89 protein-coding genes and 9 pseudogenes (1 of these 98 running past the window's edge) are annotated in these 115,343 nt (G+C 70.2%); 43 read left to right on the top strand and 55 right to left on the bottom strand.

Features of this window, described 5'->3' with window-relative positions; genetic code table 11:
• A protein-coding gene (locus tag ABZY12_RS17340; RefSeq protein ID WP_356891041.1) for a glycoside hydrolase family 3 C-terminal domain-containing protein crosses the window boundary here: on the top strand, nt 1–942 show its 3' portion. It extends 1,899 nt beyond the left edge of the window; the window shows 942 of its 2,841 coding nt (coding positions 1,900–2,841); the start codon falls outside the window, past its left edge; it ends in the stop codon at nt 940–942.
• A gap of 408 nt (nt 943–1,350) precedes the next feature.
• On the opposite strand, the gene ABZY12_RS17335 is transcribed toward ABZY12_RS17340, so the two are convergent.
• The 4 genes from ABZY12_RS17335 to ABZY12_RS17320 form a co-directional block, all read right to left on the bottom strand.
• Nucleotides 1,351–2,259 (bottom strand): carbohydrate ABC transporter permease, encoded by a 909-nt coding sequence (locus ABZY12_RS17335; RefSeq protein WP_356891039.1) that lies wholly within the window; start codon nt 2,257–2,259, stop codon nt 1,351–1,353.
• Nucleotides 2,260–2,272: 13 nt separating this feature from the next.
• Nucleotides 2,273–3,277 carry a sugar ABC transporter permease gene (locus tag ABZY12_RS17330; protein WP_356891037.1) on the bottom strand — a complete coding sequence of 335 codons (1,005 nt, stop codon included), beginning with the start codon at nt 3,275–3,277 and terminating at the stop codon, nt 2,273–2,275.
• A 117-nt stretch (nt 3,278–3,394) separates the two neighbouring features.
• Nucleotides 3,395–4,705 carry an extracellular solute-binding protein gene (locus ABZY12_RS17325; protein ID WP_356891035.1) on the bottom strand — a complete coding sequence of 437 codons (1,311 nt, stop codon included), beginning with the start codon at nt 4,703–4,705 and terminating at the stop codon, nt 3,395–3,397.
• 245 nt (nt 4,706–4,950) lie between these two features.
• Nucleotides 4,951–5,964, bottom strand: a complete 1,014-nt coding sequence (locus tag ABZY12_RS17320) for a LacI family DNA-binding transcriptional regulator (RefSeq protein WP_356891033.1) — start codon at nt 5,962–5,964, stop codon at nt 4,951–4,953.
• Between the two features lie 419 nt (nt 5,965–6,383).
• On the opposite strand from ABZY12_RS17320, the gene ABZY12_RS17315 reads away from it, so the two are divergent.
• From ABZY12_RS17315 to ABZY12_RS17295, 5 genes are all read left to right on the top strand, one after another.
• Nucleotides 6,384–7,349: a glycoside hydrolase family 6 protein gene (locus ABZY12_RS17315; RefSeq protein ID WP_356891031.1), complete on the top strand. Its 966-nt coding sequence runs from the start codon at nt 6,384–6,386 to the stop codon at nt 7,347–7,349.
• A gap of 132 nt (nt 7,350–7,481) precedes the next feature.
• Nucleotides 7,482–8,756: a glycoside hydrolase family 6 protein gene (locus ABZY12_RS17310; RefSeq protein ID WP_356891029.1), complete on the top strand. Its 1,275-nt coding sequence runs from the start codon at nt 7,482–7,484 to the stop codon at nt 8,754–8,756.
• A 317-nt stretch (nt 8,757–9,073) separates the two neighbouring features.
• Entirely contained in the window at nt 9,074–9,295 is a 222-nt protein-coding gene (locus tag ABZY12_RS17305; protein ID WP_356891027.1) for a hypothetical protein, read from the top strand.
• A gap of 29 nt (nt 9,296–9,324) precedes the next feature.
• Nucleotides 9,325–11,481: a glycoside hydrolase family 9 protein gene (locus ABZY12_RS17300; RefSeq protein ID WP_356891025.1), complete on the top strand. Its 2,157-nt coding sequence runs from the start codon at nt 9,325–9,327 to the stop codon at nt 11,479–11,481.
• A 123-nt stretch (nt 11,482–11,604) separates the two neighbouring features.
• A complete protein-coding gene (locus ABZY12_RS17295; protein ID WP_356891023.1) occupies nt 11,605–12,954 on the top strand; it encodes a jacalin-like lectin in 1,350 nt (449 codons plus the stop codon).
• A 240-nt stretch (nt 12,955–13,194) separates the two neighbouring features.
• On the opposite strand, the gene yicI is transcribed toward ABZY12_RS17295, so the two are convergent.
• The 4 genes from yicI to ABZY12_RS17275 form a co-directional block, all read right to left on the bottom strand.
• Nucleotides 13,195–15,477 carry an alpha-xylosidase gene (yicI, locus tag ABZY12_RS17290; RefSeq protein ID WP_356891021.1) on the bottom strand — a complete coding sequence of 761 codons (2,283 nt, stop codon included), beginning with the start codon at nt 15,475–15,477 and terminating at the stop codon, nt 13,195–13,197.
• Nucleotides 15,474–16,892: a GH1 family beta-glucosidase gene (locus ABZY12_RS17285; protein WP_356891019.1), complete on the bottom strand. Its 1,419-nt coding sequence runs from the start codon at nt 16,890–16,892 to the stop codon at nt 15,474–15,476. Before ABZY12_RS17285 ends, yicI begins: the two co-directional genes overlap by 4 nt.
• Nucleotides 16,893–16,897: 5 nt before the next feature.
• Entirely contained in the window at nt 16,898–17,881 is a 984-nt protein-coding gene (locus tag ABZY12_RS17280) for an alpha/beta fold hydrolase (protein ID WP_356891017.1), read from the bottom strand.
• A gap of 152 nt (nt 17,882–18,033) precedes the next feature.
• Entirely contained in the window at nt 18,034–20,955 is a 2,922-nt protein-coding gene (locus ABZY12_RS17275; RefSeq protein WP_356891015.1) for a glycoside hydrolase family 3 C-terminal domain-containing protein, read from the bottom strand.
• Nucleotides 20,956–21,464: 509 nt separating this feature from the next.
• On the opposite strand from ABZY12_RS17275, the gene ABZY12_RS17270 reads away from it, so the two are divergent.
• Genes ABZY12_RS17270 through ABZY12_RS17255 form a run of 4 tightly spaced genes read left to right on the top strand, consistent with a single transcriptional unit; the run spans nt 21,465 to nt 27,302 of the window.
• Nucleotides 21,465–21,587, top strand: coding sequence for a hypothetical protein (locus ABZY12_RS17270; RefSeq protein WP_356891013.1), 123 nt, complete (start codon nt 21,465–21,467; stop codon nt 21,585–21,587).
• A 24-nt stretch (nt 21,588–21,611) separates the two neighbouring features.
• On the top strand, nt 21,612–23,597 hold the full coding sequence (locus ABZY12_RS17265; protein ID WP_356891011.1) for a beta-galactosidase: 1,986 nt from the start codon (nt 21,612–21,614) through the stop codon (nt 23,595–23,597).
• A gap of 29 nt (nt 23,598–23,626) precedes the next feature.
• The gene (locus ABZY12_RS17260; protein WP_356891009.1) at nt 23,627–25,792 is read left to right on the top strand and encodes an alpha-galactosidase; all 2,166 of its coding nucleotides are present in this window, start codon (nt 23,627–23,629) and stop codon (nt 25,790–25,792) included.
• Nucleotides 25,793–25,796: 4 nt separating this feature from the next.
• Nucleotides 25,797–27,302: a glycoside hydrolase family 43 protein gene (locus ABZY12_RS17255; RefSeq protein WP_356891007.1), complete on the top strand. Its 1,506-nt coding sequence runs from the start codon at nt 25,797–25,799 to the stop codon at nt 27,300–27,302.
• 394 nt (nt 27,303–27,696) lie between these two features.
• Here ABZY12_RS17255 and ABZY12_RS17250 read toward each other — a convergent pair whose 3' ends face one another.
• The 9 genes from ABZY12_RS17250 to ABZY12_RS17210 all read right to left on the bottom strand — a co-directional run bounded on the left by ABZY12_RS17250 (nt 27,697) and on the right by ABZY12_RS17210 (nt 37,450).
• Nucleotides 27,697–29,163, bottom strand: coding sequence for a non-reducing end alpha-L-arabinofuranosidase family hydrolase (locus ABZY12_RS17250; RefSeq protein ID WP_356891005.1), 1,467 nt, complete (start codon nt 29,161–29,163; stop codon nt 27,697–27,699).
• Entirely contained in the window at nt 29,163–29,912 is a 750-nt protein-coding gene (locus ABZY12_RS17245) for a cupin domain-containing protein (RefSeq protein WP_356891003.1), read from the bottom strand. The genes ABZY12_RS17250 and ABZY12_RS17245 overlap by 1 nt, the downstream gene beginning before the upstream one ends.
• Nucleotides 29,906–30,766: a PmoA family protein gene (locus ABZY12_RS17240; protein WP_356891001.1), complete on the bottom strand. Its 861-nt coding sequence runs from the start codon at nt 30,764–30,766 to the stop codon at nt 29,906–29,908. The genes ABZY12_RS17245 and ABZY12_RS17240 overlap by 7 nt, the downstream gene beginning before the upstream one ends.
• Nucleotides 30,763–31,809 carry a Gfo/Idh/MocA family oxidoreductase gene (locus tag ABZY12_RS17235; RefSeq protein WP_356890999.1) on the bottom strand — a complete coding sequence of 349 codons (1,047 nt, stop codon included), beginning with the start codon at nt 31,807–31,809 and terminating at the stop codon, nt 30,763–30,765. The genes ABZY12_RS17240 and ABZY12_RS17235 overlap by 4 nt, the downstream gene beginning before the upstream one ends.
• Nucleotides 31,806–32,864 carry an endo-1,4-beta-xylanase gene (locus ABZY12_RS17230; RefSeq protein WP_356890997.1) on the bottom strand — a complete coding sequence of 353 codons (1,059 nt, stop codon included), beginning with the start codon at nt 32,862–32,864 and terminating at the stop codon, nt 31,806–31,808. The genes ABZY12_RS17235 and ABZY12_RS17230 overlap by 4 nt, the downstream gene beginning before the upstream one ends.
• Before the next feature lie 26 nt (nt 32,865–32,890).
• Nucleotides 32,891–34,255 (bottom strand): glycoside hydrolase, encoded by a 1,365-nt coding sequence (locus tag ABZY12_RS17225; RefSeq protein WP_356890995.1) that lies wholly within the window; start codon nt 34,253–34,255, stop codon nt 32,891–32,893.
• Nucleotides 34,256–34,324: 69 nt separating this feature from the next.
• Nucleotides 34,325–35,155: a carbohydrate ABC transporter permease gene (locus ABZY12_RS17220; RefSeq protein ID WP_356890993.1), complete on the bottom strand. Its 831-nt coding sequence runs from the start codon at nt 35,153–35,155 to the stop codon at nt 34,325–34,327.
• The gene (locus tag ABZY12_RS17215; RefSeq protein ID WP_356891069.1) at nt 35,152–36,057 is read right to left on the bottom strand and encodes a sugar ABC transporter permease; all 906 of its coding nucleotides are present in this window, start codon (nt 36,055–36,057) and stop codon (nt 35,152–35,154) included. Before ABZY12_RS17215 ends, ABZY12_RS17220 begins: the two co-directional genes overlap by 4 nt.
• A gap of 100 nt (nt 36,058–36,157) precedes the next feature.
• Entirely contained in the window at nt 36,158–37,450 is a 1,293-nt protein-coding gene (locus ABZY12_RS17210) for an extracellular solute-binding protein (protein ID WP_356890991.1), read from the bottom strand.
• 231 nt (nt 37,451–37,681) lie between these two features.
• On the opposite strand from ABZY12_RS17210, the gene ABZY12_RS17205 reads away from it, so the two are divergent.
• Together ABZY12_RS17205 and ABZY12_RS17200 are read left to right on the top strand one after the other, a co-directional pair.
• Complete coding sequence (locus ABZY12_RS17205) at nt 37,682–38,695, top strand: LacI family DNA-binding transcriptional regulator (RefSeq protein WP_356890989.1); 1,014 nt, start codon at nt 37,682–37,684, stop codon at nt 38,693–38,695.
• Between the two features lie 9 nt (nt 38,696–38,704).
• Nucleotides 38,705–40,924, top strand: a complete 2,220-nt coding sequence (locus tag ABZY12_RS17200) for a glycoside hydrolase family 3 N-terminal domain-containing protein (protein ID WP_356890987.1) — start codon at nt 38,705–38,707, stop codon at nt 40,922–40,924.
• Nucleotides 40,925–41,819: 895 nt separating this feature from the next.
• Here ABZY12_RS17200 and ABZY12_RS17195 read toward each other — a convergent pair.
• A pseudogene (locus ABZY12_RS17195) lies at nt 41,820–41,991 on the bottom strand (family 1 glycosylhydrolase); the annotation flags it as partial.
• 212 nt (nt 41,992–42,203) lie between these two features.
• Here ABZY12_RS17195 and ABZY12_RS17190 point away from each other — a divergent pair.
• The 3 genes from ABZY12_RS17190 (at nt 42,204) to ABZY12_RS17180 (ending at nt 46,158) form a co-directional block, all read left to right on the top strand.
• Nucleotides 42,204–42,458: a hypothetical protein gene (locus ABZY12_RS17190; RefSeq protein WP_356890985.1), complete on the top strand. Its 255-nt coding sequence runs from the start codon at nt 42,204–42,206 to the stop codon at nt 42,456–42,458.
• An 873-nt stretch (nt 42,459–43,331) separates the two neighbouring features.
• Nucleotides 43,332–44,762: an endo-1,4-beta-xylanase gene (locus tag ABZY12_RS17185; protein ID WP_356890983.1), complete on the top strand. Its 1,431-nt coding sequence runs from the start codon at nt 43,332–43,334 to the stop codon at nt 44,760–44,762.
• A gap of 94 nt (nt 44,763–44,856) precedes the next feature.
• Complete coding sequence (locus ABZY12_RS17180; RefSeq protein WP_356891067.1) at nt 44,857–46,158, top strand: RICIN domain-containing protein; 1,302 nt, start codon at nt 44,857–44,859, stop codon at nt 46,156–46,158.
• 99 nt (nt 46,159–46,257) lie between these two features.
• On the opposite strand, the gene ABZY12_RS17175 is transcribed toward ABZY12_RS17180, so the two are convergent.
• The 14 genes and pseudogenes from ABZY12_RS17175 to ABZY12_RS17110 form a co-directional block, all read right to left on the bottom strand.
• A complete protein-coding gene (locus ABZY12_RS17175; RefSeq protein WP_356890981.1) occupies nt 46,258–46,683 on the bottom strand; it encodes a DUF4259 domain-containing protein in 426 nt (141 codons plus the stop codon).
• Nucleotides 46,684–46,810: 127 nt separating this feature from the next.
• Nucleotides 46,811–46,960 (bottom strand): annotated as a pseudogene (locus ABZY12_RS17170) (IS630 family transposase); the annotation flags it as partial.
• 1,144 nt (nt 46,961–48,104) lie between these two features.
• Nucleotides 48,105–50,963, bottom strand: coding sequence for an FG-GAP-like repeat-containing protein (locus ABZY12_RS17165; protein WP_356890979.1), 2,859 nt, complete (start codon nt 50,961–50,963; stop codon nt 48,105–48,107).
• A 366-nt stretch (nt 50,964–51,329) separates the two neighbouring features.
• Nucleotides 51,330–51,704, bottom strand: a pseudogene (locus ABZY12_RS17160) (transposase); the annotation flags it as partial.
• 201 nt (nt 51,705–51,905) lie between these two features.
• Complete coding sequence (locus ABZY12_RS17155; protein ID WP_356890977.1) at nt 51,906–53,126, bottom strand: endonuclease/exonuclease/phosphatase family protein; 1,221 nt, start codon at nt 53,124–53,126, stop codon at nt 51,906–51,908.
• Between the two features lie 89 nt (nt 53,127–53,215).
• Nucleotides 53,216–53,791: pseudogene (locus ABZY12_RS17150) on the bottom strand (IS5 family transposase); the annotation flags it as partial.
• Nucleotides 53,792–53,915: 124 nt separating this feature from the next.
• Entirely contained in the window at nt 53,916–55,268 is a 1,353-nt protein-coding gene (locus ABZY12_RS17145; protein WP_356890975.1) for a patatin-like phospholipase family protein, read from the bottom strand.
• The gene (locus ABZY12_RS17140; protein WP_356890973.1) at nt 55,265–55,702 is read right to left on the bottom strand and encodes a hypothetical protein; all 438 of its coding nucleotides are present in this window, start codon (nt 55,700–55,702) and stop codon (nt 55,265–55,267) included. The genes ABZY12_RS17145 and ABZY12_RS17140 overlap by 4 nt, the downstream gene beginning before the upstream one ends.
• The gene (locus tag ABZY12_RS17135) at nt 55,699–56,184 is read right to left on the bottom strand and encodes a hypothetical protein (protein WP_356890971.1); all 486 of its coding nucleotides are present in this window, start codon (nt 56,182–56,184) and stop codon (nt 55,699–55,701) included. Before ABZY12_RS17135 ends, ABZY12_RS17140 begins: the two co-directional genes overlap by 4 nt.
• Nucleotides 56,181–57,110, bottom strand: coding sequence for an acetoacetate decarboxylase family protein (locus tag ABZY12_RS17130; protein ID WP_356890969.1), 930 nt, complete (start codon nt 57,108–57,110; stop codon nt 56,181–56,183). Before ABZY12_RS17130 ends, ABZY12_RS17135 begins: the two co-directional genes overlap by 4 nt.
• Nucleotides 57,107–58,285 carry an alpha/beta fold hydrolase gene (locus tag ABZY12_RS17125; protein WP_356890967.1) on the bottom strand — a complete coding sequence of 393 codons (1,179 nt, stop codon included), beginning with the start codon at nt 58,283–58,285 and terminating at the stop codon, nt 57,107–57,109. Before ABZY12_RS17125 ends, ABZY12_RS17130 begins: the two co-directional genes overlap by 4 nt.
• A 5-nt stretch (nt 58,286–58,290) precedes the next feature.
• Nucleotides 58,291–60,141 (bottom strand): metallophosphoesterase, encoded by a 1,851-nt coding sequence (locus ABZY12_RS17120; RefSeq protein WP_356890965.1) that lies wholly within the window; start codon nt 60,139–60,141, stop codon nt 58,291–58,293.
• Complete coding sequence (locus ABZY12_RS17115; RefSeq protein ID WP_356890963.1) at nt 60,138–62,534, bottom strand: GMC oxidoreductase; 2,397 nt, start codon at nt 62,532–62,534, stop codon at nt 60,138–60,140. Before ABZY12_RS17115 ends, ABZY12_RS17120 begins: the two co-directional genes overlap by 4 nt.
• Nucleotides 62,535–62,777: 243 nt before the next feature.
• The gene (locus tag ABZY12_RS17110) at nt 62,778–63,110 is read right to left on the bottom strand and encodes a hypothetical protein (protein ID WP_356890961.1); all 333 of its coding nucleotides are present in this window, start codon (nt 63,108–63,110) and stop codon (nt 62,778–62,780) included.
• Between the two features lie 399 nt (nt 63,111–63,509).
• Between ABZY12_RS17110 and ABZY12_RS17105 the strand changes: the two genes are divergently transcribed.
• The 3 genes and pseudogenes from ABZY12_RS17105 to ABZY12_RS17095 all read left to right on the top strand — a co-directional run bounded on the left by ABZY12_RS17105 (nt 63,510) and on the right by ABZY12_RS17095 (nt 65,832).
• On the top strand, nt 63,510–63,983 hold the full coding sequence (locus ABZY12_RS17105; protein ID WP_356890959.1) for a hypothetical protein: 474 nt from the start codon (nt 63,510–63,512) through the stop codon (nt 63,981–63,983).
• A 643-nt stretch (nt 63,984–64,626) separates the two neighbouring features.
• Nucleotides 64,627–64,935: a hypothetical protein gene (locus tag ABZY12_RS17100; protein WP_356890957.1), complete on the top strand. Its 309-nt coding sequence runs from the start codon at nt 64,627–64,629 to the stop codon at nt 64,933–64,935.
• A gap of 54 nt (nt 64,936–64,989) precedes the next feature.
• Nucleotides 64,990–65,832 (top strand): annotated as a pseudogene (locus tag ABZY12_RS17095) (IS5 family transposase).
• A 15-nt stretch (nt 65,833–65,847) separates the two neighbouring features.
• Here ABZY12_RS17095 and ABZY12_RS17090 read toward each other — a convergent pair.
• A complete protein-coding gene (locus tag ABZY12_RS17090; RefSeq protein WP_356890955.1) occupies nt 65,848–66,663 on the bottom strand; it encodes a hypothetical protein in 816 nt (271 codons plus the stop codon).
• A gap of 837 nt (nt 66,664–67,500) precedes the next feature.
• Between ABZY12_RS17090 and ABZY12_RS17085 the strand changes: the two genes are divergently transcribed.
• The 4 genes and pseudogenes from ABZY12_RS17085 to ABZY12_RS17070 all read left to right on the top strand — a co-directional run.
• Nucleotides 67,501–67,668 (top strand): hypothetical protein, encoded by a 168-nt coding sequence (locus ABZY12_RS17085; RefSeq protein ID WP_356891073.1) that lies wholly within the window; start codon nt 67,501–67,503, stop codon nt 67,666–67,668.
• Between the two features lie 567 nt (nt 67,669–68,235).
• The gene (locus ABZY12_RS17080) at nt 68,236–68,469 is read left to right on the top strand and encodes a hypothetical protein (RefSeq protein ID WP_356890953.1); all 234 of its coding nucleotides are present in this window, start codon (nt 68,236–68,238) and stop codon (nt 68,467–68,469) included.
• A 624-nt stretch (nt 68,470–69,093) separates the two neighbouring features.
• Nucleotides 69,094–69,360: a hypothetical protein gene (locus ABZY12_RS17075; RefSeq protein ID WP_356890951.1), complete on the top strand. Its 267-nt coding sequence runs from the start codon at nt 69,094–69,096 to the stop codon at nt 69,358–69,360.
• A 37-nt stretch (nt 69,361–69,397) separates the two neighbouring features.
• Nucleotides 69,398–69,717: pseudogene (locus tag ABZY12_RS17070) on the top strand (transposase); the annotation flags it as partial.
• 137 nt (nt 69,718–69,854) lie between these two features.
• Here the strand turns inward: ABZY12_RS17070 and ABZY12_RS17065 are convergent.
• The 3 genes from ABZY12_RS17065 to ABZY12_RS17055 all read right to left on the bottom strand — a co-directional run bounded on the left by ABZY12_RS17065 (nt 69,855) and on the right by ABZY12_RS17055 (nt 71,989).
• On the bottom strand, nt 69,855–70,703 hold the full coding sequence (locus tag ABZY12_RS17065) for a DUF5995 family protein (protein ID WP_356890949.1): 849 nt from the start codon (nt 70,701–70,703) through the stop codon (nt 69,855–69,857).
• On the bottom strand, nt 70,700–71,272 hold the full coding sequence (locus tag ABZY12_RS17060) for a hypothetical protein (RefSeq protein ID WP_356890947.1): 573 nt from the start codon (nt 71,270–71,272) through the stop codon (nt 70,700–70,702). The genes ABZY12_RS17065 and ABZY12_RS17060 overlap by 4 nt, the downstream gene beginning before the upstream one ends.
• A 612-nt stretch (nt 71,273–71,884) precedes the next feature.
• On the bottom strand, nt 71,885–71,989 hold the full coding sequence (locus tag ABZY12_RS17055; RefSeq protein ID WP_356890945.1) for a transposase family protein: 105 nt from the start codon (nt 71,987–71,989) through the stop codon (nt 71,885–71,887).
• 185 nt (nt 71,990–72,174) lie between these two features.
• On the opposite strand from ABZY12_RS17055, the gene ABZY12_RS17050 reads away from it, so the two are divergent.
• From ABZY12_RS17050 to ABZY12_RS17020, 7 genes and pseudogenes are all read left to right on the top strand, one after another.
• Complete coding sequence (locus tag ABZY12_RS17050) at nt 72,175–72,384, top strand: hypothetical protein (protein ID WP_356890943.1); 210 nt, start codon at nt 72,175–72,177, stop codon at nt 72,382–72,384.
• Nucleotides 72,385–72,958: 574 nt separating this feature from the next.
• A pseudogene (locus ABZY12_RS17045) lies at nt 72,959–74,710 on the top strand (DNRLRE domain-containing protein); the annotation flags it as partial.
• 27 nt (nt 74,711–74,737) lie between these two features.
• Complete coding sequence (locus tag ABZY12_RS17040; protein WP_356891065.1) at nt 74,738–76,951, top strand: amidase domain-containing protein; 2,214 nt, start codon at nt 74,738–74,740, stop codon at nt 76,949–76,951.
• A gap of 2 nt (nt 76,952–76,953) precedes the next feature.
• On the top strand, nt 76,954–77,505 hold the full coding sequence (locus tag ABZY12_RS17035; protein ID WP_356890941.1) for a hypothetical protein: 552 nt from the start codon (nt 76,954–76,956) through the stop codon (nt 77,503–77,505).
• Between the two features lie 436 nt (nt 77,506–77,941).
• Nucleotides 77,942–78,682 carry an SDR family oxidoreductase gene (locus ABZY12_RS17030; protein ID WP_356890939.1) on the top strand — a complete coding sequence of 247 codons (741 nt, stop codon included), beginning with the start codon at nt 77,942–77,944 and terminating at the stop codon, nt 78,680–78,682.
• A 297-nt stretch (nt 78,683–78,979) separates the two neighbouring features.
• Complete coding sequence (locus tag ABZY12_RS17025; RefSeq protein ID WP_356890937.1) at nt 78,980–79,849, top strand: hypothetical protein; 870 nt, start codon at nt 78,980–78,982, stop codon at nt 79,847–79,849.
• A gap of 15 nt (nt 79,850–79,864) precedes the next feature.
• Nucleotides 79,865–80,122 carry a hypothetical protein gene (locus ABZY12_RS17020; RefSeq protein ID WP_356890935.1) on the top strand — a complete coding sequence of 86 codons (258 nt, stop codon included), beginning with the start codon at nt 79,865–79,867 and terminating at the stop codon, nt 80,120–80,122.
• Here the strand turns inward: ABZY12_RS17020 and ABZY12_RS17015 are convergent.
• The 3 genes and pseudogenes from ABZY12_RS17015 to ABZY12_RS17005 form a co-directional block, all read right to left on the bottom strand.
• Nucleotides 80,105–80,290 (bottom strand): annotated as a pseudogene (locus ABZY12_RS17015) (IS630 family transposase); the annotation flags it as partial. The gene ABZY12_RS17020 and the pseudogene ABZY12_RS17015 sit on opposite strands and share 18 nt — an antisense overlap.
• 164 nt (nt 80,291–80,454) lie before the next feature.
• Complete coding sequence (locus tag ABZY12_RS17010; RefSeq protein WP_356890933.1) at nt 80,455–82,800, bottom strand: hypothetical protein; 2,346 nt, start codon at nt 82,798–82,800, stop codon at nt 80,455–80,457.
• An 80-nt stretch (nt 82,801–82,880) separates the two neighbouring features.
• Nucleotides 82,881–83,309, bottom strand: coding sequence for a hypothetical protein (locus tag ABZY12_RS17005; RefSeq protein ID WP_356890931.1), 429 nt, complete (start codon nt 83,307–83,309; stop codon nt 82,881–82,883).
• 873 nt (nt 83,310–84,182) lie between these two features.
• On the opposite strand from ABZY12_RS17005, the gene ABZY12_RS17000 reads away from it, so the two are divergent.
• The 4 genes from ABZY12_RS17000 (at nt 84,183) to ABZY12_RS16985 (ending at nt 87,248) form a co-directional block, all read left to right on the top strand.
• Nucleotides 84,183–84,767, top strand: a complete 585-nt coding sequence (locus ABZY12_RS17000) for a hypothetical protein (RefSeq protein WP_356890929.1) — start codon at nt 84,183–84,185, stop codon at nt 84,765–84,767.
• 487 nt (nt 84,768–85,254) lie between these two features.
• A complete protein-coding gene (locus tag ABZY12_RS16995) occupies nt 85,255–86,010 on the top strand; it encodes a hypothetical protein (protein ID WP_356890927.1) in 756 nt (251 codons plus the stop codon).
• Nucleotides 86,011–86,147: 137 nt separating this feature from the next.
• Nucleotides 86,148–86,459, top strand: coding sequence for a hypothetical protein (locus ABZY12_RS16990; RefSeq protein WP_356890925.1), 312 nt, complete (start codon nt 86,148–86,150; stop codon nt 86,457–86,459).
• Nucleotides 86,460–86,534: 75 nt separating this feature from the next.
• Nucleotides 86,535–87,248 carry an alpha/beta hydrolase gene (locus ABZY12_RS16985; protein ID WP_356890923.1) on the top strand — a complete coding sequence of 238 codons (714 nt, stop codon included), beginning with the start codon at nt 86,535–86,537 and terminating at the stop codon, nt 87,246–87,248.
• Nucleotides 87,249–87,299: 51 nt separating this feature from the next.
• Here the strand turns inward: ABZY12_RS16985 and ABZY12_RS16980 are convergent.
• The 3 genes and pseudogenes from ABZY12_RS16980 to ABZY12_RS16970 all read right to left on the bottom strand — a co-directional run bounded on the left by ABZY12_RS16980 (nt 87,300) and on the right by ABZY12_RS16970 (nt 90,048).
• A pseudogene (locus tag ABZY12_RS16980) lies at nt 87,300–88,171 on the bottom strand (IS5 family transposase).
• 57 nt (nt 88,172–88,228) lie between these two features.
• The gene (locus ABZY12_RS16975) at nt 88,229–89,686 is read right to left on the bottom strand and encodes an NF041680 family putative transposase (protein WP_356890921.1); all 1,458 of its coding nucleotides are present in this window, start codon (nt 89,684–89,686) and stop codon (nt 88,229–88,231) included.
• Nucleotides 89,687–89,814: 128 nt separating this feature from the next.
• Nucleotides 89,815–90,048 (bottom strand): hypothetical protein, encoded by a 234-nt coding sequence (locus ABZY12_RS16970; RefSeq protein WP_356890919.1) that lies wholly within the window; start codon nt 90,046–90,048, stop codon nt 89,815–89,817.
• Between the two features lie 530 nt (nt 90,049–90,578).
• Here ABZY12_RS16970 and ABZY12_RS16965 point away from each other — a divergent pair.
• From ABZY12_RS16965 to ABZY12_RS16940, 6 genes are all read left to right on the top strand, one after another.
• The gene (locus ABZY12_RS16965; RefSeq protein WP_356890917.1) at nt 90,579–92,699 is read left to right on the top strand and encodes a hypothetical protein; all 2,121 of its coding nucleotides are present in this window, start codon (nt 90,579–90,581) and stop codon (nt 92,697–92,699) included.
• A gap of 337 nt (nt 92,700–93,036) precedes the next feature.
• On the top strand, nt 93,037–93,420 hold the full coding sequence (locus ABZY12_RS16960) for a hypothetical protein (protein ID WP_356890915.1): 384 nt from the start codon (nt 93,037–93,039) through the stop codon (nt 93,418–93,420).
• Nucleotides 93,421–93,724: 304 nt separating this feature from the next.
• A complete protein-coding gene (locus ABZY12_RS16955) occupies nt 93,725–93,883 on the top strand; it encodes a hypothetical protein (RefSeq protein WP_356890913.1) in 159 nt (52 codons plus the stop codon).
• 194 nt (nt 93,884–94,077) lie between these two features.
• A complete protein-coding gene (locus ABZY12_RS16950) occupies nt 94,078–95,121 on the top strand; it encodes a vWA domain-containing protein (protein ID WP_356890911.1) in 1,044 nt (347 codons plus the stop codon).
• 652 nt (nt 95,122–95,773) lie between these two features.
• Nucleotides 95,774–96,214: a hypothetical protein gene (locus ABZY12_RS16945; RefSeq protein WP_356890909.1), complete on the top strand. Its 441-nt coding sequence runs from the start codon at nt 95,774–95,776 to the stop codon at nt 96,212–96,214.
• An 81-nt stretch (nt 96,215–96,295) separates the two neighbouring features.
• Nucleotides 96,296–97,573, top strand: coding sequence for a PP2C family protein-serine/threonine phosphatase (locus tag ABZY12_RS16940; RefSeq protein ID WP_356890907.1), 1,278 nt, complete (start codon nt 96,296–96,298; stop codon nt 97,571–97,573).
• Nucleotides 97,574–97,606: 33 nt separating this feature from the next.
• Here the strand turns inward: ABZY12_RS16940 and ABZY12_RS16935 are convergent, their stop codons facing one another.
• The 3 genes from ABZY12_RS16935 to ABZY12_RS16925 form a co-directional block, all read right to left on the bottom strand.
• The gene (locus ABZY12_RS16935; RefSeq protein WP_356890905.1) at nt 97,607–97,828 is read right to left on the bottom strand and encodes a hypothetical protein; all 222 of its coding nucleotides are present in this window, start codon (nt 97,826–97,828) and stop codon (nt 97,607–97,609) included.
• A 481-nt stretch (nt 97,829–98,309) separates the two neighbouring features.
• Nucleotides 98,310–98,843: a DUF3291 domain-containing protein gene (locus ABZY12_RS16930; RefSeq protein ID WP_356890903.1), complete on the bottom strand. Its 534-nt coding sequence runs from the start codon at nt 98,841–98,843 to the stop codon at nt 98,310–98,312.
• Nucleotides 98,844–98,875: 32 nt separating this feature from the next.
• On the bottom strand, nt 98,876–99,556 hold the full coding sequence (locus tag ABZY12_RS16925) for a helix-turn-helix domain-containing protein (RefSeq protein WP_356890901.1): 681 nt from the start codon (nt 99,554–99,556) through the stop codon (nt 98,876–98,878).
• A 379-nt stretch (nt 99,557–99,935) separates the two neighbouring features.
• Between ABZY12_RS16925 and ABZY12_RS16920 the strand changes: the two genes are divergently transcribed.
• Nucleotides 99,936–101,984: a pectinesterase family protein gene (locus tag ABZY12_RS16920; RefSeq protein WP_356890899.1), complete on the top strand. Its 2,049-nt coding sequence runs from the start codon at nt 99,936–99,938 to the stop codon at nt 101,982–101,984.
• Nucleotides 101,985–102,185: 201 nt separating this feature from the next.
• Here the strand turns inward: ABZY12_RS16920 and ABZY12_RS16915 are convergent, their stop codons facing one another.
• The 6 genes from ABZY12_RS16915 to ABZY12_RS16890 all read right to left on the bottom strand — a co-directional run bounded on the left by ABZY12_RS16915 (nt 102,186) and on the right by ABZY12_RS16890 (nt 107,705).
• Nucleotides 102,186–102,761 (bottom strand): hypothetical protein, encoded by a 576-nt coding sequence (locus ABZY12_RS16915; RefSeq protein WP_356890897.1) that lies wholly within the window; start codon nt 102,759–102,761, stop codon nt 102,186–102,188.
• A gap of 226 nt (nt 102,762–102,987) precedes the next feature.
• Nucleotides 102,988–103,713 (bottom strand): cation transporter, encoded by a 726-nt coding sequence (locus ABZY12_RS16910; RefSeq protein ID WP_356891063.1) that lies wholly within the window; start codon nt 103,711–103,713, stop codon nt 102,988–102,990.
• Between the two features lie 2 nt (nt 103,714–103,715).
• Nucleotides 103,716–104,051 (bottom strand): metalloregulator ArsR/SmtB family transcription factor, encoded by a 336-nt coding sequence (locus tag ABZY12_RS16905; RefSeq protein WP_356890895.1) that lies wholly within the window; start codon nt 104,049–104,051, stop codon nt 103,716–103,718.
• A gap of 153 nt (nt 104,052–104,204) precedes the next feature.
• The gene (locus tag ABZY12_RS16900) at nt 104,205–104,435 is read right to left on the bottom strand and encodes a phospholipase D-like domain-containing protein (protein WP_356890893.1); all 231 of its coding nucleotides are present in this window, start codon (nt 104,433–104,435) and stop codon (nt 104,205–104,207) included.
• A gap of 83 nt (nt 104,436–104,518) precedes the next feature.
• The gene (locus ABZY12_RS16895) at nt 104,519–106,912 is read right to left on the bottom strand and encodes an excinuclease ABC subunit UvrA (RefSeq protein ID WP_356890891.1); all 2,394 of its coding nucleotides are present in this window, start codon (nt 106,910–106,912) and stop codon (nt 104,519–104,521) included.
• A 196-nt stretch (nt 106,913–107,108) separates the two neighbouring features.
• On the bottom strand, nt 107,109–107,705 hold the full coding sequence (locus tag ABZY12_RS16890) for a TetR family transcriptional regulator (RefSeq protein ID WP_356890889.1): 597 nt from the start codon (nt 107,703–107,705) through the stop codon (nt 107,109–107,111).
• A gap of 61 nt (nt 107,706–107,766) precedes the next feature.
• On the opposite strand from ABZY12_RS16890, the gene ABZY12_RS16885 reads away from it, so the two are divergent.
• Together ABZY12_RS16885 and ABZY12_RS16880 are read left to right on the top strand one after the other, a co-directional pair.
• On the top strand, nt 107,767–108,270 hold the full coding sequence (locus ABZY12_RS16885) for a DUF3995 domain-containing protein (RefSeq protein ID WP_356890887.1): 504 nt from the start codon (nt 107,767–107,769) through the stop codon (nt 108,268–108,270).
• A gap of 56 nt (nt 108,271–108,326) precedes the next feature.
• Nucleotides 108,327–108,719 (top strand): DUF6463 family protein, encoded by a 393-nt coding sequence (locus ABZY12_RS16880; RefSeq protein ID WP_356890884.1) that lies wholly within the window; start codon nt 108,327–108,329, stop codon nt 108,717–108,719.
• A gap of 122 nt (nt 108,720–108,841) precedes the next feature.
• Here the strand turns inward: ABZY12_RS16880 and ABZY12_RS16875 are convergent, their stop codons facing one another.
• The 4 genes from ABZY12_RS16875 to ABZY12_RS16860 all read right to left on the bottom strand — a co-directional run bounded on the left by ABZY12_RS16875 (nt 108,842) and on the right by ABZY12_RS16860 (nt 114,447).
• A complete protein-coding gene (locus ABZY12_RS16875) occupies nt 108,842–109,369 on the bottom strand; it encodes a class I SAM-dependent methyltransferase (RefSeq protein ID WP_356890882.1) in 528 nt (175 codons plus the stop codon).
• Nucleotides 109,370–109,433: 64 nt separating this feature from the next.
• Complete coding sequence (locus tag ABZY12_RS16870) at nt 109,434–110,090, bottom strand: class I SAM-dependent methyltransferase (protein WP_356890880.1); 657 nt, start codon at nt 110,088–110,090, stop codon at nt 109,434–109,436.
• Nucleotides 110,091–110,240: 150 nt separating this feature from the next.
• The gene (locus tag ABZY12_RS16865; RefSeq protein WP_356890878.1) at nt 110,241–112,790 is read right to left on the bottom strand and encodes an alpha-L-arabinofuranosidase C-terminal domain-containing protein; all 2,550 of its coding nucleotides are present in this window, start codon (nt 112,788–112,790) and stop codon (nt 110,241–110,243) included.
• A 127-nt stretch (nt 112,791–112,917) separates the two neighbouring features.
• A complete protein-coding gene (locus ABZY12_RS16860) occupies nt 112,918–114,447 on the bottom strand; it encodes an aldehyde dehydrogenase (NADP(+)) (protein ID WP_356890876.1) in 1,530 nt (509 codons plus the stop codon).
• Nucleotides 114,448–114,657: 210 nt separating this feature from the next.
• On the opposite strand from ABZY12_RS16860, the gene ABZY12_RS16855 reads away from it, so the two are divergent.
• Nucleotides 114,658–115,343: mandelate racemase/muconate lactonizing enzyme family protein (locus ABZY12_RS16855; RefSeq protein ID WP_356890874.1), on the top strand; the 686-nt coding region annotated here is incomplete at its 3' end.

The raw sequence follows: 115,343 nt of genomic DNA, 5'->3' as shown, positions 1-115,343 counted from the left end.
ACGGCCCACGGCGGCCAGGCGGCCGGCAGCGCCCTGGCCCGGATCCTGGCCGGCGACGTCTCCCCCGCCGGCCGCCTCCCGCAGACCTGGTACGCCGACGACTCCGACCTGCCCGACCTCCTCGACTACGACGTGATCGGCGGCCGCCAGACGTACCTCTACTTCGAGGGCACACCTCTCTTCCCGTTCGGCCACGGCCTGTCGTACGCGTCCTTCTCCTACGAAGGCCTCACGACCCGTGTCGAGGACGGGACACTGCACGTGTCCTTCACGGTCGCCAACACCGGTGACGTCACCGCGGACGAGGTCGCCCAGCTCTACACCCGGGCCGTCGAGCCGTCAGTGCCGCGGCCCCGCAGGGAACTGGCCGCGCACCGGCGGGTGACGCTCGCGCCCGGCGAGGTCGCGGAGATCGCCTTCCGCGTGCCGATGTCGGCCTTCGCGTTCTGGGACGTGGCGCAGGGACGTCGGCGGGTGGCCCCGGGCCTCTACGAGATCCTCGTCGGAGCGTCCAGCGAGGACATCCGCCTGGCCCGGACCGTCGACCTCGACGGCGAGCCGTCCGTCCCCCGGCCGGTCATGGTGGGCGGCCTGGAGGCGGTGGATTTCGACAACCGGAGCGACACGGAGATCGTGGACCGCGCGAAGACGTCGGGTGACTCCGTCACCCCTGTGACCGGCCGGAGGGGCGAGCTGGTGTTCCGTGACTGTGACTTCGGAAAGGGGGCTGCCGGGATCACGGTGGAGGCCGCGGGCCGGGGCACGGTCGAACTCTCGCTGGGTGACGGTCCGGTACTGGCGGTGCTCACGCTGTCCCCGGGTACGGCGGGGCCCTACGACTACACCACGGTGAGCGCCCCCGTCGTCGTGGCGGCCGGTGTGCACGACGTCCGCCTCGGACTGCGTGGCCCGCTGCGGCTCGCGCGCGTCGCCTTCGCCTGAAGAAGCCGACTCCGGCACCGAAGCCTTACGGGGTCCACCGGGACCTGGGCGGTGGCCGGCGGCCGGCACCAGTTGCGGACGACATGGACGAGCCGGCCGTCGGGGGCGGTGCCGGTGGCGGCGGTGACCGAATCCGGCAGGCCCTGCCGGCCGCCGCACGGGAAGGGCGCGAGCCACCCGGCGAGCGCGCGGGCCGGATCGCGGCCGGGCACGCTGCCCACGCGTGTGCCGCGGCCCGCGCCGTGGCGGCGGGTGGTGACGGCGGGTCAGCGCCCGAAGAGGGGCGTAGCCGGTGCGGGGACCGAGGACGAGGTGGCTCCTGGTGCGGTGTCCGGACGGCAGCGTGTGGCAGGGGGACCTGTGGCAGCCCGACAGGGGGTGTTGGACGAGGGGAGAAGGCGGAGGAGCTCAGCCCTTGACGGCTCCCTGGGTGATGCCGCCGACGACGTGACGTCCGAAGAGGGCGAAGACCAGGAGGAGGGGCAGGGTGCCCATGAGTGCTCCGGCGGTGATGACGGACCAGTCGGTGGACCAGCCTGTACCCAGCCCGGCGAGAGCGACCTGGACAGTGGGATTGGTGGAGCCGTTCATGACGATGATCGGCCACAGGAAGTCGTTCCAGGACTGGACGAAGGTCAACATACCCAGGACCGCCATCGCCGGTCGGGCGACGGGGAACACGACGTGCCAGATGACGCGCAGGGAGTTGGCGCCGTCGACGCGGGCGGCTTCCAGGAGTTCGGTGGGCAGTGCCTGGGAGAGGAATTGACGCATGAAGAAGACGCCGAAGGCGGTGACCAGCACGGGCAGGATCAGCGCCCCGAGGTGATTGCTCAGCCCCAGGTTCTTGGTCAGGATGAACAGGGGCACGACGCTGAGCTGCGCGGGCACCGCGAGGGTGGACAGGACCAGGCCGAGCAGGACCTTCATACCGCGGAAGCGGAGTTTGGCGAAGGCGAAGCCGGCGAGGACGGAGAAGGTCACCGTGCTGACGGTAACGGCCCCCGCGACGAGCGTGGAGTTGAGCAGGGCGACGCCCATGCCGCGACCGCCGGCGTTGTGCCACACATAGGTGAGGTTCTCGAACAGGTTGCCACCGGGCAGCATCGGCGGCGGACTGGAGACCACCGCGTGGCTGTCGGTGGAGGCCGCGACCAGCGTCCAGTACAAGGGGAACAGTGACGCCAGCGCCGCGAGGACCAGCACGATGTGGGCGAGTGGTCCGGCCCGGTGCTGGCCGCCGGCCCTGCCGGCACGGGCCGACGGTCGTACTGCCGAGGGGTGACGGCGGTCGGGAACGGATGTGGTGGTGGTCATGTCGTACTCCACGTCATTGGGAGGCGCGCAGGCGGCGGGTGATCAGCGCGTTGACGAGCCCGATGAGCAGCAGCAGGCCGAACATGATCCAGGCGACCGCGCTGGCGCGCCCGAGCATGCTGGAGTGGAAGCCCTGGTCGTACATGAGAATGCCGAGGGTCTCGTACTGATGGTCGGTGCCGCCCTGGTGGCCGCTCTGGCCGCCGAACAGATAGGGCTCGCCGAAGAGCTGGGTGGCGCCGATGGTCGAGACGATCACCGTGAAGAGGATCGTGGGGCGCAGGGCGGGGATCGTGACGTGCAGGAACTGCTGCCAGCGGTTGGCGCCGTCGAGGGCGGCGGCCTCGTACAGTTCGCGCGGCACGGCCTGCATGGCGGCGAGGTAGATCAGGGCGTTGTAGCCGGTCCAGCGCCAGGTGACGATCACGGAGATCGCGAACTGCGAACTCCAGCGGCCGGCCTCCCAGTGCACGGGCCCGGCGCCGAACAGGCCGAGGAGCCAGTTGGCCATGCCGCCCTCGGGGCTGAAGATCAGGGCGAAGACGAGGGTGGCGGCGGCGACGGACGTCGCGTACGGGGCGAGGAGCGCCGTGCGCAGGAATCCGCGGGCGCGGAGCCGGTAGTTGAGCAGGTGGGCGAGTCCCAGCGCCATCAGCAGTTGGGGGACGGTGGACAGCACCCCCAGGGTGAAGGTGTTGAGCAGGGCGTTCCAGAAGTAGTGACTGACCTGGCCGGTGAACAGGTCCGCGTAGTTCCGCAGGCCGACCCATTCGGCGCGGTCGACGTTGTAGAGGCTCACCCGGTGGAAGGAGAGCCATCCGGTGTAGAGCAGCGGGAAGAGGCCGAACGCCGCGAAGACGAGGAAGAACGGCGCGACGAGGGCGTACGGCGTGCCTTTGGTGTCCCAGCGGTGCAGTCGGCTGCGCCAGGCCGATGGTCCGGCGGGGCGGGCCGGCGGCGGCTGGGTGTCCTGCCGGTCTGCGGGGCCGTTGCGGCTGGGTGCGGTCGTGGAGGCCACGGGCGGGTTCCTTCGGTGGTCACGGCCGGTCGCGTCGGTACGGGGAGGGGGCGGCCGGCTCCCCGGTGACCGGCCGCCCCCTCCCCCGCGACGGCGGCCGGGGAGGGGCGGGAAGGGTTACTGGATGGTGCTGTCGATCTGGCGGACGGTGGCGTTCCAGGCCTCCTCAGGGCTCTTGCCGTTCTGCTCCATGAGCAGAACGCCGGTGCCGAAGGCGCCGGTCAGGTCGCCCGCACGCGGGCCGATCTCGGCGGCCTTGATGGCCTTGGCGGCGGTGGAGAAGATCAGGCCGGTGGCGGCGTCGGGGCCGATGTAGGGGTTCTTGTGGTCGACGACGCCCGGCAGGCCGTAGGCGGCCTGGTTGGCGGGGATGTTGCCGACCTTCTGGAAGACCTTCGCCTGCTGCTCGGGTGCGGTGAGCCAGGCCACGAGCTTCTTGGCCTCGTCGACGTGCTTGCCGGAGGCGGGCACGGCCAGGAAGGAGCCGCCCCAGTTGCCGGCGGCCGGAGGCTGGGCGACGTTCCACTTGCCCTTGTTGTCGGGGCCGGAGAACTGCTGGATGTTGGCCTGCTGCCAGGAGGGGCAGACGGTGGTGGCGAAGGTGGACTTGGAGAACGCGGTCTGCCAGGGGGTGTCGAACATCTTCAGGCCCTGGCTGGTATTGCCCTGGACGGCTTTGACGGCCAGGTTCCAGGCGGCCTTGACGCTGGGCGAGTCCTTGTAGGCGAGCTTGCCGTCCTTGTAGTACTGGACGGGGCTGCTGGAGACGACTGCGTTGAACAATCCGCTGGCGCTGTCCATGAAGGAGGTGCCCCGAGGCGCCTTTGCCTGGTACTCCTTGCCCACCTCGACGAACTTCGCCCAGTCGCCCGCCCACAGCTTGCCGACCGCCTCGGGGTCGGAGGGCAGGCCCGCGGCCTTGAACAGGTCCTGGCGGTAGCAGATGGCCATCGGGCCGACGTCGGTGCCCAGTCCGATCGTTCTGCCGTCGGCGGTGGTGGCCTGGTCCCACTTCCACGACAGGTAGTCCTGCTTGTTGACGCCGGGGGCGTCGGACAGGTCGGCGAAGGCGTCGGCGAGGTCCTCGGAGGTGGCCAGGGATATGCGGCTGACCTCGAGGGCCTGGACGTCGTCGAGGCCGCCACCGGACAGCCGGGTCTGCAGGGCGGTCCAGTAGTTGCCCTCGACGGTCGTCGGGTTCTCCTTGATGGTGATCTCGGGGTGCTGCTTCATGTACTCGTCGTACAGACCGGCCTCCTTGTACCCGAAGGTGCCGAAGGTGCCGACGGTCAGGGTGATCTTCCCGTCGGCGGAGGCGGATCCGTTGTCGGAGGACGAGCAGCCGGTGAGAGCGAGCGCGAAGGCCACGGCTGCGGAGACGACTACGGCGGAGCGCGTGCGGACGCGCGGCACGGACAGGCGGGACATGGCATCTCCTCGATGCGTCAACGGGGTTGAGGGGTACGCCGGGCAGAGCCTCGCCTCGTCGGCGGTCGGCGCGGGGGGGCCTTCAAGGGCCGGGGTGAGAACAGATTCCTGGGGGCTTCTTCCCTGGCTGGGAGCGCTCCCAACAGATGCCGTCGGAACGCTGCCGTCCCTCTGATGGCCTGTCAAGGGTGGAGGCCGGGAGGCTCGGGCACTGCTCGCGGGGGTGACCGCAGGGGTGTCTCTCGTCAGGCGCTGGCGCGGGTGACCAGGCGAGTGGGGAGGATCAGCGGGGTGGGGTCCTGTCCGTTGATGAGCGCGACGAGCATGCGCGCCATCTCCCGTCCGAGCCCTTGTATGGGCTGATGAACCGTGGTCAGCGGCGGATCGGCGATCTGGGCCACGGCCAGGTCGTCGAAGCCGATCACGGCCACGTCACCGGGAACCAGCCGGCCGGCCTTGCGCAGCGTACGCAGCGCCCCGGCCCCCATGTTGTCGTTGGCGGCGAACACCCCTTCCAGGCCGGGATGGTTCGCCAGCAAAGCGGCCATGGCGGCGGCTCCGGTGGACTCGGTGAAGTCCCCGACGCCCGGCGGATAGGGATCGAGGCCCGCCGCCAGCATGGCATCCCGGTAGCCGCGGTATCGGGCTCGCCCGACCGCGGTGTCCAGCCGCCCGCAGATCGTGACCACGCGAGTCCGGCCGGCCGAGATCAAATGCTCGGTCGCCTGGCGCGCTCCGCCGACGTTGTCGACATCCACGTACCAACGGGGGTCCAGACCGACCGGGCGACCGCCGAACACGACGGGGATCTCCGCCTCTTCGGCCATGCGGGCCAGCGGATCGTCCTCACGCAGCGCCATCAGCATCACGCCGTCGGCGCCCTTGGACCGAAGAAGCTGCTCCACCCGCGTGCGGCCCCGGTCGGAGGCGGCCAAGCTCAGCATCAGGTGCAGATCGGCGTCTTCCAGGGCGGCCGAGGCCCCCACGATCACCTGGGCGAAGAACGGATCCGCGAAGATCGACGGGTCCTCTCCCGAGATGATCAGGGCGGCCGCCCCGGTCTGACGGGTCGCCAGCGCCCGAGCGGTCGGATTCGGTACGTAGCTGAGCTGATGGACGGCCCGTTCGACCGCCTCGCGTTTGGCTCGGCTGACGTGCGGGGCGTTGTTGAGCACACGGGAGGCCACCGACCGCGAGACACCGGCCAGCTCGGCCACCTCGTGGAGTGTCGACTGCCGGCGTGGCACACCTTCCGTCATGAACCTGCCCTTTTCTCTCGCGACCTGACGGTTGCGTCCCCCGGGCCTCGCCCCCGCCCCGCCCGTCGGGCGACTGTGAACAGGTGGGGAGTCCTCGAGGACCGGAAAACTGGGAGCGCTTCCAGTGCCGAGACTGTAGACCGATCCCGTCGTCGTGGGAAGTGCCGGTCATACAGCGGTACTTGACAGGCCGAGCAGGGCGTCACACGATACCGGCCACCACCCAAGGCATGCGGAGTGCTCGCTGGGATCGCTTCCAATGGGAGCGCTCCCATGAGTCTCCGTACGGCCGAAGTACTGTCGTCCCCGCCGGAGAGCCACCGACACAGGGGGCTCGTACCACCGCACTTCCTCAGCGCGCCGCCTGCTCCGGACGAGAGCGTGCGGCGCATCCGCCGCCAGGAAATCGAGGTACAGTCATGCGCCGCAGATTCCGCGCCCTCGCAGCAGCCTTCTTCGCGCTGCCGCTGGCACTCGCCGTCGCGCCGTCCGCACACGCGGCCGACCCGACCACCATGACCAGCGGGTTCTACGTGGACCCGAACTCCAGCGCGAAGCACTGGGCCGCCGCCAACCCTGGTGACGGCCGGGCGCCCGCTATCAACGCGTCCCTGGCCAACACCCCGATGGCCCGCTGGTTCGGCTCCTGGAGCGGCACCATCGGCACCGCCACGGGTGCGTACGTGGGGGCGGCGGACCGCTGGGACAAGCTGCCCATCCTCGTCGCTTACAACATCTACCACCGCGACTACTGCGGCGGTCACTCCGGAGGCGGCGCCGCCTCACCGTCCGCCTACGCGAGCTGGATCGCGCAGTTCGCCGGCGGGATCGCCAACCGCCCGGCCGTCGTCATCCTGGAGCCGGACGCCATCGCGGACTACGGCTGCATGAACCAGGCCCAGATCCAGGAACGCCAGGGCATGATCAGTGGCGCCCTCGCCGAGTTCAACCGCCAGGCGCCCAACACCTGGGTCTATCTCGACGCCGGCAACCCCGGCTGGGTGAGCCCGGCGACGATGGCCCAGCGCCTCCACGAAGCAGGCCTCCGGCAGGCCCACGGCTTCTCCCTCAACGTCTCCAACTACTACACCACCGCCCAGAACACCGCCTACGGCAACGCCGTCAACAGCGAACTGGGCGCCCGCTACGGCTACACCAAGCCGTTCGTCGTCGACACCAGCCGGAACGGCAACGGCTCCAACGGCGAGTGGTGCAACGCAGCGGGTCGCCGCATCGGCACCCCCACCCAGCTGGGAGGCGGCGCCGAGATGCTCCTGTGGATCAAGGCCCCGGGCGAGTCCGACGGCAACTGCGGCGTCGGAGCGGGCTCCTCGGCCGGACAGTTCCTCCCCGAAGTCGCCTACAAGATGATCTACGGCTACTGACCCCCGACTCCTGTGGCCCGGCACCTCCCCGCTCCCGCGACCGGGCCACAGGGACCATCCGCCATGCCGCGACCGGGCCGGCCCTCGCGCCGGACGCTCCACTCCTCACCCATCCGTCGACCAGGAGCATTCATGAAGCCACGCAGCCTACGGCGCCGTGCGACCGCCGCCATCGCGGCGCTCACCGCCTGCGCCGCCCTCACCGCGACCCAGGCGCAGGCCGCGCCCGCGCAGGACGGGATCACCCCGGCCACGAAGTTCTACGTGGATCCGCAGAGCAAGGCCGCCAAGCAGGCTCTCGTCGACTTCAGGAACGGCGACTTCGCGAACGCCACGAACATGGCCAAGCTCGCGAGCTGGCCGCAGGCCGAGTGGTTCACCGAGGGCACACCCGGCGAGGTGCGCGTGAAGGTGAACAAGCTCGTCCGCAAGGCCCGGGCGGTCGACCGGACCCCCATCCTGGTCGCCTACAACGTACCCGGCCGGGACTGCACGCAGTACTCCAGCGGCGGAGCCGCGTCCTCCGCCGCCTACCGCCAGTGGATCGACGCCTTCGCCGCCGGGATCGGCGACAGCAAGGCGGTGGTCGTGGTCGAGCCCGACGGCCTGGCCCTCCTCCCCAGGGACTGCGGGCCCACCGTGGACCCGACCGGCGAACTCACGGCCACCCGCATCGCCGACCTCGAATACGCCGTCAAGACCCTCAAGGCCCGGCCCCGCGCCACGGTCTACCTCGACGCGGGCAACGTACTGTGGCGGCCCGTCGGCGACATGGCGCAGCGGCTGCTGGACGCCGGGGTCAGGTACAGCGACGGCTTCGCCCTCAACGTGTCCAACACCCACCCCACCGACCACAACGCCAGGTACGGCACCTGGATGGCCAAGTGCATGTGGTTCGCCACCGAGGGACCCGAGTACGCACGCGGCCACGCCGACTGGTGTGCCACTCAGTACTACTCGCCCGCCGCGCCCAACGACGGGGCCCCCGGCAACGCGGTCGACTCCGCCGACCCCACCACCTGGCGCTGGACCGACGCCTGGTTCGACCAGAACGTGGGCACCCCACCGAACGACGGGCTGCACCACTTCGTCATCGACACCAGCCGCAACGGTCTGGGCGCCTGGACGCCGGAGCCCGGCAAGTACACCGGAGACCCGGAGATCTGGTGCAACGCGCCCGGCCGTGGCCTCGGCCCGCGCCCGACCGCCGACACCGGCGTCCCGCTCGTCGACGCCTACCTGTGGATCAAGATCCCCGGCGAGTCCGACGGCAGTTGCACGCGTAACACCGGCGGCACCATCGACCCCGAGTACGGCATCGTCGACCCGCCCGCCGGCACCTGGTGGCCCGACCAGGCCCACACGCTGGCCCGCAACGCAGCACCGCGACTGACGTTCAACCGCTGAGCGCCGTCCGGCCCCGTCCACGTCCGGCCACGAGGCACTCACTCGTGGCCGGGCGCCTCCGACCGCCCGAGCCGCGCGGCTGCCCCCGGGGTACCCGGCAGCGGCTCGGGTCGGACGAGCAGCACCGGGCAGGGGGCGTGGCGGCGAATCGACCAGGTGGCCGACTTCGCGCCACTGCGGGTTGAGCCCGTTGACGGTGATGGCGGGCGTCACTAATCTGCGCTCCAGATCTCCGACTTGTCGACCGCTGTTCGAGATTTCGTAGAATGGGAGCGCTCCCAGAAAGAATCGCGAAAGCAAAGGAGGGCCGAATTGACATGAACACCACATTCGGGCAGGACGAGCGAAGGTCCTGCAGGTCGACCGCTGCGCTCGCCGCAGTGGCCGCCCTGCCGTCCGCGCTCCTGACCGGACTTGGCGTCGCTGGGTCGGCGCAGGCGGCCACCGTGGATACGAACGGCTGGTACGCGCTGGTCAACCGGGGCAGCGGCAAGGCGCTCGACGTGTCGGGAGGGAGTGCGACCAACTCCACCTGCTGATCACCCACATCCACACACAGGAGCCGCTCATGCCCCGCACCTCGTCGTTACGCCGCCCCCCACGACTCTCCACCGCCCTGCTGACCGGGGCGCTCCTCCTCGGCGGCCTCATGACCGCACCGGCCGCCGCGGACGTCCCCGCCACCGCGGCGGCGACCACGGCCGTGCGCGTCAACCAGGTCGGCTACCTGCCGGACGGACCCAAGCGCGCCACCGTCGTCACCACGGCGACGCAGTCGCTCACCTGGCAGCTGCGCAACGCGTCCGGGACGGTGATCGCCTCCGGCTCGACCGTCCCGCGCGGCGCGGACACCCCCTCGGGACAGTCCGTCCACGTCGCCGACTTCTCCTCCCACCGGGTGGCGGGCTCCGGTTACGTCCTGGCGGTGGACGGCAGCAGCAGCGCGCCGTTCGACGTCCGCGCGGATCTCTACGACTCGCTGCGGTCCGACTCCATGGCGTTCTTCCACCACCAGCGCAGCGGCATCGCCATCGACGCCTCCCTGGTGGGCTCCGCGTACGCGCGCCCGGCCGGACACCTCGGCGTCGCGCCGAACAAGGGCGACATCTCCGTCCCCTGCCAGGCCACCGTGTGCGACTACACGCAGGACGTCAGGGGCGGCTGGTACGACGCCGGCGACCACGGCAAGTACGTGGTGAACGGCGGCATTTCGACCTGGCTGGTCGTCAACTCCTTCGAGCGGGCCAAGCGAGCCGGGAAGGACGCCGCGCTCGGCGACTCGACCCTTCGCGTCCCCGAGCGCGGCAACGGAACGCCGGACGTTCTGGACGAGGCGCGGTGGGAGCTCGACTTCCTGATGCGCATGCAGGTGCCCGAGGGCAAGCCATACGCGGGCATGGCGTTCCACAAGATCCATGACGCGGCCTGGACCGGCATGCCGACCCACCCGGAACAGGACGCCCAGCCTCGCGAGCTGCACCGCCCGTCCACGGCGGCGACCCTCAACCTCGCGGCGGCCGCCGCGCAGTGCGCCCGAGTCTTCCGGCCGTACGACGCCGCGTACGCCGACCGCTGCCTGTCGGCCGCCCGCCGGGCCTGGTCGGCGGCGCAGGCCAATCCAGCGGTGTACGCGCCGGAGTCGGACAGCACGGGCGGCGGGGCGTACGGGGACACCCGGGTCACCGACGAGTTCTACTGGGCGGCGGCCGAGTTGTACGCGGCGACCGGTGAGAATGCCTATCGGGACGCGGTCACGTCCTCGTCCTGGCACACCTCCGCCGACGCCTTCAGCCCCTACGGTTTCGGCTGGGCGGACACGGCCGCGCTCGGCCGGCTCGTCCTGGCCACGGTCCCGAACGGGCTGCCCGCCTCCGACGTCGCCCGCGTCCGGGCCTCGGTGACCGCGGCGGCCGACGGCTACCTGTCCCGGATGGCCGCCCAGGGCTACGCGGTGCCCGTCCCGGCCGACGGGTACTTCTGGGGCTCGAACGGCGAGGTCGCCAACGACGCGGTCGTCATGGCCGTGGCCGGTGAGCTGACGGGCGACGGGCGCTACCGCGCAGGAGCGTTGGAGACGATGGACTACCTGCTGGGCCGCAACGCCCTCGGCCTGTCGTACGTGACCGGCTACGGTGAGACGTCCTCGCAGAACCAGCACCACCGTTTCTGGGCCCACCAGTTGGACGCCTCCCTGCCCCGCCCGCCGGCCGGGTCGCTCGCGGGCGGTCCCAACAGCGGGCTCCAGGACCCGGTGGCGCAGGAGAAGCTGACCGGCTGCGCACCGGCCGCCTGCTACATCGACCACATCGACTCGTACTCGACCAACGAGGTGGCGGTCAACTGGAACGCCCCGCTGGCCTGGCTCGCCGCGTACGCCGCCGAGCGGACCTCCACCGGCGAGCAGCCCACGGCGGCCTGCGCCGTGACCTACAAGGTCGACAGCGCCTGGAGCACCGGCTTCACCGCGACCGTCACCGTCAGGAACACCGGCCCCACGGCCGTGGACGGCTGGCAGCTGGCCTGGTCCTACCCTGGCGGCCAGCGCGTCACGAGCGCCTGGAACGCGACCGTCACCCAGAGCGGCACCGCCGTCAGCGCCCGCAACGCCGACTGGAACCGGACGATCGCCCCCGGTGCGACCACGAGTTTCGGAGTCCAGGGAACGTACAGCGGGACCAACCCCTCCCCCACGGCCTTCACGCTCAACGGGAGCGCCTGCGCCTGACCGGCTCGGCGTACCCCACGGTGGCCCGGCTCGCCGCGCGAGAGCGGCGGGCCGGGCCCTCGCGATCCACCTCGCACTCCACGTGTTCCCACCGGCTTCGACGCACCCACAGGAGACACCCCCATGCGCAGACTCCTCGCCTGCCTGACCGCGGCGACGGCCGCTCTCGCAGGGCTCACCGTCGCGGCGCCGACGGCGTCCGCGACGACGACCGCCGACTCGGGCACCTTCAGCGTGCTCACCTACAACGTGGCCGGCCTGCCCGAGAGCATCTCCAGCGCACCGACACCCCGTGAGCCGGCCACGACGGAGATCGGTCGGCGGATCGCGCCGTACGACATCGTCCACGTCCAGGAGGACTTCAACTACCACGCCCGCCTGTACGCCGCCGACACCGCCCACCCCTACCGCACCCCCACCAGCGGCGGGGCAGGCATCGGCAGCGGACTCAACACCCTGTCGAAGACCCCTTACGACGAGGACGACTTCGAGCGGGTGCGCTGGAGGTCGTGCCAGTACGATTCGGGTGACTGCCTGACCCCCAAGGGCTTCACCTTCATGCGGGAGCGCCTCGCCGAGGGCGTGTACGTGGACTTCTACAACCTCCACACCAACGCGGGGACGAGCGCCGGGGACCTGGCGTCCCGCGCCGACAACCTGAACCAGCTCACGACCTTCATCCGGACCCACTCGGCGGGCAACGCGGTCGTCGTCATGGGCGACACCAACACCCGCTACACCCGCACCGGCGACACCATCGCCGAGTTCGCCGCCGCCAACGGCCTCACCGACGCCTGGGTCGAGCTGGTCCGCGGCGGCACCCCGCCCGCCAAGGGCAGCGACCCCCTGCTCTGCGACCAATCCGGGCCGACGGTGCCCAACACCTGCGAGGTCGTGGACAAGGTCCTCTACCGCGGCAGCACGCTCGTCTCCCTGAACGCCACGTCCTACGACAACGAGCACGCAGGGTTCCTCACCGGCGACGGGCTCATGCTCTCCGACCACGACCCGATCACCGCGGGCTTCTCCTGGTCGCGCAACCCGGACTTCCGGCTGAGCGACCAGTTCGGCGGACCGCACGGCGACTACTTCAACGACATCGACGACATCCCCGCCGGCGCTCGCGCCACCACCATCACCCTGCGCGCCGGCTCCCGCGTCGACCGCATCAGCATCACCCTGGACAACGGCACGACCCTCGCCCACGGCGGCACCGGTGGCACCGCCGCCTCCCTCACACTCGGCAGCGGTGAGTACGTCGCCACCGCGTATTTGTGCCGAGCCCGGAAGGACAGCCACACGCGGATCTTCCACGCCAGGTTCACGACGAACCTCGGCCGCACTCTGTCCGGCGGCACGCCGACCTCCGACTGCGTCACCCACACCGCCCCTCCGGGCCGGCAGATCACCGGCTTCCACGGCCGCTCGGGCGACGAGGTCGACAAGATCGGCTTCATCCAGACCCTGAACTGACGCCTGCGCCGGCGAGCTGACAGCACGGCCCCGGTCAGTTGCCGGTAGCGCCGGGCCACGTCGTCGAGTCCGGGCCCGGCCAGAGCGGCCTATCGCGGAGCGCCTCCCAGGCCGGGAAACAGAGCTTGGGCGTGCTCGGGGTCCGGTGAGACGAAGACTCCTTCCGCCGCCACCAGGACCGCGGAGCGGTCGTCTTCGGTGGTGATCGAACCAGTCACGTACACACCGTCCGTCCCCGGTTCAGGCCGGGTACGGGAGGTCCGCCTCCAGGGTGCCGGCGGGCTGGGCATGGGCGGTGCCGTCCGGGCCGCCGACCCGCAGCTGCCACGGGTGCCGGCTGTCGGTGGTCACGTTGAGCCGGTCGCCTTGGCGGCGCAGGTGGAAGTGGGCCGCCTCGCCGGGGCCGTCGGTGCGCGGGATCACGACGGTGCGCTCGGCGCCGTCGGCGAAGGCGTGCACCCGCAGCTCGACTCCGTCCGCCCAGGCGGAGACGGGGCGCTGGTCGTCGGCGCCGAGCGGGATGACGGAGTCGGGGCGGGCAAGCAGCGGCAGGGTGTGGAAGTCGTGCTGCTCGCGGACCCAGCGAGGACCATCGATCCGAGCACCGCTCAGGACGTTCGTCCACGTTCCTTCGGGCACGTAGTACTCGACCGTGCCGTCGTCGGTGAAGACCGGGGCGACGAGCAGGTCGTCGCCGAGCATGTACTGCCGGTCGAGCGCGCCGACGGCGGGGTCGTCGGGGAACTCGAGGACCATGGCCCGCATGACGGGAATGCCCGTGGCGTGCGCCTGTTGGGCGGCGCGCTGGAGGTAGGGGGCGAGGCGGTGCTTGAGCAGGGTGAACTCGCGGGTGACCTCGACGGCCTCCTCCCCGTAGTCCCACGGGACGCGGTAGGACTTGCTGCCGTGCAGGCGGCTGTGTGAGGAGAGGAGACCGAACTGCACCCAGCGCTTGAAGACGGCAGGGGTCGGAGTGCCCTCGAAGCCGCCGATGTCGTGGCTCCAGAAACCGAAGCCGGACAGGCCGAGGGAGAGCCCGCCACGCAGCGATTCCGCCATGGCGTTGAAGTGCGACTCGCAGTCGCCGCCCCAGTGCACCGGGTACTGCTGGCCGCCCGCGGTGGCGGAGCGGGCGAACACCAGCGCCTCGCCCTCCCCTCGTACGTCGCGCAGCAGCTCGAAGACGGCCCGGTTGTAGAGGTGGGTGTAGTAGTTGTGCATCCGCTCCGGGTCGGAACCGTCGTGCCAGACCGCGTCGGTGGGGATGCGCTCGCCGAAGTCGGTCTTGAAGCAGTCCACTCCCTGGTCGAGGAGGTCGCGCAGCTTTCCGATGTACCAGTCGCGGGCGGCGGGGTTGGTGAAGTCCACCAGCGCCATGCCGGGCTGCCACAGGTCCCACTGCCATACGCTGCCGTCCGGGCGCCGCACCAGGTGTCCCTGGCGCATGCCCTCCTCGAACATCGCCGACTTCTGCGCGATGTACGGGTTGATCCAAGCGCTGATCCGCAGGCCCTGCTGTTTGAGCCGGGCCAGCATGCCGGCCGGATCGGGGAAGGTGGCGGAGTCCCACTCGAAGTCGCACCACTGGTACTCGCGCATCCAGAAGCAGTCGAGGTGGAACACGCTCAGGGGGATGCCGCGCTCGGCCATGCCACCCACGAAGCGGTTGACGGTGGCCTCGTCGTAGTCGGTGGTGAAGGAGGTGGTCAGCCACAGCCCGAGTGCCCACGCCGGGGGCAGGGCGGGGCGGCCGGTGAGCGCCGTGTAGCGCTCCAGGATCTGCTTGGGGGTCGGGCCGTGGACGACGAAGTACTCCAGCGACTGGTCCTCGACGCTGAACTGCACCTGGCCGACCGCTTCGGAGCCGACCTCGTAGCTGACCTTGCCGGGGTGGTTGACGAAGACGCCGTAGCCCTGATTGGTCAGGTGGAAGGGGACGTTCTTGTAGGCCTGTTCGCTGCTGGTGCCACCGTCGGCCTGCCAGATGTCCACCGTCTGGCCGTTCCTGACGAACGGGGTGAACCGCTCCCCCAGTCCGTAGACCAACTCACCCACGCCCAGGGAGAGTTGTCCGAGCATGAAGTGTCGCCCCTCGGCGTCGGTGACGAATCCGGTGCCGCGCTCGCCCACGGAGGTCAGCACCCGCCCGCCGGCGGTGAACTCGAGGCGCCACGGCTCGGCCGTGTCCACCCGCAAGGTCAGGTCACCGGCGCCGAGCTCGACGATCCCGCCGTCCCGGCGCACCTTTCCGGCGCCCTGCTCCGTGCCGGGCAGCGCGAACTCCGGCCCCCGCCGCACCGAGCCGGCGTGGTGGGTGGTGCGCACCCCGATCACGCCCTCGGCCGGCGACCAGCACTCGACGGTGAGCAACGGGCTGTTGAGCGTGTCGCCGCGGCCGCGCACGTGCTTCACCGGTGCGTAGAGCGTCATCCGCTGATCGTCGGCCCGGACGTCCGCGACCTCGGCGGCGTAGCGCGCGGTGACACCTGGACGCATCAGCCAGTAGCCGTCGGTGAACTTCATCGGGTCGTTTCCTCCGTCCGCGCACGGTGCGCGGTGATCATGCCCTGGTACCAGTGGTAGCTGTCCTTGGGCGTGCGGTTCAGGGTGTCGTAGTCGATGTGGACCAGGCCGAAGCGCTGGTCGTAGCCGCGTGCCCACTCGAAGTTGTCGAGCAGCGACCAGGCGTAGTAGCCGCGTACGTCCACCCCGGCGGCGATGGCGTCGGCGACGGCGGCGAGGTGGTCGGCCAGGTAGTCGACGCGCGCGATGTCGTGGACCTGGCCGTCGGGGCCGGGGGTGTCGGCCTCGGCGGAGCCGTTCTCGGTGATCCAGACCGGCGGAAGCCGCGGGTGGCGGGCGTGGAGTTCGCGGAGCAGCTCGGTGAGTGCTGCCGGGACGACGGGCCATCCCATGGTGGTGTGCCGGGTCCCGTACGGGTCCAGCTCGCTGACGCCGATGTCGACGGCGGTGCGGGCTTCGGGGTCGTCCGTACGGTGGGGTGCGGCGGCGACCGTGATCGGGCGGTAGAAGTTGATGCCGAGGAAGTCCAGCGGGGCGCCGATCAGTTCCAGGTCGCCGGGCCGCCGCCAGGGACCGTCGGCGAGGCCGTTCCAGGTCTCGGCCTCGTGCGCGGGGTAGCGTCCGGCGAGGAGCGGCTCGGTCCAGACCTCGTTGTGGAGGACCTCGGCTCGGCGCAGGGCGGCGAGGTCCTCGGGGCGGTGGGAGGCGGCGTGGACGCGGTCGAGATTGAGGGTGATCCCGATCTCCTGTGCGCCCGCGGCGCGCAGCTCCCGTACGGCGAGGCCGTGGGCGACCAGCAGGTGGTGTGCGGCCGCCAGTGCGCCGCGGCCTTCCTCGGCACCGGGCGCGTGCCGGCCTTCGGCGTAACCCACGAAGGCGGAGCAGTACGGCTCGTTGAGGGTGATCCAGCGTTCCACCCGGTCCCCGTAGCGCCCGGCCGCGAGGGCCGCGTAGTCGGCGAACGCCTCGGCGGTCTCCCGGGCGCGCCAGCCGCCGCGGTCCTCCAGGGCCTGGGGCAGATCCCAGTGGTAGAGGGTGACGGCGGGCGCGACACCGGCGGCCAGCAGCTCGTCGATCAGCCGGTCGTAGAAGTCCAGGCCCTTGGCGTTGACCGGACCGGTGCCCTTGGGCAGCAGGCGGGGCCAGGCGATCGAGAACCGGTATCCGTCGACACCGAGTCCGCGCAGCAGGGCGATGTCCTCGCGGTAGCGGTGGTAGTGGTCGCAGGCGGTGTCGCCAGTGGCGCCGCCGAGGGTGCGGCCTGGGGTGTGACTGAAGGTGTCCCAGATGGACGGGCCTCGGCCGTCCTCGTCGTGGGCGCCCTCGATCTGGTACGCGGCGGTGGCGGCACCGAAACGGAACCCGGCGGGCAGGTCGGGGAACGGGCGAACGGCGGGCCCGGACGCGTCGGACACGGCGGTCAGAGCTCCGGCGCCAGGCCGCGCTCGCGAAGCCAGGCCAGTTGGACCGGCGGGTTGGAGCCGTAGCCGCCGCCGTGGTCCGCGAACGGCCATATGGTCATGGTGCGGTCCTCGCCCGCGTAGTGGTTGTAGGCGGCGTAGACGGTGGAGGGCGGGCAGATCGGGTCCATCAGGCCCACGCTGAACAGCGCCGGCGCGGCGGCCCGCTGAGCGAAGTGGACGCCGTCGAAGTAGTCGAGGGTGCTGAGGGTCGGCTCCACCCGGTGGCGGCTGTGCCAGCGCAGGTACTTGGCGATCTCCTGGTACGGCCCCTCCCCGCTGATCTGTACGGCGCGGCGGAAGTGGCACAGGTACGGCACGTCCGGCATCACCGCCGCCACGCGGTCCCCGGCGAGACCCGCGACGGCGAGAGCCAGGCCGCCGCCCTGGCTGCCTCCTGCCACCACGACCCGGTCGGCGTCGAGCCCGGGCAGCTGCGCAACCGCGTCCACGGCACGCACGCAGTCGGTGATCAGGCGCCGGTAGTAGTAGTGATCGGGCGAGTCGATGCCACGCGTCATGAAGCCCTCGACCCACTGCGTGCCGTCGCCCGTGCCCCGGTCGGGCGTGTCGTGGCCCTGACCACGGCTGTCCACGACGAGCTGGGCGTAGCCGGCGGCGGACCAGAACAGGTGGTCGGTGGGGAGCCCGCGACCACCGCAGTAGCCGATGTAGGTGACGACGACCGGCAGCGGCCCGTCCGCGTCGCGCGGGCGCAGCAGCCAGGCGGCCACCGGCTCGCCGTCCCAGCCGGGGAAGCGCACGTCGTCGACGTCGACGGTGCGCAGCAGGTGCCGGGAGGTGACCCGTTCGGCCTTGATCGCGCCGTCGAGCGACCGGGCTTCGGCGAGAGTTCGTTCCCAGAACGCGTCGAAGTCGTTCGGGGCAGACAACTCCGGGTGGTAGCCGACGAGCCCGTCGAGGTCGAAGTCTGTGAGCGGCATGGGGCTTCCTCCGTGGGAGAGATGAGGGTGACGCGGCGACGGAGCTCGAGTGACACCGGGAGCGCCCCGCCTCGCGGGCCGGCTACCGGTGCGTGGGGATGGGTGGCGACCCGCCCCTACAGACGGGCCGCCGGTCTCAGGGGGTGCGGGCCTCAGCCGGCGTCGGCGGACGTGCCGAAGCGGAAGGCGGCCAGACGGAAGCTCCCGTGCAGCGTCAGCCGCAGATCGTGGACGCCGTCCACCGGAGCGGCGAGCTCGGCCACGCGGGTCGTCCACGTGTAGCGGTCGCCGGTGACCGGTACACCGATCTCCGCCAGCAGTTCGTCACCGGCCCGGAGTTCCAGCCGCGCCTCCCCAGGGCCCGCGTCCTCGCGAGCGGTCTCGACCTCCACCCGGACCGCTCCGGACAGGTCGACGTCGCGGAAGAGCAGTGTCGCGGGCCGCGCCGGATCGGCCGGCGTGACGGCGTCGCCACTGGTGCGGGTGGCGTCGACGATGGTGGTGTCCGCGTGGTCGTCGAAGTCGACTGTCAGGGTTCGACGTTCGACGACCACGCGGGGCGCGGGGGCCGGCCCGGTCACCCTGAGCGGTGCGGTGAGGACCGGGTGCTCGGCGGAGCGGGCCACGGTGATCTTGTACGCGCCGGGGTCGACGGTGAAGGCACCGGTGGCGACGGACCAGTGGGCGAGCCGGTCGGCCGGCAGTCGGAACATCAGTTCCCGGCTGTCCCCCGGCTCCAGGCGGACCTTGCGGAAGTCGGCGAGGCGCCGCCGGGGGGCCTCGTGGCGGGCGTCGAGGGCCCGGACGTAGAGCTGGACCACCTCGCTGCCGGGCCGCGTACCTGTGTTGGCCACGGTCACCGTGACGTCGACCGTGCCGTCCTGGGCGATCGACGGCTGTGACAGGCGTAGATCGCGGTAGACGAAGTCGGTGTAGGACAGCCCGTGGCCGAAGGGGTAGAGCGGTGTGGCCTGGTGGTACTGGTACGTCCAGCCGCCCTTGACGATGTCGTACTCGAGCGGGTCCGGCAGCGGGTCGTCGCCCCGGTACCAGGTCTGCGGCAGGCGCCCTGCGGGCTCGGCCTCCCCGAGCAGCACCGCGGCCAGCGCGTGGCCCGTCTCCTGCCCGCCGTGGGACGTCCACACCACGGCGGGCAGGTGTTCGTCGGCCCAGTCGACGGCGTACGGGTAGCTGCTCATCACCACCAGCGCCGTCTCCGGGCGGACGGCCGCGACCGTGCGCAGCAACTGTTCCTGCGGCTCGGGCAGTTCGATGCCCGCCCGGTCCTCGGTCTCCCGGCCGTTGACCATCGGGTGGTTGCCGAGGACGACGATCGCCGCGTCGGCGGCTTCGGCGGCCGCCCGCGCCTCGGCCGCGCCGTCGCGCAGCAGCTCTCGCCGCCAGCGTTCGGCGGCGTCCGGGGTTTCGGCGGTGACTGTCACCCGGCCGTCCGTCGGGTCGACGGCGGCGTAGCGTCCGGTGAGAACGGAGCGCAGGACGAGGTCGTCCCCTGCCGGTTCCAGGCGGAAGGTCTCGTGGATCTCCCAGCTCTTGAGCAGTTCCTGATCGGCCGCGAGGGAGGCGTCGCCCTTGAGGCTCAGGTAGCGGCCGGTGTCGGCGGCGCGCAGCGTCAGGACGCCGCGACCCCAGTCGGCGACGTCGAACGGGGTCTTGCACAGGAGTTCGCCGGTGGTGCGGGAGCGCAGCGCGATCCGGTCGGAACCGTCGACGTGGATCACCTCGCCGCCGTGGGCGGCGAGTTCCGCGGCGAGTCCGGCGGCGACACTGATGTGGTACGGCATGGTGCCGCTGTACCAGTCCTCGCACAGCGTGTCGGCGAGCGGGCCGATCACGGCGATCCGCGCGGTCCGGGCCGGGTCGAGCGGCAGCAGGCCGTCGTTCTTGAGGAGCACCACCGACTCGGTCGCGGCGCGCCTCGCCAGGGCGCGGTGCTCGGGGCAGTCGATCACCTCGGGCCCGATCCTGGCATAGGGGTCGAGGTCCGGATCGAACTCGCCCAGCCGGAAGCGGAGTTCCAACTGCCGTCGCACCGCGCGGTTCACGTCGGTCTCGTCGATCAGGCCGCGCTCCAGCGCCGCTCGGAGTCGGCCGACGGGCGTGGCGCTGTCCTCGCCGTGGTCGGTGAAGCTGTCGATGCCGGCCTTGAGCGCCGCCGCGTGTGACTCGACGTGGTCGTCGAAGTAGTGCTCGAGGTCGACGAGGTTGGACGGGGCCTCGGCGTCGCTCACGACGAACAGCTCGTGTCCGGTCGGCTCCGCCCAGCGGCGCAGTTCGTCGTTGATGAGCGGACTCACGTGGCAGGGACGTCCGTTGACCAGGTTGTACGCGGCCATGGCGCCGGTCGCGACACCTGCGGCGACGACGGGGCGGAAGGCTGCCAGGTCGTACTCGTGCAGGACGCGCGGGCGCAGCCCGGAGGAGGTCGTACAGCGGTCGTCCTCGTTGTTGTAGGCGAGGAAGTGCTTGAGCACCGGGGCCGCCCGCAGATAGGCCGGATGGTCGCCGGACAGGCCCCGGCAGAAGGCCTCGCCGAGGCGGGCGGTGTGCGCCGGGTCCTCGGAGTAGCCCTCCTCGTTGCGGCCCCAGCGAGGATCGCGCAGCAGATTCAGCACAGGCGCCCAGGCCTGGAGGCTGTTGGGGGCGCGGTCGGGGGCGATCACCGGCGGGCGGTGGCGGTGGAAGGCGCGCAGTTCGACCGAGACGGCCTCGGCGACCCGGCGCACCAGGTCCTCGTCCCAGGTGGCGCCGAGGCCGACGGCCTGCGGGAAGACCGTCGCCTCCCCCAGCCAGGAGACGCCGTGAAGGGCCTCGCTGCCGGTACGGAAGGAGTCGACGCCCAGGCGCGGGACGGCCGGCGCGTACTGGTGGAGCATCGCGATCCGCTCGTCGAGCGTGAGCCGTCCGAGCAGGTCGTCGACGCGCCGGCGCAGCGGCAGCGCGGGATCGCGGAAGGGCGGAGGTTCGGCCGCGGACGCGGACAGGGAACTCACGTGGACAACCCCTTGGCAGGCTGGGCGGCATGGCCGTTCATCGAAGCGCTTCGACAATGACATCGACCTGAAGGGCTGTCAATGAACACCAGTGACAGAAACTCTCGCCTCAGCAAGGGGCTTGTTTCGCGCGAGGCGTGTCCGTTACGTTCACCGCCTGCCAGGCAAGCGCTTCGACACTTCAACGAGCAGGGGCTCCTTCACCATGAGAACCGCGTTGAACCGCCGAACCTTCGTGAACGCCGCCGCCTCGATCGCGGGGACCGCCGCGGCGGCGCCGCTTCGGCAGCACGGCGACGCAGACCGCGCCGCTGTCGCTCCAGACGGCCGTCGTCGTGCTCACGCTCGTCCCGCATCCTCGCCGACCGTCCGGACACCACGGGGATCGTGGTGCAGAACGAAGGAGCGATCGGTCCTCTTCTCGGCCTGCTGCGCGCGGGCGGGCGGACCGTGCCGGAGGACGCCTCCGCCATCGCCACCTGCGTCCAGCCGCCGGCCGAGCAGCACTCCCCCGGCTCACGTCCGTCACCAGCCCGAAGAGGGACCTCGGACAGGCGGTCGTCGACCAGGTCATGGCCAGGATCACCGCGGGAGCCAAGGGCGAGGAGCCCGAGGACGAACTGCGCCCGATGCCCCCGGAACTGGTGATCCGAGAAGGCACCGCACCGGCCCCGCGCCGCAGCCCCCACCCCTGATGTCAGCCCGGAGGAATGTTCCGCATGACGATGCAGCGACTCACCGACCGCCTCGGCGGTCTCGCCTTCGGCGGGGACTACAACCCGGAGCAGTGGGACGAGGAGGTGTGGAAGGAGGACGAGGAGCTGATGCGCCGGGCCCGGGTCAACCTGGCCACCGTCGGCGTCTTCTCCTGGGCCCTCATGGAGCCCGAGGAGGGCCGGTACGACTTCGCCTGGCTCGACGCCCACCTCAGCCGCCTGCACGCGGGCGGTGTCGCCGTGGACCTCGCCACCCCGACCGCCTCCCCTCCGCCCTGGTTCACCCTGGCTCACCCCGACGCCCTGCCCGTCTCCCCCGACGGCACCCGGCTGACCCACGGCAGCCGGGACACCTACTGCCTCGCGGCCCCCGCCTACCGCCGCGCCGCCCGCCGTATCGCGGGCGCCCTGGCCGAGCGCTACGGCGACCACCCGGCGCTCGCCCTGTGGCACGTGCACAACGAGTACGCGACGCTCTGCTGGTGCGAGCACACCGCGGCCGCCTTCCGGGTCTGGCTGCGTGCCCGCCACGGCTCCCTCGATGCCCTCAACGAGGCCTGGGGCACGGCGTTCTGGAGCCAGCGGTACACCGCCTGGGAGCAGATCCTGCCGCCCCGCGCCACCCAGTGGCACAAGAACCCCGGCCAGGCCCTGGACTTCCGACGCTTCTGGTCGGACGAGGCCCTCGCCGCCTACCGCGAGCAGCGCGACGCGATCCGCGCCCACAGCGACCGGCCGGTGACGACCAACCTCATGCTGCCCGCGTACCAGAACCTGGACCTGTGGGCCTTCGGCCGCGAGGTCGACCTCGTCGCCGTCGACCACTACCCCAGCGCGCCCGGGGCGGACGCCGCCGCCGACACCGCCTTCGGCGCCGACCGGGCCCGCTCCTTCGGCGGCGGCGCCCCCTGGCTCCTCATGGAGCAGGGCACGAACACCGTCCACGCCGGCGACCGCGTCCTCGCCAAGGAGCCGGGCGACATCGGCCGTCACACCCTCGGCCACATCGCCCACGGCTCGGACGGCACGCTGTTCTTCCAGTGGCGCCAGTCCCGCGCGGGCGCCGAGCAGTGGCACTCCGCGATGGTCCCGCACGCCGGGCCGGACAGCCGTACCTTCCGCGAGGTCACGGCCGTCGGGGAGAACGTCGCCCTCCTCGGCGAGCTCGCCGGCTCCACCGTCCGTGCCGAGGTCGCCGTCCTGCACGACTCCGACGCCTGGTGGGCGCTCGAGGTCGACGGACTGCCGTCGGCCGAACTCGACTACCACGCCACGCTGCGCCGCGCCCACCGGGCGCTGTGGGACGCGGGCGCCACGGTCGACTTCGCGCACCCCGAGCACGACCTGAGCCGCTACCGGCTCGTCCTCGCGCCTTCGCTCTTCCTGCTCTCCGACGCGGGCGCCGCGAACCTGCGCCGCTATGTCGCCGACGGCGGCACCCTGCTCGTCCAGCCTTTCAGCGGCGCCGTCGACGAGCACCTCCACGCCCGGCTCGGCGGATACCCGGCCGCGCCGCTCCGCGAGGCGCTGGGCATCCGGGTCGAGGAGTACCGCCCGCTGCGGCGGGACGAGAAGATCGTCCTCTCCGACGGCTCGCACGGCACCGCCTGGAGCGAGTCCCTGCGTACGGAGGGCGCCGAGGCCCTCGTCACGTACAACGGCGGCATGCTCGGCGGCCGAGCCGCGCTCACCCGCCACGGGTTCGGTGCCGGCCAGGGCTGGTACCTCTCCACCCGGCTCGACGACACCGGCTACGCGGCGCTGGTCACCCGTCTGCTCACGGAAACCGGTGTCGAACCGGACCTGCCCGGCCTGCCGTCCGGCGTCGAATCCGTCACCCGCCACGCCCCGGACGGCCGCCGCTGGCACGTGCTGATCAACCACCGCGCCGATGTCGTGCCCCTCCCGGCGCCCGCCCACGACCTGCTGACGGACGGCCCCTTGTACGAGCTGCCGCCCGGCGGCTGCGCGGTCGTGCAAGCGAGCTGACGCCACCGTCACTCAAGGAAGGATCAACCGTGACAGACGAACCGCAGGTGATCCACTGGGGCCACGAAGCCCTCGGGGTCGAGATCGCCCTCGGCGAAGACGGCGCCGCCCGCCTCGTCCGCGTCGGCGCACCAGGTGTGGCCGCCGCCGACCCGCGACCCGACGCGCCGCTGCCGCTGGTGGAGGTGATGGTCACGGGCCACGGCCGTCACTGGTCCGGCCGGAACCTCATCGACACGGCCGTCGGGGCTCGGCTGCGCCACCGGGCCCACCACTCGACCCGCGAGGGCGACTGGCACGTGCTCACCGTCGAACTCCACGACCCCGAGACCGGCCTGACCGCCGAGGCGGTCTACCGCTCCCCGGACGGCCTGCCGGTGCTCCGCGGCGAGGTGGTCCTGCGCAACGAGGGGCCCGCCACGCTCCACCTGGAGTCGGTCAGCTCGCTGGTCGTGGGCTGCCTCGCCGGGTGCGACGACCCGGCGGACCTGGACGACGCCGAGCTGCTGTGGGCGGAGAACGACTGGCTCACCGAATGCCGCTGGCAGCACAGTCCGTTGCGGGTGACCTCGCCCGCCCTCGACCGCCGGTTCAACACTCGCGCCGGCAAGAGCCCCCGCGTGGTCGCCGGGGAGGGCACCTGGTCCAGTTGCGGCCGGCTGCCGATGGGGGGCCTGACCGACCGCCGCTCCGGCCGCACCTGGTTGTGGCAGATCGAGCACAACGGCGGCGGCTGGCGCTGGGAGAGCGGAGAACGCGACGACACGGCGTACGTGGCACTCCTCGGCCCCAACGACCCCGATCACGGCTGGCGCCACCCCCTGGAACCCGGCGCCGAGTTCCGCACCGTGCCGGTGGCTCTGGCGCTCGGCGCGGACGCCGGACCCGACGCCGCGTTCGCCGCCCTCACCCGCTACCGCCGGGCCCTGCGCCGCCCCCACGCGGACCACCACCGGCTGCCGGTCGTCTTCAACGACTACATGAACTGCCTGATGGCCGACCCCACGACCGAAAAGCTGCTGCCGTTCATCGACGCGGCCGCCGAGGCGGGGGCGGAGTACTTCGTCGTCGACGCCGGCTGGTACGCCGAGAAGGACGTCGACTGGTGGGGGACGGTCGGCGAATGGGAGCCGTCCACCACCCGCTTCCCCGGCCCGCGTGGCATCCACGAGGTCCTGGACCGTATCCGGGAGCTGGGCATGGTCCCCGGCCTCTGGCTGGAGCCTGAAGCGGTCGGCGTGTCCAGCCCGCCGGCCAAGACCCTCCCTGAGGAGGCGTTCTTCCGCCGTGACGGCCGGCGCGTCGTCGAAACCCCCGGCCGTTACCACCTGGACCTGCGACACCCCGCCGCCCGCGCCCACCTGGACCGGGTCGTGGACCGACTGGCCGGCGAGTGGGGCATCGGCTACCTCAAGCTCGACTACAACACCAACCACGGATCCGGCACCAGCGGTCACCCCGGAGAGACGCCGGCCGCCGGTCTGCTCGGCCACAACCGGGCCCAGCTCGACTGGCTCGACGGCATCCTCGACCGGCACCCCCACCTCGTGGTGGAGAACTGCGCCTCGGGCGGTCTGCGGATGGACTACGCCCTGCTCTCCCGGCTCCAGCTGCAGTCCACCAGCGACCAGCAGGACCTCCTCCGGTACGCGCCGATCGCGGCCGCCGCCCCGACCGCCGTCACGCCCGAGCAGGGCGCGGTCTGGGCGTATCCGCGGGCGGAGGACTCCCTCGACGAGGTGGCGTTCACGATGGCCAACGCGCTCCTCGGCCGTATCCACCTCTCCGGGCGTCTCACAGAACTCCAGCCGGAGGCCCGGGCCCTGGTCCATGAGGCCGTTGCCGTGTACAAGACCATCCGCGGCGACCTGCCACAGGCCGTACCCGCCTGGCCGCTCGGCCTCCCGGGCTGGGACGACACCTGGATCGCCCTGGCCCTGCACACGCCGGCCGTCACCTACCTCACGGTCTGGCGCCGCCCCGGAGCGGAGGACGGCGTGGCCCTCCACATGCCCCACCTGCGCGGCGCCGGCATCCACGCCGACGTGCTGTACCCCTCCAGCGGGCGGGCCACGTCCACCTGGCGCGCGGACACCGCCGAACTCACCCTGAGCCTGCCCACGGCCCCGTCCGCCGTCCTGCTCCGCCTCGTCCGCGACACCACCCCGAACACTCTTAGCCACGAACGGAACTGATCTCATGTCGGACACGCGGTCGGTCAGCGACAACGTCAGCAACCCCGTGATCCCGGGCTTCCATCCCGACCCCAGCATCTGCCGTGTGGGCGACGACTACTACGTCGTCTGCTCCAGCTTCGAGTACTTCCCCGGCGTTCCCGTCTTCCACAGCCGCGACCTGGTGCACTGGACCCAGATCGGCAACGCCCTCGACCGGCCGAGCCAGCTGCGCCTCGACACGCCTTCGTCGGGCGGGATCTACGCGCCCACGCTGCGCCACCACGACGGCCGTTTCTGGCTGATCGTCACGAACGTGGCACCGGGTGAGGGCAACCTGCTGTTCACCGCCACCGACCCGGCCGGCCCCTGGTCCGAGCCGATCAGACTCCCCGGAGTCCCCGGCATCGACCCCGATCTCACCTGGGACGAGGACGGCACCTGCTGGTGCACCGTCGCCGGAGTCTCGCAGGTCCGTCTCGACCCGTACACCGGCGAAACCTCCGGCGAGCCGCGGAAGCTGTGGTCCGGCACCGGCGGCATGGCCCCCGAGGCGCCGCACCTGTACCGAATCGGCGACTACTGGTACCTGCTCATCGCCGAAGGCGGAACCGAGCGTGGCCACGGCGTGTCCATCGCCCGCGGTCGTACTCCCTCCGGCCCGTTCGAACCGTGCCCGGCCAACCCCATCCTCACCCACCGCAGCACCGATCACCCCGTCCAGAACACCGGCCACGCGGATCTGGTCGAGGCCCCCGACGGCTCGTGGCGGATGGTGCTGCTCGGCGTACGACCGCGCGGCGGCACCCCCGGCTGGCACGTACTCGGACGCGAGACCTTCCTCGCCCCGGTGGAATGGGTGGACGGCTGGCCGGTCGTCGGCGCGCTCACCACCGACATGCCCGCGCCGGCGTGGCCGCTTCATCCCCATTCCGGCTCGCCGGTCCGGGACGACTTCGACCAGGCCGAGCTGCGGCCTTGCTGGGTGTCGCTGCGCGACCGTCCCGCGAGGCTGTGCACCACGAAGGAGCGGTCGGGGTGGCTGACCCTCCACGCCGCCGGCGACTCCCTCGACGAGCCCGACGCGGTGCTCGTCGCCCGACGCCAACAGCACCTCTCCTGCGGGGTACGTACGCTGATCGACCCCGCGGAGGGTCGCGGCGGCCTGGCCGTCCGGCTGGACGAGCGGCACCACTACGAGATCGAGGCGGCTGCCGGCGAGGTGAAGGTGTTCGCGCGCATCGGCCCGCTCCGCACGGAGGTGGCGTCCCGGCCGGTACCCGCCGGACCGGTGGTTCTCGGCGCCGAGATCGCCCCGCACCCGCCGGAGGACTCCCGGACCGGACCCGACCTCGTCTCCTTCGGTGTCGAGGAGCCGGACGGAACGTTCACCGCGCTCGGCACGCTCGACGGGCGATACCTGTCGACCGAGGTGGCCGGCGGCTTCACCGGACGGGTCATCGGCATGTACGCCTCGGCCGGCACGGTCCACTTCGACTGGTTCGACTACGAGCCACGATCGGTTCGATGACCGGGGTCAGTACGCGGCCTTCGATGGAGCCGTACTCTCCCGGACGGTGAGAGTGGTCGCGATCTCCAGTCCGACCTGAGGCACTGCCTCACCCCGGCCGAGCGCCAGGGCGAGCTCGGTGGCAGCCGCCGCCGTCGGCCGACGGCTGACGGACGGTGGTCCGCCACGGTCCTCCTCCCCTCCTCTGCTACCGCCCGCCGTTCTGAGACCTGTCGGTCGCGACCGGTGTGTCGCGGAACTCTCGGGCACGCGCAGCGCCGTGCCGTTTCCACGGGAGAAGCAGCATGAGCAGGCCCCGCCGAAGCCGGCGGGGCCTGTGTGACCCGGGCGGGCTCGGCCGTCCGCCGAGCCCGCCGTGCCGGCTCCACACCGGAGCCGGACCGGTGTCACGCCGTCAGCGCCGCAGTGTCAGCAGACCCGGCCGGTAGGGCAGGAGGCCGTAGTCGACGCCGTCGGAATTGGGGCTGCGTCCCTGGTAGAGGAACTGCAGGTTGCACGGATCGACGGTCATGGTCTGATCGGCGCTGGTGCGGATCAGTTCGCCGTGGCTGATGTCGTTGGTCCAGGTGGCACCACTGTTGGCCTTGCCGGCGAAGGGGTTGCTCTCGGTCGCGGCCTGGGGTGTCCACGAGCCGTTCAGGCTGGTGGCCGTGAACGAGCGGAAGTAGCGGCCCTGCGAGCCGATCGCCTCGACGATCATGAGGTAGCGGTCCTGGCCCTTGAGCTTGTAGACCTGCGGGGCTTCGAACAGGTTGTTCGTCGTGTCGCTCATGATCACGGTCGAGGTCGTGCCGAAACTGCCCGGGAAGTTCCCGATCGGCATGCTGGCCCGGTAGATCTTGCCGTTGTCACCGGCGAAGAACAGGTACATGTTCGTACCGTCAGCGATGAGCGTCTGGTCGATGGGTCCTGTTCCGGAGCCGGCGATGGTTCCGGAGAAGAGCTCCTTCGGTGATGACCAGCCATTCGGGTTGGTGGGGTCGCTCGACGTCCGGTAGGAGAAGGCGGTCGCACCCCACTGGTAGGCGAGCACCCAGATGTTCTTCGGCGCGAAGTAGAAGAGCGTGGGCGCGACCGTGGAAGACGACATCGTGTTCTGGCCGGCCGAGCCCATTTCCGACCAGTTGGTGAACAGGCCGAAGTTCATCGAACCCCAACTCGTCCCCGTGTCGTGCGTCGTCGCGTAGACGAGCTGCTTGCCGTTGTAGGGGACGACGGTGAAGTCCTTGAGCGAGACCCACCCCGGCTTGGGCTGCGCCAGCGCGCCCGTCGACGTCCAGCGGTAGGTCGACGGAAGGTTGCACACGCCGGGGTTGCCGGCGCCGACCTGGACGAGCTGCCACTGCTGGTTGTTGCCGCCCCAGTCGTCGTACTGGACGATGTTCGCGTTGTCGGCGGTGGAGCCGCCCTGCACTTCGAGGGCCTTGTTGCTGTGGCGCGCGATCAGCCTCACGTAGCCGCCCGCGCTGTCGGCCAGCCGCCACTGCTGGTTGCCGGCGTTCAGGTCGGTCCACTGGACGATCGGGCCGCCGTTGGCGGTGGACCCGTTCTGGACGTCCAGCACCTTGCCGGAGTGGCGGGACTTGATGCGGTAGTAGCCGCCGCCGGCGTCGACGAACTGCCACAGCTGCTGGTTCTGGTCGTTCCTGGTCCACTGGGTGATGCGCGCGCCGTCGTCGGTCGCCAGGTTGTAGACGTCCAGGGCCTTACCGCTGTTGCGGTTGACCAGCACGTACGAGGCGTTGGGGTCGACGGTCGCCGCGGCGGCGGGCGGGGCACTGAAAAGACTGGCCCCGAGCAGTAAGGACGACAGGACCGCGAGTACGAGACTCAGGACCAGGGGTGGATGGCGAAACCTCATCAGAAGAGCTCCTTTGGGGGACGGAGGTGAGGTGACCCCGACGACGAACCGCGGAGCGGCCGCGTCGGGGGGTCGGGGACGGGATAGGGGTGGAGGTGGCCGCACATGCCGAAGAGTGGGTGCTCCGGGCGCTCCAGTCGTGACACTTCGCCGTGGCCGAGGTGAGAGAGGTCTCCGGCCTTCAGCCGCTCCAGCTGACGTCCGGTCTCGACGGCCGCGGCCAGGGGGCCGTCACGCCAGCGGATCCGCCAGTCGTCCAGGAGGTCACTCTTCAGGCGGTGGGCCGCGCTGTGGAACTCCCGCAGCCCGCCTTCGCGCAAGGCCAGGAACCCCTCGAGTGCCAGGTCGCGGCGGCGGCGCGCTGCCGTGACCCGGTCGCCGGTCAGGGCGGCCGCCGCCTGGTAGGCGTCGGGATCGGCCAGCACAGGAGCGGGGAAGGTGAAGACGGCGTCGCCGGCCTCGGGGAGTCCGCCGTTCTGCATGAGCACCACGAGGCGCAGGCCGTCGTCGTTGACGAGGCGGTGGATCGTGCCGGGGGTGAACCAGACGAGGTCGCCGGGGTGCAGCGGGGTGTCGGCGAAGCCGGAGGCGGCGAGAGTCTGGACGCTGCCCGTGCCGCCGATGACGACGTAGGCCTCGGAGCAGACGAGGTGCATGTGGGGTGTGCCGCCGCACAGCCCGTCGGCGGCCTTCCAGTCGTACACGGTCAACCCGGAGATCCCCACGCCGCCGGGGAGCCGGGTCACCACGGGTGTTCCGCGACATGGCGGGCCAGGCGCCCGGGGTTCCACGCCCCGTCGGCGACGACGATCCGGTAGCGGCGCGACAGGGTGTCGCCCGGGGCCAGCGGCAGTTCCTTGTCGAACGCCAGAGACGGGTTGACGGCGGGGATGGGCTCACTGCGGACGAACCAGCGGCAGGGGGCGTCGGGATCGTCCAGGAACAGGAGCGTGGAGGAGCGGTCGACCTCGTCGTGCGTGCCGATGAAAGCCAACCAGTCGCCCTGCTCGCCCATCGCGGGGCCGATCACGTCGCCGCCGGTGAAGTCGCGCGGACCGCGCCAGAACAGACCGGAGTATCCGGCGAGCTCCCTGCCCTGAGTGCCGGGGCTGCCGAACGTCAGATCGGTGTCGTGGACGTTGGTCAGCGCGGTGGTGACGTCCAGGGTCCAGGAGTCGGCCTCGACGTCGCGGGCGGTCAGCGTGCGACGCTCGTCGATCCAGCGCTCCCCCGCCATCGTGTGCCAGGCCAGGTCCTCGGTGATGACGGCGCGGCCGTGGCCCGTTTCGGCGGATACGGCGAGACTGCGCATCGTGCCGAGGTTCGGCAGGTCCACGTAGCCCTGGCCGCGCAGGTAGGTGCCGCCGCCCCAGAAGTTCTGCCCCGACACCCACGACGCCGTGATCTGGAGCCCCTTGTGCCAGCGGTGGTCGTGCGGACGGTACCCGGTGACCACGTCGCCGGCGAGCGTACGCACCGGATGCAGATAGGGCTTCGGTGCCTCGAAGGGGTCCATGACCGGCCGGTGCACGTACCGGAAGAGGTCGACGCCGCGGGTTCGGACGATCAGCGAGTCCTCGTTCTCGAGGAGTTCGAACGTCATCGGAACACCTCCGGGCGCCCTCCGTTGAGCGAGCCGTAGAACGGGTCGGCCGCGTCGATCTCCCCGCGCCGGACCGGCAGGCCGGTGATCGCGGCCTTGTACAAGGCGGTCACCAGTTCCATGGTGGACCTGCCCAAGTCGGGCCGGATGCCCGCCTCGTAGCCGTCCAGGAAGGCCGCGAGCTGGGCGGTGTGCGAGCTGGGCAGGTCGTCCGACGGGTCCCACCTCACGCCGGACGACCTGGGAGTGAACGTCCAGTCCGCGTTGGAGTAGCCGTACAGATGCCGCAGCTCGACCGTGGCGTCGGTGAGATCGAACCGCAGGTAGCTCTCCTCGCGCGGGGAGAGGACGCTGTTGACGACCGTCGCGATGGCTCCGTTCTCGAAGCGGACCAGGGCCGCGGACACGTCCTCGGTCTGGACGTCGCGCTCCAGGCGGCCGGCCATCGCGCGTACCTCGGCCCATTCGCCGAGCACCGCGAGCATCAGGTCCATCTGGTGGATGCCGTGGCCCAGCGTCGGGCCACCGCCCTCGCTCTCCCATGTGCCGCGCCAGGGCACGTCGTAGTAGGCGTCGTCGCGGTACCACGCCGTGACGCACTGCGCGACCAGCGGACGGCCCAACGCCCCGGCAGCGATCTGGTCGCGCATGTACCGGGCCCCCGTGCCGTACCTGTGCTGGAACACCGCGCCCGCGGCGGCGGGCCCCTCGGCGGCACGGATCCGGTCGAGCTCGGCCAGGGACAGCGCCACCGGCTTCTCGCACCACACCCACGCCTCCGACTCCAGGCAGGCCACGGCCTGCTCGGCGTGCAGGAACGGGGGCGTGCACAGCTGCACGAGGTCCGGCCTCTGCTCCTCGAGCATCGTGTGCAGGTCGGTGTAGACCGCGGGAATGCCGTGTTCGGCCGCGAACGCCTCGGCGCGCGCGGCGTCCACGTCGACGGCTGCCACGATCACGGCCCGGTGCGCCTGGGCCCGGAGGGCGGGGACGTGGCAGATGCCCGCGATCCCGCCCGTTCCGACGATCGCCGTTCTGATCATCCGCCCAGCACCTCCTTGATCGAGTGATAGGCGGGCTTGGGCGCCAGGTTCTCGTCGTAGGGCAGCGCCGCGCCCTCACCGGGGAAGACGGAGGGGATCCACGAGTACTTGTCCGTGTAGTCCCAGATGGTGATGCCGACGCACTTCTCGACCGCCAGGCAGGCCTTGACGTAGTCCGCGTACCAGGTGGCCTGGGTGGCGAGCATCGAAGGGGTCGCGGGGAGGGTCATCCGGATGTCGAGTTCGGTGACCGCGACCTCGACCCCGAGGTCGGCGAAGCGCTGCATGTTCTGCTGTACGTCGGCGGGGAAGCCGTACTGGAGCGCCAGATGGCCCTGGATGCCGAAGCCCTCCACCGGGACGCCGTCGGCCTTCAACTGCTTGATCAGGGTGTAGTACGCGTCGCTCTTGGGGCCGATCCCGTCGACGTTGTAGTCGTTGAGGTACAGCTTGGCGTGCCGGTCGGCCTCGTGGGCCCAGCGCAGGGCGTCGGCGATGTAGCCGGGGCCGAGCGTCTTGTAGAAGAGCGACTCCCGGTAGGTACCGTCCTCGTTGAAGGCCTCGTTGACGACGTCCCAGTGGATGACCTGGCCCTTGAAGTGCCGGACCACCGTCTGTATGTGGTTCTTGAGGATGGCGCGCAGCTCGTCGGCGGTCCAGGTGCCCTCGGTGAGCCAGGCGGGGAGCTGGTTGTGCCAGAGGAGTGTGTGGCCGCGGACCTTCTGGTGGTGGGCCTTGGCGAAGGCGACGACCTCGTCGGCGGCGGTGAAGTCGAAGACGCCGCGCTCGGGCTCGGTGGCGTACCACTTCATGGCGTTGCCGGGGGTGGTCTGCCCGAATTCGCTGCCGAGGAGCTTCAGATAGGCGGCGTCGGTGAACTCGGGGTTGTCGGTGGCGGAGCCGAAGTACTTGTGGTGCTTCTTGGCCAGTTCGCCGAGTGTCCTGGGACGGGGCTCGGCGGTGGCGGGCGCGGCGGCGAGACCGGCTGTGAGGCAGGCGGCGGCGGACAGGGCGGTGAGAATCCGGGACGCGGTGAGGATTCGGGGCATGGGCATGACTGACTCCTCGTGTGGTGGGCGGTTCAGTCGAGGACGATCGTGGTGAGCGCGCGCGGGGCGAGCTTCGCCGTGAGGGTCGTGCCGTGCGTGGAGACGATGTCGGCCGGGGTGATCGAGCGGGTCTCGTCGGTGACGTAGCCGTCGGGGTGCCGGTCGTGCCCGCCGCGAAGAGAGAACTCGGCGGATTTTTCGGTGGTGGCGGTGTTGAGGATCTCGATCACGCGGCTGCCGTCGGTGTTGCGGAAAGCCGTGATCCGCAGTGCCGGCTCGGCGTTCGTGACCGGCACGCGGACGGCGCCGGGGCGGATGAACCGGCTGAAGGCGGCCAGCGCCCAGTAGCGTTTGGACACCCGGTAGTCGTCACCGGGGTTGGCGAGCTGGATGAGCCCTCGGGTCGCGCCGAGGGACGCGCCGGTCCAGTAGACATAGGCGTTGGCGTTGCCGACGGTCAGGGTGTTCTGGATGTCGGCCGCGACGGTGAGACCGTCGTAGCCGCTGCCGTCGTCCCAGTTCTCGTTCCAGGTGGAGCCGTCCGGCGACCATTCCGACATCCACACGCGCTTGTCGGTCGGCTGCGGGACCTCGGTCGGCCCGCTGTAGCGGTGGCCGGTGATGGTCCGCACGGCCTTGGCGGCCTCGGGGTCCGCCTCGATGGCCTCGGTGTAGGCGACCTGCCGGTCCCAGCCCGCGGCGTCGCAGCAGACGACCCCGGTCTTCAGTCCGGACGCGCGAACGGTCGGGCCGAGCACCTTGAGGAAGTCGACGGCCTGCCGCGGGGTGAACCGCATCGAGGCGTAGGTCGCCGTCCAGTCGGGTTCGTTGGTGAATCCGAGGTCGGTGATCCCGATGCCTTCCCGCTGGTAGAACTTCGCGTACTGGACGAGATAGTTCGCGTAGGCCTGACGCCATTCGGGCCGTAGCTCGCCGCCGTCGTTCTCGCTGCCGTTGGTCTTCATGAAGGCCGGGGCGCTCCAGGCGTCGGCGAAGAACCGTTTGACGCCGTAGGCCTTGGCCTCCTTGGCGAGCCAGACCTGGCCGCCGTCCCAGCCGTCCCAGACGTACTTCGGCGTGGCGTCCGGCCCGCCGGGATCGGCCGGCAGGATCGTCGGCATGTGGTCGTAGACCCGGTCGGTCGACGACCCGATGCCCAGACGCAGGATCGAGAGGCCCGCGCCCTTGTCCTTGCTGAGCAGCAGGTCGAGCACCTCGCGCCGCTTGGCCGGGCTGAGGCCGCGCGCGCCGTGCAGCAGGTCGGCCCGCTGGAAGGCCATCGAGAAGCCGAATCCGTCGATGGGCTGGAGTTCGGCGCGGAAGTCGATGGCGGGTCGCGCGGGGTCGGCCGCGGGCGTCGCGGGGTCCGCCGCGGCCTGCGATGTGAGCGCTAACAACAGTACGACTGTCAGTGCGGTCAGGCGTTTCACAACGTCTCCTCGGGGGTGGAGGTCACGCGGGACGGGTCAGCCCTTGGTGGCGCCGGCGGTGAGGCCGCCGATCAGCTGCCGCTCGGCGACGGCGTAGAAGGCGAGGGCGGGGACCATGGCGAGCACGATGTAGGCGAGGACGAGCGCGTAGTCGGTCGAGTACTGGCCCTGGAACTGCTGGACGCCGACCGGGATCGTCTGCCATTTCGGGTCGTTGAACACCAGCAGCGGCAGGAAGAAGTTGTTCCAGCTCGCGACGATCGCCAGCACCGAGACCGTGCCGAGCGCCGGCCGGGCCATCGGCAGCAGGATCTTCCAGAAGAAGCGGAACTTGCCGCAGCCGTCCATGATGGCCGCCTCCTCGACCTCCGCCGGAATGGTCCGGAAGAAGCCGCGCAGAATGATGATCGTCATGGGGAGCCCGAAGGCGGCCTGCGGGAGGATCACTCCGAGCGGATTGTCGAGCAGGTCGAAGTTGCGCAGCAGCAGGAACAACGGCAGGACGGCCACCGCGAACGGGAACATCAGCCCGATCGTGAACAGCGTGTAGAACAGCTCCCTGCCCCGGAACGCGTAGCGGGCCAGGACGAACGCCGCCATCGCGGAGGCCGCCACCGTGCAGCAGGTCGTGCCGATCGCGATGCCCGCGCTGTTGGCGATCTGCCGCCAGAACATTCCGTCGCCGAGAATGCCGGTGTAGTTACTGGTCTTCCAGTGCTCCGGCAGCCCGAACGGATTGGTCGTCAGCTCGCCGGTGCTCTTGAACCCGGAGATCACCGCGTAGATCAGCGGCACGACGACGAACGCGCCGATCAGCCAGACCACGGCGTGCAGCGACAGGCCGCGTACCGCCCTGCGCGCGTTCATCGGCCACCTCCCGTGGTGACGGCCCCGCTCAGGTCCCGGCGGAGCACGTAACGCTGGTAGAAGAGGGAGAAGACCAGGCTGATCATGAACAGCACCACGCTGATCGCACTGGCGTAGCCGACCTGGTAGCGCTTGAACCCGAACTGGAACATCGAGATCGCCATCGTCTCGGAGGAGTGGTTGGGCCCGCCCGCGGTCATGACCCAGACGAGGTCGAAGAGCTGGATGGCCCCGATGATCGAAAGGAAGACGCTGATCCGGATCGTCGGGCCGAGCAGCGGCAGCGTCACGTACCGGAAGCGCTGCCAGACGCCGGCGCCGTCGATGGAGGCGGCGTCGAGGATCTCGCGCGGGATGCTCTGCAGCCCGGCGAGGAAGAGCATCATGTGGAAGCCGAAGTACTTCCAGGTCATGACCACGAACAGGGTCGGCATGACCGTCGAGGGTTCGGCGAGCCACTTGCCCCGCAGCCCCTCCAGGCCGAGGGCGCCGGCGAGATGGTCGGCCATGCCGTCGCCGGGAAGGAAGATCATGGTGAAGAGGACCGCCGTGACCACCTCGGACAGGATGTACGGCGCGAAGAACAGCATCCGGTAGACGGCCCGGCCGCGCAGCTTCTGGTTGAGCAGGACGGCGGTGAACAGCGCGAAGGGCAACTGCACCGTGATCGACAGGACGATCAGGTACAGCCCGCGCCCCATGTCGCCGAGGAAGACCTGATCGGCGAACAGCTTGGCGTAGTTCTCGAAGCCGACGAAGTCGTCCATGGGGCCGATCCCGCCCCACTTGAAGAAGCTGGTGTGGACGGCGACGGCGATCGGGGCGAGGACGAAGACGAGGAAGAGGACCAGAGCCGGGACGAGGAACCAGGCGACCGACGCCCAGCTTCCCAGCCCGCGCAGGAGCGACCGGGCCGGGGCGGGCGGGCGCACCGGGACGGCGTCCTCCGTCCGCTTCTTGGTCGGGTCCTCGGCCGGGTCCTTGGTCGGGGTGGCCACGGAGCTAGGCACCCTTCGCAGCCTCGGTGATCGACTCGGTGACCTGCTCGGGCGTCTTCTCGCCCGCGATGAGGTCGGCGACGCTGTCGTTGACCTCCTGGCCGACCGCCGGCGGGTAGGCCTGGTCGAGGAAGAGCTGGAAGCCCGTCGCCTTGACCAGGCTGTCGGCCACCACCTTCTTGTTGGCGTCGGTGAGCCGGCTCTCCGCGCCCTTGACCACCGGCAGGAAGCCGTTGGAGGCCAGCAGCTTGGACTGGTTCTCCAGAACGAAGAACTTCAGGAAGTCCAGCGCCTCCTTCGGGGCACCCTTGCGCAGCGCGAAGCCGCCGCCGCCGCCGAACACCTCGGTGGCCTGGCCCACTCCCCCGTCGACCGTCGGGAAGGGGAAGAAGCCCAGGTCCGCTCCGAGGTCGGCGCCCGCGTCCTTCTGCACCGACGGTCCCCACTGCCCCATCAGCTCCATGGCGGCCTTGCCGTTGCCCATGGTCGCGGCCTGGCCGCCGGGGGTGGAGTAGCCGGCGCCGAGGAAGGACGGCTGGAACGGCTGGAGGTCGACCAGTTCCTTGAGGTGGGTACCGGCCTTGACGAAGCCGGCGCCGGTGAAGTCCTTGGTGGTCGCGGCCTGCTGCAGGGCGGGGAGGCCCGCGACGCGCATCGCGAGATAGGCCCAGTAGTAGTGGCCTGGCCATTTCTCCTTGCCCGCGAGGGCGATCGGAGTGATGCCCGCCGCCTTGAGCTTCTTCACGTCTTCGAGAAGCTCGGCCCAGGTGGCCGGCGGCGCGGTGATCCCGGCCTTGGCGAAGAGCTTCTTGTTGTACCAGAAGCCGACCATGCCGATGTCGTAGGGCACCCCGTACGTCCTGCCCCCGAACTGATAGGCCTGCAGCGAAACCGGAGTGAGGTCGGACGACCAGCCGAACGCGTCGGTGAGGTCCTCGACCAGCCCCGCGTCGACCTGCTGCTGCAGCACACCGCCGCCCCAGGTCTGGAAGACGTCGGGGAGCTTGCCGGACGAGGTGGTGGCGGTCAGCTTGGACTTGAACGCCTCGTTCTCCAACGAGGTCGTCTTGATCGTGATGTTCGGGTGAGCGGCCGTGAACGCCGAGGAGATCTGCGGGAAGAGGGACTTGCCCGGTTCCGTCGTGGCGATGTTCCACCACGCGAAGGTCACCTTGCCGTCGGCAGCCGCTTCGTCGCCGGAGTCGTCAGCGCCGCAGGCCGCGGCCAGCGGTACGGACAGTGCGGTCAGGGCCGAGAGCGCCAGGAAGCTGCGTCGGCTCGGGAGGGTGCTGGCCATGGGACCTCCGGGTGGGGAATGTCGGTTCGATCTCGAAAAAGTTTCGAAATACTCTCGAATTCGTCGTTGCCATAAAGTAGGAACGTGAAGGCTCACGGTCAAGACCTATCGCCGACTTATCCATATCCAGCGGCTCTTTTGGGGCTTGACAAGCAGGTCGGACGACCGGAAACTCTTCGAAAGTTTGCGATATCTGTCGCCTCCCCAAGGCGTCCGCGCAGAGGAGAGAAGTTGAGCGAGCAGCGCCCGACCCTGGCCGTCATCGCCGCGGAGGCAGGGGTCTCCCAGGCCACCGTGTCCAAGGTGATCAACGGCCGCTCCGATGTCGCACCCGCGACACGCGAACGGATCGAGAGCCTGCTGCGATCTCACAACTACCTCCCCCCCGGCCGGCAGGGCAGGGCGCGCAGGTCGGGCCTGGTCGACTTGATCATCGGCGGTCTGGACAGCGCGTGGGCGGTGGAGATACTGCGCGGCGTGGAGGCCGAGTGCGCCCAGCGGAGCGTCGGCACCGTCGTGTCGCTCGTCCCGCCGGGCGAGGCCACGCCGTCGAGCTGGGCCGCGCTGCCGGTCCTGCACCACAGCGACGGCGTCATCCTCGTCACCGCCTCGGTCACCCAGGCCCAGCGCGCCCAGGTCGAACGGGCCGGGGTGGCGCTGGTCGTCATCGACCCGATCGACCTGCCGGGCAACGGTGTTCCGAGCATCGGCGCGACCAACTGGGCGGGCGGCCTCGCCGCCACCGAGCACCTGCTGGAGCTGGGGCACCGCCGGATCGCCGCGATCGGCGGGCGCAAGGAGATGCTCTGCAGCCAGGCCCGCATCGACGGGTACCGTGCCGCGCTGGAGCGGGCCGGGATCGAGGTCGACCGCGACCTGATCCGGTTCGGCGACTTCCAGCACGAGGGCGGGTTCCAGCGCGCCCAGGAACTGCTCGCCCTCCCCGAGCCGCCGACCGCCATCTTCGCCGGTAGCGACCAGCAGGCGATGGGCGTCTATGAAGCCGCCCGGCAGGGCGGCCTGAGCGTCCCGCAGGACCTCAGCGTGGTCGGCTTCGACGACCTGCCGATGTGCGAATGGCTGTCACCGCCGCTGACGACGGTGCGCCAGCCGCTGGAGGAGATGGGCCGGCTCGCCGCCCGCACACTGTTCCAGCTCCTTGAGAATCAGCCCCTGGTCAGCCCCCGGATGGAGCTCTCGACCGAGCTCAAGGTCCGGCTCTCCACCGCCCCGCCCCGCCCCTAGGAGAACCCCTTGACCGAGCCCTGGCGTGACCCCCTCCTGCCCGCGCCCGTGCGAGTCGCCGATCTGCTGAGCCGGATGACGCTGGAGGAGAAGGCGGGGCAACTCGCCGGCTTCTGGGCGTTGCCCTCGAATCCGGGAGCACCTGTCGCGCCGATGGAGGACGATTCCGGCGAGTCCGCGCCCGGCCTCGACGACATCGTCGCCCATGGGCTCGGCCAGCTCACCCGGGTGTACGGCACCGCGCCGATCACCGCGGAAGCAGGGATGGAGCGGCTCGCCTCGCTCCAGCAGCAGGTGACCGGATCCGGCCGGTTCGGGATCCCGGCGGTCGCCCACGAGGAGTGCCTGACCGGGTTCATGACGTTCGGGGCGACGGTGTTCCCCGCGCCGCCGGCCTGGGGCGCGTCCTTCGATCCCGGGCTCGTGCGCGAGATGGCCGCCGCCATCGGCGCGGGGATGCGGCGGGTCGGCGTCCACCAAGGGCTGGCTCCGGTGCTCGACGTGGTCCGCGACTACCGGTGGGGCAGGACCGAGGAGTGCATCGGCGAGGATCCCTATCTCGTCGGAGCGATCGGAACCGCCTATGTGCAGGGCCTCGAAGGCGCCGGGATCGTGGCGACGCTCAAGCACTTCGCCGGGTACTCGGCCTCGCGCGGTGGCCGGAACATGGCCCCCGTCGCCTCGGGGCCGCGCGAGTTCGCCGACGTGCTGGTCGAGCCTTTCGTACGGGCACTGCGCGAGGGAGGCGCCCGGTCGGTGATGAACAGCTACACCGACGTGGACGGCGTCCCGGTGGCCGCCGACGAACGGCTGCTGACCGAGCTGCTCAGAGGTGAACTCGGCTTCAGCGGTGTGGTCGTCGCCGACTACTACGCCATCTCTTTCCTGGAGACCCGGCACGGCGTCACCGGATCGCGCGGCGGGGCCGGGGCGCTGGCGCTGACCGCCGGAATCGACGTCGAGCTGCCCACGGCCCGCTGCTACGGCGAGCCGCTGACCGAACTCGTGCGGTCGGGAAGCGTACCCGAGCAGCTCATCGACCGGGCCGCGGAACGGGTCCTGCTGCAGAAGGCCGAGCTCGGCCTGCTCGACCCCGACTGGGAACCCGTCAAGTCCGAGCCGGTCGATCTCGACCCGCCGGAGAACCGGGCACTGGCCAGGCTCCTGGCCGAACGGTCCACCGTGCTGCTCGCCAACGACGGCACCCTGCCGCTGCGGCCGTGCCGGGTCGCGGTCATCGGTCCGTACGCCGACGACCCTCAGTCCTTCCTCGGCTGCTACTCCTTCCCCAACCACGTCGCGCTGCCCGGCGACCTCGGGGTGGAGATCCCGACGCTCGGCGAGGCGCTGACCGCCGCCGGGTTCACGGTCACCGAGGACGAGCCGGACGTGAACGTGCTGGTGCTCGGGGACCGGGCCGGCATGTTCGGCCGGGGCACCTCCGGAGAGGGCTGCGACGCCGCGACCCTCGACCTGCCCGGCGACCAGGCCGCACTCGCCTCCGCCGTTCTGGACTCCGGTGTGCCGACCGTCCTGGTCCTGGTCTCCGGACGGCCCTACGCGCTCGGCACGCTGGCCGAGCGGGCATCGGCCGTGGTGCAGGCGTTCTTCCCAGGCGAAGAGGGCGGGACGGCGCTGGCCCGGATCATCAGCGGAGCCGCGGAACCGTCCGGGCGGCTGCCCGTGTCCATCCCCCGCCAGGTCGGCGGCCAGCCCGGCACCTACCTGCACGCCAGGCTCGGCGGGCACACCGACTGGAGCTCGGTGGACCCGACCCCGCTGTTCCCCTTCGGACACGGGCTGAGCTGGACCAGCTTCAGCTACTCGGAGCTCTCGGTGGATCCCGTCGCCGCGACGGACGGGTCCGTCGCCGTTTCGGCCACCGTCCGCAACGTCGGCGAGGTGGCCGGGACCGAGGTGGTCCAGCTGTACCTCTCGGACCCTGTGGCGTCCGTCGTCCGGCCGCAGCGGTGGCTCGCCGGATTCGGCAGGGTCGAGCTGCGGCCGGGCGCGGCCGCCCGGATCACCTTCTCCGTCCATGCCGACCGGACCTCTTTCACCGGGCTCGACCTGCGCAGAAGAGTGGAGCCAGGTGAGATCGGCGTGGCCGTCGGGCGGTCCAGCGGCGACCTCCCGCTCCAGGGCTCCTTCACTCTGGAAGGCCCCGTACGTCACCCGGCGGCCGACCGGGTGCTGTCCGTGCCGGTCGAGATCGTCCCGGTCCCATGACCACGCCGTACGGTGATCCCGTGCTGCCCGCGTTCCGGCCCGACCCGTCCGTTTGCAGGCGCCGTGTCCCGCGATCGCCACAGGCCGATCGCGGCGACCCGTAGGAAGCCTTCCCTCCACCTTGCCGGCCTCTGGCGGGCCCCGGCTCTGGGACCCACCGAAGCCCCACGCGCCCGGTTCCGCCCGATGGAGGTCAGGGAGTCGGAACCGCCGTACACCCACCCCACGCCGGTTCCGCGCCGCGTGCAGCCGACAGGCCCGCTCCGCCAGGGGTCGGCCTGACGCGAGAGCCTCACCTACCCCTCTGCCCCGACCCGCGGCGGGCGGACGATCCTCGACCAGAGCCCATCCGCACGCTCGACCCACAGACGCAGGAACTCGTCACCGGCAGCGAGCACTTCGCCGACCGGGGTGACCAACTCGCGGAACCGGCACAGTCCACGTTCTCCGCCCTGCCACGCGGTTGGTCCCCGGAGAGGACGGACAACATGCTCGACGGTGCACCGCGGCGGACCGGAGCCCTCAGGCCAGGCCTGCGGAAGAAGCCGGGCCCAGTGTGTGCCGGCCGTCGGCAGCGGCATGTTCCACCCCGATGGGGGGTGGCGGCGCACACGGCGGCGGGGCGGAACCGCTCGTCCGGTCCCGCCTCACCGGTCACCGCGTCTGGCCGTCTGTACGTCAGGCCTTCCGGTCCCGGCGACGCGACACGCGGTCACCCCAGGCATGCCGGTCCCCGTGCCACCGCCCCGACCGCGTGCCCGCGAGCCGCGGATTTCACCGCAAGGAGGCCGGGCCCGCGGACTTGGAGGCGCCACCCTCCACAGCAGGGGTGGGACGGACAGCGGCAGGTGCCCCCCGCTGATCTCCGCGAGGGCGTCCAGCACACTGACGGAGCCTCCAACTCCTTTGGGAGGTCGCAGTGGTCGAACGTGGGCACCGGGGTGGTCCCACCTGCCAAGAGCTCGTCCAGCAGGCGGCGTAGAAGCCGAGTCCGCGCTCCCCGGCCTGGCCCCGGCCAGTGGGCAGATCGATGGGGTGCGCCCGCCCTCGCCGGCCGCTCCCTCGATCTGGTACGCCGAGGTGACACTGCCCCACTGCGCTGACCGATGCCCCCCGCCTCACCAGACGTCGTTCCCGACGATCAGTCAGGTACGGCAGTGCCGGGTCTGTTCACGGCCAGCTCAAGGCGGCCCGGGCATCGCTGGTGGTCCGTGGATCGCCGGAGGGGACAAGGCGTCCCGCACTCCACCGACGGGGGGTCTTCGGCAAGGTCGCCGAGGTGCAGCGGGCGAGCGCCGTGGGCTTCGGCAAGCCGGCCCCGTGCGCCACGTACCAGGGGCTCTACCTCAGGGGGACGGTGAAGGAGGTCACCGCGCTGTTCCGCGCCGTCGACGGCGGTTCGAGCTGCGCTCGGATCAACGACGGCCGGCACCAGTTCGGTGGCAGCGTCATCGGCGTGATCGCCGGCGATCCCGACGTGTACGGCCGGGTCTACCTCGGACGGCGTGAAGGTGAGGCGTCCTCGCTGCGGTGACCGCGTTGCCCGACTGGCTCCAGGTCGCGCCCCAGCCGCCCGAGGTGAGCTCCTGGTTCGGCGTGTAGTAGGCCAGGGTCCAGCCGTTGAGCGCATCACCTCTTGAGGGTGATGTCGGCGGTGAACCCACCCTGCCCGGGGGCTCGTGGTCCAGGTGTGGGGCGTGTAGATGACGTCGCAGGCCACGGCCGCATGAGCGGACGTGGAGCGGCCCGCGATGAGGCCGAGGGCCGCGACGCCGAGGGCGTCCCGAGGACCGTCCATCTGCCAGGCCGTATACGGATTGCACGTGAAGTCACGCTCCCAGCTTCAACGGGATGGCCACTCTGGGGCGACGGATATCGGCGTCCCTGAGATGCGAACCGAAGGAAATACTCGCGTTTATGGCGGGATCTCTCCTCAGGAGCCGCCGTTCAGATCCAGCGCCCACTTATTGTCGCTGACATCCGCGCCCGGCCCGGGTTCCTCTCTCTTTGTCCGAAAGTGAATGTGATGGATGCCCAAGAGCCGACACGAGACGGCAGCGGACGTCACGTGATCACCTGATGTTGTTGCTTGAACTTTCAATGACAGCCCAGCTCGGTCGACCCTCATCGAAATTCTTTCGATGGCGTTTGTGCAACCGAAAGCCGCTCCGGGATACGTGAAGGGGAGGAATCTCGAAACCCTTTCGAAACTCTTGACATGTTCCTGCGGGGTTTCCACACTGAGTCCCGAGGCGATGTCGCCCATCTGTGCGGGTGCCGGGTGCCAGCCTTGGATCGTAACGCCCTGATGGTGAGCGTCCTTTGTCAATGGACGCGGGCGTCGCTAGCGCGGATTCATTCTGCCGCACTTCAATCCTTCCCTGATTTCTATCCTGGAGGCTCAGCCGTGGGCTCAAATGCCATTCCCCCACCCACCGTCCGCCGGAAGATCGGCGCTCTGCGTATGGCGCTGGTCGCCGGCGTCCTCGGTGCGACCGCCGCGCTGGTGCCGCCGCAGACCTCACACGCCGCCGAGAGCACGCTCGGCGCCGCGGCGGCGCAGAGCGGCCGTTACTTCGGCACCGCCATCGCCTCGGGCAGGCTCAACGACTCGACGTACACGACGATCGCGGGCCGCGAATTCAACTCGGTGACGGCCGAGAACGAGATGAAGATCGACGCCACCGAACCCCAGCGGGGCCAGTTCAACTTCACCGCCGGTGACCGCGTCTACAACTGGGCGGTGCAGAACGGCAAGCAGGTGCGCGGCCACACCCTGGCCTGGCACTCCCAGCAGCCCGGCTGGATGCAGAGCCTCAGCGGCAGCACGCTGCGCCAGGCGATGATCAACCACATCAACGGCGTGATGGGCCACTACAAGGGCAAGATCGCCCAGTGGGACGTCGTGAACGAGGCATTCGCCGACGGCAGCTCGGGAGCCCGGCGCGACTCCAACCTGCAGCGCACCGGCAACGACTGGATCGAAGTCGCCTTCCGCACCGCGCGCGCCGCCGACCCGGCCGCCAAGCTCTGCTACAACGACTACAACGTCGAGAACTGGACCTGGGCCAAAACCCAGGCCATGTACGCCATGGTCCGAGACTTCAAGCAGCGCGGCGTGCCGATCGACTGCGTCGGCTTCCAGTCGCACTTCAACAACGACAGCCCCTACAACAGCAACTTCCGCACCACCCTGCAGAGCTTCGCCGCGCTCGGCGTCGATGTGGCCATCACCGAACTCGACATCCAGGGCGCCTCGGCCACGACCTACGCCAACGTGACCAACGACTGCCTGGCCGTCCCGCGCTGCCTCGGCATCACCGTCTGGGGTGTGCGCGACACCGACTCCTGGCGACCGGAGCACTCGCCGCTGCTGTTCAACGGCGACGGCAGCAAGAAGCCCGCCTACACCGCCGTCCTCAACGCACTCAACGCCGCCTCTCCTACGCCCCCGACCGGTTCTGGACAGATCAAGGGCGTCGGTTCGGGCCGCTGCCTGGACGTGCCCGGCGCCAGCACCACCGACGGCACCCAGATCAACCTGTGGGACTGCAACAACCGCACCAATCAGCAGTGGGCCTATACCGCCGGAGGCGAGCTCAGGGTCTACGGCAACAAGTGCCTGGACGCCGCCGGGACCGGCAACGGCGCGAAAGTCCAGATCTACAGCTGCTGGGGTGGCGACAACCAGAAGTGGCGCCTCAACTCCGACGGATCCATCGTCGGGGTCCAGTCCGGCCTCTGCCTTGACGCCACCGCCAACGGCACCGCCAACGGCACCCTGATCCAGCTCTACTCCTGCTCGAACGGCATCAACCAACGCTGGACCCGCACCTGACCTGCCACAGCGAAGGGGTGAATCGATGAAGACCTACGGTGCGGCTTCCCCCGCCCCTCCACAAACACATCGCTGGTGGTCCCGGTTCGCCGCCGTGGTGGCGGCGACCCTCGCGATCGGCATGCTCGTCGCGGTGAATCCGGCGCCCGCCGAGGCGGCGACGGTGGACACCAATGCCTGGTACGTCCTGGTCAATCGCAACAGCGGCAAGGCGCTGGACGTCTCTGGCGTGTCCACCGCCGACGGCGCGCGGGTCAACCAGTGGACGCGCAGCGACGGAGCCAACCAGCAGTGGCAGTTCGTGGACTCCGGCGGCGGCTTCTACCGGCTCAAGGCCCGGCATTCGGGCAAGGTTCTCGACGTGGCCGGCGCCTCGACCGCCGACGGTGCCGCGATCGCGCAGTGGGCCGACGGCAACGGGGCCAACCAGCAGTTCCGCCTGGCCGACTCCGACGCGGGTCACGTCCGGCTGATCAACCGCAACAGCGGCAAGGCCGTGGAGGTGCAGGGCGGCTCCACCGCCGACGGCGGCAACGTCGTCCAGTACACCGACTGGGGCGGCGCCAACCAGCAATGGCAGATGATCAAGTTGTCGTCCGGTGGCGGCGGCGGATGCGGCAGCGCCCCGACTCTGGCGAGCGGTACGCACACGATTCAGAGCGGCGGCAAGAGCCGCAGCTTCATCCTCAGGGTTCCCGCCAACTACGACAACAGCCACCCCTACCGGCTGATCTTCGCGTTCCACTGGCGGGGCGGATCCGCCGGCGACGTCGCCTCGGGCGGAACGAGCGGGAGCGCCTGGTCCTACTACGGCCAGCAGGAACAGTCGAAAGACAGCGCGATCCTCGTCGCCCCCCAGGGCCTCGGCAACGGCTGGGCCAATTCGGGCGGTGAGGACGTCACCTTCGTCGACGACATGATCCGACGAATCGAGGGCGGCCTCTGCGTCAACACGGCACAGCGCTTCGCCACAGGTTTCAGCTGGGGCGGCGGGATGAGCTACGCACTCGCATGCAGCCGGGCGAACGTCTTCAGGGCTGTCGCGGTCATCTCCGGTGCCCAGATCAGCGGGTGCAGCGGCGGCACCCAGCCCGTCGCCTACTTCGGAATCCACGGCATCAGCGACTCCGTCCTCAACATCGCGCAAGGACGGTCCCTGCGCGACAGATTCGCCGGCAACAACGGCTGCACTCCCCAGAGCCCGCGTGAGCCCGCGCCGGGCAGCCGGTCGCACATCACCACCACCTACTCGGGCTGCCGTGCCGGGTACCCGGTCCAATGGGCCGCGTTCGACGGAGGCCACATACCCGGTCCGGTCGACGGCTCCCCCAACGAGAGCGGCGTCGCCACCTGGACCAAGGGAGAGATCTGGCGGTTCTTCGCACAGTTCCGGTGACACGCCCGCACCATGGAGTGGGGCCAGGTGATCCTGGCTCCACTCCGTCGTCGTCTATCTCGGGTTGACGGACGGAGGAGCCTCCCGGGCAGGTCTCAGTCAGATCAGGCTGTGCTGTTGTCCGGGCGGCTGCGGCAGGAGCACGTTCTGCAGGCGGCGGATATTCGCGCGCCAGGGGTCGCCATCCGATTCCTCCCAAAGCTCCATCAGCTCGGACGGCTCGGTCATGACCCGGTCGAGGGCCTGGAGGGCGAGATCGCGCAGACCGGTGAGATCAGGAAGAGGCTCTTCCGGCCCATGAACGGGATCGGCAGCCTCACCCCCGGGGCACTGCGCTGCGACGAGGGCGGCCGCGGCTACGGCTTCCTCGGACTCGGGTGCTTCGAGGTAGCCCGCGGTGTCGATCACACGGGTGAGAGTGCCGCAGACAATGCCCTCGCGTTCGCCTGCGGTTGCCTCATCAAGGTCCCCGCAGAAGTCCGCTGCGGTGTCGTTGTCGAAGGGGCCGACGTCCCAAGTGCCCATAGTCTCTCCAGCTCGTGGTGTTGACCGAGGCATCCTGGCAGAGGCCACTGACAGCGGCCCCGCGTGCGATGGATCGCGGATGCGCCAGCGGCCACTTCTTGACTGCCAGGACCTTGTAGACGACGGAGTTGTCCAGGACCAGATGGACTTCAAGATCGGTCGGCACCTCATTGCCGAGCTTGGCGAGGAACTTCTTGAACTCCCCCGCGCGGCGGCGGAGGGAGCCGATGACCTTGCCGGTCGCGGTGTCCAGTTCGGCGAAGAGGGTGGTGGTACCGGCCCCTCCGCGCGGGCGGCGGGCCCGTCGAGGACGGCGTGCGCGTCGGAGGACGCCGCATTGCCCGCCGCCACACCGAACCGCTCATCCCACGGCAGCATGCCCTGTGGGGCCGGTGACGCACGTTCGATGCTCCGGGCTTCGGGTGCACGGCTGCACGCACTACGCAGACCCCAGCCACGGGGCCGCAGTGCCTTGCGAGGTGCGCGCAGCCGGCCTGATCGTCACGACCCTGTCTGGCCGTCCCTTCGCGACGAGTCGCGCCGAGGGTGCTGCGGAAAGCGGCTCCGTCACTTCGACCCGGAAAGTCTTGGTGACCTCGTCAAGTCGCCGGTAGATCTCGGGATCTGGCATGTCGGCGGAGAGCCCTGAAATCTCCACCGTGTGCGCATATTCCCCGGCCCGAGGTTCTACGCCGAAGGTCGGACCCTCCTCCGGTGACACCACGAGCGACCAAATATGGACTCTCCTTCGCTTTTCGAGACTACGCTCGCACCATTGGAGGCCAATCCAGATGATGGGGCCGGTCCATGGCTTCGCCACCGGGCCGATTGAAATCACCGGAGACCTTGCTCCAGCTTTCCCCGCCGAAGGAAAGGGTTCTTGACCACGCCTCACGTTCTAGAAATTGCAGGCGGACAGACGACCAGGCAGACACTCGCCCAGGCGGCGGACACAGTTCACCGCAAAACGATTGCCCGGAACGCTCGTCACCGCCGACGGCCGGGGACTCAACACGGACCGCGGTCGTCAGGGGTGTCGGCGCTCAGCGGCTTGCCTCGACGACCATGCAGCCCCCGGCCCAGAGGCCCGGGCAGCCAGGCGGCCCCGGAACATGTACGGGGTCGCTTGATCGACGGCGGACGCAGTGCCGCCACAACCCATGACGCTCGGCCACGTCCCGCCAGGCCGTCCCGGTCCGGAACTCCCACACCACATCTTGCACTGGTCCCACTGGCGACGCCGACTACAGCACCAAGCACGCATCAGCCACTACAAACAACGCAGCCACACCACCGATCCTGCCCAACCATCAGGAAAAGCACCGTTGCAGTACTGGGAAGAGGAAGGGCCGCCGCGTCGTCCCCGGGTAGGACGGCACGGCGGCCCGGCCCCTTCAGCGATCAGTGATCTGCGGTCGGTGTCAGACGCGGACGTCTGCCCTGGTCCAGTTGGCGGAGCCGTTGGCGACCTGTCCGAGGTTCGTCCACTGGTTGTTGAGGTCGTTGCGGTACGCGGTTACCGCGCCGTTCGCGCCCAGGACGAGATAGTCCGCCCGGCCGTCACCGTTGTAGTCGGCGAACCGCACATCGCTCTTGGTCCAGGCGGCCGAGCCGTTGGCGACCTGCCCCAGCGACGTCCACTGGTTGTTGAGGTCGTTGCGGTACGCGGTCACCGCGCCGTTCGCGCCCAGGACGAGATAGTCCGCCCGGCCGTCACCGTTGTAGTCGGCGAACCGCACATCGTCCTTGGTCCAGGCGGCCGAGCCGTTGGCCACCTGCCCCAGTGACGTCCAGGACGTACCGGTCCCGAGGTAGCGGTAGGCGTGGGTCGCGCCGTCGGGGCCGAGGACCAGATACTCCGCGCGACCGTCACCGTCGTAGTCGGCGAACCGCACGTCACCCCTGGTCCAGTTGGTGGACCCGGTGGCGATGCTGCCGCGGTCCGTCCACTGCCCGTTGCCGGCGTTCTGGTACATGTGCACCGAACCGTTGGGGCCGAGTACCAGGTAATCGGCCCGGCCGTCGCCGTCGATATCGGCGAACCGCACATCGTCCTTGGTCCAGTTCGGCGAGCCGTTGGCGACCTGCCCCAGTGACGTCCACTGGTTGTTCAGATCATTGCGATACGCGGTCACCGCGCCGTTAGGCCCCAGAACCAGGTAGTCCCCGCGGCCGTCGCCGTCGTAGTCCACGTCGTAGTCGCCCTGCGGCGCGCCCGACCCGATCGGCGGCCCCGGGGTGACCGTGACGTCCGGGGTGAGCCAGTTCTTGGCGACCGTATCGGCCAGGGCCTTGTAGAAGGCGTCGGCCATCTTCTGGTACCCGGCGCTGTTGGGGTGGAGGCCGTCCTGGAGGTCGGCGGCCGTGATAGCGCTGAAGTCGACCTGCTCCACCTTGCGAGCGTTGGTCCGTTCCGCGGCGACGATCTTCGGGATGGCGGCATTGAACCCGTCGACCAGCGGCTGCTTGCCCTCGCGGCTGTTGGGCACGATCGGGGCCAGCAGGACGATGGTCTCGGGGGACGCCGTGGTGATCCGGTTGACCAGCCGGGCGAGCCGGGCCGGGGCGTCCTGGACCGCGTGTCCCCGGTTGATGTCGTTGCTGCCGATGTGCAGGGTGATCACATTCGGCTTCGCCGCCACCAGCCAGTTGTCGATGTTCTCGGCAATGCCGTCGATCATCCAGCCGGAGTGGCCCTCGTGCTGGTTGTCCGGCTGTCCGCCGGCCTGCTGGGAGCCGACGAAATCGAGGTTTCCCGTATGGCGCGCGAGCTGGTCGCGGAGGACGCGGCGGTAACCCTCGCACCGCTCGTACTGGGTCCCCCCGGCACAGGTGGAGCTGCCGACGCCGAGGGTGATCGAATCACCGAGTGGCATCACGGCGAGCCGGGGTGCTTTCCAGGTCGGGGAGCCGCCCTGGCCGGGGGTGTCACCGTGGTAGCTGAAGCCCTGCAGCTCGGTGACCGCGGCCATTGGATTGCCCGAGGTGTACTGGTCGACGGCGAGGAAGTTCGGCTTCTTGCGGGCGGCGGGCATACAGAACCGGCCCGCCCGGTTCGCCAGCTTGGAGTTGTCGTTGGTGGCGGTCGGCACGCTGGGGTACGTCCGGAAGTGGTTCATCACGAACAGCCGCCGGAACTTCTCCTCCTCCTTCACCAGCGGGATGTTGTTCCACCGGGTGTAGCAGGACCAGTCGGCGTCGCCGGGCGGCATGCCCATCTCCCAGTAGTTCTCCACCGTCCATGACGACTGGAGAGCGACACCGAAGTTCTGGCGCTCGTCGGCTTTGCTGGAGAAGATCAGCAGCCGCTTCCCAGCGTTCGCCATCTCGGCGATCGTCGGCCAGCCCTTGTCCCGGACGCCGCGCGCCGTGGGGTCGAAGATCAGATCCGTCAGGCCGGGAACGGCGTCCAGGTCCTTCTTCAGGTTCGCCGCCGTCGACTCGTCCTGAAGGAAGATCGTGACGATCTCCCGCCGGTTCTCCGACTGGTTCATCCAGTCAACGATGTCGCGCAGGATGGGTTCGGTCACCCGGTTGGTGTCCAGACAACTGCCGTGGCAGAGACGGGTGTTGCCGTGAATGTTGTTGTCGTAGACGTCGAGCATCAGGCCCCGGACGCCGTCGTTCAACTGCCTCCTGATCGAGTGGGGCTGCGCCGGCATCCCCGGCGCGGAGAGGTCTTCACTGTTCCAGAAAGCGTTGTGCGTGGTCAGGTAGGTCATCTGGTCGTACGTCCGGGCTTCCGGCGGCACCGACTTGATGTCCTCGCGCGGCGGGTCGATCGGGGTGACGTACCACGCGTACTCGTCGTTCGGCTGAGTCGGACTCGGCATCAGGTTGGCGCGGCCGCCCACCTTGTCGGAGTGGAGCATCCGCTCCTGGTTCTGCTGCGAATCCCACGCCTCGATCCGGAACCGCTCCCCGCCGAGGGATGTGAAGGTGAACTCCGTATCGTCCCCGCAGGCCCGCATTTCCGTCATGGACATGTCTGTATAGGGGGCCCGGGTGAAGCATTGCCCACCCCGGGTGATCCAGTACTTTCCGCTGGGCCGCTTCACCAGCCGGACCTGCTGATGGTCCTCGTCGCCCTTCGGGTTCGTCACCATGCCGGGGGAGCCGTTGGCCCTGACCATCCCACCGTTGTTCACATTGGTCAGATAGACCTCAGTGGCCGTGTGCGGTTCCTGGGGCGCGGCCACCGCGCTCGGCGCGGCGGCCATCAGCCAGCCCGCCGTGAGCAGTCCGGCAGCCATCGTCCCGGCCAGGGCCTGCGCGAGCACCCGGCGGAAGGTCCGGCGCGGCCCATCGGCCGTCGGTCTCGTCGCACTCCACGAGAGTCCCGTTGGCATAAATCACCTCTTCATGCGACATGACAATGCGTCACCTGCCCTCGCAGGTACGCATATTGACGCCGAGAAAGATGGTGAAACAGACGTGACCGTTCCACTTGGTCGGCATGGTGACCGGGAGGTGCCGGCGCGATCGTGTTCGTTGCGACTCCCAGGTGCCGTGGCAACAGCTGTTCGCCGCGCCGTTCGGGCCGTCAGCTGCGGCTCACCGCCGGTTCGCCGAATGGTCGAAGGGACGGGTGTGGGCCAAGGCTACAACTACCGCCACCTGCGCCGATGGCTCTCCCGCCGACCCGTCCGCCCGGCCGTGCCGGAGTATTGCCGCTGGACGCCTGCCGACCGGGTTCCCTTCTTCAGGAAACCGGTGTCGTCGACGATCAGGACGGCCTCCAGGTCGCCCAGATGCTCGACGACATACTCGCGCACGTCGTCCAGGACCTCGTCGGCATCCCAGTCGATCCGGTTCAGCAACCGGTGGATCCGGTCCGGTCCCGCATGACCCGCCTCCTCCGCCGGCGTCCAGCCGTTCTTCCGCTCCAGCGGAGACAGAAGCCCCCGCATATACGCCAGCGCCGACTCACACGGCTGCGACCTGGCGAAACGATGCACGAACCGCTCGTGCAGAGCCCTCAATTCACGCGCCCACGACCGAACATTCAGACAGTTCCCCATCCATGAGCAGGCCAACGACCGACCTCCCCAACCGTCACGACAAGGACCGTTGCAGTACTAGGCCTGTCCGGCGGATCATGGTTGGCCACCGCGCTGATCGACCGCTCGAGGACGCGCGGCTGACACGAACGAACGGCCCGTGCCGCACATCATGCGGCACGGGCCGTTCGTTCGTGTAACGGGTCACCCGTCACCGGAGGATCAGGAGACGGTGACCGTCGCCTGACCCCGGTAGAAGGTGTGGTCCGACAGCTTCAGGTACCTCCCGTTGGCGTCCTTGGCGGCGTCCTCCGGGAAGCGGGTGATGCTCGTGCGCGCGGCGTCATCGAAGTACATGGGGAGGGAGGCGCCGCTGAGCGTCTCGGGTGTGGTGGCCTCGGAGAAGAAGAGGTAGTCGATCTTGCTGTTGCGCTGGTCGAGCTGCGTCGGGGACAGGTCGACGATGGTGGACTGGCCGCTCCGGCAGGTCTTGGCGGGGGCGACACAGTCCGGATCCGTCATGGTCCAGTAGCCGGGGTCGGGGCCGGCGCCGTCGGGATCGCCGTAGTCGTCGCTGTCGGCTTCGTAGAACCGGCCGATGCCCCCGCCCGGCTCGGCGTCGGAGCGGTAGAAGCTGTCCAGGAAGGGGCCCTTGTGCGGCTGCGGGACCGCGTTGAAGTCCCCGCCCACCACGACGACCTTGCCGGCGTCGATGTCCTCGTCGAGTTCGGAGGCGAGACGTGCCGCCTGCGCGGAACGGGCCCGGTCACTGACGCCCTTGGCGTCGTCGAAGGCGCGCAGGTGCACGCTGCAACCCTTCACCTTCCCGGGGACGCCGACCAGGGTCACGTCGTAGCAGAGGGCGTTGAACGTTCGCGCCGGGACGAGCGGGTTACCGGCGTTGTCGAGCTGGTTGTTCTCGCCGCCGAGGGGGATCTCGTCCTTGGGGCCCAGCGCCCCACGGGCGCCGACGACCTGGCCGATCCAGCAGCGCTTGTCGTCATTGTTCGGGTCGCTGTCCATGTTCACCGAACAGTCGGACACGCCGCAGCCCGTGTAGTTGGTGAGCAGGGGCGTGAAGCCGAACTCGTAGGTGCCCGCGTACTTGTTCTGGAACCACTCGAACTGCGGGTAGCACACCTCCTGCAGCATGATCAGGTGCGGCGCAGGGACGAAGATGCTGATCTCGCGCTCGATGTGGTACAGCTTGTCGGTGCCGCCCTTGTTGCACAGGCCACCGCACATGTTGAACGTGACCGCCCGGAGCTGGACCTCGGTTCCGGGCCCGGCGTCGGCCGGCTGCGTGTCCGTCGCTGTCCGCTTCGTGTCCGTCGCCGTCGCACGGTCGGCCCGCAGCAGGTCGGCCCCGTTCTGGGCCAGGCCCACCATCAGGACCACGGAGAGGGCGACCGCGAAGGCCGCCAGAATCCCACGTATTCTCATCGCTTCCCTTGGATCGAAATCGGCGAAGGCGATGATCTTAAACGCTGCGTGGACATGTCACGCGAGGAGCCAAGGCACTGTCCAGCGGATCATGAGCGGAGCCATAGCCGGATCGCTGCTGCGGTGACGGTGCCGTGAAAGACGTAGGCCCTCTTGTCGTAACGAGTCGCGACTGCGCGAGAGTTCTTGAGCCGGTTGACGGTCCGCTCGACTTCGTTGCGTCGCCGGTAGCGGTCGCGGTCGAAACCGGCGGGCCTGCCGCCCGCCCGAGCTGCCTTTGCGTCGGCGGTTGGCCCGCTGGTTCTTGGGCTCGGGGATGGTGTGCCGGATCCGGCGTCTTCGCAGGTAGCAACGGTTGCGGCGGGAGCTGTATGCCTTGTCGCCGCTGATGTGGTCCAGCCTGGTGCGGGGCCGTCCGCCCAGCGGTCGGGGAACCCGGATCCGGTCCAGGACCTCGATCATCTGCGGGGCGTCACCCCACTGGCCTGGTGTGACCAGGAGGGCCATGGGCAGGCAGCCGCCATCGCCGGCGAGGTGGATCTTGCAGGTCAGGCCGCCCCGGGACCGTCCGAGTCCCTCGTCGGGGCGGTGGTGCCGGGGCGTCGTCCCTATTTCGGAACCCGCGGGCGGTCCTTGCGGGCCCCGGCCGCGTGCTGATGGGCCCGGCCGCAGGCCCCAGTGCCCCCTGTATCGGGCGTGGGGGTTCACGTCCCCCTTGGACACGATGACGTCGGCCACGTCGGCCACGTCGGCCACGTCGGCCACGTCGGCCACGTCGGCCACGACACGTCACCCCCTCGCCAGCGCTCCCCGCAGCCCCCGCCGGGCCAGTTCCGTCAGTGCCTCGGCGCGGTCGCGGAAGCCGTGCGTGCCGTACGGCTCCGTCGAGGCCAGGGCCCGCGCGGCGTCGCGGAGGCTCAGCTCGAGGCGCGCGGAGCACACGTCGCCCGCCTGGAACGCCACCTCGCGGGCGTCGGACCACAGGTCGGGGCCCGAGGCGTCGGTCAGGTGGCGTCGGGCGCGGACCTCCTGCCAGGTCCCGGCCAGCCTGGCCCTCGCCACGTACTCGATCCCGGTCCTGTCCGCCTCCGCCCTGCCGTCGGCCAGGAGCACCCGGCCGCCCCACGGTGCGTGGTCGACGTGGCCCACCAGGCGGGCGCCCGGCGAAGGGGTTCCGGCGGCGGGCAGCGGCAGCTCGACGGTGACGTCGAGGACGAGTTCGGCGCCGCCGCCCGCCTCCCCGCGCATCCGCTCGCGGAACCGCACGCCGCGCGGCGGGTCCTGCATCGCCGTGCAGGTGGAGTCCTTCCGTACGCCCACGCCCGACGCGGCGGCCGAGCCGAGGTACTCCCACGCGTCCCGGTAGCCCATCGCCACCAGGGTGTCGGCGGAGATCCGGCCGGACAGGAACTCCGGGTCGAGCGGCAGCGGGTAGCGGGGTCTGATCACATGCAGGGCGAACGGCCGGCGAGCCGTCTCGGCGGCCTCCAGTTCGGCGAACAGCGCCCCGTTGGCACTCATCTCGATCATGTGCACGTACTGTTCGAGGGGGCCGTCGCCCCAGTACGGCGCGTTGCCGATGCACCACACCAGCCACACCTCGTCGGCGCCGCGGCGCAGCGCCTCCGACACGTTCGCGTCCTTGATCCACACCGCGTCGGTCCAGACCCGCGCCCCGCGCCGCAGCGGCGGAACGAACAGCGGCAAGGACATGCCCGCGGCCATCAACTCCAGGTCGATGTCCGTGTGCGGGACAGCCACACAGGTCTTGGTGACGAAGTCGGCGACGTTGAACGTGCCCGCCACCTCCGAGGCCCGAACCGCCTGCGCGTCGACGCCGAGCGCCGGGAGCACCTTGCGGACCATCCCCTCGGCGTCACCGAGGGCGGGCAGCGCCCAGGGCCCCTTGAGGTAGTCCGTGAGCGGCGGCAGCGAGCTGAAGTCCCGTACATTCAGGGTGGACCAGCGCCGGCCCATCTCCGCGGGATCCTGTCCCGACAGCAGCATCCCCGCGGTCATGATCCCGCCCGAGGTGCCGTCGACGTGGTCGAAGCCGATGCCATGTTCTCGCAGCGCCCGCACCACGCCGGTCTGCCAGGCGACGCGCATCCCGCCGCCCGCGAGCACCAGGGACCGCTTCACGGACCGGCCCCCGCGGTACGCGGCGAAGCCGCCGCCCGGACGGCGAGCCGGCGCGCCATCAGCCAGCACAGCAGGGCGGTGGCCAGGTCGAAGAACGCGACGAGGAGGGCGATCGGGCCGAACAGGTCCCGCAGGACACCGATGCCCACCAGGGCGAACGCGCCGAACTTCTGCAGACCCACCCACACCAGCAGGTACGGGGGCGGGGCAAGGGTCAGCAGTCCCTGGACCAGCAGACCGCCCACCACCACCATGAACATGCCGACGGTCGCGAACAGATGCCTGCCGGTCCCCGTCGAGTCCGCCGAGAGCAGGCCGAGCACGGGCCCCGGGGCGAACAGCTGGCACACGCCGGTCAACACCGTCACCCCGCCGATGAGGACGAGCACGAGGCGCAGCGGGTCACGCGCGAGCAGGGGCGGCAACACGCTCACTCCAGCGCTCCCAGGAGGTCCGCCTTGGCGACGAGGTACCAGACGATCGCCGCCCAGGTGATCGTCGCGCCTACGAAACGGATGTCGTTGAGCCTCATCCAGCGCATCAGCAGCGGCGTGAGCCCGGCGGGGCCGTCGAATTCCCCGGCCCTGATCCTCTTGTTGACCGGGATGATCAGGACCTGGCCGATCCAGGTGAGCACGACCACGCCGGCCAGACAGACCGCCGCCAGGGCGACGTACCACTCGCCCCACTCGCTCCACACCAGCACGATCCCGGAGACGAACATCAAGGGCACGACCACGGTGAAGAACTTGGTCGCCTCCGTCGTGGGTACGCCGAAGTGGTCGTCGACGTTCTGCGGGGTGAGGGTCCGCCAGGTGGGATAGAGGAAGAACCTCAGCACCCACATCGTGCCCATGTACATCGTCGCGCCGAAGAGGAAGTACAGCGCGTTGAACAGCAGCAGGCTCTCTTTCACCGGTCCGCTCCCACGTCGATGCGCGGAGGGTCGGGCCAGTCCTCCGACAGTCCGAGATCGACGACGCTGCCCAACGCGTCCCCGTACGTCCGCCCCGGCTCCTCGCTCGTGAGGAACCAGCACTCGAAGTGGTCGTCGAGCACGCCCCGGGCCGACGTCAGATAGAGGGTGAACAGCGGATCGTCGGCGATCCCCAGCTCGTGCAGCCCGGCGACCTGCGGCGCGTCGCCCACCACGAGCCGCGCGCGGGCCCGCCGGCCGAAGGCGACATCGGCCTTGCCGTCGAGGTAGACGAACGACTTCATCAGCATCCCTCGGAACGCGCAGTAGTTGACCGCCGCCACGCGCAGCGGCAGCGCGGTCGCCGGCGGGCGTTCGATCTCGAGGTACATCCCGAGCCGCCCACCGGCCTCGTACTGGCTGGAGATCGCCGCGTCGCCGACCTTGAAGTCGAGACTGGCCCGGTGCTTCGGCATGCCCCAGATGCCCTTGCCGCCCTTGACCGAGATCTCGCTGCTCACGGGCAGGTCCACGACGTACTGCCCGGTGCCGAAGGTGCCGCGCAGGAGGCCCGGCAGCAGGGGCGGGGCCGGCCGGGGGCCGTGCGTGCAGGCGATCGCGATCGAGTACTCGATGTACCGGCCTATGTCGGTACGGAGGTAGTTGACGACCGTGATGAGGAGCAGCCCCTTGCCGCCGGGCAGCGCCACGGGGTGCAGTTCGCCGCCGGGCAGCATCCGGGCGGCCGCCGCGCGGTCGACGGTGAAGCCGGCCATCAGGGCGGGCGTCTCGACCGAGTCGACCGGCAGCTCGAAGGGGATGCCGTCGACCAGGGCGTGCCGTCCCGCGAGCCGGCGCTGCCGGCGCGGCACCGGTGAGGGCACGGCCGACAACCCCATCCGGGCAAGGTGCAGGATCCGGTTCATCGGGCGAGCTCCTCAAGGATCAGGGGGAACGTGTCGACCGCCGCGCGGCGGCCCAGGAACACATCGAGGTGGCCGTAGCCGGGCAGCAGGTGCAGGCTGTCGCGGCCGGGCCGGTGCCTGTTCAGGAAGTCGTACGTGCGCTGCTGGCTCTCGGCCAGGAAGCACCGGTTGTCCTCGCCCGCGAGGAGCACGATCCGCGCGTCGGTCCGCGGTGCCCGGTCGGCGAAGGACCCGGGCAGCGACTCGATGCCCTCCGTCGACACCAGCTGCCCGGCCCGGATACACCGGTTCATCTGGGCGAAGAACGTCATCGGCACGTCGGCGAACTCGCCGCGGATCCAGTCGTGCGTCGCCTCGTCGAGGTTCGCGTGGGACCACAGGGCCGGCCATCCGCTGCCGTACGTGAAGCTGACCATGCGGCACACCGAGTTCCGGCACTCCGGGTGCGTCGCGCGTACGAACCACACCATCAGCCGGGAGAGCGGGCCGGCCGGCCGGTCGCCCCAGGCCGGCGAGAGGGAGGGCATCATCCGGCCGATGACCGGCGCGAGGCGGGCGATCTTGAACGTCGAAAGGCCGGGGACCACCGGGTGCAGCGACACCGCGTTGCTGACGACCGTCTCCACCTCGGGGAGCAGCCCGGCCGACAGGGCCATCATGAACGACGTCGACCCCTGGCAGTGCACCACGGCCTTCAGCCGGTCGGTGCCGGTCGCCGCGAGCACGTGCGCCACCGCGGCGGGATGGTCGTACGCGGCCGCCTGGTCCAGGGTCCAGGGCACCGGGTCGAGGTCGATCGACGCGCGCCAGTTCAGCAGCCACACGTCCCAGCCGTCGTCGAGCAGGGCGTCGACGAAGGTGCGCTTCAGCGGTGGCCGGAAGAGCTCGGCCCGCACACCGGCACCGTGCACGACGAGGACCGGACCGCGGGTCGGCGGGCGGGGGCCCTGGACGTGCACCAGGGTCAGCGGACGTCCGTCGAGCGCGGTCAGTGGCTGCACCTCGGTGAGGTGGTCACGGCGGGTCGTCGGCTGGGGCGGCGGGTCCGTCGGGTGCGGCGTCGGCGGCGGCTTCGGTGCCGGCGGTGGATCCTGCACCGGTGGTGGCTTCGGCGTCGAGGGTGGATCCTGCACCGGTGGTGGGGTCGGCGGCTTCGGGTCGGGCGGGCCGGTCATGGTGTTCACGCTCCCCGGGAGATCACGACGGGGTCTTCGATCAGGCGTACGGTCGGCAGCCCGGCGGGCACGGGCCGTTTGCCGCCGTACGGGGCGTCGCGCAGGTCCCAGTCCCGGCAGACCGTCTCCAGGACCAGCGGATGAACGGTGAGGTCGCCGCCCGGTGCGATGTGCAGCCGCAGGAAGCCCTTGTGGTCCTCGATCGACTGGCCGGACATCTGCCATTCCGCGACCTCGCCGCCCGTCGCGGACAGTACCCACAGCGCGAAGACCCCGGAGCCCACCACCGCGCCCATGACGGCGGCGACGGCCAGGCACAGGAGCAGGACGACCCAGCGATCCCAGAAGGACGGGAACGGAATCGCCACGGTGACGGCCAGCGCGGCCAGCGCGACCACGGCCTGCGCCAGCACGGCGACCGCCGGCCCCGAGGGCGGGGCCGCCCGGCGGCGGCGCAGAAGCCGGCCGAGGAACCCGAGGACGAGCAGCCCCCCGGCCACGCCCAGGCAGACCGCGGCGAAGCCCCAGAAGTCGTCGAGGCCCGCCCGGCGCACGGCGTCGCCGGGCCGCAGCACCCCCTCGGCCACCGAGAACAGGAAGCTCGACAGGAGGTAGACCACGGCGTGCAGGACCGCCGCCAGCTGGGCGAAGCCGAGGTTGCGCCACGGCAGCCAGTGCCCCGACCACGGCACCGCGATGCCCCGTGCCAGGCGGCGGGACAGGGCGGCGTCCGGGTACGTCGTGCCCATCCGGGCGAACTCAACCGGCGGGTCGTCCCGTTCGCGCAGCCGCGCCCCTCGGGGGGGCAACGGCAGCGCGGCGGGCAGCCGGTGGGTCGCCGCCAGGTACGCGCCGCCCATTCCGCAGGTCACCATCTGGCGCCGCCGCGGGTCCGGTGCGGGGACTCCCGTGCCGGACGGGTCGCCGGGCAGCCGTTCGGCGTACCGGGCGTAGTGGTGGCGGTCGCCGGTCAGCCACAGCCGGACCGCCGCGTGCGTCGGCACCCGTTCCCCGGTGTCCCGATCGACGCGGGTGCGGATGATGTTGCGGTCGAACCAGTGCAGGGCGTTGAAGGCGTCGGCGTTCCGGTCCGCGCTCGCCAGCCAGGTCGGCTCGGCCGAGCAGACGATCACCCCGTCGCCGCCCCGCAGGTTCGCCGACAGGTGCTCCTCGAAGTAGCGCAGCTGGGGGTCGTCGAAGTACGAGCCGAGCTGGCTGTCCAGGCCCACCAGCCACCAGCGTTCGGGCAGCCGCACACAGAAGTAGCTGCGGGTCTGCCGGGTCCGCCAGGCGCCGATCGGCCGCTGCTGGGTGAACATCCGCAGGAACGCGGTCAGGCCGTCGTACCAGTCGTGGTTGCCCGGCAGCGCGACCAAAAGCGGCGGGTCCGCCGCCTCGGGCAGGGCGGCGCGGTAGGGGCCCTTCATGCGGTCCTCGTAGCCCGTCGCCGAGGCCGCCGGGTACACCTCGTCGCCACCGAGGACGAGCAGGGAGCCGCGGCGGAGCCGGAGCGGCGCGTCGCCGGCCACGGCGGAACCAGGGGAGCCGGGCGGGACGGCGAGCTCCTCCTGCGCGAGCGTCCACGCCACCGTGCTCGTCGCGTCGAAGCCGTCCCCGAGGTCGGCCACGTAGTCGATCCAGATCTCCCGGGCGTCGGGCTTCCCGAGCGGCGCGTCGAGGAGGCCCGCCTCCAGCACCTTCTGGAACTCGCGCTTGTCGGCGTAACCGGCGAAGACCGCCGCGAGCAGGGCTTTGACCGCCGTACGGCCCAACTCCCTGGGGGCCAGCCAGCGCACCTGCTCCTGCGGGGTGAAGCCGAGCTCGTCGGCGTGTCCGCGCAGCTCCCGCGCCTTCACGAGCGCTCCCCGGAAGTCGAGAACTGGGAGCCGTACCTGTCCCACAGCTCACCCAGGAAGAGGCGGCCGAAGCTTCCCAGGGCCCGTGCGGGATGCGGCCCGGAGGCGCGGAAGGTGGTCAGCTGCTGGGCGAAGTCGCCGGGGAGGATGACGATGACGCCCGCGCCGAGCACCGGGGCGCCGGCGTCGCCGCCTTCCGGTACGTGTTCGGCGAGTATCCGGACGTACAGGGTGGAGGTGTCGCTCCAGACGTCGAACCCGGGGTCGTCGTGCACCTCCTTGTGCCCGACCAGCGTGAGCGGATTGCCGCCCGGGTCGCGCAGGTGCAGCCGGTACAGCATGCGGCGCCGGGCCGGGTCGTCGGCGCGGGTGAACAGGTTGAACCAGCCGGCCTCGACGGGTAGCCGGCCCCCGAGCACGTCGCACTCGACGTGGCCGGCCGCCCGCGCCGGGTGCCGGGGGTCCGCGACGAACCGGTCGACGTCGTCCGCGGTGATCGTGAGACGGAACATCAGCCGCTGGTTCCGCGCCCGGCCGAGGGCCCGCCCCTCCTCGGGGTCGTCGACGTCGAGCGCGATGTGTCCCTTCATCTCTTCGGTGAAGGAGAGGCTGGTGGGCCGATCCCCGTCCGCGGCAGAAGCCGCGGCCGCGGCGGCCCGTGGGGCGCGGCGCTGGTCGAGGATGTGCCGGCAGGCGCGGTCGGCGAAGGCGGCGATGGTGAGCGACGGGTTCGCGCCCACCGGTCCGGGCAGGACGGCGCCGTCGAGCACGTACAGCCCGGGGTGGTCGAAGACCTCCCCGTACGCGTCGCAGACCCCTTCGGCGCGATGCCGGCCCATCGGCGCGCCACCCAGCGGGTGCACGGTGACGACGCGGCGGGTCCACCACAGCGGGTTGTCTCGGAATCCGGCGCCGAGCGCGCCGGCCACGTCACCCATCGTCCGCCGCACGCGCTCGAAGTAGCGGCGGGAGGTGAGCGTGGTCCAGTCGACGTCGAGATAGCCGCGGCGCAGGCTCATCCGGCCGTCCGGGAGGTCCCGGCCCATGCCGAGGAGCGGCAGCGAGGAGTCGGAGAAGACCGCAGGGCCGAGGAGGACGGCGAGGCGGGCGCTGATGTTGCTCTGCGGGGTGAGACCGAGCCGGGACCGCAGCCGGTGGAGGCCGAATCCCACGGTACGGCGGACGCCGCCGGGTAGCTGTGACGCTTCGGCGAGCCAGTCCACGAAGGCCGGGTAACCGGCGTCCTCGACGTAGTAGCCGCGGCCGGTCGAGCCGTCGCCGTCGAGTTCGTCCCCGACGCGGATGGCGCTGGTGATCACCGGGCCCGTGCTGCTCGCCAGCTTCCGCGGCCCGCTGCCCGCGGCGCCGCCGGTCGCCCCGAGGACCAGGCCGAGCAGGTCGCCGTTGCCGCAGAAGCGGGTGCCGAGGGCCGGGCTGATCCCACGCAGCGCGGCACGGTTGCGCAGCAGGAGGTACGTGGAGCCGAAGGCGCCGGCCGCCAGGACCAGGCGCTTGCAGTGGATCCGGTGCAGCGGCAGCCGGCCGGTGGGGGTGCGGTGTCCCTCGCGGGCCGGGTCGTGGACGACGTAGCGCACCTCGTAGCCGCCACCGGGCCGGGGCGCGAAGCCGCGCACCTCGCAGCGGGTGCGGATGTCGGCGCCGCGGTGGCGCGCGGCCGACAGGTAGGTGTGGTCGAGCGTGTTCTTGGCGCCCAGGTTGCAGCCGACGTCGCATTCGCCGGTCAGCCGGCAGGTCTCGCGCGGCAGGCCGTGGATGTTGCCGTACTCGGGCTCGCGGAGGGGAGCGCCCGGGACCGGTGTCTCGTCGGGGCCGGCGGCGAAGGAGACCGCCAGCGGCGGCCGGGTCACTTGCAGGCCCAGCAGCTCGGCGGCCTCCCGCATGGCCTCGGTCTTCGGCGTGCCCTGGTAGGGGTACGGCGTGGCGCCGAGCATCTCCTCGACCTCGGCGTAGTGCGGATCGAGGTCGGCGCGGCTGATCGGCCAGTTCTCGTATCCTCCGCCGGGCAGCGGCGACTCGTGGACGAACCACTTCTCGTCCTTGCGCAGCAGGACGTTGGCGTAGATCAGCGACCCGCCGCCGAGGCCGCTGGAGACGATTCCCTCCAGCCCGCGGAACGACCAGATGTCGAACAGCCCGTGCAGGCCCTCGCTGGGGTCCCAGAAGTTGCGGGCCATGGCAGCGGGCGTCCTGGGGAAGCTGCCGGGCGGGTACGGTTTGCCGCGCTCCAGGACGACGACGGACAGACCGCCTTCGGCGAGCCGGTACGCGGCGACGGAGCCGCCGAAGCCCGAGCCGACCACGACGACGTCGACCTCACCTTCGACCTCTGACGCGGCTGGGGCTGGTGAGCGGTGGCGCCGGTCGTTCGTCATCGGCGATCCCCTTACGGGCGAATGCGGTCATCCCGCCCTCTATCGACGCTAATGTCCGCCGCGCCGGTGCACCAAGCGGACAGGGCGTCCGGGGGAGGCCCGCCAGACGTCGTCCGGGGCAGCACCGCCCCCTTCGCCCGCTCCAGCGCCATCCGGCCGACGGGATCTACGTCCACTGGTACGCGGGTCGCTCGAAGAACGAGCCGGCCGCGTCGCTGGGGTGGACCGCAAGACGGTCCTCGCTCAGGCAGCCGAACCGCTGCTCCTGCCGCCGACACCGTTCGTGCTCGCCCACTGGTCGACGGCCACGGTCGGCCCGGACGCCACATCAAGGTCGGCCGCACTCTCTACTCGGTTCCGTGGAAGCTGATCGGCCGCCGCGTCGACGTCCTCTCCACCGCCACGATGGTGCAGGTCTTCTGCGACGGCCGGCTCGTCAAGACCCACACCGCCCTCGACCAGGGAACGCACCGACAAGAGCGACTGCCCGCCGGAGAAGATCGCCTTCCAGACGCACACGCCGGACTGGTGCCGCAGACAGGGGTCCGAGGTCGGCGATTCCTGTCGCGAGGTCATCGACCAACTCCTGGAGGTCACCGTCCTCTATCGACTCCGCGCTGCCCAAGGTGCCCTCCGCCTGCGGAAGAAGTACGGGGACACGCGGCTGGAAGCCGCCTGCGCCAGGGCGCCATCGCGGTCGGCGACCCGTCCTGCCGCACCATCAAGGGCATCCTCATCGCCGGCACCGAGACCGACCCCGAGCCCGAGCCCGGCGGAGACGCCGGGGCCGTGGCTTCCTCCACGGCCCCGCCCGGCTCTTCGCCGCCATCGCGGCCCCCGACTCGACGGACGACGACCACGACGGTCCAGGAACCCGGCCGACAAGGCGCACCAGGGTCCGCCGTCCCGGCTTCCCTTGTCGGCGTCTCAGCGGCACGAGTTGGCTTGTCAGAGGCATCCGCTAACTTGCGTGCCATGGGAAGCTCAGGCGGATCATTGACGACCCGGTCCACAGGCGAACTGCACCGGCTCATGCGGGCAGCCGGGTTCACAGGCATCGACGACACGCAGGCGTTGGCGGAGGGATGGCAGGTCACGGACTTCGCCGACGCCGGACGGCGCAGCCTGGCGAACCTCGTCCAGAGAACGGGGGAACCGGCCGTCATGGTGTCCTTCCTCGACAGCGACGTGGGGTTCATCGAGGCGCTCACCCCGGACGGCAGCAGCTGGGAAGGCCTGCTCAACCGGGAGGTGGCGAAGAGCTACGACATACCTCTGGAGCACTTCCCCATCGAACCCGCCGTGGCCGGCGCACTCGCCTGGTCGGCCGCTGCCGGACTCACGCCCGACGAGGAAGCCATCCGGCAGACGCTCACCGGGTCGGCCCTGTTCGCGGAAGAACTCTCCTCAGCCCTCTCGCTTGCCCTGGGGCTACCCGGCGCAACCTAGCCCGCTCGAGCCAGGACCTGGGGAATTACGTGCACTTACCCCTGGGAATCGCAATCGTCCACAAGAAACAGGCGGCAGCCCGCGAGCTGCGCGAAGAGCGTGGTCTCGACGTCCGCCTCCACTCCCTCCGCGTCATCGATCGGGTCCCCCGCACGGACCGCGGGACGACCAACTTGCCCTTGTCTTCGAGGCCATCACCCTCGAGGAAGAGCAGGCCGCCGAACTCCGCCCCCACGACAGAGAACATGCCGACGTCGCCTTCGTCCGCGTCGACAAGGCGCGCGAGCTCGTACGCGACCGGATGCGCAGCCGCCACGAAGCAGCAGTCGAAGCCCTGCTCGCCAGGAGGCCGCTGTTACCTGCGCAGCGGCCAGGAGCCGTGGTGGCCGCGCCCCTGGTCTCGGTGATCTGGGCGTCCACCGGACCCTGCGAGAGGCCCACGGGTGGCCGCGGGCCGGTGATCCGAGCCCGCCCCACGTGGGCGAGCTCGGGTACCGCGTCGTGAGCCGGTGGAGAGCTAGGCAGTTTCGTTTGGATCAGCGCCGGTGAGTTCGGCGGAGAACCCCCGGCAGGTTGATTCCGGTGCTCTCGGGCGAGGGTGGCTGATGGCCATGGCTGTTCGAGAGAGACGTACGATGCGGCCGTGGATGCCTCGCGGAACGACTCGGGTTGTGGGCTGTGTGGGCAGGCTTTGAGTACCCAGCACGATCAGCACGGCGATGGATCGATGACCGGCGTGGGCAAGCGCGTGGAGTATGTGGTCGTGGAGCTGCGGGGAGCCCTGGCCCGCTATCAGGCCGCCGGTGACCTCTCTCAGACAGACAAGACCGTTGCCGCCGGGCTGGCGGAAGAGCTAGGGATTGGCCTCGTAGATCTCGTCGGCTGCCGTTTCACCTGCTGGGAGACGCCTGCGGAGTACGGTGTCATTCAGAGTGGATTCAAGTTGGTTTGATACGCAAACGGCACCGGACCATTGCCGGCGGATCATCTGATCGTTGGTTGATGTGTGTCGTTGACTGATGCCCAGTGGGCGCGAATCGAGCCGTTACTCCCAGATCGGACGCCGCGGCGGGGTGGCTGGTGGCGAGATCACCGAGAGGTGATCGACGCGATCGCTTGGAAGTTCCAGACGGGATCGCAGTGGGCCACCTCCCCGAGCAGTACGGCAACTGGCGAGGCGTCTACAACCGGCTGCGGATGTGGGCCATTGACGGCACCTGGGAGCGGGTGTTGACCGCACTGGTCGCGCAGGCCGACGCCGACGACGACATCAGCTGGGCCGTCTCAGTCGACTCGACCGTCGTGCGCGCACACCAGCACGCGGCCGGAGCCCGCAAAAGGGGGCCCGGCAGGTGAACCGGCAGACCACGCCATCGGCCGGTCCCGCGGCGGACTGACCACGAAGATCCATCTGGCCTCTGATGCCCGCTGCCGGCCACTGGCCTTCGTGCTCACCGCCGGACAAGCCGGTGACGCACCCGCCTTCACTCACGTCATGGCTCGCCTCCGCGTCCCTCGGCGGCGAGGACGTCCCCGTACCAGGCCGGACGTGGTCCTAGCCGATAAGGCGTACTCCTCCCGCGCGATCCGCGAGCACCTGCGCAAGCGCGGGATCCGGGCGGTCATCCCCGTTCCGGCCGATCAGCGTGGCCATCGGTTGCGTCGCGGAAGCCGCGGCGGCAGGCCACCGGCGTTCGACCGCGAGGCATACAAACAGCGCAACACCGTCGAGCGCTGCATCAATCGCTTGAAACAGTGGCGAGGGCTCGCGACCCGCTACGAGAAGACCGCGACCATCTACCTGGCCGGACTCCACATTGCGGGCATCTTCCTCTGGTCTGCCCGGTGATCCAAACGACGCGCCCTAGGGGCAGCTCTCCTCGAACTTCACGGCGGTGAGGCTGATGGGCCGACCGTTCAGCGCGGCGCCTACCTTGGGGTCCTGCGTGCACACCTTCCAGTTCGACTCCATGAGGACCATGCGGCCCTCGGCGGCGTCCGTCACGGTGATGCTCGCATTGGAGGGCAGGGAGCCTCGGGCGACCTTCACGGACTTGCCGACAAGGTTTGGCATGGTGCCGCCCGCCTCGGTCTCCTCGCGCGCCCCCATGTCGCTCGTCGGGCAGGTCTCCTCGAGCTTCACGGTGCCGAAGTCGACGGTGGCGTCGGTCATGTGAGTGCCGGGAGCCGGGACTTGGAAGCAGACCTTCCAGTTCCGGTCGAAAGCCTGGTTGCGACCGCGCCCGAGGGCGTCGTGCGAGCGGAGGCTGTAGAAGCCGAGGGACTGCGCCTCGTCCTGCGCGTACTGAAGCCCCTTGCCGACGAAGTCGGGAAGCTTCCCGGTCTCCGCCTTCCCGCTGTCCGTCTTCTTGCTGGGCGCGGCGGACGAAACGCCGCTGGTGGCCGGCGACGCGCTCGGGGAGGTGGTGGCGGGACGGGAGGTGGCGGGGGCGGTGGGCGCCGGCTTCCCGACGGCCTTGTCGTCCGTGGTCTCGCCCTCTCCGACGACGGCCCCGACGATCACGAGAAAGGCGAACACGCCACCGAGGCTGATGCCGACGATCGCCCCGGTGGACAACTTCTTCCGGGGCGGCGGCCCCCAGGGCCCGGGCTGCTGAGGCTGCCCCCAGGCCGGCGGCTGTTCGGGGCGGCGCGGCGCGCCGGGGTTCTGCTGGCTCAAGGAGTCCCCTCGTGCGATGCGTGGTGATCATGTGTGCTTAGCGTGAACATACCGTCAAGCCGAGCGAAGTGGAGGGGATCCCACCGGATCCGACGAACAGCTCGGCTCACAGGGGCAGCAATCGCTCTTCTGTCCTGGGCAGGCTGTCGGGCCACAGCGCCGACCGCCAGGCTCTCACCCAGGAGGTTCTCCCGATGGAGGACAGGGGCGAGGTTTGCTCCGGATCCATGGGGCACCGACCAGCGAAGCCGCCGCGACTCTCCCACACAACAAAGCTCACACCACGGCAGCGGGCGCTACCCGTGCGGCCGGTGGAACAGTCGGCTATATCCCGGAGCCGGTCGGGGCCGGGTCGGTGGCGGAGGAACTCGCGTCATGCCGCCCCATACGCCCAACCCGACCCGGTTGTCGAGGGCTTCCACCAGGCCGAGGCCGTCCCGGCCGGCAAGTGACGACGAGGGTGACGGCTCCTGCCGCGAGCCAGCCGACCGCCGCGCACGGGCGGATCAGCGGCCCCACCGCACGATGCCGTGGGCGGCCGGAGCCGCCAGCCCGGCTGCGGCGACGGGCAGCGGTTCCCTGCAGGCGCCGCCGCGGTCGATGCCGACACCATGCGTCACCATGCGGACTGTGAACACCCTGACCAACCGTCCGCCGTACCTTGGGCCCAAGCCGCTGTGGCGTTGGGCACACTGGACGCTCGCGGGAGTCGAGGAGCACGCCTCGCTGAGGCACTTGCGGCCCTGGGGTCATCGGCATCCGGTCACGCGAGGCGTGCCGGGCGGAGCCGGCCCAGTACACTCGCTAGCCGATTCCGCCACGGTAAGGACCACCGCAGTGAACCAGCACGACCACATGGGCCGGGCAGCAGGCGACGTTCCGATCTACGCGACTCTCGTCCAGGAGCGTGGGGATGTGCCTGCCGATGTCCGGCAGGCCGCCGCACGACTGCTGGAGGAAGCCGACCGGGCCGTGGACTTCAGCTCACTCCGCGCGGCCATCTGACGCCCTCACTGAAGCGCTCGGCCCAGCCAACCCCCGTTGCGGCCGGTACCCCGGCGCGATGGTCAACCATGACCACCAGGCGGGGCGGTACCGCGGGCTTCTCCGCGCGAGGGGCCGGGCCCGACACGGTGGGCCGGGCTCGGCCTGGCACAGCCCGACACCGAGGCCTGGATCAAGGCGCTCGGAATGAACACAGCACCGCAGGCCGCCGCCTGCCGCTACGCCATCGGCCTGGGCGCTGGAGACCGTCCTCGACGGGCATCCCGTCCGCCGGTGGCTCCGCGGCGGCGAGAGCGCGGCCGCCGTCCACGCCCGGACCGGCGCGGCAGGCACGACCCTGTCTGCGTGAACACCACACGGCCGCCCTCGCCGCACCGTGGCGCCGCGTCCGCCGGCTCCCCGGCCAAGGGACGCAGCCAGCACACGCCGTCAGCGCAGAGCAGCTACACGGGGCGTGGGTGCGTGATGTACACGGAACGCAGACCGAGGTTACTCGGCGCTTCTGCGAAGTGCGCACACTGAGTGACGTGCTACGCCACGTGGTCTACTGTCCCGCCGGGAGGTGCCGTGAGTGGCGTGATGACGTTGTTGAAGCGGACCTGGGTGGACTGGGCTGTCTTCGGTTACATGGTCGTGACCGCGGCCAGGTGCAAGAGCCCCATTGCGGCCGGCCTCTTCACGGTGTTCGCAGTCGTGGTGGCGGTCCTCGCTGTCCGCAAGAGCTGGCAGCTGGTACAGCTGGCTGGTATCGCGACGACGCCCTCTCCCAGGGAGGCGGAGGCGACGCACCACAGAAGTTGAGCCAGAACCCGTCCTCATGGACGGAGCCACGCTGTGGTTCCTCGCGTTCGTGGGCTCCCCGTCTCCATGATCGCGCGAGACGCTGCTGCGGTAGCTCCGGGCGGGCTGCTGTGTCCGAAAGCGGAGAGCCACAGGTTGGGGACGGAAGACTTTCCAATCAGTGACGTGGTCAGTCCAGCGCTCCCGGGGGACATTTGACCACGGCCTTCGTCGTGGTCTCCGACACCCAGATCGCTGTCTGCTGCCACACAGGCGGCATGTCCTCTATGGGCCGCGCGTGCGGGCTGCCGTCCGGCCCAGGCAGCGGCTCCCCGTCTCCGTGTTACCTCAGCCATCGGTCTCCGCCAGGGACGGGCGCCAAATCCGAGTTGCCGATGAGGATCTCGCGTACGTTGACCAGCCTCGCCCCACCCCCCAGGCCTGTCCGGTCGATCTTGGGCTGTGGGAGGATGCCGTCGATGACTTGCATCCGAAGGGACCGTGCCGCGTAGAAGACCGTCTTCACTTCGGCCGCGGGAACGTGGCTGGGGAAGACCGTGGGTGCGGTATCGCGATGTCCCGGGTCTGTCGGGAGCGTCGAATGCCGCTGTCCGTGTGCTCGAGCGGGAGCGATTGTCTCCGGGCATGGTGTCCGTAGCGCTGAGCGTGTGGTCCGTGCGCGTCTACGGCACCAGGCGCCGGTGGAGACGGTGGCAGGCCGAGTTCGCCTGCCCGTGCTGCGGCGAGGGCTGGGCCCGGGACAAGCTGCAAGAGGTTCTCTTCATGCTGCCGTCAAGAGCCGCCGCCGAACTCCGGGTGCAGATCGAGCGCCTGGACCTGGTGCTCCTTCGGCGAACGCATCAGGAGCCGATGGCAGATCCGGAGTTGGCGTGGTGGCACCGCAGGTGCTGACCCTGACCATGCCGTCCACTGATTCGTTGATTGTTGTATGACTGGCCGGGGGGATCTGACAGAGGCGGAGTGGCGACGTCTGGAACCGCTCCTGCCTACCGGTAACAACGCTGCGGGCGGTGGCGCGATCACCAGTCAACGGGTACGGACCGGGGCGCAGTGGCGTGATCTGCCGGAACGCTACGGGCCATGGAATACCGTCCATAAGGGTTACCGGCGCTGGTCGGCCGACGGAACCTGGGAGCGGCTGCTTCAGCAGGCGCAGGCACAGGCCGATGCGTCGGTGTGATCGACTGGGATGTCTCGGTCGACTCCACCTCGGTCCGTGCCCACCAGCACGCGGCCGGCGCCCGGAAGGACCCGCCGTTCGAGCCGGTCATGCAGCGCAATCGCGTGCCTCGCCTCGGGCAGGGGCGACGGTACGGCCCCGGAGCCTGCCTGCTCCGGGTCGAGCGCCCTGGTCTCGGCGAGGGCAGTGGGCCGCGAGATCTCCTTCAGCGGGACGGTCGGCCCTCCTCGACGGGAGTACTTGGTGGCGGCCACTGCCGACGGGACGGCACCAGGGCCCGCAGGAGGCGGAAGGCCTGTCTGCGCTTCCAGTCGTCCGGAGAACGGAACTCGGCGATGAACGCGGCCGTGGTCCTGCTGATGGAGCCCGTCACCTCGGCAGTCGCCCTCGGATCCAGGAGTCTGTCGCAGTTGAACCAGGCCAAACCCCGGGCCACCCGGATCCCGTAGTTGGTGAAGAGCTCGTCGTCGCGGGTGAACCAGCGGTCGAGGAAGCCCAGTTGTCGGCAGTAGCGGGCGGCGATCTCGTCCTGGACCACGTCGATGGAGGCGGCCAGCAGGTCGTTCATGCGGTGGAAGTCGGCGATGTGGTGGTGGATGTCCCCGTGCGCGGCGCGGACGCGCAGGGCGATCGGCAAGTCGTAGGACATGTGCGCCATCATCGAGAAGAGCACCTCCTCAAGGACATAGGAGTGCCGTGCGGTCGAGGCGGCGTAGACGTCCCGCCAGGGCTTGGGGATGGTGTCCGGCAGATCGGTGGAGAGGATCTCGCCGCCCGGGCGGGGATTTTGGTCCAGCCAGGCGTCGATGGAGTCCATCGCCGTGAAATAGGCCGCCGCGAGGGAGACGGAGAGGTCGGCGACCCACTCCGGCGCAGCGAACGACAGGGTGTTCGTCCTCAGGCTCACGGCGAGGTCGGATGTGAGCCGGAAATAGGTGTAGGCGAACACCGCGCGGGGATCCCGCATGGAGTCGTACCGCTTGACCCGGGCGGTGAGCTCCGCGACGACCCCGGCGACCTTCTCGGCGGCAACGGCAGCGGCGTCCTTCGTCATGCGACCCGGCGGGCGCTCTCCGTCGCCTTCGCCCAGTCACACACCAGTTCCCCCGCCAGGGTCTGCCGGTCGGCACCCACGTGATACGTCGCCGTCCAGGGGCTTCCCAGCAGGGGCATGTGGTATGTGGACTGCAGGCCCGAGGGGTGGATCTCCGCGGGGTAGGTGAACCTCCGGGTCAGGATGCCCGGCACGGGGCTGAATCGCTCGTGGGCTTCCACGGTGACGCCGAGGCCGTCCTCGGCAAGCAGGTAACGCTCCTTCAGCAAGTACAGGGTCACGCCGAATCTGGAGATCCGGACCACGTTGTCGGCCACGCCGAAGACGCCCGCGGACGGGCTCGCGACAATCCTCGACTCCAGCCGGGACGCGCCGGTCAGCCGTTGGGTGAGGGCCATCGCGATGATGAGCGCCCAGTTCCGCAGGCCGATGCCGCGAGCCTCCCGAAGACGTCGCCATGAGGTGACCCGGAAGGTGAACTTCCCCAGCCAGTCCCCCGCCCCCACGTCGAAGTAGTAGATGTGACTGGGAGCATCCGGAAGGGGCGGCGCGTCGTCATAACTGGTCACGCTGTGTAGCCTATCGAGGCGGTTATGTGTACGTACAGCAACCGGGCGGCGTGTTGGGGGCGAGGCTCCACGGGACCGAGGCCCGCCATGCAGCGGTATGACAAGCAGCCCCACTGGACGGGGCGACAGGATCACGATTTCCCCTCGGCAGGACCGATGTCGTATCCAAACACGAGGTGCTGACAGGTTGATCATTGTCTGCGCCGCCGAGGAAGTCCTAGGTTCGTCACCGGTCGTCCCCACCCTGCCCAACGGGCCAGAGGAAATGCAGTTGACACACCGACCGCGGGCGCCAGGCAGGTAGCGCTGACCGAGCCCCTTGATGACGACCCTCCATACGCCTGGAACTTCAGTCGTGGACCTCTCCCGCTCCTGGGCGACAGCCGGATCGCTCGTCATCGGGCACAGCGTCCACGGCGGCGACAGCCCGCACTCGCGGAACAGACCTCCAAGGCAGCACGGCGACGCTCGTACGGCTCGGCGAGCAGCTCGTCGCCACCCACCTGAAGAACCTCGAAGGCAATCAAGTACGCGGGTATCGCGTCGGCCAACTGCTGGACGGTCCGGCCACCGGAGGAAGCGAGGCGCTGCAGCGCCTCGAAGGAGAGCCGGTCAGCTGCCCGTGCCGCAGATGAAACGCCGGACCGTCAGCCGGATGACGACGCTCTGCCCGCCGAGCGGCAGATCCTTCAGCCTGCGCCGGCAGGAGTCGTGCACCCGGCCCGGGAACCTTGCCGCAGTCCAGACCACCTCCACGACGCGAGCGGTGAACAGCGTCTGCCGCGTCTCGGTGACGGCACACGCGTCCCCGCGCGCCGGGACGGTCCAATCGCACGGTCAAGGCGGCCGTCGCGGTCCCCTGCCGGGCGACCGATGTCACCCCGCAGCCCGGATGACGGTTCGTGGGCGAGGTCAAACGCCATGACACCAAGGCGATCCGGGAGCTTGCGAGACGGGACTGCCTCCCGCAGGGCTGCCACCGACACGGCCGCAGGGCGACCGTCGGCATGCTCCTGGTCGACCACAGCAACCACAAGGAAAGCTACTTCGACTTCGAGGACCGGGTGTGGACACCGGCAACGCCCGCAGCGCCACAGCAGAGCCCCGCCTGACCGTGGTCGGTGTTCTGCCCATCGGCCGCCGTGGCATCGCGTATGGCCTCCAGCTCACACACGAGGCCGGTCACCTCACGGTTGCGGCATGGCCACGGTGCCCGGCGGCCGGCCCGACTCTCCACGTGCCGCATCGCCTCCAGAACGGTGAACTCACCGGTGGAGTCGCCACATCTCGCAACAGATCTGCCGCACTTCAGTTCAGAAGCCCGAGCACTGCGCAGCAGGTCACATGCTGTCATCGCTCCTGCCGTGCGAACCAACGCACCACTGTTCAGAGCACTCCGCATGTCGCAGGTGCACCGGTGACCGACACCCGCATACAAGCCCACAGGTGATCATGGTCACCACCCCCCGAAATACCGCAAAGCAGCCCTAACGCCCACCTCGCCGCGAAATGTCAACGTGGACACACCAATCACCCATTAGGCTCACATTTCCTTAACCGATCTCTTGACCAAAGGTCGCGCACAACAACATGCACATATCTCCATCCGCTCCGGGGGAGCGGAAGCTCCGGCGATCCTCCAGGCGGCTGCCGCGCACCGCTGCGGTCGTCGCCCTGTCGGCGACCATGCTGGGCGGCTACGCAGTGGCCCTGCCCCAGCCGTCCGCGGCGCAGACCACCGCGGCGCAGCAGGCGGCGGGGGAAAACGCCGCCCCTCGCACCGCGCCTGACGTTCTGTCCGCCCGCGCCGGGGCCAAGCGCTCCGGCCACCGCGTGGAGGCGCTCTCCGAACGCACCGAGACCTCCACCACCTGGGCCGAGCCGGACGGTTCGCTGACCACCGAACTCACCGCCGGGCCCGTCCGCTTCGACCGCGACGGCGCCTGGGTCGCCGTCGACACCGACCTCACCGAGCGCCGCGACGGCACCGTCGCGGCCAAGGCCCACCCCGCCTCCCTCACCCTCGCGGGCAGGGGTGGCAGCCCGGCCGCGTCCCTGGGCCAGGCGCGCACCGCCGGCGCCCGGGACCTCGTCACGCTGGGCGAGGGCGAGCAGCAGGTGACCCTCCAGTGGAAGGGCGGTCTGCCCCGCCCCGTACTGGACGGCAACCGCGCCACGTACCCCGAGGCCGTGCCCGGCGCCGACGTCGTCGTGGAGGCGACCCGTACCGGCTTCGAGCAGTACGTGCAGATCAAGAAGCGCCCCGCCAAGGGCGACTACACCTACACCCTCCCGCTCCGCGCCAAGGGTCTGAAGGCCCAGCAGCAGGCCGACGGCAGCGTCCTGTTCACGGACCGCAGGACCGGCGTGCAGCGGGCCGTGATGCCGGCGCCCGTCATGTGGGACGCCACCGTCGACGAGCGGTCCGGCGAGCACACCCGCCGGGTCCCGGTGTCCATGAAGGTCCGGCAGAAGGGTTCGTCGGTCGACCTGGTGGTCTCCCCGGACCCCGCCTTCCTGGCGGACCCGAAGACCCGCTACCCGGTGACCGTCGACCCGTCGACCTCCGCGCTGAGCAACGTGTTCGACACGTATGTCCAGCAGGGCGAGACACGCGACTGGTCCACCGACACCGAGCTGGACTTCGGCAACCCGGGCACCAAGAACGCCGACGGCACGCCGCGCACCGCCCGGTCGTACATCACCTGGGGTACGGCGCCGATCGCGGACGCACTGGTCAGCAGCGCCAGGCTCAGTCTGTGGAACTTCCACTCGGGCAACCCGGACTGCAAGCCACAGCCGTGGGAGGTGTGGTCCGCCGATCCCGCCGGCCTCTCCAGCCGCTGGACCAACCGCCCCAAGACACACGCCAAGCACGCGACCTCCACAGAGACCAAGGGCAACCCGGGCTGCGGCGCGGACGGCTGGATCAACGCCGACGTCACGCAGCTCGTGCAGTCCTGGGCCTCCGCGAAGGCCCCGAAGTCGTCCATGGCCCTGACCGCCGCCGACGACACGGCGGTCGCGCAGTGGAAGCGGGTCAACTCCGCGAACGCCACCGCCAATCCGCCGAAGCTGACGGTCACGTACAACTTCCGGCCCCGCTCCGGCAACAACCGCCAGGCCGGCCCGCCGTTCGTGAAGGACGCCTCAGGCACCTGGCAGGTCAACACCACGACGCCGACGCTGCGCGACACGTTCTCCGACAAGGACGGCGACCGCATCAACGGCACGTTCGAGGTCGTCGACGCCGCGACCGGCAAGCGCGTGGGCGACTACCTCGTCTCCCCGTACGTGGAGTCCGGGCGCGCCGCGGCCGTGACCCTGCCGGACGGGCTGCTCAAGGACGGCGGGACGTACCGCTTCCGCACCAGCCCCTACGACGGCTCGCACTTCAACCTCGCCTGGTCCGACTGGTCCACCTTCACGGTCGTCACCGGCCGCCGGCCGGGTGGGCTGCCCGACATGCCGCAGGCCCTGGAGGCGGGCGCGACGCGGACCCTCACCCCGCTGCTGTCCGGTGTGGTCTCCAGCCCCGGACAGGGGCGGGTGCGCGCCGAGTTCGAGCTGCGTGACGCCGACGGCAAGCCGCTGACGGGCGTGAAGATGCCCGAGGCGTGGGTGGACAGCGGCCTGCGCGCCGCCGCCCGCGTCCCCGAGGGGGCCCTGAAGGACGGGACGACCTACCTCTGGGCGATGCGCGCCTGCACCGACACCGGGTGTTCGGCCTGGTCGTACGAGCAGGAGTTCACCGCCGACGCCGGAACCGCGCCCAAAGCGCCCGAGACCTCGTCCGTCGTCCTCAGCGGCGCCTCCCTGGACGACGCCACCGTCGCCGTCGGAACCGAGGCCTGCGCCTCGGGCGGTTGCGCGGCCGTGAAGGACACCCTGCTGACGCTCGGCGGCGGCTCCGGCGCCGAGCGGGTCGTCTGGCTCAAGCCGGACCTGACCAAGGTGCCCGCGGGCGCCCGCGTCACCCGCGCCCGGCTCGTCCTGTCCCCCGCCGAGTGCGGCGGCGCTGTCGCCTGCGCGCAGCGCCCGGTCGAGACGTACCAGCTCTTCGAGCCCTGGGCCGCTCCGCAGACCGGCACCGGCCTGCTCGGCGTCCTGGACGACGCACCCTTCGCGGACGCGGCGCTCCCCGACGCGCAGGACCTCGCCCCGCTCGTGCAGTCCTGGCTGGAACAGGGCTCGTCCGAGGGCATCGCCCTGAGGCTGCCGGCCGCGCAGCGCGACGCGGCCGTCTCGTACCACTCGAGCCGTACGCCGAAGGCCGCAGATCGGCCCCAGTTGGTGATCGACTACGTGACGCCGACCGCGCCCGGCGCCCCGCAGGACGTGCGGGCGACCTCGGGAGAGGGCGGGCTGCTGGCGACGTGGAACGCACCGCAGGACCTGGGGTCGGCGACCGACGGCCCCGAGTACACCGTGGTCGTGAAGAAGGACGACGGCAGCGAGGCCGCGAAGCTCACCAGCCGTACCCCGCACGTCGTGGTGAACGGGCTGGCGAACGGCACCACCTACCGCGTCGCCGTGTCCGCGCGCACCGCCCACGGCACGAGCCCGGTGGCCACCTCCGAGCCCACCACCACCGCGGCGGTACCGGGCGGCGCGGCCGTCTACCGTGACATCGTGCAGCAGTACACGGACGCCCGCGGAGCCCTGCTGCGGGGCGCCCACCCGACCGCCGCGGCCGCCCTGGCCGCAAGCGCGCGAGGGGCGTCGTTCCAGGACCTGTTGGGCGCCCAGGCCCCCGACCTGATCGCGTCGCGCGAGGCGCTGGCCCGGCACGACAGCCGCTACACGCAGACGGCCGCCACGCTGTCGGACGTGCTGGTCGGCACCGACGAGAACGGCACGGTGTTCCTGCGTGCGGTCGTCGAGGAGAAGGCCGTACTGACCCGGGGCTCCACCCCCGAGCCGGAGGAGGGCACGCGCGAGCAGCGGTTCACCTTCAGCACGAACAGCGGTGCGCCGATCCTCCACCTGGAGGCCGACGCCCCCGCGGCGGAGACGGTTCTGTCGGCGTCGGCGTCCATGTCGGCGGAGAACGGCCTGGAGGTCGCCGAGGAGGTCCAGGGCCCGATCAGCGAGGTCCCCGACGAGCCGATCGAACTCGACGCGGACGGCTTCCCGGTCGAGACGGCCCCCGCGGGGGCGATGCCCGCGTCCGCCACGCGTATCAAGCGCGCGGCGGTCAACGGTTCCGGCACGGCCAACTGGGCCTCGCGCAACCTCGGCATCAAGTGGGAGTACGGCCAGGACTGCACGAACTTCGTGTCCAAAGCCCTGTACTACGGCGGCGGCATGAAGAGCCGCGGCGGCGGCCGGAAGCACGATCGTGCCTGGTGGCAGCAGTACTACCTGTTCGGCACGGTGAAGAACAAGAGCTACACCTGGGCCGGCGCCGAGAACTTCCGCCGACACATGATCGGCTACCGCGGCGCCCAGTACGTCAAGGCGCACACGGCCAGGGCTGGTGACATCGTGCTGTTCAAGTGGAAGAAGGAGCGGGTGTACAACCACGTCGCCGTCGTCTCCGGCAACCGGCACGGGGTCCAGCTGCTCCAGCACGGAGGCGTGGGCCGGACCAGCCTCGCCGCTGCCATCAACCGGTACCGCCACAAGGCCAACTACATCGAGCGGGTCATCATCCTCCGCCCGAAGTCGAGGAACTGAGCATGCCGCTGAAGAGAACCAAGCTCCCCAAGCGGGCCACGGCCGGCGCCGGCACCGCGCTCACCGCACTCGCCGTACTCGCCGGAGGGGCCCTGACGGCCTGCTCGCCGGACTCGGAAGAGTCGCTCTCGTACAGCAGCGACTACGCCGCCCATGAGCCGCTGCGGGTCGTGGGCTACCCCTCCCGGGGCAGCCTCGAAGTGGTGCAGAAGGCCGTGTGGCGGCTCGCCGACGGTGACGCCGAAGCGCTGGCGGCCCTCGCCGCGGAGAAGGGCGACGCCGCGGAGCCGACGGCACGCAACTGGGTCAAGGCATTCGGCGCAGCGGCCAAGGGCGAGGTGACGGCCGACTTCTACGACGAAGGCTCCACCCGGCAGGTCGTGGTGCTGTACTTCGCCACCAGCGGCCAGGTCAAGGAGATCGAGGCGCGCGTCGGCGAGGACGACGCCTGGGCCGTCACGATGAACGAACCCGACCCGTCCGAAGCCTCGGCCAAGCCCACCTGGGCCCCGCCGAAGCCCGGCGGCACGGGCTCCCGCTCGTCCACCCGATAACCGCACACCGCCTCACGACACCGCGCCCCCGGCTCCACGGCCGGGGGCGCGGTCCGGCTTCCGGCCTCGCGGCACACGGCGGCCCGATCGCGTCGGCAACGCCGAAGAAGGCGGCCCCACTCGCCCCGCGCCGGCAGCCTGACCCCGCTGCTGTTGCTCGACGCCCAGTTCTCCGGCGGCAGCGCCCACTTCTACGGCACGATGTTCTGCGGCACCAGGGTGGTGTTCGATGGGGCAGATTTCTGCCGCGTCGGGTCCGACCGTGCCACCCTGTTCGAAGTTGCGGGTCCAGGTGTCCCTGCTCCCGCCGAGGGACCGAAGGGACTGGGAGGCGATCCGCTTGCCGGCCAACCGGCTTGATCAGCCGAACAGGGTTCCTGTTCAGGTGATCCCTCGTGGTCCCGGCGCAACGGCCACCGTGGCAGGATCCACGGGCATGAGGAATGAACAAGCGGATCGCCCTGTCGCCCTGGTCAGCGGGTCCACGTCGGGCATCGGGGAGGCCGTCGCGCGGAGGCTGGCGATGGAGGGGATGCGGGTCGTCGTGCACTCGCGACGCAGTGCGGAGGCCGGGGAGGCACTGGCGGCTGAGCTCGGTGGGACGTACGTCCAGGCGGACTTGGCGGTGGAGGAGGAGGCCCGGGGGCTGGTCGAGACGGCGCTCGGCCGGTATGGGCGGCTGGACGTGCTGGTGAACAACGCCGGCATCAGCTGGCCGATCCCGCACGACGACCTCGCCGCGGCGACCCCCGCCGACTGGCGGCAATTGCTGGAGGTCAACCTCATCGCGCCATGGGTCCTGTGCACGGCAGCGCTGCCGGCACTGCGCAAATCTCCCGCGGGCGGCAACATCGTGAACATCACCAGTCACGCCGGAGTGCGCCCCAAGGGCTCTTCGGTGCCGTACGCGGCGAGCAAGGCCGCGCTCAATCACGTGACCCGGCTGCTCGCGGCCGCGCTCGGGCCCGAGGTGCGGGTCAACGCGGTCGCGCCGGGGCTGGTGGACACGCCGATGACGAAGGACTGGGCACAGGCGCACGAGTTGTGGCGGGAGCGCGCGCCCATGCGCCGTCCGGCCCAGCCCGCCGACGTGGCCGACCTGGTGGCGTCGCTGATCGCCGGCACGTATCTCACCGGCGAAGTGATCGTGCTCGACGGCGGGCTGAATCTGACCTGAAGCAGTCCGCTCGCAGCGCTCCGACACGACGGAGGCGGAGTGACAGATCGTCCGGCCGTTTCTGCCGGTGCCTGAGTAGCTTCAGGGGCGGGGCGGGCGGCCTGAAGGCTACTGCCACCGCGTATGCTCGACGCGGGGTCCGTTATGTGGTCGACAACGGCGTCAGGTGCGCCAACCTCCCCGCCGGCTTCCCGCCGCACCGTCGGGTGCACGCGTTCGCCTGCCGCTGGCAGATCAAGGCCTGCTCGCCGAACTCCACGACCGGCTGCGCGACAAGGCCCGCGAGAAGAAGGCCCCATGGTGGACCCGACAGCCGCGATCGTGGACTCTCAGTCGGCGTGGGCCACGGCGAGCATCCCCCTGCCGGGACGCCATGTGGCGGCCGACGGCTCCGAGGACACCGTACGCCGCATCCCGGCTGACAGGCTGCTGCGGGAGGCGACGTCGGCCGGCACGCACGAGGCGGACGACGTGGACGAGGCGTACGGCGCCGGCATCGGAGAAGGCGGCGTGGAGGGCACGGGCGGCATCGGAGAGGGCGCGGCGCGCGAGGGCCGCTCCGTCACCGAGCTCCTCGACCGGCTCGTCGCCGCGCGGCTCGTCACCCTCGACCAGAACACCGCCCAGATCTCCCACGAGGCCCTGCTGCACGCTTGGCCGCTCCTGCGACGCTCGATCGACGAGGACCGTGCCGAACTGGTGCTCCGTCAGCAGATGGCCGACGACGCCGACACGTGGGCGGCCGCCGGCCGCGGTACGGCCTTCCTCTACCAGGGCACCCGTCTCCACCCCGCCGACGAACTGTTCCAAGAGGATCGGCTGCCGCGCGCCCGCGACGCCGAGTTCATGGGAAGGGAGTGCGGGCGGCCAGCGCCGAACGGGCCCGCGAGGCGCGCCGGACGCGCCGTCTATCCCGAACGGACGGGAACGTGTGGTGTGTCTGGTCGCCGACCGACGGCTGGCACTGCGAGATCGCTGACGGCCCCGTCACTGCCCATCCCCTCAACAGCCACGCTGACGAACCTGAACCTCCGGCCACTGTATGGCGCAGCTTCGAGAACGACCGCTCCTACCTCTACGACCTGCGGACCCTCGACCTCAAAGCATGATTCGCCGGACGGTGCCCAGTGCTGTGACCGGAAAGGTTCAGTGGGTCTGATCATGTGATGGCAGGATCGGCTCGTGGATCTTTCCGAGGGCCTGGCTGGATGGACCGATTGGGACGGTGCCGCCTTCGTGGTGGGCCGCTCGTTGGGGATCTTTGAGGAGTCTGTGACGTTCACGCAGGTCAAGGCGGTCTTCTGGACGGACAACCCGTTGGGGAATGCCCTCCATGAGGTGCTTCTTCAGCTGGTCGCCGCGGGAGTGCTGGAGCGGCGTGACGAACCGGACGAGCAGTTCCTGTGGTCGGGGGCGATGACGTCAGGCCGCCGCTGGTAGCGGTCTGCCGCCCCGGCGGACACCTCGTTCGCTGCGGATGCGTGCGCATTCGCGGCGTTGGGCGGTCAGGACGTCAGGGTGGCGGGCGTTGTTGTCGGCGCCGGCGCAGGTAGCGTGCGGGGCCCGGGTCTGGACGGTGTCGTTCGGATGGTGGGAGTTGGCCAGGGTGCTCGTACTGCCCGCCGCACGATGTGCTGGAGCTTCTGCCCCTCCTGCTCCGTCAGCCTGCGGACCTTGACCGGCGGTGCCATCCGGCCTCCCTCGCTGGTTGGAAGCGACATCGCTTCCAACCAGCACAACGAGGAACCCGGTGAACCTATGCGGTCACAGCACTAGGAGCCGTCACCGGCCGGCGTGGGCGAGGGGGTGGGGGTCTGCGGGCCGTAGCCCACCCTGTTCTCACGGGTGGAGCCGGTGAGGTATCCCCCGTCACGGGCCACCACGAGGAGCTGTTCGAGCACCCGGTCGTCGTCGGCGCCGCTGCGCAGCCCGTGGTGGTCGATGAAGTACCTAGTGGGCTGCGTCATCATGTTCTCGCCCCTCCGGTAGATCTCCCTGCGCAGCTCTTCGGCTGTCTTCTCCCCCTCGTCCTGGAGCGCCTTCAGCTCTGCCTCGGCGAGGTCGCCGAGGATGTGTCCGGACAACGCCTCGAGGGTTCCGCTGCCGACCTCGACGGCGAGCGGAACGACGACCCCCCCGCCGGGGATGAGGGAGGCGCCGGCGCCGATGACCGCCGACGTGCCGGTGCCGATCATGTTGTAGCGCTGTTCCACCGCCTTCTGATACTCCTCCTGCTTCGCCTGCTGGCCCGCCAGCTCCTGGTCCGCGCGGGACTGGTCCAGAATGCCGTGCACCTCGGCGCCGACTCGAGCCGCTTCCATCGCCCCCGCGTGGTCGATCGAGCCGTCCGGACGGACCTGGCTCTCGAGCACGGAGGTCGTGTACGCCATCTCGGCGGCGGAGAGCGTGGCGTACGCGTCCGGGTACTGCCCGAGCGCGCTGAGGAGCCGGGCGGTCTCCTGTCCGTCGAAGGTCGCGTGTCCGGTGCTGCCCGGCTTCGGGGCGAAAGGACCGCCCTTGTCGTTCCCGTCGAGGCTGTTGTTGATGTCGTCGATGTAGCCGGCTCCCATCCGGCCCACACTGTCGGAGAGCGCCTGCTGGTCACTGAGAAGAGTCGGGTCGCCGCCGTACTTGGAGACCACCTCCTTCATGATCGCGGCGGATGTGTCGTCGCGCTCCAGCGTGGGTGCCGGGTCGTCCCAGGCATGTCCCAGGGTCGCCGCCTCCAGGGCGTGACCGAGGGCGTCGGGCATGTACTGCTTCGCCCGCTGGAGATCGGCGGGGTCGCCGCTGCGGGAGTCGGGGACCACCTCGTACTGCTCGTTGCCGAAGTAGTCGAGGTAGTTGGTGATCGGCGTGCCGTCCTTGGCCTTGCCCAGGTCGGCGGCACCGGACTTCGGCGTACCGTCGTGGTCGTAGGCCTGGGGGGTGCGGTCGGGGTCGAAGAACTCCTTCGCGGCCTCCGGGCTGTGGCCGAGCGCTTCCAGGAAGCCGACCGCCGGGTCGTAGCCGGAGCCGTTGACACCCGACGGGTTGAAGGGGTTGCGCAGGCGATTGGCGGAACTGGCGAAGAGGTTCGGATCCTTCGCGTGGACCTGCGCGGCGTGTTCGGCGACGGGCACCAGGAATCGCTTGTCGTACTGGCCGGACCGCATGATCCCACCGAGCAACTGGTAGCCGAAGGGCGCGTTGGTGTCGCCCGCGAACACCGGGATCCGTTCGGTCCCGAGTCGGCGCAGGTCCTGGCCGAACTTGTCGGGCAGGTGGCGGGGGTGGTCGGGGTCGGTGGCCGTGGCCAGGGTCAGCCCCAGATTCCGCTGCAGCTCTTGCACGTCGGCAAGGCGCTGAGAGTCGGTCTTCCCCCAGTTCTCCGTGTCGGTGGACATCGTCCCGAAGAACTCGAGGGTGCCCTTGGGGCCCAGCTTCTCGTGGAAGGTGGTGGTGAACTCGGGGTTCTTGGCGTTGTCCGCCAGCAGATCGTTGAGCTCCACCAACTCGTCGTGGGTGAGTTTGCGTCCCTTGCGGGCGAGGCCGGCGGCATGGTCGGCCTGCTCGGATTTCATACTGGTGTACTTCGGGGCGCTGAAGTCACGACCGTCGCCGACGTTCGCGCGGAGCATGCGGGAGAGCGACCGGTCGGCGTCGTCGCACGCGTCGACAAGTTCTTCGATCCTGCGCTGCCACTCGCCCAGGTGCTGTTGCACCGTCCTCTGGTACTCGGGGTTCTGTGCCGCGTAAGCGGCCTGGGCCTCGTCCATCGGCTTGGCGGTCACTTTTCCTCGCGCGTCGACGAGGAAACCGGCGGCCGGGGCGTCCTCCACGGTCTGCCTCAGCTGTGTCCTGATCCGCTTGAACGTGGCGTGCCCCTCGGTCAAGGCCCGGTAGATGCCCTTGGCCTGTTTGGCCGCGTCGTCGAACTCCTTCACCGTCTTGTCGACGAACTCTCTGGTCACGTCGGCCTCGACGCCGCACCAGTTGGCCTGGGCCGCCTTGGCCTTCATCCCGTTACGTGCGGATTCCGCCAGCTCCTCCAGCTTCTTGGCCATCGCGCCCCAGTCCTGGGCGGCGGTCCCCAACTTCTCCAGCGGTGCGTCCATCACTTTCTCGAAGGTCAGCACGTATTCCCCCTCCTTCCGGTCCCGCTCCCGCTGCCCAACCGGTCCGATCCGGTCCGATCTGGTTCCGTGCGGCCCGGTGTCTACTTGAGGTACTGATGGATCTCCGACGCGCGAAATGTGGCGATCAGTCGCTCCTCCTCGCGCACCCACGTCTTCGCGCTGTAGTCGAGGTGGTTGGAGATGTTGGCGCAGGCCGCGACGAGCAGCTGCACCTGAGCGTCCCATTTGTCGTGCACCGTACGCAGCGCGGCGCCGCTCGCGAAGCTCCCCTTGGCCAGGTCGGCGGCGGCGCCGGACGTGGCCGCCTTGGCATGGGTTCCGTCGGCGCGAAGATGGTTGTGCAGCTTGAACGCCTCGCTGCCGATCCGGCCGATGTGGTCGTCGTCCACCTTCAGATGGGGCTTCCCGCCCGCGCCTCCACCGGGGTCGGTGGGGGCTTGGTTGAGCCGCATGGCCGCGTTCTCGCCGGCGGCGGCTCGCGCGGCGGCCCACTCCTCGTCGAAGGACATCCGCTTCCCCGTTCTCGTACGAATCGGCTCGGCCGAATCGGCTCGGCTCGGACTCTGTGGCTGCCGCTGACCGCCGCCGTACGACCGGAGTCGGAGGCAGGCGAGGATGACCGTGGTTCGGCAGTGGACGACGCGTTTGTCGTGGCGCGTGGCCAGGGCGTCGAAGTGATCCAGACGTCGCCTAATGTCCCCGCGGATGCCGAAGGACGCCAGAAGCCGCGTCTGTCCGGGACATGTCCGGGACAGACGACGAGCGGCGGTCGCGCGGTCTCGGCGGCGCCCACTGCCACCTCGTCGAGGTGGGACCGTCTTGAACATCTGCCGCGTCAAGTCGGTGGTCCGGGCGTCTGCTTCTTCCTGAGCGGCAGCTTCCGGTGCGACGGTCCCGTCGGTGCGACGTCGAGCCTTCCGGCGTGCCCACCATAGAGTGAATCATCGCGCCCTTCGCGGCCCGGCAGGCTGCGGTCATCGGCGGCTGACCACGTACTCCAGCCCTGCTCGTTGTCGCTTGAGGACGCACAGCCCCTGTGACGAGGGCGGGACTGATGGCACGATAGCCGGACAAGCCGGTCGACGGTCGGTTCCACCTCTCCAGGGGCACCTATGAACATCTCGCGCCCGTTTCGACTCTTCGCCGCGGCAACCGTGCTGGCCCTGTCGCTCACTGCGTGCGGTGGTTCCGGCGGGTCCCCGAGCGCATCGGGATCGACGCCCGCCGCGCCGGGGACGCCCGCGCCCTTGCCCTCGCGCACGTCGTCCACGCCCACGCCCATGACACCCTCGGCGGCCACGCCATCGGCCACCAAGGTCCCGGCCACACCCACGCCGACTTCCGAGGGCACACCACCTCTGGGCTCCTGGAGCCTTCAGCCGGTGTGGCCGTTCGCGACGCTCGCCCAGGCTCAGGAGTGGGAGCGTGCCTACCGCTCCAGCGGCCACCAGCCCTGGCACCGTGACCCCGAGCAGACCGCGCTGGCCTTCACCCGTGGCTACCTGGGCTTCAAGGAGATCGACCGGGTCTCCCAGCGCAAGGTCAGCGGTCGGCACGCTCGCATCGGCGTCGCACCGACGGGACACGAGGGCGGCACCGCAGCGGTGATCCACCTCGTACGGTTCGGGTCCGGCCCGGATGCCCCGTGGGAGGTCGTCGGCACGGACGACACGACGTTCTCCCTGACCACGCCTGCGTACGGGTCGCTCGTGCGTTCCCCCCTGACGGTCGGCGGGAGGATCTCCGGAGTGGACGAGAGCATCCGTGTGGAGGTACGCCAACTCTCCTCCAAGGCGCCGCTGGGCACCTCCGCATGTTGCATTTCCGCGGGCGGCGACGACCAGCCCTGGAGCGCGAGGGTCTCCTTCTCCAGGGCCAGCGACCGCGTACTCACGATTGTCGCCTCCACGGGTGGTCACGTCGCCGACGTCGAACGCTTCACCATCACGGCGGTACGCGCCGGATGACCGCATGACGGATCCACACCACCCTCGTTGAATCACGACTCGCTTCGATCAGTCGCGAGGCCACCGGAACGCCTGCCTCGACGAGCGTCACCTGCATGGACTCGGGTATCCGAACACCCGGGCACAACCTCCGGATCAGCTCACGTGACATGGCCGGGCCAGCCCGTCACCTGGCCACCTGGTCGCCTGGTCGCCTGGTCGCCTGGTCATACGACACCATCGAAGGATCCTCTTCGGTCGGTTGCGGCGCTTCCCCTGTCGCGCCCGACCGCCCCCACCTTCAGCCCGGGCTGACGTCACGGAACAGCCCGGTGGGGATGTGTCAGAGCCGCCGCATAGAGTCCTGGCGAGGCAGGCCGGCACCGGTGACCACCAGCGCCGGAGTAGCAGTCTCCCTGGTCCGCACCCACCCCGGGTTCCCGCCGCCCCACCTCGTACTCTCATCGCGCCACCCCTGCTTCCTCGGAATTGTTCGGAGCCGCTCGACATGCCTGCCGCCGCCACCTCCCGCATCCGCCGCGCGGCGGCCGCCGTCGCACTCTCCAGCACCCTCACACTGGGCACCGCGGCTTGTGTGCCGTCCTCCGGTGACCACAAGGCCCAGACAACGGACCCGTTCGAGGACATGACCGGATCGAAGATCGCCGAGAAGGCCTTCGCCGCAACGAGGAAGGCGGGCTCCGCGACCCTCAGCCGCGGCCCGGGAGGTGAGCTGGCCAACGCCCGCCTTGCGGCGGACACCAGCGGAAAGTGCACCGGCACCATGACGTTCAAGCCGGCCGGCACCGTGGAACTCGTCATACCCGAAGCCGAGACCGGCTACCTCCGCTTCGACGAGGCGTACCTGCGGGCCGGAGCCTCCTCCACCGCGGAAGCGGACACCGCGGTCAAGGAAAACCTGAACCTGTGGACGGAAGCCGCGGTGACGGACCCGGATTTCGGGCCGTGGCTCGGACTGTGCGACCTGAACGGCCTCCTCAACAACTACGAAATGGGCGCCTTCCTCTCCACCAAGGGTGCACAGACCACCGTCGGCGGCAGGAAGGCAGTCACCCTCACCCGGGACACCGGGACGCAGAAGTTCACCTACTACGTGGCCACCGACGGCGAGCCCTACCTCCTGCGAATAACCGAGGAGGGCGGGGACGCCCCCGGCACCGTCACACTCTCCGACTTCGGCCGGAAGATCGAAGCGCAGACCCCGCCCGAGGCGTACATCAAGACGGCAACCGACGCCGAATGAGCTCGCGCACCGGCCGCGTCACTCCAAGTGAACTAAACTACCCACGACGGGCGTTGATCCACGGCGACCGTGCCTGTGATGCCGCTGGCAGCCGGGAGGAACGGCGAGTGGGTTACCTGGACGACGTGGAACCGGGCGTGAGGACTCTCCTTCGGAACCGCAGGCTCTTTCTCCGCGAGAGGGGACGCGCGCCGGCCGACTCACCTGACGAGGTCGTCATCCTCGTGTGCTGGAGCGACGGCGTCGATGACAGCGGACTTCCCGTCGGCCACGTGGTGCGGACCCGCCATCGCCGCCGCGGCCTGCTGGGGGGCACGGTCGAGTTCTGGACGGCCCACGCCCGGACGGACCCCCGATCCTCCGCGGCCCCCGAGGTCGCCACCCAGCTCCCTGACATCAACGAAGCCCTCCGGGCGGTCCTCCTCCATCTCCTCCCCCGCTACTCGTGAACCAGGGTGGCTACTAGGGCGTGTATCGAAAGTATTTCCTAGGAGATCGTCAGGCTGCCCGGCTACGGTGCGGGCATGGTGAATTTCGTGCTGGTTGCAGGTGCACGGCTCGGGGCGTGGGCGTGGGGCGAGGTGGTGCCGTATCTGCGCGCGGCTGGCCACGGCGTCTATCCGTTGACGCTGTCCGGTCTTGCTGACAAGCAGGGTGTACCGGCGGGGCAAGCGACTCACGTCCAGGACATCGTTGCCGAGGTAGAACGCCAGGGTCTGCGTGACGTAGTCCTGGTGGGTCACAGCTACTCGGGCATCCCAGTAGGTCAGGCCGCGGAGCGGATCGGTGACCGACTGGCCCGCGTAGTATTCGTCGACTCAAGTGTTCCAACTGACGGCGAGTCGTTTGTCTCCGCCTGGCCGGACGGCGGGGCGGCAGTGGAGGCATCGATCGCCGAGAGCGGAGGGTTTTGGCCGCTCGCGCCAGCTGCTCATTACGACGGCGAGGGTCTCACCGATGAGCAGATCGCACGCCTCGTGCGTGGCTCGACGCCTCACCCAGGTGCCACACTGACCGAGCCCGCTGTGCTGTCGGGGCCGCTCGGTGAACTTCCGGCGACATACATCCTGTGCGTGATGCCAGGGACCGAGCCTGACAACGCCGAGCCCGACGAAGATGTGGCTGAGCTGCTGAACAGCAAGCGCTGGCGGCTGGTCAAGATGGACACCGGCCATTGGCCGATGTTTTCCCAGCCGCGCGAGCTGGCGCAGATTCTCCTCAATGCTGCCGTGGAGTGAGAGCACCTCCATGCCTGCGGGCTGGTTTTGGACGCGCTTGATGTGTGCTGGTCACAGCCATTCGCCGATGGCCGCTATGAGGACGGTCGCCTCATAGCGGACCGCTAGCTTGTCGTATCGCGTGGCGGCGGCGCGGTACCTCTTGAGGCGGTTGATCCCACACTCGACCGCGTGGCGCTCACGGTAGTCGACCGGGTCGAACTTTGGCGGCCGGCCGCCGCGAGAGCCGCGCTGTTTGCGGTGGCGCGCCTGGTCGACCTTGTCCGGGATGGTGCAGCGGATCCCTCGGCGACGCAGGTAAGCGCGGTTCTTGCGGGAGGCGTACGCCTTATCAGCACGCACCCGATCGGGGCGGACGCGCGGCCGGCCCGGCCCGATGCGGGGCACGCGGACCTTCCTCAGCACGGGTTCGAACTGCGGCGAGTCGCCGCGCTGCCCGGCCGTTACCACGATCGACATGGGCTTCTGGCCCTGCTCGACGGTCAGGTGCACCTTGGTGGTGAACCCGCCACGAGAGCGTCCCAGTCCATGATCACGGGGTTCGGTGAAGACACCACCCGGCGGTTCCTTCTGAAGGTCACCCTGCTTCCGGGCTCCAGCCGCGTGCTGATGGGCGCGGCACACCGTGGAATCGACGCTCAGATCCCACACGATCGCACCCTTCGCATCGGCCAGGGACTGGAGCCGACTGAAGACCCGGTGCCAGGTGCCGTTTCGCTGCCATCGGCGGAACAAGTCGTAAATCCTGCCCCACGGGCCGTACTCGACGGGCACGTCCCGCCACGGAACGCCCGTTCGGACCCGGAACCGTATGCCGTCGATCAACTGCCGCCGGGGCCAGACATGCGGCCGCCCCGCCTTCGTCCCCATCGGCAACAACGGCTCCAACACTACTGTTCATCAGTGAAATCACCCCGCCCCATGAATGAAGATCATTCATGGGGCAAGATCCACTTTCGATACAGGCCCTAGCTTGATCTTTAACCTGTGCGGCGGGGTCGTGGGGTGGGTGACTTCGCCTTCCTGGACGATGCAGTGCCCGTTCTGCGGGGTGTGTGGACGTCGTGGCGTGGGGTGGGTCGGGTGTTCTTTCGGCCGGGTGGTCGTCCGGGGCCGGGGCGGGTGAGTTTCGGTGCTCTCGCCGGGCAGGCGACCTTGGAGCGGATGTGCCGGAAGTCGCGGCGGACGCGTGCTGGGGTGAGCCTGTCCGCGGGAAGGGGCCTCTCCCATGGGCGGTGCCGGTCGGCTGCGAGTGGTCGGGCGAGGCGGAGTTGGGTGTAGGCGGCGAGGATCAGCCAGGTCCAGCGGTCCGCTGCCTCAGGGGTGCGGATCTTCGGGCAGGTCCAGCCGAGAGTCTGCTTGAACAGGCGGAAGGTGTGCTCGATGTCGAAGCGACGCAGGTATGCCTGCCAGAGCCGGTCGGTGTCGACGGCGTCTGCCTCGGTGCCGGACCACCACAGCCAGACCGGCTTCGGGGTGGCTCCGCTGGGCAGGTGCTCGATGTCCAGGCGGATCATGGTCCCCTCGACGATCGGAAGGGTGCCGTCGGCCGCGGCCCAGGACGAACGGTGGATGAGCTTGGGGTGGAGACGGTCCCACGAGCGTGCTCGAGCGGTGCCGTAGAGGCGTGCATTGGTGACGGTTTCGTTGTCCGGGGTGCCCCAGGTGTCGGGCTGTCCGAAGACGAACTCGCCGCCGTGCCGGGGCGGCCGGCCCCGGGTGTGAGGCTGTCGCGGCGGTGCCGGCCTGCGCAGGACGCGGTCCGACCGCATCCGGGCCAGGGCCTGAACGGGCAGGTCCCGCAGGAGGTGGGCCAGGCGGGGCGCGTCGTATCCGGCGTCCGCGATGACCAGGACGTCCGGATCACCCGCCTGCCACTGGCCTGCGGTGATCAGCCGCTCGACCAGGTCGCGCAGCTGCCGGGCGGTGACGGTGGCGGTGTCGTCCCCGGGCGCCAGACGCAGCGCGTCCAGGGGTGCGGTCCACGAGCTGCGGCCCGGCTCGAGCGCGCAGACGATCGAGTAGGGCCAGCCGGGGACCGGGATGTGCTGGTCTTTGCCCCGGCCGTAGGTGTGACACAGGATCCGCTGTGGTGAGGTGTGGGCGTCCGGCCGCAGCCAGCAGGTGACGTCGACAGCCAGGACCAGCCGGCCGTCCGCCGCCCGGGGCAGCGGCACCGAGGCCAGCGCTCGTCGCATCTGGTCCGCATCGACCCGGCCCTTTGAGACGGCGGCGTAGAGGCCTCCGTGACCGCGGCGGTGTTCGCCCACGAGCGACAGCTCGGCCAGTGACCGCACCGGCCCGTCCCCGCACAGAACCGCGTCGGCCAGCTCGAACAGGGCGTCCGAACGGGCGGTGAGACAGGCATAGAACTCGCCCCGGAAGCGTGACAGTTCCGCCAGCGGCTCCCGCCGGCCATCGTGATGTTGCAGATTCATCCCCACGGCCTTCGTGCTGGACGTGTGTGTTCCTTGGTCGGAGCACATGTTCAAACGACGGCCGCTTCCGTGTACGGCGGATACCGCACCGAGTGATCAAGTACGACGCACCGTTCGAGGAGCGGCTTCTACCGGCGGCACAGAGATCCGGGCCCGCAACGAGTGGACCAGGCACCGGCCGGCGAAAGCCGCGCTCCTTTGGCCCGCACGACGACAAGCCTGCCGTCTTCGAAAGTGATTCGATCACCAGCGGCCAGGAACAGCGGGCTCGCCAGCTCGAAGGCATACCCGTCGTCGGTTTCGAGGTCTTTGACCAGTACCAACCGCGAGGTCGGCGTGGCTCCGTCAGCTACCAGGCGCATGCCGAGATGGTCCCACGCGGCCTGACATCACCTCGACCCTATTCAGCGGCTGACCAACGGCCTAGATGTTAAAGATCAAGCTAGAGGGTGTTTTCCGGGCCTTGCCGGCTCCGGACCTCCCTCCCATGACATTCCCGGCCTGGTGCGGGTCTCACTGGTGTGGACACCAGCCGGCCGATCGTTCTGCCCCTTGGCGCCCGGGCCACGCCGGCAAGGTGGCCCGCCAGTGTGCCGTGCCGTACCCGAAGGGGTGCCGTCGGCCGACGTCGTCCGCGCCGTCGCCATCCAGGTCCGGTCCGGCTCGCCGTCGGCCGAAACACGGCCGCCGGATGCGAGTCGAGGGCGCGGGCCCCGAGCCGCGGGCCCTGCTCGCGTTCACCAGGCTCGACGCGGTGATCGGCGAGGTCAGGGGCCGACGTTGATCACCCGGACGGGGCGTGATCTCATGAGCGCCGATTGAACGAGGGTGCGATCCGGGGGGCTGCCGCCCCGTCCGTACGTACCCGATACGGACACCCCTGGAGGTCCCCATGACGCGCCGCCGGCTGCTGCCACTCCTCGCGGCCCTGCTTTCGGTCCTGTGGCCCATGTGGCCCGCGACCCCCGCCAGTGCGGCGGTGGCATCGGACTGCACCGTTGCCGGCATACAGACCCACGGCATCGCCTCGTCCACCTGGGCGATCAGCGGCTCCCTCGTGCACGACGGCCGCGCCTTCGTCACGAGCCGCGGCCGCAAGCCCGTGGTGATCGCCGAGTACAACCTCGCGGAGAAGAAGGTCGTGCCCGGGAGCGAGGCCGAGATCCCGGACGGCCCGGGCCCCGGCGTCCCCGAGGGCGCGTACGGCCTCGCGGCGTACGGCGGCAAGATCTACATCGGCACGTACGTCGAGGCCGCCCTCTACAGCTACGACCTGGCCACCCGCCAGGTGAAGCACCTGAAGACCTTCGGGGGCGAGGGCGACTTCATCTGGAGCCTCGCCGCGGCCTCCGACGGGACGCTCTACGCGGGCACCTACAACGACGGCAAGGTGTACGAGTACAAGCCCTCGACCAACGCCGTCCGTGACTTCGGCGTACTCGCCACGGGTGAGCGCTACGTCCGGTCCCTGGACGTCGACGACACCAACGTCTACGCCGGCCTGCTCGACACGAAGAAGATGGTCGCCATCAACCGGTCCACCGGCGCCGTCCGCGTTCTGGCCCAGGGCGGCACCGGCTTCACCACGGTCTCCGTCGGCCGGACCCGCGTGCGCGGTACCAGCGGCAGCACGCTGTACGACGTGAAGACCGACGGCACCGATCTCCGGACGGTTCCGATCAAGAGCCCCGAGGGGAACGACGAGTCGGCTGACATGGTCACCCTCGCCCCGGACTACACGATGTACATGTCGACCCGTCCGGACGGCAACGTCTACGAGTACAAGACGACCTACACGGAACCCAAGCACCTGGGCAAGCCGGTACCCCAGGACGAGACCCGCGGCCTCTCCGTGAACGGCACCACCCTCACCGGGTTCGCCGGCTTCGGCAAGGTCTGGCAGATGGACATCACCACCGGCCAGTCGTCCTTCACCAAGCTGAAGGACGCCGGGTTCAGCGAGGGCGCGGAGCGCCCCCAGTCCATCCTGCGCGCCTCCGACGGCATGGTGTGGGTCGGCGGCCACTTCATCATGAACGTCCACGCGCCCGACGGCGGCAAGCAGTTCATCGAGATCCCCGGTGAAGCCAAGACGCTGGTGGAGCGCAACGGCAAGATCTACTCGGCGCTGTACCCCAGCGGCCGCATCATCATGATCGACCCGGCGGCGACCGACCCGGTGACGGGGGCGAAGACGTACCCGGTCAGCATCGTCGGCCAGCTCCCCAGCGGTCAGCAGCGGCCGTGGGACATGGAGTACGACGCCGCCCGCGACCGGATCCTCGTGGCGACCGCTCCGCTCGGCACCGGCCTGCAGGGCGAGCTGAGCGTCTTCAGGTTCCCCGACCCGACCGCGACGGAGCCGGCGGAGACGCCCGACTCGTTCCCCGTCGTCACCAACGAGAGCCTGATGAGCCTCACCGTGGGCACGGACGGCACCGTCTACGTCGGCACCGACGTGCGCGGCGGTGGCGGCGCACCGTCCACCTCGTGGAACACCGCTGCCAGCATCGCCGCCTTCGACGCCGACTACGTCGACCCGACGACCGGCAAGAAGGGCAAGCTCCTCTGGGCGAAGGACCCCTATACGGCGGACGGCTACGACACCCTGCAGGACATCACGATCCACAACAACGTCCTGTACGGCGTCTACAAGCGCATCCCCGTCCCCACCGATGCGGTGCCGAATCCGCCGCGCTGGTTCGCCATGGACCTGTCCACCAGCACCCGCCCGATCGTCAAGCAGGGCTCCCTGCCCGGCTACGGTGAGGTCCAGGTGCACAACGACACGGTCTTCGCCTCGACCTTCTTCAACGGCGACGTCCACCAGATCGGCCCCGGCCTCACCCAGGCCAAGCACCTCGCCACCGCCCTCGACGACGAGTGGTACACCAACCCCCAGCTCGCCTTCATCCCGGGCACCTGGAAGGCCTACGGCCTGGTCGGCCGCAAGCTGGCCACGCTGCGGCTCGACCCGTCCTGCCCCAAGGTGACCGGCCCCTTCCCCTCCTGAGCCGAACGGGCGGGGCCGTCGGTGACGGCCCCGCCCCGTCCCGTACCGGCCCTACGCCTCCAGCACCGCACAGTCTCGCGGAACACTGCGATGGGCTTGTGACCACGTTGGTACAGGGCGCGCAGGGGGCTGGAGCGCGCGTTGAGCACCCCGCCCGTTCCCTGGGATGCCCGGGCCGGCTGGCCTGAACGTCCCATTCGATCCGTGACCTCTGACGGTGGCGATAGGCTCGTACGGGGGTGCGGCACCGGCGAGTTCGGCATGCCCGTCACCTGCCGCGATGGCGGGGCGGGCGGGCCGCTTCCCTTTCCAGTCAGATGAGAACAGGGAGTTGTCGTTGTCCATCCGCCGAACCATCGCCGCTACCGCCTCCACGGCGGCGGCCGCCGCCGTCCTCGTCTTCCCGGGCACCGCCCAGGCGTCCGACATGCAGATATGTGGCGTGTTCTCCGACGGACTGCTCCATTGCCGGAACTCCGCCCCGACGTCCGTGCGCAGTTCCCCCTACACCACCGACAGCTGGCAGGTCGACACTCTGCGCACCACATACAGCTGGTTCATCTGCTGGAGGTCGGGTGACCTCCACTCGGGCGGCAACCACACCTGGTACAAGACCGTCGGCGACGACCACGGTGCCACGGGCTGGGTGCCGGCGTCCGCCGTGTACACCAGCTCCGCGTTCGACCTCAACCCCGGTTACCACGGCCTGCGTCCCTGCTGACGGCACGCCGGCTTCGAGGCGGGTCGAACTCGCCCCCGAACAGCTCGACGTCTTCAGGGAGCTGGGCGTCGAGGGGCACGACATCGTCATCGTCCGGCCGCTGAGCCGGGCCGCACGAGGCCCCGGGATTCATGACTTCCCAGGCCCCGCGCTGTCTTGGAAGCGCCCGGTTCTCACGTGTCCATGACCCATGCGATGAGGCTCCGGGCTCCGCGGCGCTGGGCACCAGGCGGAGGCCGGGTCGGCAGTCGCGGCCGGTGTTGCCGTCGAGGGAGGCGGCGACGCCGGCGGCCGGCGAGTCAGAGTGGAGGATCTCGAGCAACTGGTGGCTGTCGGCCGTAGCTCCATCGCCGAGCTGACCGTGGGTGCTGTGGCCGCACGCGTAGACGCGACCGCCTTTGACGGCGAGGACGTGGTGAGCGCCCGCCGCAGGCTTGCTGCCGCCCAGTATCTCAAGGAATAGAGCCCTCCGCCGAAGGGGCGGACCCCGGGCGGCCCGCGGGCCGACCTCCTGGATCGATCCCAGAGCTACGGCGGGCGCAGCGGTTCGGCTGGGCCCTGGTGGCGCGGGCTCTTCATCCAGCCTGTGAGCCGAGATCGATTGTCAGTGGTGGGTGAGAAGGTAGGAACATCGAGCCGGAAAGAGGGGGAGCTGTCATGTCCGGAAGTCAGAACTACATCAACCACGTCGCTCTTGTGTTGGATGCAAGTTCGTCCATGTCGCGGCTGAGCCGCAAGGTCGTCGAAGTCGCCGACCAGCAGATTGAATATCTGGCCCGTCGATCGAGGGAACTGGACCAGGAAACGCGCGTCACGGTGTACGTCTTCGCGGACAAGGTGGAGTGCGTCATCTATGACAAGGACGTGCTGCGGATGCCGTCGCTGAAGCAGTTGTACCGGGTCGGCGGAATGACAGCTCTGCTGGCGGCCGCGTTGAAGTCGCAGCGGGAGCTGGCGCAGACGGCCCAACTGTACGGCGACCACAGCTTCCTGACGTTCGTACTGACCGACGGGCAGGAGAACGCGAGTCATCGCTGCCCGGACTCCCCTACCGGGGATCCGCGCGAACTGGTGCAGGCCGTGGCCCAGATGATCGAGACGCAGGAGGACAACTGGACGCTGGCCGTCCTCGTGCCGGACCAGATGGGGAAGCGCGAGGCCATGCAGTGCGGTTTCCCGAAGGACAACATCGCCATTTGGGATGCCACGAGCACGCAGGGTCTTGAGGAGGCCGGGCAGGTCATTCAGCAGGCGACCGAGAAATTCATGGTGGGCCGCTCCAAGGGAATCCGGGGCTCGCGCGCGGTGTTCTCCACGGGTGCCGAGACTGTCAACAAGGACACCATCAAGGCAGCCGGTCTCGCCCCGGCGAATCCGTCCGAATACCAGCTGATTCCGGTAGCGCGTGACGCGGCGATACGGGAGTGGGTCATCGAATCGGGACACACGTACCGCACCGGTTGTGCGTTCTATCAGCTGAGCAAGTCGGAGAAGATCCAGGCGCGGAAGCGGATCGCGGTGCTGGAGAAGAAGACGGACCGGGTGTACACGGGACCGGAGGCCCGAGCCCTGCTCGGCCTGCCGGACACGGAAGTACGCGTCAAGCCGGACCACAACGACGACTTCACGATCTTCGTGCAGAGCACCAGCGTGAACCGGAAACTGGTACCGCACACGCGGCTGCTGCTGATGATGAGCTGACATCCGGGAAGCCCCGCCGGTCCGACCGGCCCGGCGGGGCGCTTCGCATTCAGCACTCTGTGCCAGTGCGCAGGCAGGTCCAGAAAACCTGCTTCTCGTATCCGGCTCAGCGGTCGCGCAGTAGGACGACCTCCACGGCCGTACGATCCGCGGGGGCTTTGCCGGCGTGTGACACGGGCGCCCCCGACCGGCCCGCCGCCGGGTTCCTGCTCCAGGTTCGCCGATGGCGGCCGCGAGGAGGAGCGCGCCCTGGTGGGGCACGCTCCTGTTGATGGGGTTGCCCCCGGGGACTACATGGCCTCTCACGGCTTGGACTGGTTCAGCCGGACCCGCCCCGCGACCTTTCCTGACCTGCGAGGCCCCGGGAGGTGAAGCTCCTATCGGTCGTGAAGCTGTTCGGTGGTCGCTGCGGGGCGGTGCTCCGTCTCCAGGCGCCGTGCACCGTGGCGGCGTGCTTCAGCCCATGGTTGAGCCTTCCCGGAACGGCATCAGTCCGGTGATTCATCCTGTGGCCGACCGGACCCGATGGGAGGGAACCGACCCCATGGCCCTGAGCAGCGCTGACTCCGTACCCCTGGGTGGTATGGGCGCGCCCTATCGGGGCGTGAACGTCGCCAGGGCGGGCACCTGCGGGTTCCCGAAGGAGGTCACCATGAGCAGTTACAGTCACCACCACGTCTCCAGGGATCAGGAAACCGCGGAGCGTTTCCGGCATGCGCTTCACGACGAGTTGTTGACCCTTCCGATGCTCCTCGCGGCCCTCGCTCTCACCCTCGGCCCGTTCGTCTCTCAGCTCGGCCCCAAGGACGCTCAGGTGAACGAGGCGATGGTCGGCCTGATCCTGCTGTTCGTGGTGGGCCGCCGTCTCTACCGGGGCAGCGGGCTCCGCTCCGACCTGGTGGTCGCCGTGCTGGGGGCCTGGATGATCGTTTCCCCCTTCCTGCTGGACCTGCAGAACACCGCCGTGGCGGAGGGAAACAGGATCCTGGACCTGACCGCGGGCAGCCTTCTCGTCGTCTTCGCCGGGGCTTCTATGCTGACGATGAGGAAACAGAGGGACAACGGGGACCACGGCCCGGCGGCTCCACGATGACACGGGTGTCCATGTTGCCTGAAGGCGCCAGGCCCGCCAGCTTGGGATCTGAAGGCAGAACCCGATCGTGATGGTGAGGACATGGACGATGCCGCGTTCGGCCGACTGCTGACGAGACTGCTGGCCGATGCCCACCGGTGCGGCCCCGATGATCTCCCCTCGCTGCTGCGGGGCGCCGCTCGTTCCATGGGCCTGCTGGACGCGACGATCTTCGTGGCGGACATCCAACAGAATCTGCTGGCTCCCCTGCCCGACGGGCCGGGCCCGTCGGCATCGGACGAAGCCCGGCCGAGCCTCGCGGTCGACGGCACACTCGCCGGGTGGGCCTACCGCACCGAGTCCCTGAGGATCACGTCCGGGGACGACCTGACGATCTGGCTGCCCCTGGTCGACGGGATCGAACGGATCGGCGTCATCCGCCTCATGGCGCCCCACCTGGACGCTTCCACTCTGGACCAGTGCAAGACGCTGGCCTCCCTGACCGGACAGCTGGTGCACTCCAAGGCCGAGTACAGCGACACGATCCTGCACACCGCCCGTACCCGGCCGATGACCATGCAGGCCGAGCTGGCCTGGGCCTTCATGCCTCCCCGGACCATCGGCAACGACCGCGTCACCTCCAGTGCCGTTCTGGAACCCGCGTACGAGATCGGCGGCGACGCCTTCGACCACAGCCTCACCGCCGACACGCTGCATGTGAGCGTCGTCGACGCCATGGGGCACGACCTGGCCTCCGGACTGTCCGCCGCCGTCGCCATGGCCGGCTGCCGCTCCACCCGCCGCGCCGGCGGCAGCCTCACCGACATCACCACGGCGGTCGACGATGCCCTCAACCGGTGGCTGCCCGAGCGGTTGCTGACCGCCGTCTTCGCCGACCTCGACCTCCATACCGGGGTTCTCACCTGGGTCAACCGCGGACATCCCCCTCCGCTGATCATCCGTCGGCAGCGCGTCGTGCCCGGAGCCCTCAAGCGCGCCTCCCAGCTACCCCTGGGGCTCGCTCCCGAGGTCTCCAGCCCCGCGAGCACCATCCATCAGGTCCAGCTCCAACCCGGCGACCGCGTCCTCATCCACACCGACGGCGTCACGGAAGCCCGGTCCAGCACCGGCGAACAATTCGGGGAGCAACGCCTGATCGACACCATCGTCCGCGCCACCTCCGCCGGCGAGCCGGCATCAGAAGCGCTCCGTCGCCTCATCCACACCATCCTCGACCATCACCGCGACCACCTGACCGACGACGCCACCATCCTCCTGGCCGAATGGCACCCCCACGTATCGGCTCCCGGCCCCCGCTCCAGCCTGGTGGACAGCGGCCAGAACACCGAGCTGGGGCGGGACGGCGGGACGGCCGCCTGATGACGATCACGTCGCCGGCCGCTCACCATGCGGTCACCATTCGGGATGGACGTCGTGGCTGTCGTAGCGGATGCCGGTGGCGGTGATCCAGGGCCGGAAGCGGCCTGGGCCAGTGTGCTCGTGGGCGTAGGTGACCGGTTCGTCGCTGTCGTCGGTGACGATGACGGCCCCGGTCTTCTGTGCGCTGCGCAGCGCGTGGGTCCACAACCGGCCGCGATGACCGGTGCGATAGTCGGGGATCTTGCACTGGGACATCGGGTTCCGCCTCGGAGCTGTTGAGTATCGGCCTGTCCATAGGCGAGCAGGCGTGCGGCGGATGCCGAACAGAGCGCTATACCCGTTCTACGGTCTTTCGAACTGATGCACGCGCTCCTGCGACCTGTCGCTTTGCAGAGTGCCGTCGCGCGCGGCCAACCAGGTCCGTTCGGCGACCGCCTGGTTGTGGCGGCTGTCGCCGCTCACAGGGCGTAGCCCCTTGATCGCATGAATGGCCGACATTCGGTCGGCGACGGTGAAGTGGCGGGCGAGGACGGTCAGGCGGGCGGCGAGAGTCGCCGCCCGGTTCGGGTCGAGCGGGGGGTGCGGGCGGGCCGCCGCCGACAGGTCCCGGCGGGGCGGCGGGGATGCGGGCGTGCCCGCCGCCGAACAGGCTCCCGGGGTGCGGCCGCGGTAACTGAGGGAGCTTTTCGTTGAGATGCCGCCACGCCGCCGCCACGCCGGGTTGAGCGTCTCTTCCCTACACAGGTGCCGCGTCCCCGGCCGGTGCCTGCTCAGGCCGCGTCGGCGGAACGGCCTGAAGGTGTCGGGCGGCCTCCGCGGCGGTGTAGGAGGAGGCGAAGGTGAACGCGCGCGGGGACGGTCCGTTCGCCCGCAGGTCGGCCAGCCGCTCCAGGGCCTCGCCGACGGTCGGGAGGTGACCGGCGGGGACCCACCAGAGCACCATGTAGGCCTCGACGTGGCGCTCGAACCACTCGCGGCGCCGCCGCATCACCTCCAAGTGGCCGCTGCGGTAGGTGAAGTCCCACAGGGCCTCCCGGGACTCCCACACCGACAGGTTGACGATGACGTTCTCACCCGCCGGGCGCAGGCCGGTGGCGTCGGCGGCTCCCTCCTCGGCGAGCCGCCACACGAAGCCGGGCGTGCCGTCGGCGGCGGCGTTGACCGGGTCGAGCATCTCGACGAACGGCGCCATGCGCGGGTCGTCGAGGGGGTGGCGGAGCGTGGCGACGTTGAGCTCGGCGAGGTGGGCGGCATGCACGGATGCGGTCATGGCCACATCCCAGCACGGCCCGCTTTTCTATGTCAATCAGAATTGTTTTTAGAAACCTGGACCACCACGCAGCACTCCCCCGGCCGGGCGTCCATGCGGGCTCGGACGGGACCGTCCGTGCCGAGCAGCCCCTCCAGCAGTGCGAGATTCATGCCGCAGACGAGCGGCGGGAAGCGTTCGGCGACGGCATGGAAGGGGCAGTTGCGCATACGGACGACGCGTGCAGCCGCCCCGGTCGCCCCCTCGGCATCTTCCAGGTGCGGTTCGTAGCCGCGGGCGGCCAGGATCTCCATGGCCTCCTCCAGGCCGCCGCAGGGCGCCGCCGAGCCGCGTAGAGCCTCACCCCGGCGGTGTGCGGCCGCGCAGAGCCCGGCGTCCAGCCCGGCCTGCTCGGCAGCTTCGGCGAGCAGCTCGGCGGCCGTGCGGTAGTCGCGGGCGGGCAGCGACACCGCCCGCTCCGTCCGCGCCCGTGTGTACACCTTGGCGGGACGGCCCGCTCCCGGCCCGGAGCGGCCCGTCAGGCGGCGGCTTCCGCTCTCCAGCAGCCCTGCCTCGGTCAGCCTGTCCAGATGGTGCGCGGCGAGCGTGCGCGCCACTCCGGCCGCCTCGGCGGCCTCATTGCGGCCGACCTCGCGCCCCTGCGCCACCACGTACTCGTACAGGCGGCGTCGCACTGGATCCTGCAATGCCGCGATCGCGTCGATGTCCTCCATCCGCCCATTCTAGGAACGACAAAGGTTGGAGATAGAAAAGCGGAACGACCCCGGCTATGCCGCTTCGTTCGAACGCGCCCGCGCCCTGGCCCGCCTCCAGCACTCCCCGACTTCCCGTCTCCGCCCACCGTGCCCGTCTCCGGGCTTCCCTGACACGCGACCACCGCCTCACCGCCAGGGCCGCGGCCACGCCATGGATCAAGCACGGCTCCAGCCAGGCCGAGACACACCCGTCCCCGGGCGACACCGGCGGGCGGGGTAGTGCCCTCGCCCCCCGTAGTCGGCGCGGCAACCTTTCCGTCCGTCGTGGCGACCAGGCAGTGACCCGGCCCTCCCGGCACGGGTGCCCCACCCCCCACGGACGGAAATGGAACAGCACATGAGTGAGATACGCGGAAAGGCCCGGCACCGCAGGCGTCGCACGGCGCTGGTGGCCGGGGTGCCGGTGGCACTGGCCGCCGCGGGAGTCATGGCGTACGGCGCGGTGTTCGGGATGTTCGGGGCGGATGCCCGGCCGGAGGCCGGCGCGGCCTCCGCTCCCGCCTGGGCCACCGAGGCCGCGGACGGATTCGCGTCGGTCGACGCGCTCGGCCAGAACGGGACGTACGGCGGGCGGGGCGGGCGGACCGTCACCGTGCGGACCCTCGCCGAACTGGAGCGGTACGCGACCGCCCCGGAGCCGTACGTCGTCGTGGTGGCCGGGACGATCGACGTGAGCCCCAAGGGGCGGGAGATCAAGGTCGCCTCCGACAAGACGATCGTCGGCTCGGGCACTTCCGGTCACATCGTCGGCGGCGGCTTCTTCCTCGGCCAGGGCGTCCACAACGTCATCATCAGGAACCTGACCATCCGCGACTCGTACGAGGGCGTCTGGAACGACAAGGACCACGACTGGGACGCCGTCCAGATGGACGGGGCCCACCACGTATGGATCGACCACAACGATCTGCGGCACATGGCCGACGGGCTGATCGACAGCCGCAAGGACACCACGTACGTGACGGTCTCCTGGAACCGGCTGAGCAACAACAACAAGACCTTCGGGATCGGCTGGACGCCGAACGTGACGGCCGACCTGACCATCCATCACAACTGGTTCCGCGAGACCGAGCAGCGCAATCCGTCCACGGACAACGCGGCTCACGCGCATCTCTACAACAACTACCTCCAGGACGACCCGGGGACGGACATCTCCTCGTCCTACGGCAACTACGCCCGCGGGAAGACCCGGATGGTCCTGGAGCACAGCTACTTCCAGGGCGTGCGCAACCCGGTGATCAAGGACGCCACGGCCGCACTGGTGCAGCGCGGCAACCTCTTCTCGGGTACCAGCGGCCGTAACGAGAGCGGCGGGACGGCGTTCGACCCGCGGGCGTACTACCCCTACACACCGGACCGGGCGTCCGACGTGCCGGCGCTCGTCAAGGCCGGGGCCGGACCGCGGGCGTCCCTCGGCACGGCGTCCGCCAGGGCCGCGGCGGGCACCCTGGACGTGGCCAAGGACGGCAGCGCCCCGTACACGAGCGTGCAGAAGGCCGTCGACGCGGTGCCCGCCGGCAACCGCTCCCGGGTCGTGATCCGGATCGCGCCGGGCACCTACCGGGAGACGGTACGGATCCCGGCGAACAAGCCGTTCGTCACCCTCCAGGGCACGGGCGCGAGCCGCAAGGACACGGTGATCGTGCAGGGCAACGCCTCCGGTACGCCCAAGCCGGACGGGTCGGGGACGTACGGCACCGCCGGCAGCGCCACCGTCGCCGTGGAGGCCGATGACTTCCAGGCCCGTAACCTCACCGTCTCCAACGACTTCGACGAGGCGCGCAACCAGCAGCTCAGCGGGCACCAGGCGGTCGCACTGCGTACGGCGGCCGACCGGGTCGTGCTCGACGGCGTCATCGTCACCGGCGACCAGGACACCCTGCTGCTTGACACGGCCGCCAAGGACAGGACGGGCCGGGTGTACGTCACGAACTCCTACGTCGTCGGGAACGTGGACTTCGTCTTCGGGCGCGCCACCGCGGTCGTGGACAGGTCCGTCCTCACGCTGAAGAAGCGCTGGGACGGCACCTCGGCCGGTTACGTCACCGCCCCGAGCACTCCGGCCGGGCGCAAGGGCTTCCTGATCACCCGCTCCACGGTGAACGGTGACGTGGCCGCCGGGAGCTTCCACCTCGGCCGGCCCTGGCACGCGGGCGGCGACGTCACTCTCGATCCGCAGACCACGGTCCGTCAGTCCACCCTCGGCGCGGGGGTGAAGGCCGCTCCATGGACCGACATGGGCGGATTCTCCTGGCGGGAGGACCGTTTCGCCGAGTACCGCAACACCGGCCCCGGCGCGGGCGCCGCTCACCGGGACCGGCCCCAGCTGACGGACGCCCAGGCCGCCGAGCAGGAAAACGCGGACTGGCTGGGCGACTGGACGCCCTGACCGTTCCGGGCACGGGCCCTGCCCCGCTCGCCGACCGAGTCGGCGAGCGGGGCAAGGTGATCGGCATCGACCGTGATCCTGCCGACGCCGGCCCAGGCTCGGGAGCGCACCAACGGACGGCGGGCCGGAGGGAACCGGAACCGCGGGACGCGTGTAGAGAGTGGGCCGCCGCGGGCCGTTCGCCGGCAAGGCTCGCGGGAGCTACTCCGGTGCCCAGTCGGCCTTCGGCCAGTCGTACTCGCTGAAACCGTCCGGCAGCTTGCCGCAGGGAGCGTAGGCGCTCACGGCGAAGGTTCCCGTGGGCCGGTACCAGTCCACATCCACCTTGTCGCCGGTCTCGGGGTGCTCGAACCGGAAGCCCCGGTCGGAGATGTTCTCGCTGGTGAGCTTCCAGCCGTGACGCGCCAGGCGCAGGCGGGTGCGGTCCTGGGCGGAACGGGCCGTGGCCTCCGGTACGTTCGTCACCCGCCACGACAGCTCGAAGCTGCGCACGTCTCTGCGGCCCCTGTCGATGTGGGCGATGGACCTCAGGCCGCGGTAGGAGCAGGTGCCCGTCTCCACCCGGGAGGGGGCGGCGGGGATTCCGGGCAGAGCCGCCTCGTCGTACACCCGCTGCGCCTCCACCTTGAGCCGTGCGGCGACTCGATCGGGGTCGCTCGCGGGGTACGGCGTGCCGTTCCACACACGATGGCCGGCCACGCCGGCACCCACGGCGAGCAGGCCGCAGGCGAACCACAGGATCGCGCGGGCGGGACGACTCCTCGGAACAGAACTCATGATCCGGAGCGTAGGAGGCCGACGCCGCGCCCCGCGTGGGCGCGGCTACTCAGCTGTGGGGTGAGTAGCGCGCGTCACCACCAACGGAGTCGCCGGGCTGCCGTTGACCTTGGCCGGTTCGCCCTCGTCGCGACGCCGAAGGAGGCGAATTCATAGGGGTGTTCGGCGAGCCCGTCCCCCGGCTGCGCCTCGCCGGCGCTGTGTCGGGGCGCGACGCGGCAGTCGTTCACGCGCAGCAGGAGCTCCCCGAGTGGGAACCGCAGGCGTCCTCCGACTGGGGGGCGACACCGGCACCGGTGCCGGCTGCCGTGTGGGTGGTGGGTGCGCAGCAGCCCTTGCCGTGCCAGGCGTCGCGGCCCTCCTTGACCGCGATGGCGGCGATGACGAGGGCGGCGATCGGGTCGGCCCAGGACCAGCCGAGGGTGGCGTTGAGGATCAGGCCGACGAGGAGGACGGCGGAGAGATAGGTGCACAGCAGGGTCTGTTTGGAGTCCGCGACGGCGCTGGCGGAGCCGAGTTCGTTCCCGGCGCGGCGCTGGGCGGCGGAGAGGAACGGCATGATCGCCAGTGACAGTGCGGCGAGCACGATGCCGGGGATCGAGCGGTCGGCCTCACCGGCTCCGGCCAGCGCGCGGACGGCGTCGACGCTCACGTAGGCGGCCAGGGCGAAGAAGGAGACGGCGATGATCCGCAGCGTGGTCCTCTCCCGGGCTTCGCGCGCGGCGTGGTCGCGGGCGGAGAACTGCCAGGCGACCGCGGTCGCGGAGGAGACCTCGATGACGGAGTCCAGGCCGAAGCCGACCAGCGCGGTGGAGGAGGCCAGGGTGCCGGCGGTGATCGCGACCACGGCCTCGATGACGTTGTAGGCGATCGTCGCGGCGACCAGCAGCCGTATCCGCCGGGTGAGCGCGTCGCGGCGGGCCGGGGAGGGCCCGACCGATATCGCGGTCATCATCAGCAGCAGCCCTTCGTCGCGGCGTCCGGGCAGGTCTTGTCCGACTCGACCGCGACCACGGAGGTCAGCAGGTGGTCCAGGGCGTGACCGAGCCGGGGGTCGGCGAGTTCGTAGCGGGTGCGGCGCCCGTCGGGGACGGTCACGACGAGGCCGCAGTCGCGGAGGCAGGCGAGGTGGTTCGACAGTCGTGTACGGGAGACGCCGAGCGCGTCGGCGAGGTCGGCCGGGTAGGCCGGCGCCTGGCGCAGGGTGAGCAGGATCCGGCAGCGGATCGGGTCGGCGAGCGCGCGGCCGAAGCGGGCCAGCACGTCGATGTCGGAGGCAACGGTCAGCACCCCCCGACAGTACATCGAAAGCTGAATTCAGGAAAGTATGGATTCACTGGGCGGCGACGCGGTGTGGTCGGCCCCATGCCGTGAGCCCTGGGCGACGACGCCCAGGGCCCAACTACGTGGCGCTTCACGTGTCCTGGCAGTCGCACCCCACCGTCAGCGGCAGGCGGCCGTGTCGTCCGACGCGCCCGGGTACGCTGCGGTCCGTACCTGGCCGAAGTTGGTCACGAACGCGTCGTACACCGAAGGCGTCGTGATGCGCAGCATCGCCTCGTCGTTGTCGCGCAGCGCCGGACCGCTCCAGTTGTGGCTGCCGGTGAAGACCAGCCTCTCCCTCGCCCCCGCGTACATCCCGTCGATCATCAGGTTCTTCGAGTGCAACGCCATGGCCCGCGCCGTGCCGGTGCCGGTGCCCGTGCCCGTGCCGCGAAGAGCGTGACCGGGTGCGGGAGGCCAGGGCGCCGCCTCGGTCAGGCGCCGACGTAGGCCGCGAGGTGCTCGCCGGTGAGGGTCGAGCGGGCGGTGACGAGGTCGGCGGGTGTGCCCTCGAAGACGATCCGGCCGCCGTCGTGGCCGGCGCCCGGGCCGAGGTCGATGATCCAGTCGGCGTGTGCCATGACCGCCTGGTGGTGCTCGATGACGATGACCGACTTGCCGGAGTCGACGAGCCGGTCGAGCAGGCCGAGGAGCTGCTCGACATCGGCGAGGTGAAGGCCGGTGGTCGGCTCGTCGAGGACGTACACGCCGCCCTTGTCGGCCATGTGGGTGGCCAGCTTGAGCCGTTGCCGCTCGCCGCCGGACAGTGTGGTGAGCGGCTGGCCGAGGCTGATGTAGCCGAGCCCGACGTCGGCGAGCCGGCGGAGGATGCCGTGCGCGGCCGGTGTGCGCGCCTCGCCGGCGCCGAAGAACTCCTCGGCCTCGGTCACCGACATCGCGAGCACCTCGCTGATGTCGCGGCCGCCGAAGTGGTACTCGAGGACCGACGCCTGGAACCGCTTCCCCTCGCACTCCTCGCAGGGGGTGGCGACGCCCGCCATCATCGCCAGGTCCATGTAGATGACGCCGGCGCCGTTGCAGGTGGGGCAGGCGCCCTCGGAGTTGGCGCTGAACAGCGCCGGCTTCACGCCGTTGGCCTTCGCGAACGCCTTGCGGATCGAATCGAGCAGTCCGGTGTACGTCGCCGGGTTGCTCCGCCTGGAGCCGCGGATCGGAGCCTGGTCGATCGACACCACACCCTCGCCGACGGGGATCGAACCGTGGACGAGCGAGCTCTTGCCGGAGCCGGCGACGCCGGTGATGACGGTGAGCACCCCGAGCGGGATGTCGACGTCGACGTCACGGAGGTTGTTCGCCGTCGCGCCGCGGATCTCCAGCGTGCCGGTGGGCTCGCGCACCGTCTTCTTGAGAGTGGCCCGGTCGTCGAAATGGCGTCCGGTGACGGTGCCGGCCGCCCGCAACCCCTCGACGGTGCCTTCGAAGCAGACGGCGCCTCCCGCCGTACCGGCGCCGGGGCCGAGGTCGACGATGTGGTCGGCGATCGCGATCGTCTCCGGCTTGTGCTCCACGACGAGCACCGTGTTGCCCTTGTCCCGCAGCCGCAGCAGCAGGTCGTTCATCCGCTGGATGTCGTGGGGGTGCAGGCCGATGGTGGGCTCGTCGAAGACGTAGGTGACGTCGGTGAGCGAGGAGCCGAGATGGCGGATCATCTTGACGCGCTGTGCCTCGCCGCCCGACAGCGTGCCCGACGGACGGTCGAGCGAGAGATAGCCGAGACCGATCTCCACGAACGAGTCGAGGGAGTGCCGCAACGCGGTGAGCAGCGGCGCCACCGACGGCTCCTTGAGACCGCGGACCCATTCGGCCAGGTCCCGGATCTCCATCGCGCAGGCGTCGGCGATGCTGATCTTCTTGATCTTCGACGACCGGGCGGCCTCGTTGAGCCGGGTGCCGTCACAGTCCGGGCACGTGGCGAAGGTGACCGCCCGCTCCACGAACGCCCGGATGTGCGGCTGCATCGACTCCTTGTCCTTGGACAGGAACGTCTTCTGGATCTTCGGGATCAGCCCCTCGTAGGTGAGGTTGATCCCGTTGATCTTCACCTTGGTCGGCTCGCGGTAGAGGAAGTCGTACCGCTCCTTCTTGGTGTACCTGCGGATCGGCTTGTCCGGGTCGAAGAAGCCCGACTCGGTGATGACCCGCACCACCCAGCCGCCCCCGGTGTACGTGGGGATGGTGAACGGGTCCTCCGCGAGCGACTTGGAGTCGTCGTAGAGCTGGGTGAGGTCGATGTCGGAGACCGTGCCCCGGCCTTCGCAGTGCGTGCACATGCCGCCGGTACGGCTGAAGGTCACCTTCTCGGTCTTGGTCTTCTCGGCGCCGCGGTCGACCGTGAGGCCGCCGCTCGCCGAGACCGAGGCGACGTTGAAGGAGTACGCGCCGGGCGGGCCGATGTGCGGTCTGCCGAGCCTGCTGAAGAGGATGCGCAGCATGGCGTTGGCGTCGGTGGCGGTGCCGACCGTGGAGCGGGGGTCGGCGCCCATCCGCTGCTGGTCGACGGTGATCACGGTCGTGAGGCCGTCCAGGACGTCGACCTCGGGACGCGCAAGCGTGGGCATGAAGCCCTGGACGAAGGCGCTGTAGGTCTCGTTGATCAGCCGCTGCGACTCCGCGGCGATCGTGTCGAACACCAGCGAGCTCTTGCCGGAGCCGGAGACGCCGGTGAACACCGTCAGCCGACGCTTCGGGATCTCGATGCTGACGTCCTTGAGGTTGTTCTCGCGCGCACCGTGCACGCGGATCAGGTCATGGCTGTCAGCGGCGTGCGGCGCAGGCGACCGGGGGGCCGTCCTCTTGGCCTTGCTCATCGTGTCTCCCTCTCTCGGACGTGGCCGCCTTCGCGGTCTCCGTCGGCGTCGCCCGGCTGGATCCGCCCAGCTTCGAACAGTCCGTCCGGTTCCGCATCGTCGGCACGGTCGCGGTGATCGTCCGCTGTCCACGTCCACCTGATCGGTGGTGTCGGGCGACCTTACTGCGCGGGCGTACAGGGGACGGTGGAGAATTTCACTCCGGGTCCGCGTCGGGGGTGGCCGATCGCGCCAACGAGGCGATGAGGTGCTCGAGCGCGGCGGTGGCGACGGCGCCGGTGGCGGCGACCTCGGGCACGACACCGACGGCCGAGCGGCGCAGTTCGACCCAGCCGAGGTAAGCGGCGTACGTGGTGACCGCCTGGCGCCTGGCCAGTGCGGACGCCATGCCGAGGTCGGTGTAGAGGTCGGTGAGATAGGCGATGCGCCGCTCGGTGACCCGGCGGAGGACCGGGGCGACGGCCGGGTGGTCGGCATGGGCCACGATCGCGGGCTCCAGGCCGGCGATGTCCTCCTCTCCCAGGGCGGTGGTGAACAGGGCGGCGAGCCGCCGCAGGGGATCGGTGATGTCGCCCAGTTCGGCGATCAGGGCCGCCGTGTGCTGCTGCTCCCACATTTCCAGAGCGGCCGTCAGGAGTGCGTCGCGATGCTTGAAGTGCCAGTAGAAGCTTCCCCGGGTCGCCCCCAGCTCGCCCGCGAGCGCGTTGACCGATACGGCGGCGACTCCGCCGCGTGCCATCGCGCGCAGCGCCGCGATCGACCAGTCCTGGGGGGTGAGTTGCCTTCTCGCCATGTCCGTACAGTACTGTATGGTCACATCCATACAGGGGTGTACGGAGCGATAGGGGAACGCGATGACGCTGACGAGAATCGCCGGTGGGGCGGCCGCGGTCGGCCTCGGCGCGGCGGGGGCGCTGCACGGGATCTGGACCTTCTCTCCCTGGCCGCTGACCAGCCGTGCCGAGTTCGCCCGTACGGTCGTGGGCGTCGCCGAAGCGGACCTGCCCTCACCGGAGTTGACGGCCGCGGTCGCGGTGGCGCTCGGTGCGGCCTCCTACGCTGTCGCGGCTCAGGCCTCCCTGGTCCCGCGGGTGGGGTCAGGGCCTCTGGTTCGCCGGGGCGTATGGGGTGTGGCGGGCGTGCTGCTTCTGCGAGGCGCGGCTGGTCTCGTGTCGTCCGGCCTGACCAGCCGACCGAGCGACTTCACCCGCTGGGACGTGGCGCTGTACTCCCCGCTGTCTCTGGCGCTGGGTGGACTCACGGCGTACGTCGCCGCATCCACTCGCGCTCCTCGCGGCCAGGACCGGCGCACCGAGGTCACGCGGCCGGCGTCGCCCTCCCCCGTACGGGGCGCATGATGCGGACGGGGCACGCCATGAGGTCCCGGACACCGGACGAATCGAGGACGTCGACGATGACCCGGTGGATTCCGCGACTGGTGATCGCTCTGACGGCGGTGCACTTCGCGGTCTCCCTGATCGCCTCCAGCACGTTCGACGATGTGGCCCGCGACGGATTCTGGAACGCCGTCCCGGGAGATCCGCGGCGCGAGTACGAGATGTGGTTCTTCCTGGCGGGGTTCGGCCTCCTGGCTCTCGGGACACTGAGCCGGCGCGTCGTCCGTGACACGGGAAGGCTCCCGGCGCAGCTGGGCTGGTATCTGCTCGCCATCGGTGTGCCGCTGCAGATCCTCTATCCCGTCTCCGGTGCTCCCGGACTGATCGTGCTCGGGGTCCTGGCCCTGATCGCGGCCCGGCGGGACGGCGCGGCGGACCGTCGCGAGGGCGCTCGCCGGCGTGCTGCCTGAGCGGAAGCGGCTGGGGCCGGCGTGGCCGTCGATGAGCCGTCAGTCGGGTCGGCCGGCCTCGGCCTGCGACCTCGGCGCCGCGCGAGCCCTGGTGGTCCTACTCCCCTGAAGGAGGGGGACCTTCAGGCGGAGAGGCGGCCGACGATGGCCACGACCGGTGCCATGCGGACCACCTCGATGGTGAAGCCGCCCGCCGCGAGGGTGTGGGCGACTCTGCCGGCGATCTCGTCCAGGCGCCCGTTCGGGGGCTCGTAGAACGTGTGAAGGGTGCCGCCCGGCGCCAGGAGGTCCGCGGCGAGGGTCAGTTCCGCGCGTGCCGGGCCGGTCCAGAACAGGTTGACGTTGATCGCGAAGATCTTGTCGAAGCGGTGAGCGGAGAGACCCGCCGCTCTCACGTCGGCTTCGGTGAACGCCGCCGTGGCGATCGTGGCCCGGCCGTCGCCGATGGGGCCTTCGTTGCGCCGTACGGCCCGAGAGACGGCCGTCCGCGAACGATCGATGGCCGTGATCGTCCCTGTGGTCAGCAGAGGGCAGAGCAGCTCGACCGCGCCCCCGCCGCCGCACCCGATCTCCAGCAACCGGTCGGCCGGCCGCACATCCAGCGCCGCCACCGCTCGCCTGATGCGCTCGGGAACCGTCGTGTCCGCCATGGGCGCCCAGTGTAGAGATCCTGGAGGGCCGGCCCGCCGAAGCGGGCCGGCCTGTCTCAGCGCGTCACACGTCGGCGATCAGGGCATAGCGTTCATCGTCCACCGGACCGCCCCACAAGTCCGTGTCGCCGCTGAGCGGCTCCACGCGCACGGCGGTGACGAACGGGCGTACGGCATCGGCGAGCTCTTCGGCGCTGATTCCGCCGTTCCAGGGCAGCGATTCGGCCCCGGCCACGTACGGGACACCCGTCCGGCCCGCTTCACGCCAGCGCCCCTCGACGAGCAGCAGGCGGCCTCCGGGCCGCAAGCGCGTCACCCACTCGCGCAACGCGGTCCGGGGATCGGGCAGCGTCCAGACCAGATGCCGGGCCACCACGACGCCGAACCGCTGATCCCCGGTCGCAGGCGCCATGGCGTCACCGACCAGGAAACGTCCGTCGAGGCCGGCGGCCGCGAACTTCGTACGCGCCCGCTCGACCATGCGCGGAGCGAGGTCGATTCCGGTCGGCCGGTGTCCGGCCTCGGCCAGCAGCAAGGACACCGATCCGGTGCCGCAGCCGACGTCGAGCACATCGACGGGATCGGTCGGCATCAACGAGTCCAGGAGCCGGGCCCACGCGGCACGGGTGGGCCCGGCTCTCAGCCCGTGGTCGGGCTCGTCGTCGAACGCCGCGGCAGCGGCGTCCCAGTAGGCGGTGATCGAAGCGGCGCGGTCCGTCATGTGCCGATGCTCTCAGCGGCCACTGACACTCGGGGCCCGGGAGCGGTGTCCGGGGTCCACCACGACCTGCGACCGGTGCGGTCGCGGCCCCGTCCCGTCATGGAGCCGCGGCCGACGGGAGAATCCCGTCGGCCGCGGTCATGCGGGTGGTCAGTGGGTTCTGATGCGCAGGAAGGTGACCGAGTGGGCGGGGAAGGTGTACGTGAACGCGGGGCCGGCGAGGGGGAGTTTCGTCGTCCGGGGGCGTACCGGGCGTTCGGTGGCGGTGTTCTCGGCGTCCGGGGCCGCCTCGACGGTCGTCACCGTGGCCATGCGACCGGTCCTGGTGTTCTCGCCGAGGTCGATCCGGGTCCGGGCCGTGTGCTCCTGGGCGTTGACGACCTTGACGATCAGCTCGCCGGTCCTGGTGTCCCGGGTGACGACCTGACGGAAGGGTTCGGCGGCCTTGTCGTCGGTGAAGCGGGCCCATTCACGGCCGTCGAGGAAGAGGGTGACCTGGCGGCCGCGGACCTGGACGTTCACGTCGTAGGTGCGGCCCGTCTCGATCCGGGTGCCGTCCTGGACCAGGGTCTGCTTGCCGCCGCCGGTGGCCTTCTCCACGGCGGAGGCCGTGTTGTTCCAGCCGCCGAGGTTCCACCAGTAGTAGTTGCCGGTGTCGCGGACACCGAAGGCGATCAGGAAGCCTTCCGCGCCCGCCTTCTTCGTGGCCTTGACCTTGAGGTCGTAGTTCTGCCAGCCGGGGTCGCCCGCGGTGACCATGGTGTCGGTGGCGGCCGTGTCGGTCTGGACGAGCGCTCCGTCCTCCACCGTCCAGGCGCCCCTGCCGGTGGCGTGGGTCCAGGCGTCGCGGCCCGCGGAGAAGTCGTCGCGCAGCAGGGTCGTGCCGTCGGCGGCGGTCACCTCGACGTCGTCGTACGCGGCGCTCGTGGCCCAGGTGGACAGGCCCACGGCCCCGGTGATCGGGCCGCTGACGACGGGGGTCCGGGACGCGCGGCTGGGCACCACGTGGTCTCCGGGGTTGTTCATGAAGAGCTTCTGCACTTCGTAGTTGGCGCTGCCCCAGGACCGGGTGTTGTCGAACCAGATCATGTCCGGCTGCCACTGCGGCTTGTCGGTGCGAGCGAGCAGCGGAGCGTACGAGGCGAGCTTGACGACGTCCGCGTTGCGTTCGAGGCCGGTCATGAAGGCCGCTTCGGCGAGGGCGTTGGAGAAGCGGTTGCCGAGGGAGGCGTACTCGCCGAGGAAGACCTTCGGGCCGCCGCGGTCGTAGGAGTCGTAGCGTTCGTTGTTCTCCAGGAACCACTGCGGGCTGTTGTAGTAGTGCTCGTCGACCATGGCCACGCGGCCGGACCGGTTGAGCTCCCAGGCGCGGTCGAAGACGGGGCCCGCGTCGTCGGGGCCGGAGTTGCTGATCACCGTGATCTCGGGGTGGCGCTCTTCGATGGCCTCCCGGAACCGGGTGAAGCGGGCGAAGAACGCGTCGGGCAGGTTCTCCTCGTTGCCGACCTCGAGGTGGGTGAGCCCGAAGGGCTTCGGGTGACCCATCTCGGCGCGCTTGCGTCCCCAGGTGGAGGTGACGGGGCCGTTGGCGAACTCGATGAGGTCCAGGGTGTCCTGGATGTGCCGGCGCAGCAGGGCCGGGTCGTCGGTGACCCTGTTCTGTCCGCAGCCGGTCACGAGGGCCGGGACGACCGGCAGGGGCATGGCACCGATGTCCTCGGCGAACTGGAAGTACTCGTAGTAGCCGAGACCGTAGGTCTGGTGGTAGCCCCAGAAGTTGGCGTTGGCGGCCCGCTGCTCGACGGGTCCGACGGTGTCCTTCCACTGGTACGAGCGGGCGCGTTCGTAGTGGGGCGCCTCGTAGCCCTGGTGGCTGCCGGTGTTGACCAGGCAGCCGCCGGGGAAGCGCAGGAAGCCGGGGCGGAGGGCCTCGATCTTCTGTGCCAGGTCCTCGCGCAGGCCGTTCGGCCGTCCCTTGTAGGTGTCCCGCGGGAAGAGGGACACCATGTCGAGCCGGAGGGTGCCGGAGCCGCCTGCGGTGACGGAGAGCCGGGCCGCAGCGCTGCTGTCGCGCGCGGTGAGGGTCCCGGTGTACTTCGTCCACCGGTCGCCGCGGACGGTGAGGGTCAGCGGTGCGGACAGGGCGGTGCCCGCGTCGTCCCGCAGGGCGACGGTGAGCGGGGTGCCGGCCGGCTGGTCCGTACGGGCCCAGACGGAGAAGTCGTGACGCTTGCCGGAGTCCACGGCTATGCCGGCGGCGAAGCCGCTGTTGACCACGCCGTACCGGCCGTCCGGTCCTCCCTTCCCGTCGAGTCGCAGACGCAGGTGGCGGCGGTTGCGTTCGTTGAGTCGCCCCGCGTCGTCGATCACCTCGGCCGCGCCTCCGGCGCCGCCGGAGGCCGTGGGGGTCCACGCCGTCATCGGGTGGTAGGCGGGGTTGTCCACCCGGTCGAACTCGAAGGAGCGGTTCTGGACGAGTTCGGCGTACAGTCCGCCGTCGGCGGCGTTGTTGATGTCCTCGTAGAAGACTCCGTACATCGTCGGATCGATGGCGGCTCCCTTGCCGGACGCGTCGACGTCGACTGTGTAGTCCACCTGCTCGGACGCCGATGTGCTCCGTGCGTCGGCGGGCCCGGTGAGGCAGGCGCCGGCGAGGAGCAGACCGGCGAGGAGGGTGACCCCTGTTCTCGCTCGTGGCATGGCTGTTCCCGTTCTCTTCGGCTCTGGGGATCAGTGACTGCGCGCCCGGGCACCTCGGTGCCCGAGCGCCGTGCGGGTGCGCGGGTGGTACGGGTACGGAGGGGGCGGTCCGGTGCCGGGCCGCCCCTCAGGCGTCGCGGCGGCCGTCGACGCGGCGGGGCAGGCCCAGCGGGTTGGAGTCGCGCAACTCCGCGGGGAGCAGCGCCTCGGGGGTGTTCTGGTAGACGACGGGGCGCAGCCAGCGCTCGACGGCGGTGCCTCCGACAGAGGTGGAGGTGGAGGTGGTGGCCGGGTAGGGGCCGCCGTGGTGCTGGGCGGGCGCGACGGCGACGCCGGTGGGCCAGGCGTCGACGAGGACCCGGCCGGCGAGGGGCACCAGGGCCTCCAGGAGACGGGCGCCGTCCCCGTGGCCCGCCTTCTCCTCCGAGGACAGGTGGACGGTGGCGGTGAGGTTGCCGGGCAGGCGGGCGAGCACGGCGTGGGCCTCGTCGTCGTTCTCGTAGCGGGCGACGACCGTGACCGGGCCGAAACACTCCTCCAGGAGCAGGTCGTGGTCCCCCTCTTCGGCCAGGGCGGCGGCGGCCACGGTGAGGACGCCTGCCCGGACCGTACGGTCGGACACGGCGCCGGCGGTGACGGGCGCCGACACGCCGGACAGTCCGGTGCGCGCGGTGACCCCTTCGACGAAGTTCTCGTGCATGCGGTGGTCGAGGAGGACTCCCGGACCGGTGGCCGCCACGGACTCCTCCAGCGCCTTGAGCAGACGGTCGCCGCCGGGATTCGCCGGGACGAGCACAAGGCCCGGCTTCACGCAGAACTGGCCGACGCCGAGCGTCATGGAGCCGGCCAGGCCGGTGCCGAGCTCCTCGGCCCGCTCCCCCGCGGCCGCCTCGGTGATCACGACCGGGTTGAGGGAGCCGAGTTCGCCGTGGAACGGGATGGGCACGGGACGGGCCGCGGCCGCGTCGAAGAGCGCCCTTCCGCCGCGTACGGAGCCGGTGAAGCCCGCCGCCGCGACCAGCGGGTGACGGACCAGCTGGACGCCGGCGTCGAAGCCGTGCACCAGACCGATCGCCTCGTCCGGCACTCCGTGTCGGCGGGCGGCCTCGCGCAGCAGCCGGGCGGCGAGTTCCGAGGTGGCCGGGTGGTCGGGGTGTGCCTTGATCACCACGGGGCAGCCGGCCGCGAGCGCACTCGCGGTGTCGCCGCCCGGCACGGAGAACGCGAAGGGGAAGTTGGACGCGGCGTACACCGCCACGACACCGAGCGGCACCTTGTACCGGCGCAGGTCCGGAACGGGCGGCGTCGCCGTGTCGTCGGGGTGGTCGATGATCACGTCGAGGAAGCCGCCCTCGTCGACGAGGTTCGCGAAGCTCCGCAACTGGTGGCAGCTGCGGGCGAGTTCTCCCCGCAGGCGGACGGGGCCGAGGGCCGTCTCCGCGTCCGCCGTCGTCACCAGTGCGTCGGCCTCCTTCTCCATCAGCTCGGCGGCCTCGCGCAGCAGGGCCGCTCGCACCGTGCGGTCGGCCAGCGCGGACATCGACGCGGCGGCCCCCCGTACCGCCGCGTCCACCTCCTCGGGCGACGCCTCCAGCGTCACCTGCGCCCGCCGGTCCCCGGTGCGGGGATCGAAGCTCCAGACCGGTGCTGTCGTCATCCCGACCTCCTCACTGTTCGTCATATCGAACATCGTTCTCAATATCGGCCGTGGCAGGCTAGGCGCCCCTCTCGGCGCGGTCAAGAGTCACTCGAGGCGCACCGAACACCCCGGCTTCGTCGACCCGTTGACATCGACCGGCCACGCTTCGTACTGTCGCGGCAAGATTTCGAACGTTGGTCGATATACCGAACACGAGGAGTCCCCGCCGTGCGCATCACGGGAATCAGCACACACGTCGTCGGAACACCCTGGCGGAACCTGACCTACGTCCAGGTCCATACCGACGAGGGCCTCACCGGAGTCGGCGAGACCCGGATGCTCGGACACACCGACGCCCTCCTCGGCTACCTCCGCGAAGCCGAGACCAACCACATCACCGGCTCCGACCCCTTCGCCGTCGAAGACCTCCTCAGGCGCATGAAGTACGGCGACTACGGACGAGCCGGCGAAATCGTCATGTCCGGCATCGCCGTCATCGAAATGGCCTGCTGGGACATCAAGGGCAAAGCCCTCGGCGTCCCCGTCTGGCAACTCCTCGGCGGCAAGGTCACCGACCACGTCAAGGCCTACGCCAACGGCTGGTACACCACCGAACGCACCCCCGACGCCTACCACCGAGCCGCCAAAGACGTCATCGCCCGCGGCTACCGCGCCCTCAAGATCGACCCCTTCGGCACCGGCCACCTCGAACTCGACCCCCCACAGACCCGCTACGCCGTCTCCCTCATCGAAGCCGTCCGCGACGCCATCGGCCCCGACACCGAACTCATGCTCGAAATGCACGGACGCTTCTCCCCCGCCACCGCCATCCGCATCGCCCGCGAAATGGCCCCCTACCACCCCGCATGGCTCGAAGAACCCGTCCCCCCCGAGAACCTCAAAGCCCTCCAGAA

It is taken from the genome of Streptomyces sp. NPDC006551, from assembly GCF_040611675.1.
Taxonomy (GTDB): Bacteria; Actinomycetota; Actinomycetes; order Streptomycetales; family Streptomycetaceae; genus Streptomyces.
Note: the sequence above shows the minus strand (reverse complement) of the source record. Positions and strands in the feature narration are given on the sequence as shown.

What these genes read in the sequence shown, in the direction of transcription:
- ABZY12_RS16995 (WP_356890927.1), top strand. Translation starts at nt 85,255, where the DNA reads ATGCCTGCCGCCGCCACCTCCCGCATCCGCCGCGCGGCGGCCGCCGTC.
- ABZY12_RS16965 (WP_356890917.1), top strand. Translation starts at nt 90,579, where the DNA reads ATGACGCGCCGCCGGCTGCTGCCACTCCTCGCGGCCCTGCTTTCGGTC.
- ABZY12_RS17310 (WP_356891029.1), top strand. Translation starts at nt 7,482, where the DNA reads ATGAAGCCACGCAGCCTACGGCGCCGTGCGACCGCCGCCATCGCGGCG.
- ABZY12_RS17305 (WP_356891027.1), top strand. Translation starts at nt 9,074, where the DNA reads ATGAACACCACATTCGGGCAGGACGAGCGAAGGTCCTGCAGGTCGACC.
- ABZY12_RS16930 (WP_356890903.1), bottom strand. Translation starts at nt 98,843, where the DNA reads ATGACCGCATCCGTGCATGCCGCCCACCTCGCCGAGCTCAACGTCGCC.
- ABZY12_RS17270 (WP_356891013.1), top strand. Translation starts at nt 21,465, where the DNA reads ATGGCCAGGATCACCGCGGGAGCCAAGGGCGAGGAGCCCGAGGACGAA.
- ABZY12_RS17235 (WP_356890999.1), bottom strand. Translation starts at nt 31,809, where the DNA reads ATGATCAGAACGGCGATCGTCGGAACGGGCGGGATCGCGGGCATCTGC.
- ABZY12_RS17075 (WP_356890951.1), top strand. Translation starts at nt 69,094, where the DNA reads ATGGTGTCCGTAGCGCTGAGCGTGTGGTCCGTGCGCGTCTACGGCACC.
- ABZY12_RS16880 (WP_356890884.1), top strand. Translation starts at nt 108,327, where the DNA reads ATGACCCGGTGGATTCCGCGACTGGTGATCGCTCTGACGGCGGTGCAC.
- ABZY12_RS16940 (WP_356890907.1), top strand. Translation starts at nt 96,296, where the DNA reads ATGGACGATGCCGCGTTCGGCCGACTGCTGACGAGACTGCTGGCCGAT.
- yicI (WP_356891021.1), bottom strand. Translation starts at nt 15,477, where the DNA reads ATGAAGTTCACCGACGGCTACTGGCTGATGCGTCCAGGTGTCACCGCG.
- ABZY12_RS17035 (WP_356890941.1), top strand. Translation starts at nt 76,954, where the DNA reads ATGCCGCTGAAGAGAACCAAGCTCCCCAAGCGGGCCACGGCCGGCGCC.
- ABZY12_RS17030 (WP_356890939.1), top strand. Translation starts at nt 77,942, where the DNA reads ATGAGGAATGAACAAGCGGATCGCCCTGTCGCCCTGGTCAGCGGGTCC.
- ABZY12_RS16945 (WP_356890909.1), top strand. Translation starts at nt 95,774, where the DNA reads ATGAGCAGTTACAGTCACCACCACGTCTCCAGGGATCAGGAAACCGCG.
- ABZY12_RS16970 (WP_356890919.1), bottom strand. Translation starts at nt 90,048, where the DNA reads ATGCGCCTGGTAGCTGACGGAGCCACGCCGACCTCGCGGTTGGTACTG.
- ABZY12_RS17335 (WP_356891039.1), bottom strand. Translation starts at nt 2,259, where the DNA reads ATGACCACCACCACATCCGTTCCCGACCGCCGTCACCCCTCGGCAGTA.
- ABZY12_RS17175 (WP_356890981.1), bottom strand. Translation starts at nt 46,683, where the DNA reads ATGGGCACTTGGGACGTCGGCCCCTTCGACAACGACACCGCAGCGGAC.
- ABZY12_RS16915 (WP_356890897.1), bottom strand. Translation starts at nt 102,761, where the DNA reads ATGAGTTCTGTTCCGAGGAGTCGTCCCGCCCGCGCGATCCTGTGGTTC.
- ABZY12_RS17125 (WP_356890967.1), bottom strand. Translation starts at nt 58,285, where the DNA reads ATGACCGGCCCGCCCGACCCGAAGCCGCCGACCCCACCACCGGTGCAG.
- ABZY12_RS16895 (WP_356890891.1), bottom strand. Translation starts at nt 106,912, where the DNA reads ATGAGCAAGGCCAAGAGGACGGCCCCCCGGTCGCCTGCGCCGCACGCC.
- ABZY12_RS16900 (WP_356890893.1), bottom strand. Translation starts at nt 104,435, where the DNA reads ATGGCGTTGCACTCGAAGAACCTGATGATCGACGGGATGTACGCGGGG.
- ABZY12_RS17295 (WP_356891023.1), top strand. Translation starts at nt 11,605, where the DNA reads ATGCGCAGACTCCTCGCCTGCCTGACCGCGGCGACGGCCGCTCTCGCA.
- ABZY12_RS16885 (WP_356890887.1), top strand. Translation starts at nt 107,767, where the DNA reads ATGACGCTGACGAGAATCGCCGGTGGGGCGGCCGCGGTCGGCCTCGGC.
- ABZY12_RS17280 (WP_356891017.1), bottom strand. Translation starts at nt 17,881, where the DNA reads ATGCCGCTCACAGACTTCGACCTCGACGGGCTCGTCGGCTACCACCCG.
- ABZY12_RS17320 (WP_356891033.1), bottom strand. Translation starts at nt 5,964, where the DNA reads ATGACGGAAGGTGTGCCACGCCGGCAGTCGACACTCCACGAGGTGGCC.
- ABZY12_RS17265 (WP_356891011.1), top strand. Translation starts at nt 21,612, where the DNA reads ATGACGATGCAGCGACTCACCGACCGCCTCGGCGGTCTCGCCTTCGGC.
- ABZY12_RS16985 (WP_356890923.1), top strand. Translation starts at nt 86,535, where the DNA reads ATGGTGAATTTCGTGCTGGTTGCAGGTGCACGGCTCGGGGCGTGGGCG.
- ABZY12_RS17025 (WP_356890937.1), top strand. Translation starts at nt 78,980, where the DNA reads ATGGTGGACCCGACAGCCGCGATCGTGGACTCTCAGTCGGCGTGGGCC.
- ABZY12_RS17210 (WP_356890991.1), bottom strand. Translation starts at nt 37,450, where the DNA reads ATGGCCAGCACCCTCCCGAGCCGACGCAGCTTCCTGGCGCTCTCGGCC.
- ABZY12_RS16860 (WP_356890876.1), bottom strand. Translation starts at nt 114,447, where the DNA reads ATGACGACAGCACCGGTCTGGAGCTTCGATCCCCGCACCGGGGACCGG.
- ABZY12_RS17240 (WP_356891001.1), bottom strand. Translation starts at nt 30,766, where the DNA reads ATGACGTTCGAACTCCTCGAGAACGAGGACTCGCTGATCGTCCGAACC.
- ABZY12_RS16920 (WP_356890899.1), top strand. Translation starts at nt 99,936, where the DNA reads ATGAGTGAGATACGCGGAAAGGCCCGGCACCGCAGGCGTCGCACGGCG.
- ABZY12_RS17115 (WP_356890963.1), bottom strand. Translation starts at nt 62,534, where the DNA reads ATGACGAACGACCGGCGCCACCGCTCACCAGCCCCAGCCGCGTCAGAG.
- ABZY12_RS17250 (WP_356891005.1), bottom strand. Translation starts at nt 29,163, where the DNA reads ATGAGGTTTCGCCATCCACCCCTGGTCCTGAGTCTCGTACTCGCGGTC.
- ABZY12_RS16950 (WP_356890911.1), top strand. Translation starts at nt 94,078, where the DNA reads ATGTCCGGAAGTCAGAACTACATCAACCACGTCGCTCTTGTGTTGGAT.
- ABZY12_RS17275 (WP_356891015.1), bottom strand. Translation starts at nt 20,955, where the DNA reads ATGTCATTGTCGAAGCGCTTCGATGAACGGCCATGCCGCCCAGCCTGC.
- ABZY12_RS17005 (WP_356890931.1), bottom strand. Translation starts at nt 83,309, where the DNA reads ATGTCCTTCGACGAGGAGTGGGCCGCCGCGCGAGCCGCCGCCGGCGAG.
- ABZY12_RS17300 (WP_356891025.1), top strand. Translation starts at nt 9,325, where the DNA reads ATGCCCCGCACCTCGTCGTTACGCCGCCCCCCACGACTCTCCACCGCC.
- ABZY12_RS16890 (WP_356890889.1), bottom strand. Translation starts at nt 107,705, where the DNA reads ATGGCGAGAAGGCAACTCACCCCCCAGGACTGGTCGATCGCGGCGCTG.
- ABZY12_RS16925 (WP_356890901.1), bottom strand. Translation starts at nt 99,556, where the DNA reads ATGGAGGACATCGACGCGATCGCGGCATTGCAGGATCCAGTGCGACGC.
- ABZY12_RS16875 (WP_356890882.1), bottom strand. Translation starts at nt 109,369, where the DNA reads ATGGCGGACACGACGGTTCCCGAGCGCATCAGGCGAGCGGTGGCGGCG.
- ABZY12_RS17230 (WP_356890997.1), bottom strand. Translation starts at nt 32,864, where the DNA reads ATGCCCATGCCCCGAATCCTCACCGCGTCCCGGATTCTCACCGCCCTG.
- ABZY12_RS17130 (WP_356890969.1), bottom strand. Translation starts at nt 57,110, where the DNA reads ATGAACCGGATCCTGCACCTTGCCCGGATGGGGTTGTCGGCCGTGCCC.
- ABZY12_RS17325 (WP_356891035.1), bottom strand. Translation starts at nt 4,705, where the DNA reads ATGTCCCGCCTGTCCGTGCCGCGCGTCCGCACGCGCTCCGCCGTAGTC.
- ABZY12_RS17220 (WP_356890993.1), bottom strand. Translation starts at nt 35,155, where the DNA reads ATGAACGCGCGCAGGGCGGTACGCGGCCTGTCGCTGCACGCCGTGGTC.
- ABZY12_RS17255 (WP_356891007.1), top strand. Translation starts at nt 25,797, where the DNA reads ATGTCGGACACGCGGTCGGTCAGCGACAACGTCAGCAACCCCGTGATC.
- ABZY12_RS17065 (WP_356890949.1), bottom strand. Translation starts at nt 70,703, where the DNA reads ATGACGAAGGACGCCGCTGCCGTTGCCGCCGAGAAGGTCGCCGGGGTC.
- ABZY12_RS16865 (WP_356890878.1), bottom strand. Translation starts at nt 112,790, where the DNA reads ATGCCACGAGCGAGAACAGGGGTCACCCTCCTCGCCGGTCTGCTCCTC.
- ABZY12_RS17105 (WP_356890959.1), top strand. Translation starts at nt 63,510, where the DNA reads ATGGGAAGCTCAGGCGGATCATTGACGACCCGGTCCACAGGCGAACTG.
- ABZY12_RS16910 (WP_356891063.1), bottom strand. Translation starts at nt 103,713, where the DNA reads ATGACCGCGATATCGGTCGGGCCCTCCCCGGCCCGCCGCGACGCGCTC.
- ABZY12_RS16975 (WP_356890921.1), bottom strand. Translation starts at nt 89,686, where the DNA reads ATGAATCTGCAACATCACGATGGCCGGCGGGAGCCGCTGGCGGAACTG.
- ABZY12_RS17155 (WP_356890977.1), bottom strand. Translation starts at nt 53,126, where the DNA reads ATGAGAATACGTGGGATTCTGGCGGCCTTCGCGGTCGCCCTCTCCGTG.
- ABZY12_RS16870 (WP_356890880.1), bottom strand. Translation starts at nt 110,090, where the DNA reads ATGACGGACCGCGCCGCTTCGATCACCGCCTACTGGGACGCCGCTGCC.
- ABZY12_RS17040 (WP_356891065.1), top strand. Translation starts at nt 74,738, where the DNA reads ATGCCGCAGGCCCTGGAGGCGGGCGCGACGCGGACCCTCACCCCGCTG.
- ABZY12_RS17315 (WP_356891031.1), top strand. Translation starts at nt 6,384, where the DNA reads ATGCGCCGCAGATTCCGCGCCCTCGCAGCAGCCTTCTTCGCGCTGCCG.
- ABZY12_RS16935 (WP_356890905.1), bottom strand. Translation starts at nt 97,828, where the DNA reads ATGTCCCAGTGCAAGATCCCCGACTATCGCACCGGTCATCGCGGCCGG.
- ABZY12_RS17110 (WP_356890961.1), bottom strand. Translation starts at nt 63,110, where the DNA reads ATGACCTCGCGACAGGAATCGCCGACCTCGGACCCCTGTCTGCGGCAC.